Source organism: Bradyrhizobium sp. LM2.9, assembly GCF_054056555.1.
The window spans coordinates 5,801,330-5,916,672 of record NZ_JBSRYJ010000002.1 but is presented as its reverse complement, the minus strand read 5'-3'; the positions used below and the strand labels follow the sequence as shown (position 1 = coordinate 5,916,672).

General features: G+C 64.2%; 85 protein-coding genes, 1 tRNA gene and 14 pseudogenes (2 of these 100 running past the window's edge). 41 read left to right on the top strand and 59 right to left on the bottom strand.

Annotation, left to right across the window (positions count from 1 at the left end; all coding sequences use genetic code 11):
* From truB to rimP, 6 genes and pseudogenes are all read right to left on the bottom strand, one after another.
* A protein-coding gene (gene truB / locus ACVWW3_RS30530; protein WP_354105964.1) for a tRNA pseudouridine(55) synthase TruB crosses the window boundary here: on the bottom strand, positions 1 to 314 show its beginning. It extends 805 nt beyond the left edge of the window; the window shows 314 of its 1,119 coding nt (coding positions 1–314); its start codon is at positions 312 to 314; its stop codon lies off the left edge, out of view.
* The gene (rbfA, locus tag ACVWW3_RS30525; protein WP_247352848.1) at positions 311 to 742 is read right to left on the bottom strand and encodes a 30S ribosome-binding factor RbfA; all 432 of its coding nucleotides are present in this window, start codon (positions 740 to 742) and stop codon (positions 311 to 313) included. The genes truB and rbfA overlap by 4 nt, the downstream gene beginning before the upstream one ends.
* A 155-nt stretch (positions 743 to 897) precedes the next feature.
* Positions 898 to 3,595, bottom strand: a pseudogene (gene infB / locus ACVWW3_RS30520) (translation initiation factor IF-2).
* A gap of 71 nt (positions 3,596 to 3,666) precedes the next feature.
* On the bottom strand, positions 3,667 to 4,350 hold the full coding sequence (locus ACVWW3_RS30515; RefSeq protein ID WP_247352851.1) for an RNA-binding protein: 684 nt from the start codon (positions 4,348 to 4,350) through the stop codon (positions 3,667 to 3,669).
* Between the two features lie 22 nt (positions 4,351 to 4,372).
* The gene (nusA, locus tag ACVWW3_RS30510) at positions 4,373 to 5,983 is read right to left on the bottom strand and encodes a transcription termination factor NusA (RefSeq protein WP_247444563.1); all 1,611 of its coding nucleotides are present in this window, start codon (positions 5,981 to 5,983) and stop codon (positions 4,373 to 4,375) included.
* Between the two features lie 2 nt (positions 5,984 to 5,985).
* Positions 5,986 to 6,767, bottom strand: a pseudogene (rimP, locus tag ACVWW3_RS30505) (ribosome maturation factor RimP).
* Between the two features lie 377 nt (positions 6,768 to 7,144).
* Between rimP and ACVWW3_RS30500 the strand changes: the two are divergent.
* Positions 7,145 to 8,227, top strand: a complete 1,083-nt coding sequence (locus tag ACVWW3_RS30500; protein WP_247444565.1) for a DUF2336 domain-containing protein — start codon at positions 7,145 to 7,147, stop codon at positions 8,225 to 8,227.
* On the opposite strand, the gene ACVWW3_RS30495 is transcribed toward ACVWW3_RS30500, so the two are convergent.
* From ACVWW3_RS30495 to murJ, 16 genes and pseudogenes are all read right to left on the bottom strand, one after another.
* Positions 8,224 to 8,934: a tRNA (guanine(46)-N(7))-methyltransferase TrmB gene (locus tag ACVWW3_RS30495; protein ID WP_247444566.1), complete on the bottom strand. Its 711-nt coding sequence runs from the start codon at positions 8,932 to 8,934 to the stop codon at positions 8,224 to 8,226. The genes ACVWW3_RS30500 and ACVWW3_RS30495 overlap by 4 nt on opposite strands.
* Positions 8,931 to 10,088 (bottom strand): M20 family metallopeptidase, encoded by a 1,158-nt coding sequence (locus ACVWW3_RS30490; RefSeq protein ID WP_354105966.1) that lies wholly within the window; start codon positions 10,086 to 10,088, stop codon positions 8,931 to 8,933. Before ACVWW3_RS30490 ends, ACVWW3_RS30495 begins: the two co-directional genes overlap by 4 nt.
* A gap of 85 nt (positions 10,089 to 10,173) precedes the next feature.
* Positions 10,174 to 10,587, bottom strand: a complete 414-nt coding sequence (locus tag ACVWW3_RS30485) for a helix-turn-helix domain-containing protein (protein ID WP_007603895.1) — start codon at positions 10,585 to 10,587, stop codon at positions 10,174 to 10,176.
* A gap of 219 nt (positions 10,588 to 10,806) precedes the next feature.
* The gene (lnt, locus tag ACVWW3_RS30480; RefSeq protein ID WP_354105967.1) at positions 10,807 to 12,420 is read right to left on the bottom strand and encodes an apolipoprotein N-acyltransferase; all 1,614 of its coding nucleotides are present in this window, start codon (positions 12,418 to 12,420) and stop codon (positions 10,807 to 10,809) included.
* Positions 12,417 to 13,535 carry a hemolysin family protein gene (locus ACVWW3_RS30475; protein ID WP_456647703.1) on the bottom strand — a complete coding sequence of 373 codons (1,119 nt, stop codon included), beginning with the start codon at positions 13,533 to 13,535 and terminating at the stop codon, positions 12,417 to 12,419. Before ACVWW3_RS30475 ends, lnt begins: the two co-directional genes overlap by 4 nt.
* Position 13,536: 1 nt before the next feature.
* Positions 13,537 to 14,046 (bottom strand): rRNA maturation RNase YbeY, encoded by a 510-nt coding sequence (ybeY, locus tag ACVWW3_RS30470; protein ID WP_354048956.1) that lies wholly within the window; start codon positions 14,044 to 14,046, stop codon positions 13,537 to 13,539.
* Between the two features lie 62 nt (positions 14,047 to 14,108).
* Positions 14,109 to 15,170, bottom strand: a complete 1,062-nt coding sequence (locus tag ACVWW3_RS30465; protein WP_247352864.1) for a PhoH family protein — start codon at positions 15,168 to 15,170, stop codon at positions 14,109 to 14,111.
* Between the two features lie 4 nt (positions 15,171 to 15,174).
* The gene (miaB, locus tag ACVWW3_RS30460; RefSeq protein ID WP_456647704.1) at positions 15,175 to 16,569 is read right to left on the bottom strand and encodes a tRNA (N6-isopentenyl adenosine(37)-C2)-methylthiotransferase MiaB; all 1,395 of its coding nucleotides are present in this window, start codon (positions 16,567 to 16,569) and stop codon (positions 15,175 to 15,177) included.
* A 190-nt stretch (positions 16,570 to 16,759) separates the two neighbouring features.
* Entirely contained in the window at positions 16,760 to 17,440 is a 681-nt protein-coding gene (locus ACVWW3_RS30455; RefSeq protein ID WP_354048960.1) for an HAD family hydrolase, read from the bottom strand.
* Complete coding sequence (locus ACVWW3_RS30450) at positions 17,441 to 17,896, bottom strand: Fur family transcriptional regulator (protein WP_247352869.1); 456 nt, start codon at positions 17,894 to 17,896, stop codon at positions 17,441 to 17,443.
* Between the two features lie 39 nt (positions 17,897 to 17,935).
* Positions 17,936 to 18,421: a ribosomal protein S18-alanine N-acetyltransferase gene (rimI, locus tag ACVWW3_RS30445; protein WP_247352871.1), complete on the bottom strand. Its 486-nt coding sequence runs from the start codon at positions 18,419 to 18,421 to the stop codon at positions 17,936 to 17,938.
* Positions 18,418 to 19,113 (bottom strand): tRNA (adenosine(37)-N6)-threonylcarbamoyltransferase complex dimerization subunit type 1 TsaB, encoded by a 696-nt coding sequence (gene tsaB / locus ACVWW3_RS30440; protein ID WP_456647705.1) that lies wholly within the window; start codon positions 19,111 to 19,113, stop codon positions 18,418 to 18,420. Before tsaB ends, rimI begins: the two co-directional genes overlap by 4 nt.
* A 168-nt stretch (positions 19,114 to 19,281) precedes the next feature.
* Entirely contained in the window at positions 19,282 to 19,851 is a 570-nt protein-coding gene (locus tag ACVWW3_RS30435) for a NifU family protein (RefSeq protein WP_456647706.1), read from the bottom strand.
* Positions 19,852 to 20,023: 172 nt separating this feature from the next.
* Positions 20,024 to 20,518: a universal stress protein gene (locus ACVWW3_RS30430; RefSeq protein ID WP_456647707.1), complete on the bottom strand. Its 495-nt coding sequence runs from the start codon at positions 20,516 to 20,518 to the stop codon at positions 20,024 to 20,026.
* Between the two features lie 108 nt (positions 20,519 to 20,626).
* The gene (gene trpS / locus ACVWW3_RS30425; RefSeq protein WP_456647708.1) at positions 20,627 to 21,679 is read right to left on the bottom strand and encodes a tryptophan--tRNA ligase; all 1,053 of its coding nucleotides are present in this window, start codon (positions 21,677 to 21,679) and stop codon (positions 20,627 to 20,629) included.
* 86 nt (positions 21,680 to 21,765) lie between these two features.
* Positions 21,766 to 23,333, bottom strand: a pseudogene (gene murJ, locus ACVWW3_RS30420) (murein biosynthesis integral membrane protein MurJ).
* Positions 23,334 to 23,459: 126 nt separating this feature from the next.
* Here murJ and ACVWW3_RS30415 point away from each other — a divergent pair.
* Positions 23,460 to 24,461, top strand: coding sequence for an adenosine kinase (locus tag ACVWW3_RS30415; RefSeq protein ID WP_247352882.1), 1,002 nt, complete (start codon positions 23,460 to 23,462; stop codon positions 24,459 to 24,461).
* A 99-nt stretch (positions 24,462 to 24,560) separates the two neighbouring features.
* Here ACVWW3_RS30415 and ACVWW3_RS30410 read toward each other — a convergent pair whose 3' ends face one another.
* On the bottom strand, positions 24,561 to 26,255 hold the full coding sequence (locus ACVWW3_RS30410; protein WP_456649719.1) for an AMP-binding protein: 1,695 nt from the start codon (positions 26,253 to 26,255) through the stop codon (positions 24,561 to 24,563).
* Between the two features lie 86 nt (positions 26,256 to 26,341).
* Positions 26,342 to 27,535 carry a serine hydrolase domain-containing protein gene (locus tag ACVWW3_RS30405; protein ID WP_456647710.1) on the bottom strand — a complete coding sequence of 398 codons (1,194 nt, stop codon included), beginning with the start codon at positions 27,533 to 27,535 and terminating at the stop codon, positions 26,342 to 26,344.
* 366 nt (positions 27,536 to 27,901) lie between these two features.
* On the opposite strand from ACVWW3_RS30405, the gene ACVWW3_RS30400 reads away from it, so the two are divergent.
* From ACVWW3_RS30400 to tnpC (ACVWW3_RS30390), 3 genes are all read left to right on the top strand, one after another.
* Positions 27,902 to 28,222, top strand: a complete 321-nt coding sequence (locus tag ACVWW3_RS30400) for a hypothetical protein (RefSeq protein ID WP_247351513.1) — start codon at positions 27,902 to 27,904, stop codon at positions 28,220 to 28,222.
* A gap of 112 nt (positions 28,223 to 28,334) precedes the next feature.
* On the top strand, positions 28,335 to 29,828 hold the full coding sequence (locus ACVWW3_RS30395) for an NAD-dependent succinate-semialdehyde dehydrogenase (protein ID WP_456647711.1): 1,494 nt from the start codon (positions 28,335 to 28,337) through the stop codon (positions 29,826 to 29,828).
* A gap of 104 nt (positions 29,829 to 29,932) precedes the next feature.
* The gene (tnpC, locus tag ACVWW3_RS30390) at positions 29,933 to 31,387 is read left to right on the top strand and encodes an IS66 family transposase (RefSeq protein WP_247774328.1); all 1,455 of its coding nucleotides are present in this window, start codon (positions 29,933 to 29,935) and stop codon (positions 31,385 to 31,387) included.
* Positions 31,388 to 31,503: 116 nt separating this feature from the next.
* Here tnpC (ACVWW3_RS30390) and ACVWW3_RS30385 read toward each other — a convergent pair.
* The 3 genes and pseudogenes from ACVWW3_RS30385 to ACVWW3_RS30375 all read right to left on the bottom strand — a co-directional run bounded on the left by ACVWW3_RS30385 (position 31,504) and on the right by ACVWW3_RS30375 (position 35,933).
* Positions 31,504 to 33,721: pseudogene (locus tag ACVWW3_RS30385) on the bottom strand (SLC26A/SulP transporter family protein).
* 302 nt (positions 33,722 to 34,023) lie between these two features.
* Entirely contained in the window at positions 34,024 to 34,938 is a 915-nt protein-coding gene (locus tag ACVWW3_RS30380) for a phosphoribosylaminoimidazolesuccinocarboxamide synthase (RefSeq protein WP_456647713.1), read from the bottom strand.
* Positions 34,939 to 35,014: 76 nt separating this feature from the next.
* Positions 35,015 to 35,933 (bottom strand): annotated as a pseudogene (locus tag ACVWW3_RS30375) (pirin family protein).
* Positions 35,934 to 36,215: 282 nt separating this feature from the next.
* Between ACVWW3_RS30375 and ACVWW3_RS30370 the strand changes: the two are divergent.
* The 3 genes from ACVWW3_RS30370 (at position 36,216) to ACVWW3_RS30360 (ending at position 40,030) form a co-directional block, all read left to right on the top strand.
* Positions 36,216 to 37,277, top strand: a complete 1,062-nt coding sequence (locus tag ACVWW3_RS30370; RefSeq protein ID WP_456647714.1) for a helix-turn-helix domain-containing protein — start codon at positions 36,216 to 36,218, stop codon at positions 37,275 to 37,277.
* Positions 37,278 to 37,423: 146 nt separating this feature from the next.
* A complete protein-coding gene (locus tag ACVWW3_RS30365) occupies positions 37,424 to 38,851 on the top strand; it encodes a serine hydrolase domain-containing protein (protein WP_456672244.1) in 1,428 nt (475 codons plus the stop codon).
* An 81-nt stretch (positions 38,852 to 38,932) separates the two neighbouring features.
* Positions 38,933 to 40,030: an IS5 family transposase gene (locus ACVWW3_RS30360; RefSeq protein WP_456647715.1), complete on the top strand. Its 1,098-nt coding sequence runs from the start codon at positions 38,933 to 38,935 to the stop codon at positions 40,028 to 40,030.
* A 50-nt stretch (positions 40,031 to 40,080) separates the two neighbouring features.
* On the opposite strand, the gene ACVWW3_RS30355 is transcribed toward ACVWW3_RS30360, so the two are convergent.
* From ACVWW3_RS30355 to ACVWW3_RS30345, 3 genes are all read right to left on the bottom strand, one after another.
* Entirely contained in the window at positions 40,081 to 41,268 is a 1,188-nt protein-coding gene (locus ACVWW3_RS30355; RefSeq protein WP_456647716.1) for a pyridoxal-phosphate-dependent aminotransferase family protein, read from the bottom strand.
* Between the two features lie 161 nt (positions 41,269 to 41,429).
* Entirely contained in the window at positions 41,430 to 42,170 is a 741-nt protein-coding gene (locus ACVWW3_RS30350; RefSeq protein ID WP_247444585.1) for a thermonuclease family protein, read from the bottom strand.
* 129 nt (positions 42,171 to 42,299) lie between these two features.
* The gene (locus tag ACVWW3_RS30345) at positions 42,300 to 44,030 is read right to left on the bottom strand and encodes a hypothetical protein (protein ID WP_456672243.1); all 1,731 of its coding nucleotides are present in this window, start codon (positions 44,028 to 44,030) and stop codon (positions 42,300 to 42,302) included.
* Between the two features lie 419 nt (positions 44,031 to 44,449).
* On the opposite strand from ACVWW3_RS30345, the gene ACVWW3_RS30340 reads away from it, so the two are divergent.
* Complete coding sequence (locus ACVWW3_RS30340) at positions 44,450 to 45,298, top strand: caspase family protein (RefSeq protein ID WP_456647717.1); 849 nt, start codon at positions 44,450 to 44,452, stop codon at positions 45,296 to 45,298.
* 162 nt (positions 45,299 to 45,460) lie between these two features.
* On the opposite strand, the gene ACVWW3_RS30335 is transcribed toward ACVWW3_RS30340, so the two are convergent.
* The 3 genes from ACVWW3_RS30335 to ACVWW3_RS30325 form a co-directional block, all read right to left on the bottom strand.
* Entirely contained in the window at positions 45,461 to 46,348 is an 888-nt protein-coding gene (locus tag ACVWW3_RS30335; protein ID WP_456647718.1) for an efflux RND transporter periplasmic adaptor subunit, read from the bottom strand.
* 324 nt (positions 46,349 to 46,672) lie between these two features.
* Positions 46,673 to 47,797, bottom strand: a complete 1,125-nt coding sequence (locus tag ACVWW3_RS30330; protein WP_354049709.1) for a lactonase family protein — start codon at positions 47,795 to 47,797, stop codon at positions 46,673 to 46,675.
* A gap of 120 nt (positions 47,798 to 47,917) precedes the next feature.
* Entirely contained in the window at positions 47,918 to 48,049 is a 132-nt protein-coding gene (locus ACVWW3_RS30325) for a hypothetical protein (RefSeq protein ID WP_256467631.1), read from the bottom strand.
* Positions 48,050 to 48,455: 406 nt separating this feature from the next.
* Between ACVWW3_RS30325 and ACVWW3_RS30320 the strand changes: the two genes are divergently transcribed.
* Positions 48,456 to 48,578: a hypothetical protein gene (locus ACVWW3_RS30320; protein ID WP_279666951.1), complete on the top strand. Its 123-nt coding sequence runs from the start codon at positions 48,456 to 48,458 to the stop codon at positions 48,576 to 48,578.
* 29 nt (positions 48,579 to 48,607) lie between these two features.
* Here the strand turns inward: ACVWW3_RS30320 and ACVWW3_RS30315 are convergent, their stop codons facing one another.
* From ACVWW3_RS30315 to ACVWW3_RS30290, 6 genes are all read right to left on the bottom strand, one after another.
* Positions 48,608 to 48,967, bottom strand: a complete 360-nt coding sequence (locus ACVWW3_RS30315) for a hypothetical protein (protein WP_247345139.1) — start codon at positions 48,965 to 48,967, stop codon at positions 48,608 to 48,610.
* 214 nt (positions 48,968 to 49,181) lie between these two features.
* Entirely contained in the window at positions 49,182 to 50,099 is a 918-nt protein-coding gene (locus tag ACVWW3_RS30310; protein ID WP_456647719.1) for an MBL fold metallo-hydrolase, read from the bottom strand.
* 93 nt (positions 50,100 to 50,192) lie between these two features.
* Positions 50,193 to 51,398 carry an NAD(P)/FAD-dependent oxidoreductase gene (locus ACVWW3_RS30305; RefSeq protein ID WP_456647720.1) on the bottom strand — a complete coding sequence of 402 codons (1,206 nt, stop codon included), beginning with the start codon at positions 51,396 to 51,398 and terminating at the stop codon, positions 50,193 to 50,195.
* A 108-nt stretch (positions 51,399 to 51,506) separates the two neighbouring features.
* On the bottom strand, positions 51,507 to 51,797 hold the full coding sequence (locus ACVWW3_RS30300; RefSeq protein ID WP_456647721.1) for a hypothetical protein: 291 nt from the start codon (positions 51,795 to 51,797) through the stop codon (positions 51,507 to 51,509).
* A gap of 98 nt (positions 51,798 to 51,895) precedes the next feature.
* Positions 51,896 to 52,879: a helix-turn-helix domain-containing protein gene (locus tag ACVWW3_RS30295; protein ID WP_456647722.1), complete on the bottom strand. Its 984-nt coding sequence runs from the start codon at positions 52,877 to 52,879 to the stop codon at positions 51,896 to 51,898.
* Positions 52,880 to 53,199: 320 nt separating this feature from the next.
* Positions 53,200 to 55,866 carry a bifunctional diguanylate cyclase/phosphodiesterase gene (locus ACVWW3_RS30290; protein ID WP_456672242.1) on the bottom strand — a complete coding sequence of 889 codons (2,667 nt, stop codon included), beginning with the start codon at positions 55,864 to 55,866 and terminating at the stop codon, positions 53,200 to 53,202.
* Positions 55,867 to 56,126: 260 nt separating this feature from the next.
* Here ACVWW3_RS30290 and ACVWW3_RS30285 point away from each other — a divergent pair, with 260 nt between their 5' ends.
* Positions 56,127 to 57,140 carry a LysM peptidoglycan-binding domain-containing protein gene (locus tag ACVWW3_RS30285; protein WP_456647724.1) on the top strand — a complete coding sequence of 338 codons (1,014 nt, stop codon included), beginning with the start codon at positions 56,127 to 56,129 and terminating at the stop codon, positions 57,138 to 57,140.
* Between the two features lie 141 nt (positions 57,141 to 57,281).
* Positions 57,282 to 58,566: pseudogene (locus ACVWW3_RS30280) on the top strand (Spy/CpxP family protein refolding chaperone).
* An 837-nt stretch (positions 58,567 to 59,403) separates the two neighbouring features.
* Here ACVWW3_RS30280 and ACVWW3_RS30275 read toward each other — a convergent pair.
* Both ACVWW3_RS30275 and ACVWW3_RS30270 read right to left on the bottom strand, forming a co-directional pair.
* Positions 59,404 to 61,851: an adenylate/guanylate cyclase domain-containing protein gene (locus ACVWW3_RS30275; RefSeq protein WP_456647726.1), complete on the bottom strand. Its 2,448-nt coding sequence runs from the start codon at positions 61,849 to 61,851 to the stop codon at positions 59,404 to 59,406.
* 250 nt (positions 61,852 to 62,101) lie between these two features.
* Positions 62,102 to 64,168 (bottom strand): AsmA family protein, encoded by a 2,067-nt coding sequence (locus ACVWW3_RS30270; protein WP_456672241.1) that lies wholly within the window; start codon positions 64,166 to 64,168, stop codon positions 62,102 to 62,104.
* A gap of 262 nt (positions 64,169 to 64,430) precedes the next feature.
* Between ACVWW3_RS30270 and ACVWW3_RS30265 the strand changes: the two genes are divergently transcribed.
* On the top strand, positions 64,431 to 65,105 hold the full coding sequence (locus ACVWW3_RS30265) for a Crp/Fnr family transcriptional regulator (protein WP_247345109.1): 675 nt from the start codon (positions 64,431 to 64,433) through the stop codon (positions 65,103 to 65,105).
* 11 nt (positions 65,106 to 65,116) lie between these two features.
* On the opposite strand, the gene ACVWW3_RS30260 is transcribed toward ACVWW3_RS30265, so the two are convergent.
* From ACVWW3_RS30260 to ACVWW3_RS30240, 5 genes are all read right to left on the bottom strand, one after another.
* Positions 65,117 to 65,356, bottom strand: a complete 240-nt coding sequence (locus ACVWW3_RS30260) for a DUF433 domain-containing protein (RefSeq protein WP_354106000.1) — start codon at positions 65,354 to 65,356, stop codon at positions 65,117 to 65,119.
* A 64-nt stretch (positions 65,357 to 65,420) separates the two neighbouring features.
* The gene (locus ACVWW3_RS30255) at positions 65,421 to 68,570 is read right to left on the bottom strand and encodes an efflux RND transporter permease subunit (RefSeq protein ID WP_456672240.1); all 3,150 of its coding nucleotides are present in this window, start codon (positions 68,568 to 68,570) and stop codon (positions 65,421 to 65,423) included.
* Complete coding sequence (locus ACVWW3_RS30250; protein WP_456647727.1) at positions 68,570 to 69,499, bottom strand: efflux RND transporter periplasmic adaptor subunit; 930 nt, start codon at positions 69,497 to 69,499, stop codon at positions 68,570 to 68,572. Before ACVWW3_RS30250 ends, ACVWW3_RS30255 begins: the two co-directional genes overlap by 1 nt.
* A 158-nt stretch (positions 69,500 to 69,657) precedes the next feature.
* Entirely contained in the window at positions 69,658 to 70,329 is a 672-nt protein-coding gene (locus tag ACVWW3_RS30245; RefSeq protein ID WP_456647728.1) for an OmpA family protein, read from the bottom strand.
* Positions 70,330 to 70,472: 143 nt separating this feature from the next.
* Positions 70,473 to 71,972, bottom strand: a complete 1,500-nt coding sequence (locus ACVWW3_RS30240; RefSeq protein ID WP_456647729.1) for a caspase family protein — start codon at positions 71,970 to 71,972, stop codon at positions 70,473 to 70,475.
* Between the two features lie 373 nt (positions 71,973 to 72,345).
* On the opposite strand from ACVWW3_RS30240, the gene ACVWW3_RS30235 reads away from it, so the two are divergent.
* Positions 72,346 to 73,152 (top strand): N-acyl homoserine lactonase family protein, encoded by an 807-nt coding sequence (locus tag ACVWW3_RS30235; protein WP_456647730.1) that lies wholly within the window; start codon positions 72,346 to 72,348, stop codon positions 73,150 to 73,152.
* Here the strand turns inward: ACVWW3_RS30235 and ACVWW3_RS30230 are convergent.
* A pseudogene (locus ACVWW3_RS30230) lies at positions 73,153 to 73,696 on the bottom strand (MarR family winged helix-turn-helix transcriptional regulator).
* Positions 73,697 to 73,806: 110 nt separating this feature from the next.
* Here ACVWW3_RS30230 and ACVWW3_RS30225 point away from each other — a divergent pair.
* From ACVWW3_RS30225 to tnpC (ACVWW3_RS30200), 6 genes and pseudogenes are all read left to right on the top strand, one after another.
* Entirely contained in the window at positions 73,807 to 75,450 is a 1,644-nt protein-coding gene (locus ACVWW3_RS30225; RefSeq protein WP_456647732.1) for an FAD-dependent oxidoreductase, read from the top strand.
* Positions 75,451 to 75,458: 8 nt separating this feature from the next.
* Entirely contained in the window at positions 75,459 to 75,683 is a 225-nt protein-coding gene (locus ACVWW3_RS30220; RefSeq protein WP_354049690.1) for a DUF2783 domain-containing protein, read from the top strand.
* A 23-nt stretch (positions 75,684 to 75,706) separates the two neighbouring features.
* Positions 75,707 to 76,661, top strand: a pseudogene (locus tag ACVWW3_RS30215) (MBL fold metallo-hydrolase).
* Positions 76,662 to 76,663: 2 nt separating this feature from the next.
* Positions 76,664 to 78,011, top strand: a pseudogene (gene hmgA / locus ACVWW3_RS30210) (homogentisate 1,2-dioxygenase).
* Between the two features lie 155 nt (positions 78,012 to 78,166).
* The gene (gene fahA / locus ACVWW3_RS30205) at positions 78,167 to 79,438 is read left to right on the top strand and encodes a fumarylacetoacetase (protein ID WP_456647735.1); all 1,272 of its coding nucleotides are present in this window, start codon (positions 78,167 to 78,169) and stop codon (positions 79,436 to 79,438) included.
* Between the two features lie 105 nt (positions 79,439 to 79,543).
* Complete coding sequence (gene tnpC / locus ACVWW3_RS30200; RefSeq protein WP_456647658.1) at positions 79,544 to 80,998, top strand: IS66 family transposase; 1,455 nt, start codon at positions 79,544 to 79,546, stop codon at positions 80,996 to 80,998.
* Between the two features lie 116 nt (positions 80,999 to 81,114).
* On the opposite strand, the gene ACVWW3_RS30195 is transcribed toward tnpC (ACVWW3_RS30200), so the two are convergent.
* Together ACVWW3_RS30195 and ACVWW3_RS30190 are read right to left on the bottom strand one after the other, a co-directional pair.
* Positions 81,115 to 81,426 (bottom strand): DUF1272 domain-containing protein, encoded by a 312-nt coding sequence (locus tag ACVWW3_RS30195; RefSeq protein ID WP_247345067.1) that lies wholly within the window; start codon positions 81,424 to 81,426, stop codon positions 81,115 to 81,117.
* Between the two features lie 74 nt (positions 81,427 to 81,500).
* Positions 81,501 to 81,980 carry an Lrp/AsnC family transcriptional regulator gene (locus tag ACVWW3_RS30190; protein WP_247345064.1) on the bottom strand — a complete coding sequence of 160 codons (480 nt, stop codon included), beginning with the start codon at positions 81,978 to 81,980 and terminating at the stop codon, positions 81,501 to 81,503.
* A 122-nt stretch (positions 81,981 to 82,102) separates the two neighbouring features.
* Between ACVWW3_RS30190 and hppD the strand changes: the two genes are divergently transcribed.
* Positions 82,103 to 83,218 (top strand): 4-hydroxyphenylpyruvate dioxygenase, encoded by a 1,116-nt coding sequence (gene hppD / locus ACVWW3_RS30185; protein ID WP_456647736.1) that lies wholly within the window; start codon positions 82,103 to 82,105, stop codon positions 83,216 to 83,218.
* Between the two features lie 167 nt (positions 83,219 to 83,385).
* Here the strand turns inward: hppD and ACVWW3_RS30180 are convergent, their stop codons facing one another.
* From ACVWW3_RS30180 to ACVWW3_RS30165, 4 genes are all read right to left on the bottom strand, one after another.
* On the bottom strand, positions 83,386 to 84,498 hold the full coding sequence (locus ACVWW3_RS30180; protein ID WP_247444609.1) for a CaiB/BaiF CoA transferase family protein: 1,113 nt from the start codon (positions 84,496 to 84,498) through the stop codon (positions 83,386 to 83,388).
* Between the two features lie 200 nt (positions 84,499 to 84,698).
* Positions 84,699 to 85,499 (bottom strand): FAD binding domain-containing protein, encoded by an 801-nt coding sequence (locus ACVWW3_RS30175; RefSeq protein ID WP_456647737.1) that lies wholly within the window; start codon positions 85,497 to 85,499, stop codon positions 84,699 to 84,701.
* Positions 85,500 to 85,514: 15 nt separating this feature from the next.
* A complete protein-coding gene (locus tag ACVWW3_RS30170) occupies positions 85,515 to 87,857 on the bottom strand; it encodes a xanthine dehydrogenase family protein molybdopterin-binding subunit (protein WP_456647738.1) in 2,343 nt (780 codons plus the stop codon).
* Between the two features lie 84 nt (positions 87,858 to 87,941).
* Complete coding sequence (locus ACVWW3_RS30165) at positions 87,942 to 88,427, bottom strand: (2Fe-2S)-binding protein (protein ID WP_247345050.1); 486 nt, start codon at positions 88,425 to 88,427, stop codon at positions 87,942 to 87,944.
* A 344-nt stretch (positions 88,428 to 88,771) separates the two neighbouring features.
* Between ACVWW3_RS30165 and ACVWW3_RS30160 the strand changes: the two genes are divergently transcribed.
* Together ACVWW3_RS30160 and ACVWW3_RS30155 are read left to right on the top strand one after the other, a co-directional pair.
* Positions 88,772 to 90,811 carry a methyl-accepting chemotaxis protein gene (locus tag ACVWW3_RS30160; protein ID WP_456647739.1) on the top strand — a complete coding sequence of 680 codons (2,040 nt, stop codon included), beginning with the start codon at positions 88,772 to 88,774 and terminating at the stop codon, positions 90,809 to 90,811.
* Positions 90,812 to 91,079: 268 nt separating this feature from the next.
* Positions 91,080 to 93,113 (top strand): methyl-accepting chemotaxis protein, encoded by a 2,034-nt coding sequence (locus tag ACVWW3_RS30155; RefSeq protein ID WP_456647740.1) that lies wholly within the window; start codon positions 91,080 to 91,082, stop codon positions 93,111 to 93,113.
* Positions 93,114 to 93,152: 39 nt separating this feature from the next.
* On the opposite strand, the gene ACVWW3_RS30150 is transcribed toward ACVWW3_RS30155, so the two are convergent.
* Complete coding sequence (locus ACVWW3_RS30150; RefSeq protein WP_247345211.1) at positions 93,153 to 93,491, bottom strand: DUF3175 domain-containing protein; 339 nt, start codon at positions 93,489 to 93,491, stop codon at positions 93,153 to 93,155.
* Positions 93,492 to 93,665: 174 nt separating this feature from the next.
* On the opposite strand from ACVWW3_RS30150, the gene ACVWW3_RS30145 reads away from it, so the two are divergent.
* From ACVWW3_RS30145 to ACVWW3_RS30135, 3 genes are all read left to right on the top strand, one after another.
* The gene (locus ACVWW3_RS30145; RefSeq protein WP_456647741.1) at positions 93,666 to 95,153 is read left to right on the top strand and encodes an MFS transporter; all 1,488 of its coding nucleotides are present in this window, start codon (positions 93,666 to 93,668) and stop codon (positions 95,151 to 95,153) included.
* Between the two features lie 3 nt (positions 95,154 to 95,156).
* The gene (otsB, locus tag ACVWW3_RS30140) at positions 95,157 to 95,978 is read left to right on the top strand and encodes a trehalose-phosphatase (RefSeq protein ID WP_247345041.1); all 822 of its coding nucleotides are present in this window, start codon (positions 95,157 to 95,159) and stop codon (positions 95,976 to 95,978) included.
* A gap of 239 nt (positions 95,979 to 96,217) precedes the next feature.
* Positions 96,218 to 97,681, top strand: coding sequence for a trehalose-6-phosphate synthase (locus ACVWW3_RS30135; RefSeq protein WP_456647742.1), 1,464 nt, complete (start codon positions 96,218 to 96,220; stop codon positions 97,679 to 97,681).
* A gap of 33 nt (positions 97,682 to 97,714) precedes the next feature.
* On the opposite strand, the gene ACVWW3_RS30130 is transcribed toward ACVWW3_RS30135, so the two are convergent.
* The gene (locus ACVWW3_RS30130) at positions 97,715 to 98,056 is read right to left on the bottom strand and encodes a hypothetical protein (protein WP_456647743.1); all 342 of its coding nucleotides are present in this window, start codon (positions 98,054 to 98,056) and stop codon (positions 97,715 to 97,717) included.
* Positions 98,057 to 98,253: 197 nt separating this feature from the next.
* Between ACVWW3_RS30130 and ACVWW3_RS30125 the strand changes: the two genes are divergently transcribed.
* Positions 98,254 to 98,343 (top strand) — tRNA-Ser (locus ACVWW3_RS30125).
* 43 nt (positions 98,344 to 98,386) lie between these two features.
* Here ACVWW3_RS30125 and ACVWW3_RS30120 read toward each other — a convergent pair.
* From ACVWW3_RS30120 to ACVWW3_RS30110, 3 genes and pseudogenes are all read right to left on the bottom strand, one after another.
* A pseudogene (locus ACVWW3_RS30120) lies at positions 98,387 to 99,177 on the bottom strand (helix-turn-helix domain-containing protein).
* 189 nt (positions 99,178 to 99,366) lie between these two features.
* Positions 99,367 to 99,723: a LysR family transcriptional regulator substrate-binding protein gene (locus ACVWW3_RS30115; RefSeq protein WP_456672239.1), complete on the bottom strand. Its 357-nt coding sequence runs from the start codon at positions 99,721 to 99,723 to the stop codon at positions 99,367 to 99,369.
* A 4-nt stretch (positions 99,724 to 99,727) separates the two neighbouring features.
* A complete protein-coding gene (locus tag ACVWW3_RS30110) occupies positions 99,728 to 100,303 on the bottom strand; it encodes a LysR family transcriptional regulator (protein WP_456672238.1) in 576 nt (191 codons plus the stop codon).
* A gap of 138 nt (positions 100,304 to 100,441) precedes the next feature.
* Here ACVWW3_RS30110 and ACVWW3_RS30105 point away from each other — a divergent pair, with 138 nt between their 5' ends.
* The 14 genes and pseudogenes from ACVWW3_RS30105 to recQ all read left to right on the top strand — a co-directional run bounded on the left by ACVWW3_RS30105 (position 100,442) and on the right by recQ (position 114,181).
* Entirely contained in the window at positions 100,442 to 101,458 is a 1,017-nt protein-coding gene (locus ACVWW3_RS30105) for an ABC transporter substrate-binding protein (protein WP_456647745.1), read from the top strand.
* 41 nt (positions 101,459 to 101,499) lie between these two features.
* Positions 101,500 to 102,275, top strand: a pseudogene (locus tag ACVWW3_RS30100) (ABC transporter ATP-binding protein).
* Positions 102,268 to 103,119, top strand: a complete 852-nt coding sequence (locus tag ACVWW3_RS30095) for an ABC transporter permease (RefSeq protein WP_456647747.1) — start codon at positions 102,268 to 102,270, stop codon at positions 103,117 to 103,119. The pseudogene ACVWW3_RS30100 and the gene ACVWW3_RS30095 overlap by 8 nt, the downstream one beginning before the upstream one ends.
* The gene (locus tag ACVWW3_RS30090) at positions 103,110 to 103,778 is read left to right on the top strand and encodes an FAD-dependent oxidoreductase (RefSeq protein ID WP_456672237.1); all 669 of its coding nucleotides are present in this window, start codon (positions 103,110 to 103,112) and stop codon (positions 103,776 to 103,778) included. The genes ACVWW3_RS30095 and ACVWW3_RS30090 overlap by 10 nt, the downstream gene beginning before the upstream one ends.
* 10 nt (positions 103,779 to 103,788) lie before the next feature.
* Positions 103,789 to 104,430: an FAD-dependent oxidoreductase gene (locus tag ACVWW3_RS30085; protein ID WP_456672236.1), complete on the top strand. Its 642-nt coding sequence runs from the start codon at positions 103,789 to 103,791 to the stop codon at positions 104,428 to 104,430.
* The gene (locus ACVWW3_RS30080; RefSeq protein ID WP_456672235.1) at positions 104,427 to 104,777 is read left to right on the top strand and encodes a hypothetical protein; all 351 of its coding nucleotides are present in this window, start codon (positions 104,427 to 104,429) and stop codon (positions 104,775 to 104,777) included. The genes ACVWW3_RS30085 and ACVWW3_RS30080 overlap by 4 nt, the downstream gene beginning before the upstream one ends.
* A gap of 56 nt (positions 104,778 to 104,833) precedes the next feature.
* Positions 104,834 to 105,457, top strand: a pseudogene (locus ACVWW3_RS30075) (cytochrome P450); the annotation flags it as partial.
* A 286-nt stretch (positions 105,458 to 105,743) separates the two neighbouring features.
* Positions 105,744 to 106,199 (top strand): annotated as a pseudogene (locus ACVWW3_RS30070) (ferredoxin reductase); the annotation flags it as partial.
* A gap of 9 nt (positions 106,200 to 106,208) precedes the next feature.
* On the top strand, positions 106,209 to 106,604 hold the full coding sequence (locus ACVWW3_RS30065; RefSeq protein ID WP_456672432.1) for a flavin reductase family protein: 396 nt from the start codon (positions 106,209 to 106,211) through the stop codon (positions 106,602 to 106,604).
* Positions 106,605 to 107,200: 596 nt separating this feature from the next.
* Complete coding sequence (locus ACVWW3_RS30060; RefSeq protein WP_456647750.1) at positions 107,201 to 108,775, top strand: amidase family protein; 1,575 nt, start codon at positions 107,201 to 107,203, stop codon at positions 108,773 to 108,775.
* Between the two features lie 251 nt (positions 108,776 to 109,026).
* A complete protein-coding gene (locus tag ACVWW3_RS30055) occupies positions 109,027 to 110,328 on the top strand; it encodes an O-acetylhomoserine aminocarboxypropyltransferase/cysteine synthase family protein (RefSeq protein WP_456647751.1) in 1,302 nt (433 codons plus the stop codon).
* A gap of 12 nt (positions 110,329 to 110,340) precedes the next feature.
* Complete coding sequence (gene metA, locus ACVWW3_RS30050) at positions 110,341 to 111,342, top strand: homoserine O-succinyltransferase MetA (protein ID WP_456647752.1); 1,002 nt, start codon at positions 110,341 to 110,343, stop codon at positions 111,340 to 111,342.
* Positions 111,343 to 111,447: 105 nt separating this feature from the next.
* Positions 111,448 to 112,191, top strand: coding sequence for a polysaccharide deacetylase family protein (locus ACVWW3_RS30045; RefSeq protein WP_456647753.1), 744 nt, complete (start codon positions 111,448 to 111,450; stop codon positions 112,189 to 112,191).
* Positions 112,192 to 112,313: 122 nt separating this feature from the next.
* Positions 112,314 to 114,181 (top strand): annotated as a pseudogene (recQ, locus tag ACVWW3_RS30040) (DNA helicase RecQ).
* Between the two features lie 209 nt (positions 114,182 to 114,390).
* On the opposite strand, the gene ACVWW3_RS30035 reads toward recQ, so the two are convergent.
* Positions 114,391 to 115,343, bottom strand: partial view of a 1-aminocyclopropane-1-carboxylate deaminase gene (locus tag ACVWW3_RS30035; RefSeq protein ID WP_456647755.1) — the 3' portion only. 61 nt of this gene lie beyond the right edge of the window; the window shows 953 of its 1,014 coding nt (coding positions 62–1,014); its start codon lies off the right edge, out of view; the stop codon is at positions 114,391 to 114,393.

The following is a 115,343-nucleotide window of genomic DNA, read 5'->3' as shown; positions in this document are numbered from 1 at the left end:
CCGCCGGAGGCGAGCGGATCCAGCGTGCCGGCATGACCGGCGCGTTTGGCGTTGAACAGGCGCTTGAGCACGGCAACGGCCTGCGTCGAGGTCATGCCGATCGGCTTGTCGAGCACGACCCAGCCGTGGACGTCGCGGCGGTCACGGCGCGGCTGGTTGCCCTTCTGCTTGTTGGCGCGCGGATCGTTGTTGACGCGGCGCGGCTCCTGATGCGGCTGGGAATTGCCGTCCATGTCCGCAAAATTATTTTTCTGCACGTCGCGCTGATCGGGCTCTTCGCCGCCGATCGTGCCGTGAGCCGGGTCCATCGTCATTGCTCTTCTTCCCGATCCGATTTCGGATCCTGTTCCAGGTCCTTCTGCACCGCAGGTGTTCGCAAAAGTTTCTCGATCCGTTCCGCTTCGTCGAATCGTTCATCGACGCGGAAGCGAAGGTCAGGTGCAAATTTCAGGTTAACGCGCCGCGCGACTTCGCCGCGCAGGAACTTCTTGTTGCGCTCGAGCGCAGCGATAATGACCTCGGTGTCGCGCCCACCGAGCGGCATCACATAGACTGTTGCAAGCTTCAGGTCGGGCGACATCCGTACCTCCGGCACGGTGATGATGTGACCTTCGAGGTCCTCATCATGCACATTGCCTTGCGCCAAAATCTCGGCCACCGCATGGCGAACCTGCTCCCCGACACGCAACTGACGCTGCGAGCCGCCGGGTGCGGAACTTTTTTTCTGATGATGGCTGGGCATGGTCGAAAATTACCTCGTCATGCGCGTGTATGGGACACGAGCATTGTCATTTGTCCTGTTGAAACGAATGCGGTGAGATGGCCGGAATAAATCCGGCCATCTCACTCCCGCAATTTCAGCTCAAAAAGATCCAGGCGCTTCGGTAAGATTTGGACTTACAGGGAGCGCTGGATCGTCTCCACGCGGTAACACTCGATCACGTCACCGGCGCGCATGTCGTGATAGTTCTCGAAGGCCATGCCGCATTCCTGACCGGACTGGACTTCCTTCACTTCGTCCTTGAAGCGCTTCAGCGTCGACAGCTTGCCTTCGTGCACGACGACGTTGTCGCGGATCAGGCGCACGTTGGCGCCGCGTTCCACGGTGCCGTCGGTAACGCGGCAGCCGGCGACCTTGCCGATCTTGGAGATGTTGAAGATCTCCAGGATCGCGGCATTGCCGAGCATGGTTTCGCGCAAGGTCGGTGCGAGCAGGCCGCTCATGGCCTTCTTCACGTCGTCCACGAGGTCGTAGATGATGTTGTAGTAGCGGATCTCGATGCCGTTGCGCTTGGCGGCCGCAGCGGCCTCCTTGTTCGCACGAACCGAGAAGCCGATGATCGCGGCGTTAAAACCTTCCGCGAGCGTCACGTCCGATTCCGAGATGCCGCCGACACCGGCATGCAGGATACGCGCGGCGACTTCGTCGGTGCCGAGCTTCTCCAGCGAGCCGAGGATCGCTTCCAGCGAGCCCTGCACGTCGGCCTTGATGATCAGCGGGAATTCCTTGCGGCCCGCCGTCTTCAACTGCGACATCATCTGCTCGAGCGAGCCGCGCATGCCGGAGATCGAGGCAGCCGCGTTCTCGCGCTTCTGGTGCGCGCGGTAGCTCGTGACCTGACGGGCGCGGGCTTCGTTCTCGACCACGGCGAGACGATCGCCGGCTTCCGGCGGACCGTTGAAGCCGAGCACTTCGACCGGTACCGAGGGACCGGCTTCCTGAACCGTCTCACCCTGATCGGAGATCAGCGCACGGACGCGGCCCCATCTCGGCGCCGGCGACGATGATGTCACCGACACGGAGCGTGCCGCGCTGGACCAGCACGGTCGCGACCGGACCACGGCCGCGGTCGAGCTTGGCTTCGATCACGGTGCCTTCGGCCGGGCGCTCCGGATTGGTCTTCAGGTCGAGGATGTCGGCCTGGAGCGCGATCATCTCGAGCAGCTTGTCGAGATTGGTCTTGTTCTTCGCGGACACTTCGACGTCGACGACTTCGCCGCCGAAGGATTCCACCTGCACCTCGTGCTGCAGCAGCTCGGTGCGCACGCGCTCGGGCTTGGCGTCGGGCTTGTCGATCTTGTTGATGGCAACGATGATCGGCACCCGCGCCGCCTTGGCGTGGTTGATGGCTTCGATCGTCTGCGGCATCACGCCGTCATCGGCCGCAACCACCAGCACGACGATGTCGGTGACCTTGGCGCCGCGGGCGCGCATCGCGGTGAACGCGGCGTGGCCGGGCGTGTCGATGAAGGTGATCTTCTTGCCGCTCTCGGGCGACACCACCTGATAGGCGCCGATATGCTGGGTGATGCCGCCGGCTTCGCCGGAGACAACGTTGGCATGACGGAGCGCATCGAGCAGCGAGGTCTTGCCGTGGTCGACGTGGCCCATCACGGTCACCACCGGCGAGCGCGGCTCGGTATCGGTGGGATCGTCGATGGCGTCGAACAGGCCTTCTTCAACGTCGGACGCGGCAACGCGCTTGACGGTGTGACCGAGCTCTTCGGCGATCAGCTGCGCGGTGTCGGCGTCGATCACGTCGGTGATCTTGTGCATCGCGCCCTGCTTCATCAGCATGCGGATGACGTCGACCGCGCGCTCGGCCATGCGGTTGGCGAGTTCCTGGATCGTGATCGCTTCCGGAATGATCACCTCGCGGATGAGCTTTTCCTTCGGCTCGTTCGCGGCATGGCCCTTCAGGCGCTGGGTGCGGCGGCGGAACGAGGCGATCGAGCGCTCGCGCACATCGTCGGCATTGAAGGCGGTGACGACCGTCAGGCGGCCGCGCTCCTTCTGCGGGCCGGGCTTCTGGGTGGGCTTGGGGGCTACCACAGGCCGCGCAGCGCCGCCGGGACCGCGACGGATCTGGCGCGGACCCTCGTCCTCGTCCGGTCCGGCTGCGACAGCGGGGGCGCGACCCACCGGGCTTCCCGGCCGCGTGGTCGTTCCGGGCCGCGCGGTCGTTGTTCCCGGGCGTGCCGTGGTGCTCGTTCCCGGGCGCGCCGTGGGCGCTCCGGACCGCGGTGCAGTAGCGGCAGAGGTCGCGGTTGCAGGGCGCGCCGCAGATTGCGGCTGCTCGCCTTCGCCAAAACGCTTCTTGGCCTCGGTTTCGGCCTTCCGCTTGGCTTCCTCTTCGTGGCGGTGACGCTCGTCTTCGGCCTTGCGGCGGGCTTCGGCGGCCTCGCGGTCGGCGCGTTCGGCGGTTTCGCGGACAGCGCGGCGCTGAGCCTCTTCCTCGGCACTACGACGCTCTTCGACTTCGCGCACCTTGGCATCGGCCAGCGCGCTGGCGCGGGCGGAACGCTCGTCCTCGGTCAGCGTGCGCAGCACCACGCCGGAGCCGGTGTTGCGCGGCGGAGCCGGGCGTGCGGGAGCAGGCGCCGGCGCGGCCGGCGCGGGCTTCGCCACTTCGGCCACCTGCGGCTCGGGGGTGCCGTCGACACGGCGCTTGCCGCGCTTCTCGACCACGACCTGCTTGCTACGGCCATGGCTGAAGCTCTGGCGCACGGTGCCCGTTTCGACGCGCGGCTTGAGCGATAGCGTTTTGCTCGGAACGCTCAGCTTCTTGTCGCCAGGGGTCTTGGTATCAACCATTAAGCAGTCCTAATCCTGATCTTGTTGTCGTTGTGCGTTGCCGCACCGTGCTATCGGGTGGTCGTTGTCTCTCAGAAATCCTGGCCGGGCATTTCGGCAGTCTTGTCAACGTGCGCCATCCGGTATCGGACCAGCATCTGGCTACGTGACAGGAATGACTTGCTCGCCGGGCCCGCGAGCAGGGCAGCATGTATCACATTTGACCGGGTAAGTGCCAAATCCAATTCTATTGATTTCAGCGCGGTGACGACGGGAATCTGCGGCTTGGAGCCGCGATTTCCGTCATTTTGACGCGCCAGCATGTCCAATTTGCGGATTCCGTCCGCGGCCCCGTCGCTGGCATGGATCAGGACCTCGGCCGTACCTCCCCGAAGCGCGCTTTCGACCTTGCCGAAGCCGGCCACAATCTGGCCCGCCTTGGCGGCAATCCCGAGGGCTTCGGTCACGCCCCGAACCAGAAGCGCCTCGATGTCGGCGGGAAGCGTCTGAGGGATGCGCAGCTGGCGCTTGAAGGCTTTGGTAAAGTGGTGACGCCGCACGGCTTCCGCAACCACCTCGCGCGAGGCGGTGACCCACATGCCTCGGCCGGGCAGCTTGCGCTTGAGATCGGGAACTATGTCCCCTTGGGGCGAGACGACGAAGCGGATCAGCTCGTCGATCGGCCGGACCTCGCGGCTGACCGCGCACATCCGCATGGTCGCGGACTTTTCAGTCCGCGGTCCATGGTCGAGTTCGGGGTCAGTATCGGCGAGCATCCGGGTGACATCCTCCTTCGCCCTAAGCCGGCTGATCTTCGGCCGCCTCGGCCTCCTCGGCCGGCTTGGCGAGATCGGCCTCGGTGATCCAGCCGGCCTTGACGCGGGCCTGCATGATCATCGCTTCGGCATCGTCACGGGAGATCTCGAGGCCGTCGAGCGCGCCCGGATATTTGGTCTGCTCGCCGCCTTCCTTGCGCTCGGTCCAGCCGACCAGATCGTCAGTGGCGCAGCCGGCGAGGTCGTCGACCGTCTTGATGTCGTTCTCGCCGAATTTCACCAGCATCTTCGAGGTGACGCCGGGCACGTCCTTGACGGCGTCCTCGACGCCGAGCTCCTTGCGCCTGGCCTCAATCTCGGCTTCCAGCTGTTCGAGATATTCACGAGCGCGGTTCTGGAGTTCCTGCGCGGTCTCCTCGTCGAAGCCCTCGATGCCGGCGAGCTCCTTGAGGTCCACCATCGCGAGTTCCTCGACCGAGGTGAAGCCTTCGGACGCCAGCAATTGACCGACCACTTCGTCGACATTGAGCGATTCCATGAAGACGCGGGTGGAGTTCTCGAAGTCGGCCTGGCGGCGCTCCGATTCCTCCTGCTCGGTCAGGATGTCGATGTCCCAGCCGGTGAGCTGCGAGGCCAGACGCACGTTCTGGCCGCGGCGACCGATCGCCAGCGAGAGCTGGTTGTTGGTGTCGGGCACGACGACCTCGATGCGCTCGCGGTCTTCGTCGATGACGACCTTGGAGACTTCGGCCGGCGCCAGCGCGTTGACCACGAAGGTCGCGATGTCGGGCGACCAGGGGATGATGTCGATCTTCTCGCCCTGCAATTCGTTCACCACCGCCTGCACGCGCGAACCGCGCATACCGACGCAGGCGCCGACCGGATCGACCGAGGAATCGCGGGAAATCACGCCGATTTTCGCGCGCGAGCCGGGATCTCGGGCAACCGCCTTGATCTCGACGATGCCGTCATAGATCTCGGGTACTTCCTGCGCGAACAGTTTTGCCATGAACTGCGGATGGGTGCGGGAGAGGAAAATCTGCGGGCCGCGGGTCTCGCGGCGGACGTCGAAGATGTAGGCGCGGACGCGGTCACCGTTGCGGAACACTTCGCGCGGCAGCATCTCGTCGCGGCGGATGATGGCCTCGCCGCGGCCGAGATCGACGATCACGCTGCCATATTCGACGCGCTTGACGACGCCGTTGACGATGTCGCCGATGCGGTCCTTGAATTCCTGATATTGCCGGTCGCGCTCGGCTTCGCGCACCTTCTGCACGATCACCTGCTTGGCCGACTGCGCGGCGATGCGGCCATATTCCAGCGGCGGCAGCGTGTCTGCGATAGTGTCGCCGACCTGGGCACCGGGATTGGCGCGCTGCGCATCCACCAGCGAGATCTGGTTGGAATGGTTTTCGACCGTCTCGACCACCAGCATGTGGCGCGACAGCCGCAGCTCGCCCTTCTTCGGGTCGATCTCGGCGTGAACATCAGTCTCGCTGCCGTAACGTGCCCGTGCCGCCTTGGCGATGGCGTCCTCCATCGCCGCGATCACGATGCCGCGGTCGATCGATTTCTCGCGTGCAACGGCGTCGGCGATCTGGAGCAATTCAAGTCGATTGGCGCTGACTGCCATGGCTAGTCTCCTTCGTCAGGATCGATCTCGCCCCGTCGCGCGCGTTCGGCGGCCAGGCGATGTTTCTTGGTATTGGTCGGGGCCGGCTTCTTTGTAGTGGTCGGCGCCGGCTTCTTTGTCGGCTTCGTGTTCTTGGTCGTTTTTTCGCTGATGCCGGCGTGCGGTGCAGCCGGCGGCTCCAGGCCCAGATTGCGGCGCATCTCGCGTGCCTGGGCCTTGCCGCGGCGCATGGATTCCGCGATCAGCTCGTCGGTCAGCACCAGCCGTGCCTCGGCGATATCCCCTCCATCGTCAGGAGAACGTCGGCAGCCTCATTCGCCTTGACGTCGTCGCGATGCAGATGCACGCGATCGCCTTCGACGGGACCGATCGTGCCGCGGAACCGCTTCCGCCCCTCATGGGCGACCGCCATCTCGACCTTCACCAGATGCCCCGCATAACGCTCGAAGTCGGAGCGGCGAACCAGCGGGCGGTCGATTCCCGGGGAAGAGATTTCCAGCCGATAGGCGCGATCGACGAGGTCGGCGACGTCGAGCACCGGCGACAGCGCCCGCGAGATCGCCTCGCAATCCTCGATCTGCATCGAGCCGTCCGGCCGCTCGGCCATGACCTGCACGGTGCAGCCGGATTCCCCGGAAATGCGGATCCGCACCAGGCGGTAGCCCATGCCTTCGAGCACCGGCCCCGCGACCGCGGACACCCGTGCCGCCACGCCCGGCTCGACCACGAGCCTCGGCTCGGCCAGCAGTTCGGCATCCGTGGAACCAGAGTTCGGCTCGGTCATGTCAGGGGTCAAGGCGCTCGATATGGTTAAGGCTTGGTTTAAGATTTCAAAGCCCGTTCGGAATTCTCCCGACAGATCGCCGGGCCGCACACCTTCCGCCAAGCCGCGTTCAGGTAATAAAAAAGAGCGGGTCCTTTCGGGCCCACTCTCATTACGCGGATCGTATGAGAAGATGAATTGGCGCTGATATAGCCCTTTCCGTCTTCCCGGACAAGGCCCATCGCAGGGCAGGCGAGGCTTTTTGCGACCGGGCTGCGGCCCCCCGCGCAACGCTTCCTTCATCTAGGAGGCCTAAATTCCCTGATTGTGGGGCGGCTTGGGCCAAGGGCGCGCCCGCGGCGTGCCCTAGCGGCGTGCCCTATACGAGTTGCGTTTTCATGACCGTTGCCACGTCTCTTATTCCCGGACTGGACGATATCGTCAAACGCGGCGACCCGCGGCGTCGCGGCGAGATCGCGCGCGCCATCTCCCAATTGTTCTTTCAGGATGCTGAGAATCTCCGTCCCGATGTCGTCGATCTCTTCGACAATCTGCTGATCGATCTCGTCCCGCACGCCGAACTCGCCTCGCGCGTCGATCTCGCCGAACGCTTCTCGCTGCTGACCAATGCGCCACGGCATCTGGTGAGCCAGCTCGCGCGCGAAAACGAGATCACGGTGGCGGGCCCGGTGTTGCGCCGTTCGCCCGTGCTCGACGAAGCCGCCCTCGTCGAGATCGCGCGGCTGAAGGGCCAGGGCCATCTGCTGGCGATGACCGAGCGCCCCACACTGTCGGCTGTCGTCACCGACGTGCTGGTCGAGCGCGGCGATCGCGATGTGGTGCGCCGCGCCGCGGGCAATGCCGGCGCGGTGTTCTCGCCCGGCAGCTATTCCGAGCTGATCAAGCGTGCCGCGCAGGACGGCGTGCTGACGCTCAAGATCGGCCAGCGCAGCGATCTTTCAGGCGAGAACCTGAAACAGCTTCTCGACGGCACGCTCGACGTCATCCGCCGCCGCCTCTCGAGCGTGGTCAATCCCGTGCGTCAGGTCGAGATCAAGCGCGCCATGGCGGCGATCGAGGAGGCCACGCTGCCGCCGGGCCTGCGTCGCGATTTCTCGGGGGCACAGCGCACGGTGCTGGCCTTGCATCGCGAGGGCCATCTTGGCGAGAGCGCGCTGCTTGGCTTCGCCAAGGCTCACAAATATGAGGAGTCGATCGCCTCGCTTTCGGCGCTGTCCGGCGTTCGCCTCTCGATCCTCGAGCGCTTGGTCGCGGGTGATCGGTACGATCCAATTCTGGTGCTGGGACGCGTGCTGAATCTCGGCTGGCCGACTGTGCGCGCGCTCATCCTGCTGTGGTACGGACCGCACCGCACGCCGGCGGATGCCGACCTCGAGGCGGCGCGCGCGAATTTCACGCGCTTGATGCCGACGACCGCCGAGCGCGTCGTCAATTTCTGGCGCAATCGGCAGACGATCTAAACCCGCCTGAATCGCAGATACGCCGCCTTGCGGCCTTCGCGCGTCGCCTTTCGGCCATAGCGCGTCATCGTGTAGCCGTCCCACGGCAGGCGAAAATCATCGGCGCGCTCCGCGAGCCAGACAAAGTCCTGCGAGCGCACCAGATGCGACAGCGTCCAGGCGCAGTAATCGTCGATGTCGCAGACAAAACGGAATTCGCCGCCGGCTTTCAGCACGCGCGCCATCGCCGCGATGGTCCGGTCCTGGACGAAGCGCCGCTTCCAGTGCCGCCGTTTCGGCCAGGGATCGGGATGGATCAGGTCGATCCGCGACAGCGAAGCCTTCGGCAGCCAGGCCAGGAGCTCGGCGGCATCGCCTGCGAACAGACGGATGTTGCCGATGCTGGCTGCCTCGATCTGCGCGAGGATCTTCGCCATGCCGTTGACATAGGGCTCGCAGCCGATGAAGCCGGTTGTGACGAAGTTTTGCGCTTCCGCCGCAAGATGCTCGCCGCCGCCGAAGCCGATCTCGAGCCGCACGTCGTCGGCCGCGGGGGTGAATATCTCGCGGGCATCCGCCGGTGCTTCACTGTCGATGGCGAGCGCAAGACGCGGCAGCAGATGACCGATCAGCTCGGCCTGGTGCTGCCTGAGCTTGTGGCCCTTGCGGCGTCCGAAGAACGCACGCTCGCTGTCATCGCGACCGGGATCTGATTTGCGTTCGCTCATCGCAGCGTCTGGTACAGGCGATGGAGCAGCCGCGCGCGCGGTTCGAGCGATGAGACATAGAGCTGCTCATAATGGGTGTGCGCGCCCTTGCCGTCGACGCCGAGCCCGTCGAGCGTTGCGGTGTGGGCGGCGGTGAAATTGCCGTCCGAGCCGCCGCCGGTGTGAGCGTCGACCAGCTCGAAGCCGATCTCCGTGGCGACAGTCTTCGCATGTTCGTACAGCGATGCGCCTGCATTGCTCTTCTCGTAAGGCGGACGATTGAGCCCGCCCGTGACCTTGACGGTGACGCCATCCGTCTTCGATGTCAGGGCGAGGATCTTGCCGACGAATTCGTCCGCGTCCTTGAAGCTCAGCACGCGCAGATCGATTTCGGCATGGGCTTCTTCCGGCGTCACGTTGGGCCGCGTGCCGCCGCGCACCACGCCGACATTGACGGTGACGCCGCGCGCCAGATCGTTCATCGCTTCCAGCGCCAGGATGACGTTGGCAAGCTCGCGGATCGCGCTGCGGCCGTCCTGGGGCCGCGTGCCGGCATGTGCGGGCACACCCTTGATAAAGACTTCGAATCGTCCGACGCCCTTGCGGCCGGTGACGATCTTGCCGCCGTCGCGCGCCGGCTCCGTCACCAGCACGTATTTGGCCTTGCGCCCTTCCGTCTCGATCAGTGCACGAGAGGTGGGGCTGCCGATCTCCTCGTCGGAAGTGAACATGTGGGTGATGCCGAGCGGCGAGCGATCGGCCGTGGCGCAAAGCGCGCGAAAGGCCTGATGGGCAATGTAGGCGCCGCCCTTCATGTCGTAGATGCCGGGACCGAACGCGCTGTCGCCTTCGACCTTGAACGGCAGGCGCTCGATGAACCCCATGGGGTGAACGGTATCGAGGTGGCTCAGCACCAGGATGCCCGGCCGGTCCTGGCCCCAGGTCGAGCGCGCCACGAGATGATCACCGCAGCCATCGACGCCGGCGACGCGCTCGAGCGTAACAGGGAGATCGCGGTATTGCTCCGCGACCATGGAGATCAGCTTGTTGACCTGTTCAGGCGCTTCCGTTGGCGTCTCGACCTCCACCCAGCGGCGGATGCCATCGAGAATAGTTTGGGAATCGAACCAATTGGAGCTGGTCATGGGCGCATCTGTGCCTTTGAATCTCATCATCGGGAAGGACGCGCATCAAAGCGCGGCCGCAAATGACGACATAGGCCAGATTTGACGCAGTCTCAAATCCGATTGAGACGGCGCGTCAGCGCTTGTCAGGGCCTTCGCGAGCCGCGATCTGCTCGACGAGATCGACGATCGAGCGGCGCATCTTCGAATCGGTGATTCGGGTGAACGCCTTGGTCAAAGCGAGTCCTTCGGAAGTCGCGAGGAAGTCCGAGACGTAAGACGGCGATGCGCCTTCGCTGAAGCCATCCGGACCCGGCACGCCGCTCGGACCGCCCTCGAACAGGAACGACACCGGCACCTGGAGAATCTCGGCAATTTGCTGGATGCGGCTCGCGCCGACCCGGTTGGTGCCCTTCTCGTATTTCTGGACCTGCTGGAAAGTCAGCCCCAAAGCTTCACCGAGCTTTTCCTGGCTCATGCCCAACATGATGCGGCGCATCCGCACGCGACTGCCGACATATTTGTCAACAGGGTTGGGCGCTTTCGACATTTCCTCAGCCCTCCAAACATCACCTTCGGCGCAATCAGGAATGCCTCAGGTGTCAGCAACGTCAAAATCAAACCCTGTTATTGAGAAACATTGCGGAGAAATTTAGCAATGCCCACTGTCTTTTGCAGATGGTGCAGAATGAGGAGGCCGCGTGCAGTCTGTCAACCGTGGGACTACGGTTGTCAAAAGTTTCCGGCCGCATCGGCCGCGACGGCGTGATCAAGGGTGCCGTTTGGCAACACGTCGGCGGACCGCCAGAAATATGGCCAGCGCGACGAGCATGGCCGCGGGCATATCGCCCACCCGCGCATAGACCGTCGGCGGGATCGCGGCGGGCAGGTTTGCGTCCAATATGCCTTCGATTCCGAGACCGAGACTGGCGACGGTGCGTCCCACCGGATCGACGACCGCGGAGACGCCGGTATTCGCGGAGCGGACCAGCGGCAATCCGAGCTCGATCGCGCGCATCCGCGCCTGCTCCAGGTGTTGATAGGGGCCGGTCGAGATACCGAACCAGCCGTCATTGGTGAGATTCACGATCCAGCCCGGACGCTCATTGCGTCCAGCCACCTCGCCGGGAAAGATTGCTTCGTAGCAGATCAGCGGCAGCGCGGGCGGCGCGCCGGGGACCGGCAGCGCATGGCGCACGGTGCCTGGAATGAAGCCGCCGCGCACACGCGTGAGTTGCTCAAAACCGAGCTTCTCCATCAGACCTTGGTACGGAAGAAATTCGCCGAACGGCACCAGATGCAGCTTGTCGTACACCGCGAGCACGCTGGCGTCGTGGTCGATCACGTAGATCGAATTATAGGCGCGGGTGATCGGCGTGCCTCGCGGCAGGTCGGGCGCGCGGACCGAGCCCGTGATCAGTACCGTGCCCCTGGGCAGAAGCTCGGCAATTTGCGCCATCGCATCGGCTTCGCGGGTCAGGAAGAACGGAAACGCAGATTCCGGCCAGATCAGGATGGTGGCATCGCGTACGCCGGTCGATTGCGGTCCGGAGGCGCGATCCGACAAGGCCAGATATTTCTTCATCACCTCCGCCTTGGCGGCGTAGTTGAATTTCGCGTCTTGCTGGAGATCCGGCTGCATCAGGCGCAGCTTGATGCCCGCGACCATCGTGGTCGGATACACCGACAGGCGAATCGCGCCGAAGATGCTCATGACAAGCAGGAGCACCACGGCCGCGGCCGGCACGCGCCACGCCAGGCGGCGATCGGGCGTGCGGTCGATCAGCGTTGCTGGGCTCGCGAAGATCGCAACCGCCAGGAACGTCATGCCCCACAGGCCGATCAGCGAGGCCGTTTGTGCCAGCGGCAGCGGCTCGGACAGCGCGTAGCCGAACGCGTTCCAGGGAAAGCCGGTCAGCGCGTGACCGCGTAGCCATTCGGTGATGGTGAGGCTTGCCGCAAGCGCAAGCACGCGCGTGGCGTTCTTGGTCCAGAGCAGGCGGGCGAGCGCAAAGCCCATCGCCGTGAAGATGGAAAGATAGGCCGGCAGGCCCAGCACGGCGAACGGGGTCAGCCAGGCGAACACATCGGCGTCGACGAAGAAGGCGTAGCCGATCCAATAAAGGCCGGGGACGAAATAGCCCAGTCCGAACCAATAGCCGGTCAGCGCGGCGGCGGGGACGCCGCCATATCGTCCGGCGCCGGCGCCGTCGATCAGCCAGACCAGCACCGGGAACGTGATGAACAGCACCGGGAAGGCGTTGAACGGCGCCAGCGCCAGCACCGAGAGCGCCCCGGCCGCCATCGCGACGAGCGCGCGCTTCCATCCCCAGGTGAGGATAATGGCAAGCGCGATCTGGCGAAGTCGCTGGAACGGGCTCACTGCGGACCGGTCCCGTCGCTTGGCGGCGGGGTGGGCGTGTCGCTGGCCGTCGGCTGGCTGCCATCCGGCGCAGTCTCGCGGCGCCGGCTCTCGCGCTGGGTCCGCGGCGCGGGACGCTCCTTCCGCGTCGAAATCCGCAATCGCTTGACGCGGCGCGGGTCGGCATCGAGCACCTCGATCTCGTAATGGCCGGGGCCCGAGATCACCTCGCCGCGCACCGGCAGGCGCCCGACGAAGCTGACGAGATAGCCGCCCAGCGTCTCCACTTCCTCGCCGGCCTCCCCGGTGACGAAGTCCTGGCCGATCACGGTGCGGACGTCGTCGAGGCTGGCGCGGGCATCGGCGATGAAGGCGTTGTCGGGCAGCCGCACGATCGAGGGCGGCTCGTCGCTGTCATGCTCGTCGTCGATCTCGCCGACGATCTGCTCGACGATGTCCTCGAGCGAGACCAGCCCGTCGCTGCCGCCATATTCGTCGACCACCAGCGCCAGATGGATGCGGGTGGCCTGCATCTGCGCGAGCAGGTCGATCGCCCGCATCGACGGCGGCACGTAGAGCAGCTTGCGGATGATGCGCGCTTCTTCGAGCGGCAGCGCGAGATCGACCGTACGCAGATCGAGCCCGGCCGGCAGCGGTTTCTTGCGCTTGGTTTTGGTGACCCCCGACACGCGCGCGCGCGCGGTCATGAAGGCGAGTAAATCGCGGATGTGGACGATGCCGACGGGATCGTCGAGCGTCTCGTTGTAGACCACGAGGCGCGAATGGCCGGCGCTCTCGAAGCGGTCCATCAACTCGCCGAGCGGGATGTCGCGCTTCACCGCGATGATGTCGGCGCGATGCACCATGACGTCGGCGATGCGGCGCTCGTGCAGGCCGAGGATGTTGCGCAGCATGGTGCGCTCGACGGTCGAGAAGCCGGTGTCGTCGGGCGTCGTGGCGTCGAGCACGACCTGAAGGTCGTCGCGCACCGAACCCGCCTTCCAGCCGAACAAGGTCCGGATGGCGCGCAGCAGCCAGCCCTCTGCGCTCGGGCGCATCACCTCGCCTGATGTCACCACGGCCGGCAAATTGGCCGTGTTGCGCGGATTGTCGTGAATTGGGTCGGAATCCGGCATCTCAATGCGTCCCCGGGCGGTCTGCGTAGGGGTCGGGAATGCCGAGATGAGCCAGGATCTCCCGCTCCAGCGCTTCCATTTCTTCCGCGTCGTCCTCGTTTTCGTGGTCGTAGCCGACCAGGTGCAGGAAGCCATGCACGGCGAGATGGCTCAAATGATGATCGAACGGTTTCTGTTCCTCGTCCGCCTCACGCCGCATGGTCTCGTAGGCGATTGCGATGTCGCCGAGCATGCGCGGCGCATCGCCCGGTTTCCATTCGCCTTCCGGCTGAAGCGCGGGAAACGACAGCACGTTGGTCGGCTTGTCGATGCCGCGCCAGTTGCTGTTCAGCGTGCGGATGCCAACATCATCGGTCAGCATCACCGCCACTTCCGCCTCCGCAACGTCTTCGTCGACATTCTCGGCGGCGGCCGCCACGGCGCGCTGGATCACGGCTTCGGAATCGGGCTCGCTCTGCCAGCAATCGGCGACGACGAGGACCTCGGTATTGGGAAGGTTGGGGTGTGACATTGTCTTTGTTCGGAACGAAGGGGCGCCGTGTCTGTGCCCGCTATGGTCCGGCTGTTGTCCCGTCAGGATTTGTTGCCGGCGGCCGGCCGTTGCGGCAAGCCTTCGTAGGCAGAAACGATCCGCGCCACGAGCTCGTGGCGGATCACGTCCTCGGCCTTGAAATGAACTTGCGCAATGCCTTCGACGCCGCTCAGCAAGCGCGTCGCCTCGGCGAGGCCCGAGGTCTGGCCGTTCGGCAGATCGATCTGCGAGGGATCGCCTGTCACGATCATGCGGCTGTTCTCGCCGAGACGCGTCAAAAACATCTTCATCTGCATCGACGTGGTGTTCTGCGCCTCGTCCAGGATGATGGCCGCGTTGGTCAGCGTGCGGCCGCGCATGAAGGCGAGCGGCGCGATCTCGATTTCGCCGGTCTGCAGCGCGCGCTCGACGATGCGCGCATCCATGAGGTCGTAGAGCGCATCGTAGATCGGGCGCAGATAAGGATCGACCTTCTCGCGGAGATCGCCGGGCAAGAAGCCGAGCCGCTCGCCGGCTTCCACCGCCGGGCGTGACAGGATGATCTTGTCGACTTCCTTGCGCTCGAACAGTTGCGCGGCATGCGCGACCGCGAGCCAGGTCTTGCCGGTGCCTGCGGGTCCGATGCCGAACACCAGCTCGTGGCGCTTCAGCGCGCGAATGTAGGAATCCTGTGCCGCCGTGCGCGCGCGCACCGGGCGCTTGCGCAAATTGATGCTGTCGAAGGTGGATTTGGCCGACTTGGCGTCGAACTCGAACAGCGAACCCTGTGCGATCACGGCGCGGATCGCGCCCTCGACCTCGCCCTGGTCGAGATCCTGTCCCTTCACGGCCTGTGCGTAGAGTGTCTCCAGCACGCGGCGCGCGGCATCGCAGCCGTCGCGTGAGCCGCCGATGGTGATGTGGTTGCCCTTGGAATCGACGACGACGCCGAGCCGCCGCTCGATTTGCGCCAGATGCTGGCCGTAGGGGCCGACCAGCGCGGATGCGGCGCGATTGTCGTCGAAATCGATGACGACCTGGGTCTCGGGTGGAACCTGCATGTCGCGGTCAAATTTGCGGCTGGGAGCGATAGAAGAAGACGAATCCGATGCGCTTTTGGGCAAGGGTTCAGGCTCCACTGGCTTGCGATAAAGCGGGCTCGCGCGCGTTGCGCGGCGTCACGAGCTCGCCGAGAAAGCTGTAGCGTTCGAGACTGTCGATCCGGACCGGCAGGATTTGTCCGATGATGTCGGGCGAGGCCATCACGTGCGCGGGCTGGAGGAACGCGGTGCGGCCGACGATCTGGCCGTCCTTGCGGGCCGGGCGTTCGAACAGCACGTCGACCGTTGAGCCAATCGCAGCCTTGTTGAAGGCCGATTGCTGGCTGTCGATCAGTTCCTGGAGCCGCTCCAATCGCTGGTCCATCTCGGCTGGGGACACCGTCTCCTGCATGTCCGCGGCCGGCGTTCCCGGCCGGGCGGAGTATTTGAACGAATATGCCGCAGCGTAGCCGATTTGCGCGACAAGCGCGAGTGTCGCGAGAAAATCTTGCTCGCTCTCGCCGGGGAAGCCGACGATAAAATCCGATGAAAAAGCAATGTCTTGGCGCGCGGACCGGAAACGGTCGACAACACGCCGATAATCATCGGCGGTATGTTTCCGGTTCATGGCCGCCAAAATCCGGTCCGAGCCCGACTGGACCGGCAGGTGCACGAACGGCATCAGCTCGCCGAGATCGCGATGGGCTGCAATCAAACTGTCATCGACATCGCGGGGATGGCTGGTCGAATAGCGCAGCCGCGCGACGCCCGGCAGCGCCGCGAGGTGCTCCAGCAGTCTGCCGAGCGGCCAGCTTTTTCCGTCCGGCCCCTCGCCATGATAGGCGTTGACGTTCTGGCCGATCAGCGTGAGCTCGCGCACGCCGTTGTCGGCGAGCCGCTTCACGTCGTCGACGATCTTTGCCACCGGCCGCGAGACTTCCGAACCTCGCGTGTACGGCACGACGCAGAAGGTGCAGAACTTGTCGCAGCCTTCCTGGACCGTGACGAAGGCGGAAATGCCGCGGGCGCGGATCGCGTCGGGCTTGGGCTGGGCAAGGAAGCCGAACTTGTTCGCGGCCGGAAATTCGGTCTCGATCGCACGGCCTTCATTGCCGGCGCGCTTCAACAGCTGCGGCAAATGATGATAGCTCTGCGGGCCGACCACGACGTCGACCGTGGGTGCACGGCGCACGATCTCCTCGCCCTCGGCCTGCGCCACGCAGCCCGCGACCGCGATCTGCATGGTGCGGCCCGCGCGCGCAGCCTCGTCCTTGGCGACGCGCAGCCGGCCGAGCTCCGAATAGACCTTCTCCGAGGCCTTCTCGCGGATATGGCAGGTGTTGAGGATGACGAGGTCGGCGTCATCAGCGCTGGCCGTCTCCACGAATCCTTCCGGGGCCAGCGTGTCCACCATGCGCTGGGCATCGTAGACGTTCATCTGGCAGCCATATGATTTGATGTGCAGCTTGCGCGGCGGCGTCATGGAACCCGGAGTTGAGGTGGAGGACAGCCCTCAAATATAGGCTGGAGCGGCGAAAATCCAGCGAATGGGTCCATCAAAGGCATTTCGGGGCGCCGCAAGCCAAGCAAGCCCCGAATCTCCACCTAAAACCTCCGGATTCCCGGTTCACGCGCTGGACGCGTCCCTCGGGACTGACGCCAGATGGCCGAAATCAACCCGTCAAGGCGTCCGCCGCGACCCGCCGGATCAGCTCCGGCAGCTGATGCATGTCGGCAAAGAGCAGGTCGGCGCCGGCCCGATGCAATGTTTCGGCATGGCCCTCGCGGCAATGGCTCCCGCCGTGAAAGCCGAACACCGTCATCCCGGCCGCCCGCGCGCCGGCAATTCCGGCCAGGCTGTCCTCGATCACGACGCAGCGCTCGGGCGGCACGCCCATCTCGTTCGCTGCGAACAGGAACAGGTCCGGTGCCGGCTTGCCGTTCTTCACCTGGGAAGCCGAGAAGATATTTGGCGCGAGGCGCTCGTGGAGGCCCGTGCTTCCCAGGCTCACGCGCATGCGCTGATGCGAGCCGCTCGAGGCGACGCAGACGCGCTGGTTGATGACGTCAAGCACGTCGCGAATGCCGCGGATCGCCTCAAGGTCGGCTTCGAACGCGCGGAACAGCTCGTCCTGCAGGTCGCCGTGATAGGCTTCGGGCAGCTTGCGGCCGAGCTCGGTCTCGATCTCGAGATTGGCTTGCCGCGTCGAGCGGCCGAGAAAGCGCTCGAATACCTGATCCGAGGTAATTGGATAACCGTGCCTGGACAGCACATCCGCATGCGCGCGACAGGAGATCACCTCGCTGTCCACGAGCACGCCGTCGCAATCGAAGATGACGAGATCGATCGGCACTTAACTTGTGGGTTTGTCGTCGTCGAGCGGGACGCAATAGAGTTCGAGCCGATGATCGACCAGCTTGTAACCGAGCTTGCGGGCGATCTCCGCCTGGAGCTTCTCGATTTCCTCGGAGGTGAACTCGATCACCTTGCCGTCGCGCAGGTTGATGAGGTGGTCGTGATGGCTGTCGCGCATCTGCTCGTAGCGCGCGCGGCCTTCGCGGAAATCATGGCGCTCGATGATGCCCGCATCCTCGAACAATTTGACGGTGCGATACACGGTCGAGATCGAGATCTTGTCGTCGACCGCGACACAGCGACGGTATAATTCCTCGACGTCGGGATGATCGACCGCCTCCGCGAGCACGCGGGCGATGACACGGCGCTGCTCGGTCATGCGCATGCCCGTTGCGGCACAGCGCGCCTCGATGCCGGACGCCTTTGATTCGGAAGAAGGTTTCAGTGCGGTCATAGATTTGTCTGCCTAGCGGGGCGCTTTCTGCCACCAATGTTACGACAAGTCACGTCGCATCAGAAGTGCGTTCAATTGTTCCCCGTTCGGCTGCTTATAGTAGCGTTCGCGGCGTCCGACCACCATGAATCCGGTTCGGTCATAGAGCCGCCGCGCCGGCTGGTTATTTTCCTCGACCTCGAGAAATATCGTGCGCACGCCACGTCCGGCCAGGTGGCCGAGATGGGTCATCAGCAGCGTGCGGGAGAGACCGCGGCCGCGATGGGCCTGGTCGACCGCGATCGAGAGGATTTCCGCTTCGTCCGCGCCGATCCGCGACACCGCAAAGCCGATCGTGCTGCGGCCGAGGCGCAACCGGTGCACCAGCGTGTTGCGCTCACTGAGCATGCTCTCGAACTCGCCTTCGCCCCAGCCGCGCGCGAAGGAGGCGCCGTGAAGCTGCGCGAGCCGTGCGACGTCGCGCGCGACAGCCGGCTCGACAACGGCCGTGCCGCCGCGCCACCATTCCGACAACCATCTCATCATGAGCTTGCAGCTTGTGCTGCAAACGGCAGGTGTGCGGCCGGCTTTGCATCGGGCGCGCGCAGATAGAACGGCCGCGCCGGATTTGTCTCGGGATCGGCCGCGGCGCCAAGCCACGCGACCCAGCCGATGTCAGGCGCGGGCTGCGCGTCGACCGCGACCGGCTGCGGGATATCTTTCGGCCAGCGCTCCGCGAGGATCTTTGCGGCATTGCCGACCAGATGCGGTGCGCCGAATTGCGAGGTCGCGATCACCTCGTCGACGGACGCGACGCCCGGCCGTACCAGCTGGCTGCCGTCGCCGGCCACGATCTGGAAGTAGACGTGATCGTGCCGGGCATCGATCGCCGAGATCACCGGCGCCGTTCCGCTCTGGCCGACCACGGTGGCGGCATAGGCCGACAAGGTAGTCAGGCCTACGGCGGGACGCTTCGCCGCAAGCGCGAGGCCGCGGGCCGCCGAGATGCCGACGCGCAGCCCGGTGAAACTTCCGGGGCCCATGGTGACCGCGATGCGATCGAGCGAGGTGAAGGCGAGATTGGCTGATAGCATCACGCGCGCGATCATCGGCATCAGCGCTTCGGCGTGGCCGCGCTTCATCAGAAGCTGCTCCTGCGCAAGGAGCTGGCCGGCGTCGGTGTCGAGCACGGCGGCCGCGCACGCTTCCAGCGCGGTATCGATGGCAAGGATCAGCATAAGGCGACCATAGCATTGGCAATCGCATGATGCCCGATGTTCTTGCCGTCGTGGCCGGGCTTGTCCCGGCCATCCACGCCTTTGCGCTCCAAGAACGTGAATGCCGCGTGCCCGGTCAGACCTCGCAGGGTGGGCAAAGGCGCACTTGCGCCGTGCCCACCATCTCGCCTACATCGGCCGGACTTCGACCACGTCGGGCACGAAATGCTTGAGCAGGTTCTGGATGCCGTGCTGGAGCGTCGCGGTCGATGACGGGCAGCCGGCGCAGGAGCCCTTCATGTTGAGATAGACGATACCGTCCTTGAAGCCGCGGAAAGTGATGTCGCCGCCGTCATTGGCGACCGCCGGCCGCACGCGGGTCTCGATCAGATCCTTGATCACGTCGACCGTCTCGGCATCGGCCTCGTCGAAGAATTCGTCCTCGCCATCGATATCGACATTGTTCGCGGCCGCACCGTCGGCGAGCAGCGGCGCGCCGGACATGTAGTGCTCCATGATGGCGCCGAGGATCGCGGGCTTGAGCTGCTGCCATTCACCGTTCGCCTTGGTCACGGTGATGAAGTCCGATCCATAGAACACACCTGTGACGCCGGGCACGTCGAACAGCTTTTCGGCGAGCGGCGAGCGTGCGGCCGCTTCGCGGTTCGCAAATTCCATCGGACCGCCGTCGACCACGACGCGGCCGGGAATGAACTTCAGCGTGGCGGGATTGGGGGTGGCTTCGGTTTGAATGAACATGGTTTTCTCCAGACGTCGCCGGTTCAAGGCCGGCGCGTGCTCTATCCACTAGCAGATGGCGACGGCGAACGCACGGTCAAGGGGTGAGCTGGCCGTTTACCTGTTATATCAGCGGGTTAGGGCGCCCGCTTCTCCCTCCCAAGGCAAGCGATGCGAGGTGAAGAGCAGCAGCCTACGACAGCGAATCCACGCTTTGGTCGCTCAGCGCGCCCGAAATGACCGTCACCGGCACCGGGAACGTGCCCAGCGCGTGCGCGAGCAGCGCGACCAACGGCCCCGGTCCCTCCGCGCCCGGGTTCGCGGCGAGCACCAGCATGGCGATGTCGGGGTCCTCGTCGATCACCGCCATCAGCTGCTCCATCGCGGCGCCTTCGCGGATCACCCGTTCCGGCGTGATTGCGGCGATGCCGTTGGCGCGGCCGGCGGCACGGTCGAGCGCGGCTTCCGCCGCCTCATGCGCTTCGGCGCGCATGATGTCGGCGACCCCCAGCCATTCCTGGCTCTGCTGGTCGGGCTCGATGATGCGCAGCATCACCACGCCGCCGCCGGCGCGGATCGCCCAGCGGCTGGCATAATAAACCGCGCGATCCCACTCGGCGGTGTCGTCGACGATGACGAGGCATTTGGGCTTGTGACCCGGCTGGAAGCAAAGTCGCTTGCTGGTCATGCATGTCCCGGAATGTGCACGGTCGACATGCTGCCACACTCCGTCCCGCTTGGGGAGAGGAGAAGCGGCCGGCGCCGTGGCGTCGGCCGCGTTTCCTGAATGCGGGAATCAAGGCCGGCGGATGAAGCCGACGATGTCCTTCGAGAGCTTCATGGTCTCATCGGCGATCGCGCGCGCCCGGTCGGCGCCGTCGTTCAGGATCGCCTCGATATGGGCGGGGTCGGCGACGAGGCGCTTCATCTCGCCGGCGATCGGCGCGAGTTTCGTGACGCACAAATCCACCAGCGCGTTCTTGAAGCTGGAGAACTGACCGCCGCCGAAATCCCTGAGCACCTCGGCCTTGGAACGGCCGGAGAGGGCGGCGAAGATACCGACGAGATTGTCGGCCTCGGGGCGCGCTTCCAGTCCCTTCTCCTCGGTCGGCAGCGGCTCCGGGTCGGTCTTGGCCTTGCGCACCTTCTGCGCGATGGTGTCGGCGTCGTCGGTCAAATTGATGCGCGAATTATCGGACGCGTCCGACTTCGACATCTTCTTGGTGCCGTCGCGCAAGCTCATCACGCGCGTCGCCGGACCCGTGATCAAGGGTTCCGGCAGCGGGAAGAACAGGCCGTCATTGGCGCCCTGGCTGCGGATCGAGTCGGCGAAGTCGTTGTTGAATTTTTGAGCGATGTCGCGCGACAGTTCGAGATGCTGCTTCTGGTCCTCGCCGACCGGAACATGGGTGGCGCGGTAGAGCAGAATGTCGGCCGCCATCAGCACGGGATAGTCGAACAGCCCGACGGACGCATTCTCGCGATCCTTGCCGGCTTTTTCCTTGAACTGGGTCATGCGGCCCAGCCAGCCCATGCGCGCGACGCAGTTGAAGATCCAGGCGAGCTCGGCATGGCCCGAGACCTGGCTCTGGTTGAACACGATGTGCTTGCTCGGATCGATACCGCTGGCGATGAACGCCGCGGTCACCTCGCGGGTGTTGCGCGCGAGCTCGACCGGTCCACCCCAGACGTCCACGCCCTGCGTGATCGCGTGCATGTCGACGACGCAATAGATGCAGTTGTGGGTTTCCTGCATCTTCACGAAGTTGACGATCGCGCCGAGATAATTGCCGAGGTGCAGATTGCCCGTCGGCTGGACGCCCGAAAAAACCCGTTCAACGAATGGCATGGTTAGTCTTCCTGGCAAGCCTTCCTGAAGGTCATTGGCCGTCGTTTCCAACAGCGGCGCAGCGTCGTCAAGTGTAATTCGAGAGCCTACGCGCCAGGAGCCTGCGCGTCAGGAGCCTTGGGGGCAGGCTTCCTCAGCGCGTTAACTGCCTCGCGCCAGGAAGCGACGCCGAGGACTTGCAGGAGCATGCCATAGACGGTGATCCCCGCCGCGATCTGCAGGCCCAGCACAATGAAGCGGATCAGGCGATGGGCTTCGGCAGGCACAAGACCCACAGTCAGCCAGAGCAGGGCGCCCATGGCGGCTGCGGCGAGCACGATCCGGGGCAGCCGCTTGCGAGCGGCGGCATCGACCGAGAAGCCGAATTCGCCCGTGCCTTTCCGGAGCAGGGAGATCGCGCAGCTCCAGGCGCCGGCCGCAATGCTCGCGGCGATTCCCGTCGCACCGCAGAAGTGCCCGAGCACGACGGCAAGCGCGATCGCGACCACAAAGCCTTTGGCCGTTGCAAGCAGCGGCGTCGTCGTGTCGCTGCGGGCATAGAACGCCGGCGACAGCGCCTTGATCAGCACATGCGCCGGCAGGCCCGGGCGCCAGCCACATCAGTGCGCGCGCCGTGGCCGCGCTGTCCTCCGCACCGAAGGCGCCATGTTCGAACAGCATCCGCACGATCGGATCGGCCAGCACGATCAGGCCCAGCGTGGCCGGCAGCGCCAGCCCGGTCGCGAGTTCGAGCGCGCGCGATTCCGCGTGCGCGACCGCATCACGGTCGCCGCTGCTCACTGCGCGCGTCAGCTCCGGCACCAGCACCGTGCCCACGGCGACGCCGACAATACCGAGCGGCAGCTCGATCAGGCGGTTGGCGAAATAGAGCCAGGAGACCGCGGCGGGCGTGGCCGAAGCGATGACCGCGCCGGCAACCATCAGCCATTGCGGCCCCGAGCCTGCGATCATGCCGGGAATGGCCTTAGCGAAGAAGCCACGCATTTCCTTGCCGAAGCTTGCACGCAGCGGTGTCGCCAGGCGTGCACTTCGCTGCGACAGCAGCATCAGGAGTTGTAGCAGGCCGGCGATGCCGACGATGGCCGCCAGCATCCGCGCGGCGAAGGTCGCGTCGGTGTGCCACAGCAGGAGTGCTGCGATCGCGGCGATCAGGGCAATGTTGAACAGCAGCGGCGAGAACGCGGTGAGGGCAAACCGCCCCTGCGCGTTGAGCAGACCCATCAGCACCGTGACGGGTCCCGCGAAGGCGAGATAAGGCAGCATCAGCCGCGCGTTCTGGACGGCGAGATCGAGCGTCGCGCTGCCGACGAAGCCCGGCGCGATGATCATGATGATCAGCGGCATGAGAACCGCGATCGCGATCGATATCGCGATCAGGCCCGCGCTGACCGTTCCGAGTACGCGTCCCGCAAACGCCGCCGCAGCGGCCTCGCCATCGCGGTCACGAACGCGCAGCCATGCCGGGATCAGCGCCGCATTCAGGGCCCCCTCGCTGAGCAGGCGCCGCACCACGTTGACGAGCTGGAACGCCGCCAGAAACGCGTCCGCCACCGCGCCGGTGCCGAGCAGCGCCGCGATCAGGGAATCCCCGGGCGAAGCCGAGCAGTCGCGAGGCCAGCGTTCCCGTCGAGACAGTCAGGAAGGAGCGGATCATCGGAGCTGTTATAATACCGTTGCTTGCTCGCGCGGGCCCGGTCGTGATAGGCCGCGAGCCAGATTTCAGACCGACAGGAAGCGGATTTCCGCAGGTATCGCAATCCGCCAAACAGGATCAAGGTGAATGGCTGACGTGAAATATGACGTTCTCGGCATCGGCAACGCGCTGTTCGACGTGCTGGTCAAGACCGATGAAGCCTTTTTAGGCAAGCACGGCATGACCAAGGGCAGCATGTCCCTGATCGACGAGGCGCGGGCCGCCGCCATCTACAACGACATGGGCCCGGCGACGGAAGTTTCGGGCGGCTCGGCCGCCAACACCATCGTCGGCATCGGCAGCCTGGGCGCGCGCGCCGCCTATGTCGGCAAGGTCAAGGACGACCAGATCGGCAAGCTCTACGTCCACGACATCCGCGCTGCCGGCGTCGCCTTCAACACGCCCGCCGCGAAGGACGGCCCCGCCACCGGCTGCTCCTACATCCTGGTCACGGGCGACGGCGAGCGCACCATGAACACCTATCTCGGCGCGGCGCAGGATTTGTCGCCGGCCGACATCGACCCGGCCGAGATCGCCAGCGCCGGCATCGTCTATCTCGAGGGTTATCTCTGGGATCCGCCGGGGGCCAAGGAGGCCTTCGTCAAGGCGGCCAAGATTGCGCACGAGGCCGGCCGCAAGGTCGCGCTCACGCTGTCGGATTCCTTCTGCGTCAGTCGCTATCGCGACGAATTTCTGGGCCTGATGCGCAACGGCACCGCCGACATCGTCTTTGCCAACGAGTCTGAGCTGCACTCGCTCTACGAAACGTCCGACTTCGACACCGCGCTCAAGCAATTGCGCAACGACGTCAAGCTTGGCGTGGTCACGCGCAGCGACAAAGGCTGCGTGGTGGTGACGCCAACCGAGGCCGTCGCAGCGCCGGCGTCTCCGATCGCGCAACTCGTGGACACCACCGGCGCCGGCGACCTGTTCGCCGCCGGCTTCCTGTATGGCCTCTCGCGCGATCTCTCGCACAAGCAGTGCGGCGCGCTCGGCGCGCTCGCGGCCGCCGAAGTGATCCAGCACATCGGCGCGCGGCCGCAGGTGTCGCTGAAGGAGCTCGCCGGGCAGCGCGGGCTGACGGCGTAGCGCGGACGCTTTGCCCGTCATTGCGAGTGAAGCAATCCAGGCTGTCCCCGAAGAAAGATTCTGGATTGCTTCGCTACGCTTGCAATGACGACAGGGAAATCACGCAGTCTTCGCAGCCTTCAATCCCAGCCGCTTTTCCACGTCGTCGCGCATCAGGAATTTCTGGATCTTTCCGGTCACCGTCATCGGGAACTCGTCGACGAATTCCACGTATCGCGGAATCTTGTTGTGGGCGATCTGACCGTCGCAGAAAGCGCGCACCTCTTCCATCGTCAACTTCTCGCCGGACCTGACGCGGACCCAGGCGCAGAGCTCCTCGCCGTAGCGGGCATCCGCAACGCCAAAGATCTGCACGTCCTGAATCTTGGGATGGCGATAGAGAAACTCCTCGATCTCGCGTGGATAGAGATTCTCGCCGCCGCGGATCACCAGGTCCTTGATACGGCCCACGATGTTGCAATAGTCGGCGTCATCGATGACGGCGATGTCGCCGGTGTGCATCCAGCCGTTGGCGTCGAGCACATCCGCGGTCTTCTCCGTCTCCTCCCAGTAGCCCAGCATCACGCTGTAGCCGCGGGTGCAGAGCTCGCCCCGTTCGCCGCGCTTGACGATCTTGCCGTCGAGATCGATGACCTTAACTTCGACATGCGGATGGATTCGTCCGACCGTCGAGACGCGGCGCTCGAGCGGATCGTCGACGGCACTCTGGAAGCTGACCGGGCTTGTCTCGGTCATGCCATAGGCGATTGTGACCTCGCCCATGTTCATCTCGCTATTGACGCGCTTCATCACCTCGATCGGGCAGGGTGCACCGGCCATGATGCCGGTGCGCAGCGATGTCAGATTGAAGTTTGAGAATTCGCCATGGTCGAGTTCGGCGATGAACATCGTCGGCACACCGTATAGCGCGGTACATTTTTCCTGCTCGATCGTGCGCAGCGTCGCGAGCGGATCAAACCCTTCGCCAGGGTAGACCATCGTTGCGCCGAGCGTGACGGAGGCGAGGTTGCCCATCACCATGCCGAAGCAATGATAGAGCGGCACCGGAATGCAGATGCGGTCCGTTTCGGTCAGGCGCATGGCGCGGCCGACGAAATAGCCGTTGTTGAGAATGTTGTGGTGGGTCAGCGTCACCCCCTTGGGCGATCCCGTGGTGCCGCTGGTGAACTGGATGTTGACGGGATCGTCGAACTGCAGGGAGACACCAAGCGCGGCGAGCTGCTCCCGATGCACGGTCCCGCCCATGCCGGCGACCTCGTCGAACGGGATCGCGCCCGGGCAGGCGGGGCCGCCGATCTGGATCACGATGCGCAGGGCCGGCAGCCGCGCCGCCTGCAACTGCCCGGGCTTGGCGCTCGCAAGCTCTGGCAACAGTGTGTTGAGCAGGTCCATGTAGTTGCTGGTCTTGAACGCCGTCGCGGTGACGATGGCGCTACATCCGACCTTGTGAAGCGCGAATTCCAGCTCGCTCAGCCGGTAGGCCGGATTGATCGTCACCAGGATGAGGCCAGCCTTGGCGGCGGCGAACTGGGTCAGCGTCCATTCCGGCCGGTTCAGCGACCAGATTCCGATCCGTGCGCCGCGCTCGAGGCCAAGCGCGAGAAAACCGGCGGCGAGCGCGTCGACCCGCGCGGCAAACTCCTTCCATGTCCATCTCACGCCGTGACTGGGCGAGACCAGCGCCTCGCGATCGCTCCAGCGCTGCGCGGCCTGATCGAGGCTGCGCCCGATGGTGTCGCCGAGCAGCGGCGTGTCGGAGATGCCGCAAACGTAACTGTCGGCTTTGTCTGCCAGAATCAAAATAATGTCCTCCAGCCAGGTGCGCGGATGGCCGGGACGACAAGCCCGGCCATGATGCGTCGTGAGAGCTAAGCGGTGTCTTACGCCGCCTTCTGCCCACTGCCGGCATCGAGCCCGGCATAGACGCCGCGCTCGAAGCCGGCAAAAGCCTCCAGGCATTTTCCATCGGCAAATGGTAGCAACTGCATCAGGATCACGCCGGTGACGTCGCGCGCCGGGTCGATCCAGTAATAGGTGTTGGCGAGGCCCGCCCAGGCGAGGCTGCCCGCGCTGCGCCCCTCAGCGGTCTTGTCGGTGTTGATCATGAAGCTGAGGCCCCACTTCTTCACCTGCTCCGGATAGAGATCGACGTCGTTGGTGTACATCGGCGCCGCCGTGGTCATCTTGCCCATGGCGAGATCGCCGATGTGGTTCTGCCCCATCGTCGCGATAGTCTCGGCTTTCAGCACCTGATTGCCGTTGCCGCGGCCCTTGTTCAAGATCATCTGGGTGAACTTGATGTAGTCGGCCGCGGTCGAATAGAGGCCGCCGCCACCCATGTGGAATTCCGGCTCCTGCTCGAGCTCGAACGGGATCGCGGCGAGTTGGCCGTCCTCGCCGCGCGCATGCATCCCGACCAGGCGCTTGCGCATGTCGTCGGTGATCTTGAAGGCGGTATCGCTCATGCCGAGCGGTGCGAACAGATTGTCGCGCAGATAAGCATCGAGCCGCTTGCCGCTGACGGCTTCCACCGCCTTGCCGACGAAATCGATGTTGGTGCCGTATTCCCAGCGCGTGCCGGGATCGGTCATGATCGGCGTCTTCAACGCCGCGTTCTGGCAGCTGGTGATGGCTGGGATGCCGGTCTTGTCCAGATAGACCGCGAGATCGCCGTTCCACATGTTGTAGCAGAAGCCGGCGGTGTGGGTCATGAGCTGGCGCAGCGTGATCGGCCCCTTGGCCGGCCGCAGCTTGGCTTCGCCCTTGGCATCGAAACCTTCGAGCACCTGCGGCTTGGCGAGATCGGGCAGCACCTCGCCGATCGGCGCGTCCAGCGACAGCTTGCCTTGCTCGACCAGTTGCATCGCGCCCGCTGATGTCACCGCCTTCGTCATCGATGCGATCCAGAACACGCTGTCGGCGGTCATCGCATCCGGCTTGGACAGATCGCGTTTGCCGAACGCGCCCTGATAAAGCACGTCGGTACCGCTGGCGGCGATGGCGACGACGCCGGGAATCTCCTTGGCCTCGCTCTTCTGGCGCAGAATCTCGTCGATCTGGTCTTTGCTTTGCATCCGCGTTTCCTCCGGTTTGATTATTTTTGGAAGCGATCGATTGTCCTCCCGCGTGCTCCGCGCGGCAAGCACATCCATGGATCTGCGCCGGTCGCGATGTCGTGACTTGACGGTCCACGCCCCGCGCAGGACGACAAGGGCCGCGCAGGACGACAAGGCGGCTGAACTGCAACACTCCGTCACAATCTGCGGTGGATCGCCGCAACCAGCCGTGAGCGTGGATACGCACGGGCAAAATGTTTTGAGTGTTTGAAGCACTTGAAACATTTTGTGCGTTGCGGCGTTCAACTCTCGGCCCGATCTGCGGCCGACGTTAAGATTTGATGCAAATTTGGCGGCCGTCCACCGGCCGCGAGGGGACCTCAGATGATTTCGACCTGGAGCGAATGGAAGCGCTATCCCCGTCCCGGACGGGGCGACAATCTCGAAGCGCCGATCGCACCCGGTATCTACGAAGTCCGCACCGCGGGCACCGGTGCGCTCTATTCATTCGGCGCGGTCGACAATCTGGCGCAGGCGCTTGCGCTGCTGCCGGTCGGCTCGAAATCCTGGTTCGGCCGCCGCGATACCTCCGACGCCCCCGCTCTCGAATACCGGACGTGCGCGACTTCCTCGAAGGCCGACGCCAGGGCCGCCGCCGAACGCATGATCGGACGGCGCGAGACCTATATGAGCGGCGCGGCGTAAATCCCCTTGCTCCGAGCCTAGCTCCCAGCAGATGTGCGTTGCGGGACGGTGCATTGCGCGCCGCTTGTCCCTATATTGCGGGCGAACCTGAAAAGCCTCTGGGAGTAACGCCATGACCCCGACCGCCGCCGCACGCGCTCAGCACGCCACGTCCAATCTGCGCGACAGGTTGAAGGACCCGTCGCTGCTGAAGGAGGCCTGCTACATCGACGGCGCCTGGGTCGGCTCGCCGGTCTTCGCCGTCAACAATCCCGCGACCGGCGTCGAGCTCGCAAAGGTTCCGCAGCTTTCGGCGGATGATGCCACCAAGGCGGTAGAAGCCGCGGAGCGCGCGTTTCCGGCCTGGGCCAAGCACACCGCCAAGCAACGCTCCAATATTTTGCGCAAATGGTTCGATCTGATTATCGCCAATCGCGAGGACCTCGCACTGATCCTCACCTCCGAGCAGGGCAAGCCGCTCAGCGAAGCTCTCGGCGAGGTCGACATCGGCGGCGCTTATGTCGAGTTCTTCGCCGAGGAAGCCCGCCGCGTCTACGGCGAGACCATTCCGACACAGCGGCCGGATGCGCGGTTGCTCGCGATCAAGCAGCCGATCGGCGTCTGCGGCGCGATCACGCCGTGGAATTTCCCGAACTCGATGATCACGCGCAAAGTTTCGCCGGCGCTTGCGGCCGGCTGCACCGTGGTGCTGAAGCCCGCCAATGAAACGCCGCTGTCGGCGTTGGCGCTTGCCGTGCTCGCGGAGAAAGCCGGCGTGCCCAAGGGCGTGTTCAACATCGTCACCGGCGATGCAGCGCCGATCGGCAAGGTGCTGTGCGAGCATCCGGCCGTGCGTTTCGTCGGCTTCACCGGATCGACCGCGGTCGGCAAGATTCTGTACCAGCAGGCCTCCGTCGGCGTGAAGCGGCTGGGCCTCGAGCTCGGCGGCAACGCGCCGTTCGTGGTGTTCGACGACGCCGATATCGATGCGGCGGTCGAAGGCGCGATCGTCTCGAAATACCGCAACATGGGCCAGACCTGCGTCTGCGCCAACCGGCTTTATGCCCAGGACAAGATCTACGACGAGTTCGTGCAGAAGCTGTCGAAAAAAGTTTCTGCGATGAAGATCGGCGATGGGACGGAAACCGGCATCACGCAGGGCCCGCTGATCAATTTGAAAGCGGTGGACAAGGTCGAGCGCCACATCGCCGACGCCGTGAAGCGCGGCGCCAAAATCGTCACCGGCGGGAAGCGCAGCGAGCTCGGACGCTCGTTCTTCGAGCCGACGGTGCTCTCCGACGTCAAGCCGGACTCGCTGGTGGCACAGGAGGAAACTTTCGGCCCGCTCGCGCCGGTGATCCGCTTCAAGGAAGAGGCCGATGTGATCGCGATGTGCAACGCCTCGCCGTTTGGCTTGGCTTCGTACTTCTACTCCCGCGATCTCGGCCGCGTCTGGCGCGTCGCCGAAGCGCTGGAGTCGGGCATGGTTGGCGTCAACACCGGTCTGATCACCACCGAAGTCGCACCCTTCGGCGGCGTCAAGGAAAGCGGCTTGGGGCGCGAAGGCTCGCATCACGGCATGGAAGAATATGTCGAGATCAAATACGTGATGATGGCGGGGGTATAGGCCCGCCGTTATCCCTCCACGTCATTGCTAGCGTAGCGGTAACTGCCCAGGTGGCCGTTTGTATTCTCTTGACTGACCACATGTGTTTGTGAGTCAAGGTATGGGTGACGCCGCCAAATTCCTCATTGTCTGTGGACGCCCTGCTGGCCCTGATTGGGGAGTTGCAGGAGCGCAACCTGATGTTGGAGCAGCAGAACGCATTGCTGACGGTGCGTGTGGCCGATCTGGAGCGTCGGCTTGGTCTGGATAGCTCCAATAGCAGCAAGCCGCCTTCGAGCGATGGACCGGGCCAGGCTTCTCGCCGGACACAGAGCCTGCGTGAGCGAGGGTTGAAGAAGCCCGGCGGCCAGCCCGGCCATGCAGGCAAACACTTGAAGCGGTCCGAACGGGTCGATCATACGATCATGCATCGCCCTGTCAGATGCGGGCGCTGCCGAATGGCGCTGGAGGGTGAACTGCTGGAACTTGTCGGCAGCCGTCAGGTGTTCGATCTGCCGGCGCCGGCGCCGCTGCTCGTCACGGAGCATCAGCTCTATCGTTGCAAATGCAGCGGCTGTGGCGCGGTCACGACAGGATCGTTTCCACCCGAGGTAAGGGCGCCAGCGCAATATGGCGTCCGGTTGGCCGCTGTGGTGACCTATCTGTCGGCGGGACAGTTTCTGCCTGAAGATCGGCTCGGGCAAATCCTCTCCGATCTGTTTGGCGTGACCATCTCGGCCGGCACGATCGGACAAATGATCGCCCGGGCTGCCAGCCGGACGCAGGATTTCGCTGCGGCAGTCTGCGAGCAAATCCGCCGGGCACCGGTCAAGCATTTGGATGAGACCGGGTTCTGGGTGGGCGCCACGCCGCAATGGCTGCATGTCGCGGGCACCGCCGGGATCAATGGGCTGGTGCATTATCGCGTCTCACCCAGGCGCGGCGAGGTGCTGACGCAAGCGGCGCATATCGTTGTGCACGACCATTGGACATCCTATTTTCAGATGTCCGGTGTCACGCATGCGCTGTGCAATGCGCATCACCTGCGCGAGTTGACGGCGCTGGTGGACATCGATGGCGAGGCCTGGGCCCGGCGCATGCGCGGGTTGCTCCGCTGCCTGTGCCACGAGGTCAATCTGGCGTCAGAGCATCCAACCGATCAGACAGGCGCGCTGCGTCCCAGCAGAATCCGCGCCGCCGAGCGACTTTATGACCGCATTATCCGCGCCGGTATCGCCTGGCACGAGGCGCTACCCGCGCTGCCTCGCGACATCAAGCGCGGGCGGATCAGACGGCGCACGGGCCATAATCTCCTGTTGCGCCTCAAGTTACATAAAGAGGCGGTGCTGCTGTTTCTGCACAACTCGGCAGTGCCGTTTACCAACAACGAGGCCGAGCGCGATGCTCGGATGATGAAATTGCGGCAGAAGATCTCTGCCGGCTTCCGCACCTCACAAGGCGCAGACAATTTCGCCACGCTTCGCACCCTGATCGGTACCGCTCGAAAGCGCGGATGGAACATGCTCGAAACATTGTCCCGATGCCCCACACAACTCATCCACAAACTCAGCGTCGCCTAACCGAGCAAACGGACCTGGGCAGTTACGCGAAGCGAAGCAATCCAGAATCTTTCCACGGAGACAGTCTGGATTGCTTCGTCGCCAGAGCTCCTCGCAATGACGAAGCTGCAGGCCAATCAACGCCTCAGCACCGCGATCGTCCGGTTCGCGAACGTTAGCCGCTCGGCCATGACCGACACGAAATAGGTCAGCAGCTTGTGGCTGAGCGCGGGGTCCTCGACTTTGATCGCGTCGAACTGGTGCGTGTTGAGCACGTAGAGCACGCTGTCGACCTCGGCCTGGATGGTGGCGCTGCGCGGTGTCTGTGACACCAGCCCCATCTCGCCGATCGTGGTGTAGCGGCCGAGGCTGCGCACGCGCGTGGTGCGGTCGTCGTCGGCCGGAATCATGATGCCGACGCGGCCCTCGAGGATGAAATGCATGGAATCGGCGGGGTCGCCGGCTTGCACGATGATTTCGCCGGCTTCGACCTCGATGCGCTGACAGCGGCGGATCAGCTCATCGGCGCCGTCCTCGCTGCCGAGCATTCGCGTGAACCAGTCGCGCAGGCTGGCTTCTTCCTGCGCCAGCTCCTGATGCTGCGAGATGAGCTCGTTCTCGCACCATTCCAGCGCGTGATCGAGCTCGGGGAAGATGGTGACGCCCTCGCCGACGAAGTCGCTGGAGCGCAGCACCTTCTCGGCCGCAGCCGACAGATGCACCAGGATCAGCTCGACGCCGAGTTCGCCAGCGCTGCGCTTGATCTGGGCAAAGCTATAGGCGGCCGATGAATCGACGCCGGTGACGAGCTTGAAGTCGAACAGCAGATAGCGGCATTCGGGGCGTTCCTGAAGCAGCCGCTTGACGTGCTGGTAGAGCCGGTTGGCGGAGCCGAAAGAACAGATAGCTTTGCAGGTTCAGCCCCTGGATCTTGCCGCCATGGGCCAGCAGCACATTCTGGTCGTCGCGCGATCGATCGAGCGAGGAGCGATATTCCGAGCCGTCGAAACTGTATTTGATCGACTCGACCCGCGCGGCGCTGAACGCAAACGTCGCGCAGCCGATGATCACACCGATCAGGATGCCCGGCACGAAACCCCAGGCCACGATGATCGCGATGATGGCGATCAGCGACAGATATTCCAGCTTCGAAAGCCGCTTGCGCGACTCGATGATCCATTTGTGCAGCTGGTCCGCGCCGAGATAGAGCAACAGGCCGCCGAGCACGAATTTGGGGATGAAGCCAAGCAGCTCGGGCGCCACAGCGAGCATCAGCAGCGACAGCGCCGCGACGGTGAGGCCTGACAGGCGCCCGCGGCCGCCGCTGCTGAAATTAAGCATTGAGCGGCTGGTCGAGCTGCAGCCGGGATAGCCGCCCAGCATGCCGGTCAGGATATTGGCGGCGCCGGTGACGTTCAGCTCACACTCCAGATTGGCTTCGCGATGCGTGGCCACCTCGATGCCGGTGGTGTTGAACAGCGTGCTCGAGGCCGTGACGAAGATGACGGCGACGACATTGCCAAGCAGGTCCGGTATGGCAAACCAGGGATAGCGGGCGAGATCGTCGCTATGCCAGGGCAGCATGAAGGCCGCTTGCGGCGGGGGCTGAAAGGTCCAGCCCAACGTGCGGGCGTCATCGACGGAAACGCCGGTGATCCAGAACGCCAGATGCGCGGTGAGCACGCCGCCGACTAGGATGATCGGCAACCCGAACGGGCTGCGCGAGCGGTGCCAGGTGAGATACAGCACCAGCGCCATCGCGCAGGCGGCACCGAGTTCCAGCAAGATGGTGCGGTCGGCGAAGTGCGACAGTGTCGCGAATTGCAGCGGGTGGTCGGTGATCACCCGGACCGCACCCATGACGATGAGAAGGCCGGTAGCGCCGAGAAAGCCGCCGACCACCGGATAAGGCACGTAGCGGATGGCGCGGCCAAGCCGGGTCAGGCCCAGTCCACACAGCACCAATCCTGTCAGCATCGTCGACAGGCCGAGGGTGATCAGGACCGCCGAGAGCAGCGGCTCCGACAGGTTCGCCGTCTCGATGCGCTCGACCACCGAGGCGGCCAGGATACCCGTCACCGCGGCGGTCGAGCTGTCAGGAGCTGCAATCGCGAAGGGCAGGGAGCTGCCGAGCCCGATGACGGCCGCAAGCACCGCGGAGCTGACGAAAGTCGCCGTGATGCCGTAGGACAGATAGGGCGACAACGGCCCCGCGAAGATCAGCAGCGCGTAGGACAGGCCGAACGTGACGGTCAGGACGCTGGCGGCGCTCCCGCCCAATATATCATTCAGCGCGCGCTTGAGGGCCGGTTCTAATCGCGGAGCCGGACGGAGGGTAATTGCTGGATCGGTCACGCCGTGGCGCTCGCCCCTGAAAAAATCTCGTCTGAGACGTAGACGACTACAGGCTTAGCGCAACAGGATTCTTGAAAGTATGAAGTACCGGACAGTTTCGCGGCGAGGTTGTTTGCTCAATCTCCGCAAATTATCTCCGCAAATTCGGTGTCGTCCTGGCAAAAGCCAGGACCCATGACCCCAGGGAGGAGTCGTGACGCGAGCTGACGACCACGAGCCTTCGCCAAACCGCTCCCTGTGGTAATGGGTCCTGGATCGGCGCTCACTTCGTTCGCTGGTCCAGGACGACGATAACGCCTGCGCTAAATCTTCAGCTCCGTCCCCGTCACCCGCCGATACGCTTCCAGATACCGCTTGCTGGTCGCCTCCACCACGCTCGCCGGCAGTGGCGGCGGCGGGGCGTCGCCGTTCCAGCGGCCGGCGCGGCGTTCGATGTCGAGATAGTCGCGCAGCGGCTGCTTGTCGAAGCTCGCCTGCGGCTGGCCGGGCTTGTAGGCGTCGACCGCCCAAAAGCGCGAGGAGTCCGGCGTCATGACTTCGTCGATCAGGATGATGCGGCCGTCCTTGTCGCGGCCGAACTCGAACTTGGTGTCGGCGATGATGATGCCCTGCTCGCGGGCGAGCTCCTCGCCGAGCGTGTAGATCGCGCGCGTCATGCTCTCGAGCGTGTAGGCCGTCTCGTCGCCCACGACCTCACGCATCTTCGCGATGGTGATATTCTCGTCGTGGCCGGTCTCGGCCTTGGTCGCGGGGCTGAAGATCGCTGGCTCCAGCTTTTCGCTCTCGACCAGGCCTGCTTTCAGCTTCTCGCCGGCCAGCGTGCCGGAGCCGGCATATTCCTTCCAGGCCGATCCCGAGAGATAGCCGCGGATCACGCATTCGATCGGAAACACGGTGGTGCGGCGGCAGAGCATCGCGCGGCCGAGAATCTCGGCGCGATGCGGCTTCAACGCCGGAATGGCTGCAATGATCTCGTCGGTGTCGGCGCTGATCATGTGATGGGGCACCACGCCTTCGAGCTCATTGAACCAGAACGCGCTCACTTGCGTCAGCACCGCGCCCTTCATCGGGATGGTCTCACCCATCACGACGTCGAAGGCGCTGATGCGGTCGGTGGTGACGAGCAGCAGGCGATCGTCGTCGATGGCGTAGATATCGCGCACCTTGCCGCGTCCGATCTTGGGGAGGGGCAGGTCGCTGGAGAGCATGGTGGTCATCGGCAGAACTTTCGGAGCAAGGCCTTGCGACAGGAATCCGGCCGCGCCTGATAGCGCGACCGGAAACCGGATTAGCCTATTCCGGCAGCGGAATGAACTCATGTTCCTGAGGAACCCCCGCGAAGCGGCCGGTTTTCCAGTCCTGCTTGGCCTGCTCGATCCGCTCCTTGCTGGAGGAGACGAAATTCCACCAGATGTGGCGCGGGCCCTCCAGCGCATCTCCGCCGAGAAACATCATCCGCGTGGCCTTGAGCGCCTTCACCGTGATGCGGTCGCCGGGCCGGAAGATCAGCAGTCGCGGCCCCTCATAGCGCTCGTTCGCGATCTCGATCTCGCCGTCGACCACGTAGATCGCGCGCTCTTCGTGATCGGGGTCGAGCGGTACGATCGCGCCCGCGACCGCCGTGACCTCGGTGTAGAACCAGGGCGATACCATCGTAACAGGCGAGGTGGTGCCGAAGGCTGAGCCCGCGATCACCTTCGCGGTGAAGTCGCGCTCGGAAATCATCGGCAGATCGCCGGCCCCATAATGCTGGAACGACGGCGCGATCTCTTCGGAGCCCGCCGGCAGCGCGATCCAGCTTTGCAGGCCCAGCATCTTCTGGCCCGACGCGCGCTGCACATCCGGCGTGCGTTCGGAATGCGCGATGCCGCGCCCGGCCGTCATCAAATTCATCGCGCCGGGCTGGATTTCCTGGATGTTGCCCTCGCTGTCGCGATGCATGATGGCGCCGTCGAACAGATAGGTCACGGTGGCGAGCCCGATATGCGGATGTGGCCGCACGTCCATGCCCTTGCCCGAGACAAATTGCACCGGCCCGAAAATGGTCGAAGAAGATGAAGGGCCCGACCATCTGCCGCTTGCCATGCGGCAGCGCCCGGCGCACCGCGAAGCCATCGCCGAGATCGCGCGTGCGCGGCACGATGACGAGATCGAGCGCGTCGCAGGACATGGGATCGCCAAGCACGGGATCGTTCGAGGGTTGCCAGCTCATGGTGGACTCCTTTTGGCTTTTTCGAGCTAAATTGTAGCAGGATTTCGTGCGGCCGTCGCCCCAAAGCCCGGCCGCATACTCCGCTGTCGTCGTCCGCGAAGGCGGACGATCCAATACGCCGAGGCCTATCGATTCAAAACTGTCTCGGATTACTGGACGCCCGGTCAAGCCAGACGATGACAGCGGTGGGCGCGCTAGCCTTGGCCTGAGGATGGTCCTTGAAAAAAGGAGCCCAACGAAGGATGTTCGGCTGATTTCAATCGTGACTGATCGCACCGCCCGATGACACTTGCCGCAACCGAGCTCGCCTTTCGCGCCGCCAGCGTCGCGCTGCTGCTGGTGCTGGCGGCGTCACTGCTGCAGGACTTCCGCAATGTGTTGGCTGCCCGCCTCGGCGCGGCCTTCGCATTGGGCGCGGCCGCGCATGCTGTGAGCTATTCGTTGGATGTCACGTCGCGGATCCAGCTCTGGCATGCACCGCTGGTCGCATTGTCGACCGGCACCATGGTGGTGTTCTGGCTGTTCACACGTTCCCTGTTCGACGACGAGTTTCACCTCCGCTGGTGGCACGGATCGGTCTGGGCGCTGGTGGCGGCCTTCAGCTTCGCGGGCTGCGTCTGGATTGCACCCAGCGGCCATGTGCGGTTCTCCGTGACGGTGGTCAATCTGATCGTGCTCGGCTTCATTGCGCTTGCGATCGGGCAGACGATCGCCTCCTGGCCGGCTGACCTGGTCGAGCGCCGCCGCAGCGTTCGCGTCTTCATCGTCTGCGCAACCGCGCTCTATGGCGGGTTGAACGCGGTGCTCCAGATCGCCGTCGCCGGGCACCACGTCGGCGATCTCGCCGAAACCATCAATGCCGGCGGGCTCACCTGCACCGTCGCGGCGATCGTCTATGCCATGTTGCGCGTTGACGGGGCGGATCTGTTTCCGGCCGTTGCGGAGCCCGCACCGGCAGTTGTTTTCATTCAGCCTGCGGCCGATGGCGCCGCCGATCAAAAGCTCATCGACGCCTTGATGCGGCTGATGGCGGGCGAGCGGATCTATCGTCAGGAAAACATCACCATCGGCGTGCTGGCGGGCCGGCTGAAAATTCCGGAATACCGGCTGCGCCGGCTGATCAACCAGCGGCTCGGCTATCGCAATTTCAATGTGTTTCTGAACAATCACCGGATCGAGGAGGCCAAGGCCGCGCTCGCCGATCGCACCCAGGCCGAGGTTCCCGTCATCACCATCGCGATGGACGCCGGCTTCCAGTCGCTCGGCCCGTTCAACCGCGCCTTCAAGGCGGTCACAGGCGTGACCCCGACGGAGTATCGGCGGCTCAAGGCGGAAGCCGTCTAGACTATTAGCTCACTGAAATCACATCAGAATTACAAACTCGGCTAGCCCCGGTCAGTTTCGACGACGTCGTATTTCAAATCCGGCGAGCACGCTTCGCCCGCATCCGGCTCCTTCTCCGCCACCCGCCCCGAAGCCGGAGAAAGCCCGTGACCCGCCGCCGCAAGATCATCCTCGCTACCACCGCCATCGCCCTTGCCGGCCTCGCCCTCGGCGCGGCGCGGGCCCGCGACGTGCCGAAGGTTGCCACCGGCTTCATCGCCGACACGCTCTGCTCGGAGACGTTCGTCTCCGGCCTCGATCCCATGCGCGACCTCGCCGAGACCACCGACGCGATACCAGGCGCGGGTCTGTTGACCTGGGCGATGGATGTTCAGGTCGATCGCGCGCGCAGGGATGTCACCGTGAGCCTGTTCGGCATCGGCCGCAGTCATGCCGTCTATCGCGAGAGGCTCGGCTGCACGCTCGAGCACGGCCAGGGAATCGCCGACGTCGCGCTGCCGTCGAATGACAAGCAGCCCGCCTTGCTGCCCGAAATCGCAGGTCCGGGACTCGTGCCGCCGCAAAGCGAGGAGCTGTCAGCCGCGCTCGACCGCGCTTTCGCCGAACCCGCGCAACCGCCTTATCGCCGCACCCGCGCGATCGTCGTCATGAAGGCCGGGCGCATCGTTGCCGAGCGCTATGCTGATGGTGTCGGGCCGGAGACGCAGCTGCTCGGCTTCTCCATGACGAAGTCGGTGATGTCGGCGCTGACGGGCATCCTCGTGCGCCAGGGCAAGTTGAAGCTCGACGGGCCGGCGCCAATCGCCGCCTGGCAAAATCCGGATGATCCGCGCCATGTCATCACCGTCGATCAGTTGCTGCGTCACACCGCCGGCATTGCGCTCGGTAGTTCGTTGCAGGCCTCGCTCGGCTCCGCGCTCGAGCCGGTCAACGCCATGAAATACGCAGAGGACGATATGGCCAGCTTTGCCGAGCACGCGCCGCTTGCGACCGCACCGGGCACGGCGTGGAATTACCATGACGGCAACTTCCTCATTCTCGCGCATCTGATCCGTAACGCCGCCGGCGGCAAGCCCGCGGATGCGCTTGCCTTCGCGCGCCGCGAATTGTTTGCGCCGCTCGGCATGAACAACGTCACGCTCCAGCTCGACGGAGCCGGCACGATCGAGGGCTCCGGCGAGATGCTGGCATCCGCGCGCGACTGGGCGCGCTTCGGCCAGCTCTATCTCAACGACGGCGTCGCCGGCGGCAAGCGCATCCTCCCCGAGGGTTGGGTGAATTATTCCGCGGCGGCCACGCCGAATGCCTGGGTCGGCATCGGTGCCGGCTTCTGGACCAACCAGGGCGACAGCTTTGGCGGAAAGTTTCGCGCCATACACGGCTGGCCGCGCGATGCCTTCTTCGCCAAGGGCACGATCGGGCAGTACACGATCATTATTCCCTCGGAACGACGCGTGATCGTCCGGCTCGGCCGCTCGCCGAACGCACCGCCGGAAGCGGACGGTGTGTTCGATCTGGTACGCGACGTAGTGGCAACGATGCACGACAAGGGAAAGGCGGCGTGGACGAATTGAGGTGCCCCTCTTCCCTTCTCCCCTTGTGAGGGCTTTGCGCAATTGAGGGAGCGTGATTCTCTGATTCTGGCGAGGAGAGCCATGGTTGAGCGCAATGTAGGTCAGATGAGCTTGGCGGATGGCCTGGTTCAGGCGCCGCGAAGCAGCATTCTGGATGAGGTTGAGGCCGTTGTGGATTGGGCGCCGTTGCGAGCCTTGCTGGGCAAGCGGGGCAGTGACGGTGCCGGCAACAGCAGTTATCCGGCGGAAGTTTTGCTTCGGGGCTTACTGGCCGGGATATGGCACAATCTGTCCGATCCAGCGCTCGAAGCCGCGATCGCGGATCGGTTGTCGTTCCGTCGCTTTGTCGGCCTGAGCCTGCACGATCGGACGCCGGATCACACCACGTTGTGGCGGTTTCGGCAGGAACTCGCCAGTGACGGGCTGATCGAGAAGATCTTCGCGGAGATCAATCGGCAATTGGAGGACAAGAAGCTGATCCTTAAGCAGGGCACCCTGGTCGACGCCTCGTTGATCCCGGCTCGGGCCAAACCGCCCGGCAAGGCTCGCAAGGATGCGCAGGGAGAACTGCCCAAACCATCTGCGGATCGTGATGCGCGCTGGGGCCAGAAAGGCAAGAAGAGCGTATTCGGCTATAAGATCCACACGGGAGTGGATGCAGGCCATACGATCATTCGCCGCATCCACATGACGGACGCTTCGGTCACCGACACCGAGCCGGCAGATCGTTTATTCTGCGGCGATGAGAAAGCGGTCTATGGCGATCAGGCCTATTATACGCATGCCCGCCACGCGCGCCTGACCGAAGCCGGCATCAAGGACCGCTTGCTGCGTCGCCCCAACAAACATCATCCCGAGCTGCCGCCGCGGCAGAAGAAGCGTAACAAGCTGATCGCCAAGGTGCGCTCAGCCGTCGAACGTCCATACGCCGTATTCAAAGAGAACTATGCCTGCGACGAATGCGGTTCTTCAACTTCGTCCGCAACCAGGTACTCATCGTGCTCGCCTGTTGCGCCTACAATCTGCGTCGCGCGGCCGGCGCCTTGGCCGCACCACGCCAGCAGTCCGCCTGCGCTTGAAAAGCAGGGGATAATGGAGGATGAAATGAGCACAATACGGTTCACCGCAGCAGGCTCACATCAAAAAAAGCCCGCTACAGACCCCAAGCGCTCGCAGTGACCTCTCCGCAAAGCCCTCACAAGGGGAGAAGGGAGAGACGCGAAGCTGGCCTACACCGCCACCTCATCGCCAAGATACGCGACCGCCGCTTCGAGCCCGCCCTTGCCGTGCGGGATCTTCAGCGCGTTGAGACCGATCTCGATCACTCCCAGCGTGCCGAGCAGCATCGGGGCATTGACATGGCCCATATGGGCGATGCGGAAGGCTTTGCCGGTGAGGTCGCCGATGCCGTTGCCGAGCACGACACCGCATTTTTCCTTGCAATAGCTTTGCAGCACTGCCGGATCATGGCCGTTGCTCACGGTCACCGTGGTCACGGTGTTGGAACGCTCGCTGGCATCGGCGATATTGAAGCCGAGCACCTGGCCTTCCGACCATGCGCCGACGGCGCGGCGCGCGGCTTCGCCGAGCAGGCTGTGGCGGCGGAAGGCGTTCTCCAGCCCTTCCTCGTGCAGGAGGTCGATTGCCTGGCGCAGTGCGAACAGCAGATGCACCGGCGCGGTGCCGGCATATTTGCGATAGTGCTCAGTGCCTTCGCGCTCGCTCCAGCTCCAATAGGGCGTCGCCATGTTGGCCTTCTTGTGCACCTCGAGCGCGCGCGCATTGGCGGCGACGAAGCCGAGGCCGGGCGGTGTCATCAAGCCCTTCTGCGAGCCCGACATCGCGACGTCGATGCCCCATTTGTCCATCTCGAACGGCATGCAGCCGAGCGACGCTACGGTGTCGACCATGTACAGCGCCGGATGGCCGCTCGCCTTGATCGCCTTGCCGATCGCCTCGATGTCGTTCTGCACGCCCGAGGCCGTGTCCACCTGGACGACGACGACGGCCTTGATCGCATGCTCCTTGTCGCGGCGCAGGCGCTCCTCGACCTCGTGCGGCCGTACCGCGCGGCGCCAGTCGCCCTTGAGCACCTCGGCCTCGGCGCCCATCAGGGAAGCCGCATGGCCCCAGCCGATCGCGAACCGCCCGCTCTCCAGCACCAGCACTTTTTCGCCGCGCGACAGCACGTTGCTCAGCGCCGCTTCCCAGGCGCCGTGACCATTGGCGATGTAGATGTAGGACTTGCCCTTGGTCGCAAACAGTTTTGAGATGTCGCCGAGCAGGCTCTCGGTCAGATCGGTCATCTGTTTAGAGTAGATGTCGATCGCCGGACGATGCATCGCCCGCAGCACCTCGTCGGGCATATTGGTGGGCCCGGGGATGGCCAGAAATTCCCGGCCCGCGCGAACGGTCATTGCTATACTTCCTTGTGTCGTGAAGACGGTCTGGAGGTTGTTTTCTTCTTTTACGCGCCGCAGAAGCCCAAGAAAAGCACGTAAAACGCAGGTCTGGAGTGGTCTTTTGTTCTGAGCATGGTCTTGTCGGAAAGCCGCCTCACACTTTTCCGGACCATGCTCTATCTCTTGGTCTCGCGGCAGCCGGCGGCTTCCGCCTCTTCCACCGAGCAGAACCAGCGCGTGCCCTTGCTGATCTTCATCTTGATCTGCGCATACCAGCGGCTGGTCGGCTGGTGATAGATGCACTCGCCGCCGGTGTTGACGTTGCCCTTGATGGTGCAGTCCGGGGAGGGCGCGACCGGCCCCGAGGCCGAAGCGAGCAGGATCGCATGCGCGCCCTCGGGCGGCTTGGTGGCGCCCAATATCGTCGTCTTCTTGTTGCGCACGCGCCAGTCCCAGGGCGCGATGAAGGCGCCCTGCCACATCCCGGCCTTTGCCTCTCGCGCGCCAGCCTCATCATGTTCGTAGTCGCGAGAGACGCGGGTATAGGCCAGCGCCCAGCCGGTGCGAACCAGCCATTTCTGGATGTCTTCGCCGCCGACATCGCAGCGCGCCACGGTGCGGCCGCGCCGGTCGATCGACCGCGCATGGCAGACCCAGCTCTTGCCCTCGGTGTATTTGGCGAGCTCGTCGCGGGCCGCGATGCCGCAGGTCCAGCGCTCGCCCTTGGTGTTGAGGCAGAGCTGGTCGACCGCGGGCGCGTCGATGCCGCCGAGCCGGATCCGCGTGTTGCCGATCACGACTGCGTCGCCGGCGCGGACTTTTGCGGTGCCGGTGATGTCGGCGGCCTCAGCCGGCGACGGCAAGCCGGGCAAGGATAAGGCGAGCAGTGACAGCGCAATCAGAAATTTTCGCAACATGCCGGTCCGCGTGTGATGAAAATTGCGATAGACCTCGCGATTGTGGTCGGCTTTTGTCCGCCCGGCCAGCGTTTGCCAGGCAGATGGGCTTTCAACTTCCTGTCATTGCGTCCGGGGCACGGGACCATCTCACCCTCGTCCCGCCATCGCCCGCTTGGCCACCGCCAGCCCCATCAGCACGAACGCCGACGTCACCTCAGGCCCCCCGACCAAAATCCGCGTCGGCGTCTTCATCTTGTTCCACTCATAGGCGCGAAACGGGCCGCGGCGGCCGCCTTCGCCCAAGCTCGCGACGATCACGTTCAGCGCCGGCGCAAAGGCGCGCGGGTCGGCGCCGAGATGGCCGAGCGCGATCAGCGCCAGCGCCGCGTCGAACACGTTCATCTCGGCGGCCATCAGCTCGCCCTGGACGTAGGAGAGCACGCGGTGACGGATGAAATCGAAATCGCCATCGGGATCGACCGCGGCCTGCGCCGCCAGCGGCAGCGCCAGGAAGGCTGCGTAGCAGCGGCCGAAATAGGCACTGTAGAGCTCCGGCAGGTAATAGATGTGTGAGCGCGGATTGGCGAAGGCGCCGCTCGCGGCAAGCCGCTTCTGAAAGCCGATGATGCGATGCACGGTGGCGAGCCGCGCCGGCGTCTCCAATACTTTCCAGCGCGCGAGGTTGCGAAAGCTGACCTCGAGAATGTCGAGATTGAGCGTCGGATCGAGATCGTTGCCGTAGGGCCGCTCGCCCCGGAGATTGTCGATCCAGGTCGCGACCCCGCCCTCATAGTCGATATTGTCGTTGATCGGCACGGTCACACGCGGCTCGTTGACGCCCGCGCGCACCTGGTAGCCGGCGTAGAAATCCAGCAGCGGCTGGTCGAGGATCGGATCGGTGCAGCCGGCCTGCGTCGCCGCGGAGATCGAGCAGGCCGTGGTGTCGCAATCCGGCACGTAGACGCCGAAACCGAGGTCCTGCTTGATCTGGGCGAAGTAGCGCGAAAAGCGCGGATGCGGCGCGGGCGCCAGCGCGGTGATGACGTTGAACCGTGCGCCATCGAGGCCCTCGACTTCCTCGCGGCTGATGTTGACGCAAAAATCCACCATGTCGGCGATCGCGCTCTCAGCCGCCATCTTGTCGGCGGACGAGGCGAGCCCGGTCTCGACGTAACTCAACAGCGCCTCGATAAAGAACGCGTCGTAATAAGCCGAGCGGTGGCGGATCTGCACGGGCTCCCACATCGGCTCGGCGATGCCGGTCCAAGGCGGATTGACGACCGCGCGCGCCGGCGAGCGCGCAATGAAGACGCGGGCGAGATTGAACAGCAGCGAGGAGTTCTTGTAGCCGCGCGCGTTGAGGCCCGTGAGCGCCATGGTCAGCTCGCGCCCGCGGAAATCAGGATCGCCGATTAGGTTGAACGCGGCGTAGGTCGGCAGAAAGCCATTTTTGCGGTACGAGCCGAGCAGATGCTGCGCGCAGTCGCGGATCACGCCGTCGATCTGCGATTGTTGCGGCATAGCGCCCGTGAACATGGCCGGCGGCGGCTTGGGATGATCCAGCGCGATGCTGTCGACGAGATCGGCGACGGGCTGGCCGACCGCCGCCCAATCGGGCTCGGCCTCGTCGCGGGCGCGGACCAGCGCCTCGCGCAGCCGGGCCAGTTTCGCTTCGTCGCGCAGCTCGGGCACGCCCGCGCGTCGCAGCAGCACCCGCAATGCGGGATTGCCGAGCGCGGTCCTGTAGAACTTGGCCAGATGCGGATCGCCGCTGGCCGCAACAGACAATACGGGATCGCAGACGTCATAAAGCGAGGGGCCGTCCTTCCGCGCTGTCAGCGCCCGGCAGGCGGCGCCGGCAAAATATTGAAAGCTCATGAAATACCTGGTCGCCGGAATTTGGCCGGGGGCCGGCCGGCACGCTCCCAGCCGCGCACCACCCCCTGCAACTCGTTGAAAAAGCTACCCGGATTCGCAGGAAATACAAATGTGATAGCGGTCACAGAAAGAGCCGGCACGAAGTCTGCATAATCAAGCTCCGGAAGGCTACGGGGACGCAAAAAAATCACACATTGGGCGATGGAAATTAACTAATATCTTCAGCGGTTTAGCTCAAGTTTTGCGCAATCTATTGCCGGGGAGGCAATATCCGGTTAAAGGTCTGTTTGGTGCGGCGCCGCAAATTGCGCGCAATTCGGGGGCACACCCCGGCCAACCCCTCAAACCTAAAGACGCTATCGCGCTACTCAAACAGTGTGCGCGTGCTTGGCTGGTCTTTGGCACAGGAACGAACCGAGATGAATGTAACGCAGCTCGACCTTTCCCGACGCACGATCGCCGTCGCCGCAGCCCTCATCGGCACGGTGTCGCTCGTGATCGGCGCCCATGCTGCCCTCAATATGCGTACGCTCGATGCCGCCAAGGCCATCTCGACCGACCAGGTCACCGGCTCGATCGGCCAGACCTCGCGTCTCGCGCTTGTCATCGGCAATGGACATTACCCGGACGCCAGCGCGCCGCTGACGCAGTCGATCAACGACGCCCGCGCGCTGTCCTCGTCGCTGCGCAAGAGCGGCTTTGACGTCGACATGGTGGAAGACGCAACCAGGGACGACATGGTCCGCGCCGTCAATCGCCTGAAGTCCCGGATCAAGCGCGACACCGTCGTCATGCTGTTCTTCGGCGGCTACGGCGTAGAGGCCGGCCGCCAAAGCTACATGTTGCCGGTCGACGCCGTGATCTGGAAGGAAAGCGACGTCCGCCGCCAGGGCGTTTCCATCGACGGCGTGCTCGACATGATGAAGGAGCAGGGCGCCAAGGCCAAGCTCGTCGTGGTCGACGCTTCCCGCCGCAATCCCTATGAGCGCCGCTTCCGCTCCTACAGCCACGGCCTCGCGCCGATCACCGCGCCCGACAATGCGCTGATTCTTTCCTCGGCTTCGCCCGGCAAGGTCGTCGACGACGGCAAGGGCGAGCACAGCGTGCTGGTCAGCGAGTTCCTCACCAATCTCAATGCGCAGGGCAGCGCCGAGAGCGTCTTCAACAAGACCCGCGTTGCCATCTCCCGTGCGAGCGAAGGCGACCAGGTCCCGTCGGTCTCTTCCTCGCTGCTCGAAGATATCCATTTCGGCGAAGCCGGCGGCTAGTTTTTCTTAGGTTCTGCCAATTCTCGTGCCCCGGACGCGGCGCATCATGCAATGATGCGACGCTGAGCCGGGGCCTGGTTTTTTAATCGCCTGGACGAGAGATGGGTCCCGGCTCTGCGCAGCAGCATTACACGCTGCAGCGCGTCCGGGACTATAGCAATCCTACTTCGCAGCTTCCGCGGCCATCACCGGGCGCACGGCATCGCCTTCGCGCAACAGCGCACCGGCGCGGGCGACGACGACATCGCCTTCGTTGAGGCCGTCGCGGACCTCGATATTGCCGCCCGACATCAGCCCGACCTCGACGCGCTTGGTCTCGACGCGGTTGCGGCGAATCACCTGCACGACGGTACCGGCGGAGGAGTACTGCACCGAGGTCAGCGGCACCGCGACGTTGCAGCTCTGGCCGGACTTGATCAGCGCGCGCCCGCTCGCATTCAGCAACAGCCGTTTCTGCGAGGAGATGCCGATATAGACGATGCCCTGCTGGATGTTCGGCTCGACGGTCGGGCCGATGCGGCGCACCTTGCCGTCGATATCTCCGGCGCCGGCGATGCGCACGGTCGCCTGCTGGTTGACCGCGAGCTTGCGCATATCGGTGGTCGCGACGAGGCCGACGAGATCGTATTCGCTGCGCGCCACGATGGTGAACAGCGCCTCGCCCTTGGCTGAGGCGAGGTTGCCGATCTGCGCGGTCGACGTCGCAATCACGCCCGCCACGGGGGCGGTGACCTGAAGCGTGCCACCCTCGGGCAGCGCCAGCCGCGCCAGCACTTGGCCTGCGGTAGTGGTCTCGCCGGCTTCCGCCAGCACTTCCGTCACCTTCAGGCCGGGCCGCTCGGGCCGCACGGAGCTTTCCTCGCGCGCGACGATCGTGCCGGTGGCCTCGACGATGTCGGAGAAACAGGATTTTGCGACCTTCAGCACCGTGACTGCCGGTCCCTTGGGCGCCTCGTCATCGGCGGCGGGCGCGGGCTGGGCGGACAGCAACAGCAGTCCGGTGAGCGCAACGAAATGCTGGGAAAAAGAACGCGCAGGCAATGAACGCATCGGTCATTCCGGTTGGGGCCTTGATGGCCTCATCGATAACAGAAGCAACCGCGGCAGACCATGGGCCGGCCGGATGAGAATGCCGCAGCAGCACGGGCGGCGCGACGCCGCCCGTTGAATTGGTCTTCGGGACCGACGCCAAGGTTCGCTGTCTTCCCCCCATCCCTGCGGCCATCCTTCGAGACGCCCGCCTGCGGCGGGCCCTCAGGATGAGGTCGTGCTTCGCGGCGAGATATCAGACCCTCATGGTGAGGAGCCCGCCAAAGCGGACGTCTCGAACCATGCAGGCCGAACTCATCCCGCAGCCTCCAAAGGTGAGCAATCTCACGGCAGGCTCAAGAACTCCACCCAGTTCGGCTTCTTGCCGGTGGCGTAGGATTTCAGCTTGGTCAGCGCGCCGCCGCTCTGGTCGATGGCATAGACCGTCATGCTGTCGGAGAGTTCGCCGACGGCGGCGAGGTAGCGCCCCGAGGGATCGATGTGGAAGCCGCGCGGCTGCTTCTCGGTCGGCACGCTGCCGATTGTGGACAGCTTGCCGCTTGTTGCATCGACCTTGTAGGCGGTGAGCGTGTTGGTGGTGCGATCGGAAGCGTAGAGGAAACGGCCGTCGGGGGTGATGTGAATGTCTGCCGCCCAGGGCTTTCCCGAAAACCCCTCCGGCAGCGCGGTGGTGCGCTGGATCTCGTCCCATGCGCCGCTCTTGGCTTCGTACGCGAACGCCGCGACGTCGCCGTTCAGCTCGTGGATGAGATAGACGAACTTGCCGTTGGGGTGGAATACGAAATGTCGCGGTCCCGATTTCTCCGGCACCTTGTGGGCCGGCGGATCGCTCGGTGTGAGCGTACCGGTCGTGGCATCGAACGCGAAGGCCAGCACCTGGTCGGAGCCGAGATTGGTCGCGAACACGAAGCGGTTGTCGGGCGAGGGCAGGAAGGCGTGCGCATTCAGCCCGGTCGGGATCACCTGCTTCGGCTCGCCCGCGACGCCATTGGCGTTGAGCGGATTCAGCGCGACCTTGTTGCCGCCATAGGAGGCGCTGAACAGGAACTTGCCGCTGCGGTCGAGGGCGATATTGGCCATGCTGTCGGCGAGCGGCCCGTTGCCGATATGGCTGAGCTGACCCGTCTTGGGATCGATTGCAAAGCTCACCGCAACGAACGGCTGCGAGCGGACGCCCGCAATCAGCACGCGGTGGTCGGGTGTGATCGCGAGCGGCGTCGAGGAGCCGGGCTTTTCGACGCCGCTGAAGGCGGCCGTCTGCACGGGAACCATCTCGCCGCTCTCAGCCATCTTGAACACGCTGATGTCGTTGCTGTCGGCATTGCCGACATAGGCGAAGGTCTCGGCCATGCCGGCGCGGACTCCAGAAATGAGGGTGAGGAAAGCGAGGGTGGTGGCGATCGCAGTGCGGGGCGCGCGGGATGCGACGCGTCGGGTCGGTCTCAACATGGGGTCCTCCTGAAAGCCGGTGCGGCAGTGTCGTTTTGTCGCGAGGATAGCGGCAGCCGCCCCGCCGCACCAAATTCCAATTGGGATTGATCGATGCCGAAATGGTATCGGTGGGGAGGTCTACCGCACTGCCGCTGTGCGGGAGGGCAGATGCCGGCCGGGCGGAGGTTTGGGCGACCCGAGCACGGTCCACACGGTGACCGCGAGCAGCGCGCAGGTCAGGATCGTCCGGACGATGAGTGGTTTCCGCATCAAGCCGAATCCGTCCCTCAAATGAATGCCCCTGGGGCGCGCCTTGCGATCGTGCACTGCAAACCGCGGCAATCCTATGAACTCGTTCACAGGCGGAAACGAACCAATGCCGCGCCAGCGCATTGAACGGGCATGCCCCGCGAAAACGATCTCGAAGGTAAGCCCGACATGGGCGGCAAGCATGGCGGCGAAGCCGGCCAGCCCGAGCCCGCCGCCGCGCCCGCATCAAGGCGAGCGCGATGAGGATGTCGTGGCAAAGCGCCACACCGGTCAAACCGATCGCAACTCGGTGCCGACCAAACCAGAATAGCGCCTCGCCCGCGCCGCACTTGCATTTGGAACAGCAGCCTCGCCTTTCCGTTGTCCTGATCCCGCGGGCCGAGGAGATCGAAACGGAGGCTGGCACGTGTTTTGGATTTATTGGGACACCGCCTGGTCGCTCATCATCAGCGGCATCATGTTCGCCACCATCGTCACCCATCCCGACGCGGAGTTCGCCGAGATCCGGGCGGCCAAGCAGGCGAAGTAGGCCCGCATCCTGCGAAATTTCCTGAACCCTCAAATCATGCTGCCGGGCATGAAGCAGCGGATCTTGGCGCGTCCGTTGATATAATACGGCCAGACCATGGTGCGGCCGGCACGGTTCGGCTCGGTGATCACGGCGTCGTCGGGCACCTCGATCCAATCGCCCATTAGCCTGACGCGATAATGTCCGTTTTGCGTGTCCCAATCGACGTCGTCGAGGGCGGTGCCGTCGGCGTCGGCACAGCAGGCGCCGCCGCCCTTGCTGTGCAGGCCCTCGAACCAGCCCTTGAGGGGAGAGTTTGCGTAGCGACCGTCGTCGCGGGCTTCCACGTAAGGCCCAATCAAGGCGGCAACCGCTACGAGCGTGATGATCCTGAAAGTCGCGATTGCCATATCGCCTCGCTCGATCTCGCGCGCACGCAGGAGCGCAGACGGGGAGCCGCCTGCGCTGCGCGTGACGCAATGCCGACTGACGCCCGCCGATCGGGTTCCAGCCATCTCAGCGGAGCGATAACCGCGAGGTCCGACGTTTGATCCTATTTTCAAGGGCGCGAACTCATCGATGATATGAGTCCGCGCCCTGCGTTGATGCTAATCCGGCAAGCGTTCAGTAGTCCCAGAACGCCGGAACCCAACGAAAGGCGTCGCCGTCCACCGCGACCCGGCCCACGGACGGGAACGGCAGGTGCGTGGCCACCAGCATCTCGCCGGTCTTGGCGAGCTCTCGCAAGAGATTGATGCGTACGCGCGCGGCATCCTCGGGATCGTGTTCGAAACCGTTGTGCCAGTCCGGTTGTTCGAACCCGACGGCAAACACGGCGTCGCCGGCGAATGTCAGCGCATCATCGCCGGACGCCATGCGAACCACGCTGTGTCCGGGGGTGTGACCGCCGGTGCGACGGGCGATGACGCCGGGCGCAACCTCGTGCTCGTCATCGAACAGCCGCAGCCGAGGGCCGAACTCCTTCACGAACCGCTTGGCGGTCGCTCGAAGCGCGTCCGGGAATCCTTCCGGCATGGCAGTGCGGGAAAAATCTGGCGCTTCCCAGAATTTGACCTCGGCAGCCGCGACGTGGATCCGCAGGTCTTTACGCAGTTGCTCCTTCACCCCGTTGACCAGCAGCCCGCCGATGTGGTCCATGTGCAAATGGGTCAACACCAGATCGGTCACCGACGAAAGATCGATGCCGGCGGCCGCCAGTCGCTTGATCAACTGCCCGGCGCGCGGCAAGTTCAAGTTCGGGTCCGACCCCAGTCCGGCGTCGATGAGGATGGTCTTGCCGCCGCTGCGGACCATCACCGCGTTCAGCGCCCAGTCGAAAGCGTCCTGCGGCAGGAACATGTCGTGTAGCCAGGTCGCCCGGACGGCCGGGTCGGCGTTGTGGGCCAACATCGTGGTTGGCAGCGGCAGCACGCCATCGCTGACCACCAGCACGTCGATCTCGCCGATCTTCAGCGCGTAGCGCGAGGGAACGAGCTCTTCGGGCCCCGATGACACGGGATATGAGGTGTTGTGCAGGTTCATGTTGGTCTCCTGTTTCAAGGGTTGAGTTTCCGGCTGGTCTTGGTTGAGCAGGCCGCACGGCCAGGAACGTGCAGCCGTCATCGCTTGGTGCGTCTAGAGCTCAGTCACGCGCTCCGGATCCGCAGAAGCGAGCGCGGCGGCGCGCTCGGCCTTCGGCGGGTAGATCCAGACAGTGTTGATCTCCTGCTTGGTCTTCTTGGCGGTCTCGCCGACCATCTCGACCTCGCGCTCCCATCCACGCGTGAACAGCGCGCCGGCTTCGCCGAGGTCGAGGCAGGTCACATAGGCCTTCTGGTGATAGGGCCTGGTCGGCACGCCCAGCAGCTCTGCCGCGGCGTTGTTGCCGGCAAAGGCGCCCATCCGCGTGGCGTGCTGACACGACATCAGCGCGTGATTGCCCTCGTCGTCGCAGGCGGCGCGCGCAGCATCGCCGGTGGCGAAGACGCCCGCGACACCGGGCACGCGCAGATCGCGGTCCACCAGCAGACGGCCGAAATTGTCGCGCCCGGCAGGTATCTGCGCGGTCAGTGGCGCGGCGCGAATGCCCGCCGCCCAGATCACGGTCTCGGTTTCGATGTGCTCGCCATTCGACAGCGTCACGCCGGATTGATCGAGCGAGGCCACACCGGCGCCGAGCCGTGTCTCCACGCCGACCTTGCGCAGGGCTTCCTCGATGATGGGGCGAGCGCCCTCGCCCATGTCAGGCGCGATCGCAATATTGCGCTCGACGATGATGATGCGGGGCTTGGCATCCTTGCCGAAGATATCGCGCAACCGCGCCGGCATCTCCGTGGCCGCCTCGATCCCGGTGAAGCCGCCGCCGGCGACCATCACCGTCTCGCGTCCGTTCACGGCGGGCCGCTTCGCGAGACCGTGCAGATGCTTGTCGAGCGCGACCGCGTCGTCGAGCGTATCGACGCTGAAGCCGTGCTCGGCGAGGCCCGGAATGTTCGGACGGAACAGCCGGCTGCCGGTGGCCACGACAAGGCGATCGTAGGAGAGCGTCTTGGTGGCGCCCTTGGCGGTGGCGATCTCCACCGTTCGAGCTTCGGTGTTGATGGTCTCGGCGCTGCCTTGCACATAGGCGACGTCGATCGACTCGAGCACATCGAGCAGGGGCGCCGTCAGGGTCTCGGGCTTCGCTTCATAGAGCCGCGGGCGAACCACGAGCGTGGGCGTGGGGGCAACCAGTGCGATCTCGAGCTGCTCTGGCGAGACGCCCTGGATCTCGCGCTGACGCGCTGCGGAAAGGGCGGCGTACATGCCGGCGAAGCCGGCACCGATGATAATGATTCGCATGGATTTGCTCCTTGTTGTTTCGCTTTTCGAAAGTCCGCGCGCGACCGCGTTGCTGCGTTGAGGGCAGCGTCCGGCAGCGGCACGAAGAGGTGAAGTCGATGGCTGGTCTTAAGGCGCCATGCAGCGTTGCAGCGGCGAACGCGGCGGCAAGCTGTAGCGAAGGACGAGCGGCTGAGGCTCCATTGCACCCCAGTCCTGATAGGTTAGGCCGGCGCCATTTCGGGTCATGATGGAAACCAGCGGATGCGTCGGATGTATGGAGTATGCCGGAATTTCCACCTCCTCGCCCGTCGCCGACGTGAAGCGAACGGCCAGCGAGAGTCCGTACAAGGTCGCGGTCGCGAGGCTTCGGCGGCGTGATGCGATCAGCTGGCGGGTGACGAAGTTTTTCCAGGTCATCTTTGGTCTCCCTCGATTGGTCTGGACATGGTCATGATGTACCCCACCCGACTTGCCGCTGCCCCAGCGCGATTGCCGTCCCTATCGAGGGATTGCTGCTAACGCACGCGCCTGCGCCAATCGCTCGGCGTTTCGCCCGTCAGCTTCTTGAATGCCGCGGCGAAGGCGGTCTGCGAGGAATAACCGAGTGCAGCGGCGACCGAGACGACCGATTCGTCGCTCTTCCGCAGCATGTTCATGGCCTGCTCGAGCCGGTGCTGGCGCAGCCAGGCATGCGGCGAGAGCCCGGTGCTCTCCTTGAAGGATCGGCAGAAATGGAAACGCGACAGGCCTGCGTCGCATGCAAGCGCCGAGAGCGAAACATCCGCATCGCTGTCCGAACGCAGGCGTTCGATCGCCCGGCGCAGGACCGCCGGCGAAAGGCCGCCGATAATCGGCTGCAGCGTGGCCGGCACGCCGGCATGGGCGGCCAACAGGCGCGTCGCGAGAAGATCCGTCAATTGCTGCCTGAACAGCGTGTCCAGTGTGGCGCTGCCTTCGAGCGAGTCGGCCGCGCTCAGGAGCAATCGGGACGTGATGGCGTCGGGATGCCCGGTTCTTTCCAGCAGATCGTCAGGGCTTGCCGTGTTGGCTTCATCGGCGATGCGCAGAAGCGTCCGTTGCGGAAGATAGAGCTGAACGACATGCAAGGGCCGGTGGATGTCCCAACGGGACGTCGAGCCGGCCGGAATGATCGTCACGACACCGGCACGCGCCGTCGCAATTGCAACCGTTTTTCCCGTGCGCCGTTCCAGCGCCTGCGAGCCGGCGGGATAAGCCATGATGACGTGATCGGCCATCGGCTCGACAATGTCGTGCAGCGCCTCGTGTTTCCAATAGGCGATGGCGCCGCTTTGGGAATCGGAGGCCATGCGAAGCGGCTGCGTCTTGAGGACGCGCGCCATCTCCAGATTGGCGGCGCGCCGCTCGCGCGCCGAATTGTCGTCTGGTTGCAGATCTGGTTGCAAGTCCGGTTGCACGTCCGGCGCGGGTGGCAAACTTTTGTGCGGGGGATTGCGCATGAGTGCGCTGCTTCCGATCATGGCGTGGCTCCTCCTGATCGCCTCAGGATTCCGACCAATCGTCCGTATTCGTACGGGTCGGCGCGTGTTCTATGCGCCGCGAAGGCCCGGCGTATTTCCTGAAGCCGCGATTCTTTGTCTGATCCTGCTCCAAGCCGGCGCGCACTTGCGCGAACGCACGGTGGGCGAGCGGCGGGTATGACAACAGGTCGGCAGGCCGTCACGCGGCTGTGACGATTGGACCATTTGTGGCGCAGGAACGCCGCATTTCGAAGCGAACAAGCGTTGTCCGATTTTGCGACAGATACCCCAATGAGGAGGGTACGGTTGCTGGTGCGCAGCTAGGCCGCTACCGCCTGCGCCGACAACAGCTGCCTCAACTTCGCCGCCGGCACGGCCGGGCTGAACAGCCAGCCCTGCATCTGGCTGCATCCGAGCTTTCGCAGCACCTCGCGCTGGGCCTCGGTCTCGACCCCTTCCGCGGTCGTCGCCATGTGACGGGCGGCGGCCATGTGCACCACGGCCTGCACGATCGGCGACGAGTCTTCGGACTGGCCGATGTCGCTGATGAAGCTGCGGTCGATCTTGATCTTGTCGAACGGGAAACGATGCAGATAGCTCAGCGAGGAATAGCCGGTGCCGAAATCGTCGAGCGCGATGCGTACGCCGAGCTCGCGCAGCTGCTGCAGGATCGTCAGCGCCTCCGCATCGTCGCGGATCAGCACGGTCTCGGTGATCTCGAGCTCGAGCCGTCCGGGCGCCAGCCCTGACTCCGCCAGCGCAGCTGCGACCTTGAGCGCCAGCGTCCTGGAGCGGAACTGTACCGGTGAAACGTTCACCGCGATATGGATGTCGCCGGGCCAGGAAGCAGCCTCGGTGCAGGCCTGCCTCAGCACCCATTCGCCGATCTCGCCGATCAGTCCGGTCTCTTCGGCGACCGGAATGAAGTCCGCAGGCGAAATCATGCCGCGCTCGGGATGGCACCAGCGCAGCAGCGCCTCGCAGCCGTTGACGACATTGGCCGCAAGGTCGACCAGCGGCTGGTAATGCACCTCGAACTCGCCGCGGGCGAGCGCTTGGCGCAAATCGAGCTCGAGCTGACGGCGCTGCCCTGCCTTGGCGTCGTATTCGGGCGCGAAGACACGGAAGGTTCGACGGCCCTCGGATTTCGCCGCATACATCGCGAGATCGGCGCGCTTGAGCAGATCCTCGAGAGTGTCGCCGTGGTCGGGGGCGATCGCGATGCCGATGCTGGCATCGGTCGGGATTTCCTGGCCGTTGCAGTTCACGGGCGCGCGCAGCGCCTTCAGGATCTGTTCGGCGAGTGCCGTCAGCTCGGCCTGATCGTTGGTGCCGGCCTTGACGATGGCGAATTCGTCGCCGCCCAACCGTGCGACCATGTCGTTGCCGCTGACGCAGGCGCGCAGCCGGTTCGCGACCTGGCGCAGCAGCTCGTCGCCGACCTCGTGTCCGAGCGAATCGTTGACGCCCTTGAACTCGTCGACGTCGATATAGAGGATCGCGAACGGCTTGCCCTGGCTGAGTTCCGCGACGCGGCGCTCCAGATGGCCGCGCATCAGCACGCGGTTAGGCAGGTCGGTCAGCGCGTCGTAATGCGCCATGTGCGCGATGCGCTCGTCGGCGCGGATGCGATCGGTGACGTCGTCATGGGTCGCGAGCCAGCCGCCGGCGGCGCCGGGCTGGTTCTTGATCTCGATCAGGCGGCCCTCCGCGGTCTCGACGATCGCGCTCTGCGTCTGCCCGGCATTGCTCAAGATGCCGTCGCAATAGGAATCGACGTCGCCGTGGAACGAGCCGGTGTCGTGGCGATGCTGGATCACTTCGCGGAAATGGGCGCCGGGCTTCACGATTTCGGCCGACAGGCCGTACATCTCGATGTTGTAGCGCCGATTGCAGACGATCAGCCGTTCGTCCTGATCGAACATCAGGAGGCCCTGCGTCATGGTGTTCATCGCGGTGTCGAGCCGCTGCTTCTCCACCGAGAGCCGGCGCGTCACCTGGCGGAAGATCAGATAAAGCGTGAGCACGAGCAGGCCGATCGACAGCACGGCGACGGTGACGAAGAATTTGGTTTGCGTGCGCCAGGTCGCCAGCGCCGCGTCGAGCGACTTGGTCGCGACCACGACCAGCGGCTCGCCGGTCAGCATGCGCGAGGCGACGATGCGGTCCTTGCCGTCCATCGGGCTTGCGAGCTGTGTGGTGACGAACGTGCGCTCGAACACCGCCATCTGCTCGGGCGTTCCGTTGCGGAAATTCTGACCGATCATCGCGTCGGCATGCGGAACGCGCGCGAGAAGCTGGCCGTTCTGATGATGCATCGCGATCGAGGATTCCTCGCCGAGCCCGCTCGAGGCGAAGAAGGATTCGAGCTGGTCGGGCGTGATCGCACGCGAGACCATGCCGTAGAACTCGCCGTGCGGACCGGAGACGCGGCGCGCGAACACGATCGCGGCGCCACCGCCGAACCGTCCGGGCACGACTTCGATCTCTTCCTGCGCGGACGCGTCGTTCTTGAGCCGGTTGAAATAGCCGCGGTCACCGACCGAGATGTTGGCGACCGGCCAGCGCCGCGACGAGTTGATCAGAACGCCGTTGGAATCGAACACATTGGCGCCGGCGACATCGGACCAACCACTTGTCTTTGCGCGCAGCACCTCGTGCATGGCGAGTGTTGCCATCTGGCTGCGGAAGACATCAGCGGATTCGATGCTACGGCTTTCGAGTTCCGCGATGACGCTCTTCTGGAGCACCGCGAAGTCCTCGAACTCGCGGTCGAAATGACGGGCGAGCAGCCGGACTGAGTTTTCCAGGCTGTCGCGGCCGCTCTCGATCGCATTCTGCCGGAAGCGGTCGACCGTTAGCGCGGTGCCGATGGCCATTGCAGCCATCAGCACGAAACCGCCGACGATTAGCCAAGTCAGTGGCGCGCCGCGCCAACGGCGCAGCAACCCGCGCATGCGCGCGGTCCACCTGATCGATGTGCCCATGCAGCCCTCCCGTGGGATGCAAGATGCAGCAAAACCGACAAGAGCCGGTTACCAGCGAGGGTTAGGAAAATATGAATCGGAACGGATTCAGGCGGGTGCCGCGATGCGGTCGATCATTTGACGCCGGCGGGGTGGCGTCGGTTCATCCCTGGCGCGTTGGCTCATCATCCTATCGACCGCCTTGCTGCCGCGGCCAAAACGGCGCAATTTGCTGTCCCGGCTGATTTGCAAGCTTCGTTTCTGATCAAGGTTCGTTTCTGATGACGATCGCATCCAAGGCCTTCATTGCATTCTGTCTGCTCGCGGTGGGCGGCACCGTGCTGGTGATCGGCCCCACCGAGCTGCGCCGCCTGCTGCCGAACGGGGCGAAGACCGACACCGTGGTCGCCGCCAGGCCGGAGGCCAAGGTCGAACAGAAGGTCGAACCCAAGCCGGAACTCAAGCTGGAAGAGCCAAAGCTCGCCGCCGTCGCGCCGCCGTCGCCAGCTGCGTCTCCGGCGCCGGCCCCCGAGCCGAAGGCGGGTGCGCTGGCCGAAACCCAGAAGCAGGTCACCGCCACGCTTGCCGATCTTGCGCCGGTCAAGCCGCCGCCGGCAGTTGCGGATACCGGCCCCCGTTTCGACGTCGCGCGCGTCGACGATCACGGCGAGGCGGCAGTGATCGCGGGCCGGGCGACGCCGGGCGCCAAGGTCGAGCTGCTGCGCGACGGCAAGCCGCTCGACACGGTGGTGGCGGATGCGTCGGGCCAATTCGTGATGACGCCGCCGCAGCTTCCTGCCGGTTCCTATGAGCTGACCCTGCGGGCGAAATCGCCTGACGGCACCGTCACGCAATCCGGCCGCAGCATGCCGGTGACGATCGCCGAAGCCGCGCCGCCGCCCGCGCGCCCTGTGCCGGTTGCGAGGCAAGATGCAAAGGCCGAGAAATCTGACGACAAGTCGGATGTCGTGGCATCGGTATCGGACAGGCCCGCGGCCCGGCCGAGATTGATGGGTGCACCGAAACCCAGGGGCGTGTCAGGGGTCATGGCGCGGGCTCCCGCGGCCACGACCGTTGCGTCGGCCTCGCCGGCGGACGTCGTCGGCGGTGCACCGGCGGAAGCAGGCGGCAACCGGGTGATCTCCCGCGGCGATAGCCTTTGGGCGCTCAGCCGGCTCGCCTACGGCGACGGCGCCCGCTTTGCCGTGATCTACAACGCCAACCGCGCCAAGATTCACAACCCCAACTTGATCTATCCCGGCCAGACCTTCGTGGTGCCGCAGAAGACGGAGTGACACCGCATCGGCACTGTCCTGCGCGTTGCGACGCTTTGCCCTCTGTACTTCCGGAACATTTGGTTCCCCCGCGCGTCAACGTGATGCGACGCGATGCGCGCTTGGCGCCGGAGGAGGGCCGGGGTGGACAGGTCAGTGGTCATGTCGAGATCACGCATGGGTCTCAGGCTGGGGCTGGCGCTAACGGGCGCAACCCTCGTGATGCTGGTGGTGCTGTTGCCAAATCGCGCCGAGGCGCAGTTCGGATTGCGCGGCGGCCCGCTCGGTGTCGCGCGCTTCGCCGTCGGCCACGTGATCGGCATGTCGCGCCTGCGCCACGCGCGCATGGCGGTGCGAGGCGGCCGATACCGCTCCGCAGCGCTGCGGTCACAAGATCCTCGCGGTGTTGAGCGAGGGCAGCCGGCCAATCCTTACGTCCTCCGTGCGGCGCTCACGGCGCAAGCTGCCCTGTCGGGCTGGCACGGCGGCAAGCGCCCGCAAGGCTGGTGGCGTCATCCCGATGGCAGCTACGGCTGGGCTGGCCCGGTGTTCTGGCCGTTCGCGCATGACGACCTCACCACCGCAATCATCCTCGGCGATGCGACCAGCCTCTCGCTCTATGGCTATGGCGACATCTATGCCCGCGATCTTTTCGCCCTATGCGGTAACAGAGCTTGCCGCCTACACCGCGCCGCAAGGCAGGCGCGGACGGAGAGTGCCGACCGCGGAGGCTCTCTGCGATGCCAGCGACACCGGCGGCCTGCCGGCCGACCGCATCGCCGCTGCCGTGCAGCCGAACGAATTGCAGCGCACAGCGCTCGACGAGCTCGCCACCGCCTGGCAGGCGGCGCGCGACACGATCCGTGCAGCCTGCCCAACGCAGGTCCCTGCGACGGCCATGGAGCGGCTCGGTCTGATGCGCGAGCGCCTCGCGGCCATGATCAAGGCAACGGACGCGGTTGCACCGCCGCTCGCAAAATTCGTCGATATCCTCGACGACGGGCAGAAGACAAAGCTCGATGCTCTGGCCAAGGACCGCAGCGCCGCGCTTGCGTCGATCCAGCAAAAGAATCCCCAGGCGGCATCGGCCTGCCAGGCGGACAGCGATCCCCGCTACGATGAGAAAGTGCAGCGCCAATACGAGCAGCTCGTGCAACAGCAATGGCCCGCGGCCGACATCGCGTCCACGCTCAAACTCGACGACATCGCCCGCGCGCGTCTCGATGTACTTCAGGACACCACGCTGCGCACCATGGAGACGTTGAGCGCCTGTCCGTCAAAAGCAGCACCGACCCCGCAGGCCCGCCTTGCCACTGTGAAGGCGCGGCTGGAGACGATGCTGCAGGCCGTGAGCGGCGTCAGTGACGCGCTCGACGATTTCGAGGCTGATCTGAGCGACGAGCAGAAGGCGGGGTTCGAGGCGATCGGGCCGAAGCGCGGGGTGTGACCACCCGCACGCCCAGTCGAACTTTATGTCCTTGAAGTCGAGCTGCGCGTTGCCGCCGGCAAAATTGTAACCGCCGAAATATTCCTCGAACTCGACGTAGAACGGGCTCATCTCCGGCACCGCCTGGCAGGGCCGCATGGTGCCGCCGAGATGATTGTGGGCGTGCTCCTTGCCCCAATCGTGCAGGCGGAAATTGTCGCGGCTCCGCACGCCGCCGACATAATAATAGTAGATCTGATAGCCGCTCGGCGGATTTTGGCGCGTGTGCTCGTCCTGCGGGCTCTTGCCGGCATTGGGATCGCTCGCACGCGGCTGCAACGCGATCGCGCGGGTCTCGGTCAGATCGGCGCGCGGAGGGCTCGCGAACATCTTCTTCGCGTAAGGCGCGGCAACCTCGAAGAAAGCGCTGGCGCCGCCGACATCGAGCCAGCGCGGCCGGTCGGCCGTCGCAAGCGGCGCGGGCGGCGTCGCGAACGTGCCCTCGTATTCATGCTTCGTCAGCAGCAGCGCCGCATATTCGTAATCAAGGATGACAGTCATGCGCGAGAGGCGCAGATGCGAGGGGTGCGCCTGCACCATCTCGCCGAATTTTCGCCCCGTCGCTGAGGCGATCGTTAGTCGCGAGAAGGAGGGATGTGGTTCGTGGGGATGATGCCATCCTGCCGGTGTTTTGCCCGACGTGTCAAACTGCCGGCCCCCAACATCGGCAGCCGCGTAAGTCATTGATCTCGCAGCGGCCGTCTACTGTGCATGGGGTTGTTTTCGCACTTTTTGTTTGGAGGGACGGCGGCAACTTGTAAGAATTTCTTACAAGTTCAGCTGTCGTTCAAAGCAAACTCACATCCGCCGCCTTGCGGCCGCCGCATCCACCACGTTCTCCACTTCCTCGCGCCAGCTCAAAATCTCCATCGCGAGCACGGGGTGATTGAAGCCTTTGAGCACGAGATCGTCGAGCGCGCGGGCTTCGACCCAGGGCTCGACCATGCCGTAGACGCGGCGGCTGACGACGACCTGGCCGGCCTTGGCTTCGTCGCAGAGGCGGGAGGAGAGATTGGTGACGCTGCCGATCGCGGCATATTCGAGCCGCTGCTCGAAGCCGATCTGGCCGAGCGTGGCGTAGCCCATGGCGACGCCGACGCCGAAGCCGAGCGAGTGGCCGCGGTTCTTCCATTTCTCGGTCAATTGGCCAATCACGTCGCGCATCTCCACCGCCATCTTCACCGCGCGCTTGGTGTGGTCGGCGAATTGAATCGGCGCATTGAACAGAATCATCACGCCGTCGCCGGCAAAGCGGTCGAGCGTTCCTTCGTAGCGGTGGATCAGCTCGCCGAGTGCCGCGTGATATTCGCGCAGCACGTTCATCGCCTCTTCCGGCTCGGTCGCCTCCGTAAACGATGTGAAGCCGCGCAAATCGCAGAACACGACGGTGACTTCGCGGCGGTGGCTGTCGAGCAGCGCGTCGTGGCCGTCGGAGGAGGCGATCAGCTGCGCCACTTGCGGGGCGAGGAAACGTTCGAGCCGCTTGATGCGGCCGATCTCGCCGAGTTGTTTCTCGACGCGCTCCTCCAGCGAGCGGTTCCAGTTGCGTAGCTGCTCGGTCTGCTCCTGGAGCTTTGCCGCTTGCTGTTGCACGGTTTCGTGCGCAGCCGCGAGCTCGCGGCCCTTGTGGTCGACCTCGGTGAACAGCCGCGCGTTGCGCATCGCCAGCACAGCCTGGTTGGCGAAGGTGCGCATCAGGCCGATGATGCTGGCGGCGAACTCGCCGCTGGCGCGGCGCAGCACCACCAGCGAGCCGAGCGTGCCCTGCTGGTCCACCAGCGGCACCACCAGCACCGAGTGGAAGCCGGCATCGATCGCGACGTCGCGCAGCGGTTGCTCGGAAGCCTGCTTGAGATCGGCAAGCGCGATCGGCTCGCCGCTCCCGGCCGCATCGGTCAGGATGTTCTGGCCTTCGTCGATCGTGACATGGGCGCCGTCGGCGGATTTGTCGATGCCGTTGGCCTCGACCAGATTGAAGCGGCGCGCCTGCGCGTCGTAGCCGTAGATCAGCACGGCATCGGCGTGGGTGATCTCGATCGCGCGCGCAGCGATCGTCGGCAGCACGGCATTGAGATCGAGCGAGGCGGCGACCGCGCGGCCGACCTCTTCCAGCACCTTGAGCTCGTTGATCGACTGCGCGAGATCGCGGGTGCGCTCCTCGACCTTGGTCTCCAGGTCCGAATAGGTCTCCTGGAGCTGACCGGCCATGCGGTTGAACTGGCCGGCGAGGTCTTCCAGCTCGTCGGAGGTGTGCACGTCGATGCGATGGCTGAAATCGCCCTCGCCGAGCCTGTGCGCGCCGTCGCGCAGCGCCGTGATCGGAATGATCATGCGGCGGGCGAGCAGCGTGCCGGCGAGGATCGCGACCAGCAGGCCCATGCCGATCAGCAGCGCGATACGCACCAGCTGGTCGCGGATCGGCATCAGGGCCTGCGTGGTCGGTTGCTCGAACATCACACTCCAGCCGAGCTTCGGCACGATGCTCGCGGCGCTCATCACCGAATGGCCGTTGAAGTCGGTGCCCGAATTGTCGGGCTCGTGGCCCGGCGCGACCGCGGCCGCCACCTGCGGCAGCTTCGACAAATCCTTGCCGACATCGGGGCCCTTCGACGACGTCGCCAGCACGCGGCCGCGCGGATCGACCACATAGGCGAAGGCCGCCTTGCCGACCTGGGCGTCGGTGAGGTACTCGGAGAGAAAGCTGAGGTCGAGCTCGGCCACGGTCACGCCGGCGTTGAAACCGGAATGCGCCACCGAGATCGACATGAACGGCGTCCGGTCGGAGAACCACGCCGGCGCGTAGCTGACGCCGCGGGCCACGGTGTCGGTGAAGCGCATGTCGCGGGAGAGGTCGGCATTGCTGCCGGTCGTGGTCGACTGGCGCGAGACGCGCAGCACCTCGCGGCCCTCGCCGTTGAGTTGGAACAGCTGGTTGACGACCGAGACCTGGTGCAGCAGCTGGGCGTAGTCGGCGCGGCGCTTCTCGAGCGTGTCCTGGCTCGCCCGCGTCACCCAGCTGATCTGGCGCTCGAGCTCGGAGATCGACTGCTCGATCCGCCGCGCGGCAGCCTGCGCCTTATCCTCGAGACCGTCGGTCAGCTGTGTCTTGGTGGCGCGGTAGGAGATCCAGCTCTCCATCGCCCCGTTGACGGCGAGCACGAACACGACGAGGCCGACGAGAGAGACGACGTATTTGGCGAACAGGCCCTCGCGCAGAAACCGTGTCTTCTCGTTCGCTCCCGCCATCCCGATCCTCTCGCGCCGCCATCGACGCCGGCGCTACGGCCTGTACGGGCCCAGCGGTCCTTCTAGCATAATTTGCTAGCATAATTTGGACCGGACGACCGGTGGACCGGCAGGCTTGGTTACCCGCTGGGGACGCCGGTTTGGGCCGGACGGGTGGTGAATTGTCGCAGTCTCATCCGTTCGGATGAAGGAGGGTGAGACAAAGCCGAGGTAAGGGATTGGCGTGGAGTCCAGAGCGTTGGTCCGCCCATCATCGATTGAAGAGCTGCCGCAGCACGTCGTTCATCGGCTGGCTGTCCTGCTGTGCCGTCGGCGGGTCCTCCTGGGCGGGGGGCGCGGGGGAGGCCTGCGGCGCCGGTGTCGATGGCGTTGCCGGCAGGCTGCGGCTGCGGCCGGTGGCCGTTCCGTTGCCGGTGCCGGTTGCCGCACCGCTGGAAAGTCCCTGCTGGATCAGATTGCCGATCGCCTCGCCCAAGGGGCCGCCGAGCGGATTGTTCTGTCCCGGCTGCTGGGTTTGCGGATTGGCATTGCCGGCTGCATTGCCGCCACCCGGCGCGGTCGTGCCGCCAAGACCAAGGCTGCCCAAAATATTGTCGAGCCCGGCGCCGTCGGGGCCGAACAGGCCCTTGCCCATCTCGCGCAGCTTGGCGTAGGCGGCGTCCGGATTGTCCAGCATGCCGCTCATGTCAGGATAGATCCGCGGCTGCGACCAGCTGCCCTGGATCATCACGGGGATGCCGAAGCCGACCGGCTCGGAGGCGCGACCCTGGCCTTCGGTCGTCATCACCAGCTTCGGCTCGACGCGAAAGCCCATCATTTTGGTGTCGAGCGCGATGGTGCCGGCGCCGGTGAGTCGCACCAGCGGCCCGATCAGATTGAGATCGGTCGTCACCGCCTGACCCTTGTCGATGCGGAAGGACGCCGAGAGCTGCGACAGATCGGTGCTCTGCTCCTGGCTGTTGTTCTGGTTGTCCTGCCAGCCGGACAGCGTGCCCGACGTCAGCGAGCGGATCATCTGCGCGATGTTGATGCCCCGGATGGCGCCGTCCTGGAAATTGACGAAAGCGGTGCCCTGCATGTTCGCCATCAACGCGCGCTGGCTGGTGCCGGCGCTGCGCAGCGCGAGCTTGGCCTGCAGCTTGCCGTCGATCCGGTCGAATTCGGCAAGGCCCTGCAGCAGCGGCAGCGCGCGCACGCCGGTGAGGTCGGAATGCATGGCGAAGCTCGGCGCGCCGCTGGTCGCATCCAGGATCATTTCGCCCGAGACCTGGCCGCCATAGGCGCCGAGATTGGCGGTGCCGGCCTTCAGTACGCCGCCGGCGAGCTTTGCATCGATCGCCAGCGGCGCGAGGCGTGCATCGCCGATGACGGCCTCGTGCGCCGAGATCCTGATTTGCGCATCGACATAATTGAGCCCGGACACGTCGATCGGCGCATCGCTCCAGGGCTGTCCGGACGCGCCTTCCGGCGATTTCGCCAGCGGGATCGCGAGCCGCTGGAAGTCGAGATCGACCTTGACCAGAGGCTTGCTCGCGATATCGACCGAGGCCCAGCCGTTGAAGGCGCCATCGCCGAGCGTGCCACTCACGCCGTTGATCATCACGACATCGCCGCTCAGACGCATCTCGGCACGACCTGCGAGCTGAGATTTCAGCACATCGGGCATGTCGATGGCGAAATCCACCGGAATGGTCGGCCGGTCGGCTGGCGGCGCCGGCGTCGTCGCCTTGATGTCGAACTTGGTCGGGTGCTCGCCGACCCGCGCGGTGCCGGTGATGTTGATTTTGCGGTCGCGATCGACGATCGCATCGGCATTGATGGCGCTGATGCGGGTCTCGACGCGGTCGCGCACGCGCGCGAATGCGATCTCGCCATCGGTGACTTTGACGCGGTCGATGGCGGCGCCATCCGTATCGAGCGCGATCGGCTTCGACGCGCCGCCGGCATTCGGCAGGCGCTCACGCAGCAGCGGCTGGTAGAGCACGGGATGGGTGACGACGAGCTCGCTGATTTTCGGGCGGCCCGACCAAACGCTCGAGAGCGACATGTCGGCCTGCACGCTGTCGATGGTCAGGCGTGTGATGCCGCTGCGGTCCTTGGGGTCGGCAAGCGTGAGGTCGTTCAGCGTCACGTTCAGCGTCGGCCACAGGCTGATCCTGGTGGTGCCGTCGATCGACAGGCGATAGCCGGTCGCGCTCTCCACCCGCGAGGCAATCGTCGAGGTCAGGAAGCCCGAGGGGATCCCGACCACCAGCAGGAGTGCGATCACGATGATGACGGCGGCCACCGCAGCGCCGGCGAATTTCACTGCTCTCATATCGGCTTTCCAGCGACGGACGATCGGCGTCGAATCCGGCAGATGACCGTCATTTGCACCCGTCCTTTGCGCCTGAGTTTATCCCGGGACGGGGAAGCGGCTCCAAGCGCGTAAAAATAGTCGTGGGGTGCTGCAAAGTTATGTGACTTATGACACACTTCCCCGGCGCGGTTTTACGCGACCCTGATGTTGATGGTTCCAAGCGATTTGCCAAGGAAACGGGCCAGGGACACTGGCCACGGAAATTCACAAGGACATTGAAATGAGCAAGCAGGCCGAATTTGCGGTCATCCTGAAAATGAACGCGATGTTTGCCGATCTCGGCGCAGACGAGCTCCAGCGGCTGTCGAATCTCTGCCACACCCAGCATCTGGGGAACGGCGAGGTGCTATTCCAGAAGGGCGATGGCGGCGACGCGCTGTTCGGCGTACGTCGAGGCCAGGTCCGTATCGAGACCGGCTCCTCCGACGGCAGCCGGCTGACGCTGAACTTCATGGGGCCGGGTGACCTGTTCGGCGAGGTCGCGGTGCTGGACGGCCAGAGCCGCACCGCCGATGCGACCGCGGGCGAAGCCAGCGAGCTGTTCGTGCTGCGGCGCGAAGACTTTCTCGCTTTCCTCGAACGCGAGCCGAAGGTCGGGATCAAGATCATCGCGCTGCTGTGCCAGCGCATCCGCTGGCAGAGCGAGCGCATGGAAGAGTCCATGCTCCAGCCGCTGCCGGTTCGCCTCGCGCGGCGCCTCTGCGCGCTCGCCGCCGATTTCGGCTCGGAGGTGCACATCTCGCAGGAGCAGCTCGGCGTCTTCGTCGGTGCCGCGCGCGAGAGCGTCAACCGCCAGCTTCAGGCCTGGCGCAAGGAAGCGATCCTCGATCTCCAGCGCGGCCGCATCCTGCTGAGGAACATGACCAAGCTGACGGCGATCGCGCGGAACGAGTAAGTCGAGCGACTTCACTTCGCTTGGAAGGTACGAGGGAGATCGGCGGCTGTGTCCTCTGCGAGGGAGGCCGCGTATCGCAACGCCTCATCAATATCCTCACGCTCCAGATACGGGTAGTCATTGAGGATGGATTCGCGCGTCTCGCCGACTGCCAGCAGGCCGAGCAATCGTGCGACTGGAAACCGCAGCCCGCGAATGCAGGCTTTGCCAGTGCAGCAGGCTGGGTCCATCGTGATACGCACAAAAGCCATGTCGTAAGCTAACGCGCGCGACCGACTTGTGCCAGCGCGCGCCTCTGACCCGCCTTTTCGGAATCTACTCCGCTGCGGGGTGCGCGATGCCCTTCGGCACCGGCGCTGCCTCTGCCGGCGCAGCGCCGTGATGGCCGGCGCCCTCCGCATCCTCGCTGTGCACAACCAGCCGCTTGCCGAAGCGCCAGATCAGGGCGCCGAGATCGTCCATCACCATGAACATTGCGGGCACGAACACCAGCGACAGGATGGTCGAGAAGATCAGGCCGCCGATCACCGCGAGCGCCATCGGCGAGCGGAACTCGCCGCCGGCGCCGACCGCAAGCGCGCTTGGCATCATGCCGGCGGCCATCGCGATCGTGGTCATCACGATCGGGCGTGCGCGTTTCATGCCTGCGTCGATCATGGCTTCTTCACGCGGTGTGCCGGCGCGAATGGACTCGATGGCGAATTCCACCAGCATGATCGCATTCTTGGTGACGATGCCCATCAGCATCAGGATGCCGATCCACACCGGTGTCGTGAGCTGCTTGCCGGTGATCAGCAGGGCCGCGATCGCGCCGCCGATCGAGAGCGGCAGCGAGAACAGAATGGTGATCGGCTGCAGGAAGGTGCCGAACAGCAGCACCAGCACGGCGTAGACCATCATCAGACCCGCCGTGATCGCGGTGGCAAAGCCTTCGGACAGTTCATTCAGGCTTTCGGCATCGCCGGAGGGTGACACCTTCACGCCCTTCGGCCGGCTCTTCATGACCGGCAGGTCGTAGATCTTCTTGGTGGCGTCGCCGAGCGCGGCGGAGCCGACGAGATCGGCCGCGACAGTCGCCTGTCGCTCGCGATCGTAACGGTTGATGCTGGTCGGACCCTGGTCAAGCTTGACGTCGGCGATGACGGAGAGCGGCACGCCGCCCTTCTCGCCATGCTCGCCGAGCGGCACGCGGAGCTGCTCGAGCGTCTTGAGATTGCCGCGCGCGGCATCCTCGAGCTGCACGCGGATCGGCACCAGACGATCGCCGACGTCGAATTTGGCGAGCGCGGGTCCGACGTCGCCGATGGTGGCGACGCGGATGGTCTGCGACAGGCTTTCGGTCGAGACGCCGAGCCGCGCGGCGAGATCGGCGCGCGGCTCGACGCGCAGCTCGGGCCGCTCCAGCGTGGTTTCCGAGATCACGTTGGAGATGGTCGGAATCCGCTTCATCTGCGTCGCGAGCTCGCTGGCGACGTTGTTGACGATGTTGGCGTCCGCGCCGGTCACGACCAGCGAGATGGCGCGCAGGCCGTTCTCGTCGAGGAACCAGAAGCGGATGTCTGGAATGTTCTCCAGCTCCTGGCTGATCGAGAATTCAAGCTCGCGCTGGGTGATGTCGCGGCTGTCCTTGGGCGTGTAGTTGATGATCAAAGCGGCGCGCCGGACTTCCTGGGTGCCCGGTGGAACGCGCCCGCCGTCGACGAAGATGCTCTTCACCTCGGGTCGCTTGCGCAGCCGCGCAACGATGTCTTCGGTGACTTTTTCGGTGTAGGCGAGCTGGGTGCCCGGCGGCAGCTCGAGGGCAACCAGTGAGCGCGAGCTGTCCTGCGCCGGCAGAAAACCCTGCGGCAGCAGCGTAATGCTCCATATCGAGGCGGCGAAGACGCCGAAGCCGACCAGCACCGTGACGAAATAGTGCTTCACCGACCACGCCACGATCCTGTGATAGGACCGCAGCACGCGGCCGGGCGGCGGCTCTTGGTGATTGCCATGTTTGAGGAAGTAGGCGGCGAGCACCGGCGTGACGAAGCGCGCCGCGAGCAGCGAGAAGAACACCTGCACCGAGACGGTGATGCCGAATTGCTTGAAGAACTGTCCGGCGATGCCCGACATGAAACTCGCGGGTGCGAAGATCGCGATGATCGTCAGCGAGATCGCAATCACCGCGAGGCCGATCTCGTCGGCGGCTTCGAGGGCGGCACGATAGGGCGACTTGCCCATGTTCATGTGCCTGACGATGTTCTCGATCTCGACGATGGCGTCGTCGACCAGAATACCTGTCGACAGCGTGATGGCGAGGAAGCTGACGAGGTTCAGCGAGAAGCCGAGCAGGTCCATCGCCCAGAACGCCGGGAAGATCGACAACGGCAGCGAGATCGCGGCGATGACGGTGGCGCGCAGGTCGCGCAGGAACAACAGCACGATGATGACGGCGAGGATAGCGCCTTCGAACAGCGTCGAGATCGCCGCGTGGTAATTGCCGTTGGTATATTCGACCGAAGTGTCGATCACCTTCAGGTCGACGTCGGGATAGGTGGCCTTGAGCGAGTCGATGCGCTTCTGCACGGCCTCGGCCACCTTCACGTCGCTGGCACCCTTGGAGCGCTTGATGCCAAGCGCAACGATCGGCTCGCCGTTGAAGCGGGCGAAGGTGCGGCGGTCGGCGATGGTGTCGGTCACGGTGCCGAGATCGTCGAGCCGGACCTCGCCGCCGCCGAACAGCGGAATCATGGTGCCTGCGAGGTCGCTCAGCGTCTTGGCGCCGGCGAGGGTGCGGATCGCCTGGTCGTTCTTGCCGATCTCGGCGCGGCCGCCGGCGACGTCGACATTGGTGCCGCGCAGGCTCTGGCTGACATTGACGGCAGTCAGCCCCATCGACTGCAGGCGGTCGGGATCGAGCGAGACCAGGATCTCGCGCTCGACACCGCCGATGCGCTCGACCTGGGCGACGCCGCGCACGCCCTGCAGCGCGCGCTTGACCACGTCGTCGACGAAATAGGAGAGCTGTTCCGGCGTCTTGCCGGGCGAGATCGCGGCGTAGGTGACGATCGGCAGGCCGATGACGTCGACGCGCTGGATCAACGGTTCGGTGACGTTCTGCGGCAGGTTGGAGCGCACGCGCGTCACCGCGTCCTTGACGTCGTTGAGCGCGCGGTCGGTGTTGGTCTCCAGCGCGAACTGGATGGTCGTCACCGACAGGCCGTCGGTGATCTGCGAGGTGATGTGCCTGACGCCTTCGACACCGGAGACGGCGTCTTCAACGGTCTTGGTGACCTGGGATTCAAGCTCGGCGGGTGCGGCGCCAAACTGCGATACCGCGACCGAGATCACGGGGATGTCGGCGGAGGGCAGCCGTGTCACCGCGAGCTTGGTGAAGGACACCCAGCCGAGGATCAGGAGGATGACGGAAAAGACCACCGACGGCAGCGGATTGCGGATCGACCATGCCGAGATATTGAGAGCCATCAGCGTACCCGCGTGCGATCGAGTTCATCGGCGAACATGGTCTTGATCTGGTCGCCGTCATGCAGCGAAGAGCCGGCGTCGGCCACGACGATTTCGCCGACGTCGAGGCCTTGCAGGATTTCCGTGGCGCTGTCGGACGACAGTCCGACTCGTACCTTGCGCGTCTCGACGATGTTGCCTTTGACGACCTGCACGGTGAGATGGTCGATCGCGGTCTTGGGAACCGCGACGCCGCAGCTTCGCTTGGCATCGATCGAGGCGCGGGCGAACACGCCGACTTTCAGCGAGGGATTGTTGGTGACGCTGATGCGAACGCGCCCGAGCTGGGTAGTGCGATCGATTTCGGGCGCCACCAGCCTGACTCGCCCGATCAAATCGGGCGAGTCGTCGCGGCTGATGCGCACGGTCGCGCCGGCGCTGAGCTTGGGCATGTGCACCGCCGGGACCTGCGCGTCGAGCTCGATCTCGTTGTTGACGGCGATGCGGAACATCGGACCGGCCTGCGGCGAGGCCGGCGCACCGACGATGGTGCGGACCTCGGTGACGAGGCCCGGCGCAGAGGCCTTCAGCGAGACCGGACCTTGCGGGCCGGGCCGCTGCGGCTGGCCCGGGATCTGGGGCGGGGCCGTCAGGCGCGCCAGCTCCTGATTGTCGGTGACCAGCGTGCCTTCGGTGACGAAGAGGTCGGTGACCCTGGATCCCTCCTGATCGGCGACGACCACGGCTTCGCGGCGCGGCACGAAGAAGCCGGTCACCCGGACCAGGTCGGAGAAGCAGGCATTGGTCGACTTCGTCACGATGACCAGCGCCTCGCTCGGCGTTTCCTTGGCCTCGGGGCGACGCCGGTGCTCGAACAGATAATAGCCGACGCCGAGCGCAACGACGAAGACCACCGTTCCGGCCGGCTTGAGATATTCGGAGAGATTCATCGCCGGATCGTCCTGGCCTGGCTCACGGCCATCCGCACTCGGCCCATAGAGAGCGTTCCCCTGAAATAAAGCAGCGTCCCGCAAGGCTGCGGGACGCGCTCCGGAAGCGAGACTTTACACCACATCACGACTTGTCACTTCAAAGGATTACGTCGTGGTCACTTCGATGCGGTGGTCTTGTTTTCCATGTTGACGACCTGCACGCGACGATTGACCTCCGCCATCGGCTGGGCTGGGTCCTTCAGCTTGCTCTTGCCGTAGCCGACGGTGACGAGGTCGGTCGCGGAGATGCTGTACTTGTCGACCAGGTAGCGCTTGATCGAATCCGCGCGGCGCTCCGACAGTTCCTGATTATAGCCCTCGCCGCCGGCGGCGTCGGTGTGGCCGGCGACCACGAAGGTCGAGCCTTTCAGGTCGGGGCTGGTCAACGCGCGGCCGAGCGCCTGTACCGAGGCAACCGATTTGGCGCTGATATTGGCCGAGTTGTAGTCGAACGTGATTTCCAGATCGATGTTCGGCTTGTCCTTGGCCACGGACGCGATTTCTTCACGCTCGGTCGACGACAGCGAACGAGTCGAGCGGCCGCGTACGGACTGGATCAGCTTGGTCTCCGCCGCACTCGGTGCGGGATCGGTCTGCGGAGCGATTGAAAGGCCGCGGGTCAGCGGCTTTTTCGGCGGCGGCGCCAGCGCGCGGACGATCTCGTCATCGGTGACGTTCTTGCTGTTGCCGTCGTCGCCCGCGAATGCCAGCGGGATCGTCAGCGACAGCGCGGCGCCAACGGTGATGATGGACAGGATTGCGGTAAGTCCCTTTGCAGCCAATCTCATAGCAAGTCCCTCCTGAGCAGCCAGCTCGCGCGGTTCCAAAATCCCTGCAATAAGCCCCCCGAAGGGGGCCTGCGGCATCCGTCCGATTAGTCTTCGCCGGGCCACCGAGGGTTCGAGGCACATCGGCCTCGATTTAAAAAATATCAACGCACTCCGTAACTTGCGAATTCCTGAACAATGTTCGGGTCCATCGCCTTGGCATTGGCGATGTCCAGCGCACCTTCCTGGGCCGAGCCGTTGCGCTGCTTGGCGATCCCGCGTCCGAACAGCGAGGAAGTCAGGCGCGGATTGATCCTCAGGGCCGCGTCGAAATCGGCGATGGCGTTCTTGGCCGCTCCCGATTTCAAATTGACGAGCCCCCGGCTGTCCAGCGCGTCGACGAAGTTCGGTCGCAGCCGCAGGGCCTCGTTGCAATCCTTCAGCCCGCCCTGGAGGTCGCCGACCACGGTGCGCGTCCAGCAGCGGTTGTTCAGAGCTTCGACGTCCTTCGGGTTGATCCGGAGCGACTCGTCAAAATCCTTGATGGCGAGGTTATAGGCGCCCTTGCTGGCATAGACCTGGCCACGCCGGTAAAGCGCGTTCACGTCGTCCGGATTGGCCGCGATCTTGGCCGTCAGGCCCTTGATGGTGGGGTCCTCCGCCAGCACGGTCGCACTCGGCCCGCTATCCATGCTCGGAGCGGTGACGGGATCGGCCGGTTTCACCGGCGGTGGGGGAGGCGGCAAGGCGGCGTCGACCTGCGGCTTCGGTGACGGAGCAGCCGTCGTGTCGGCCGGTTTCGGCAGCACAGGTGGCGGTGGCGCGGGCGGAGCCGGCGGCGGGTTGTTGGCGACGACCGGCGGCGGAGCGGGAGGCGCGGGCGTCGTCGTCGTTGTGGGACGCGATCCTCCGGCCCCCGGAATGAACGAGAAATCTTCGGCCAGTGAAGAGGATATCCAGGGCACCTGCTCGCCCCGCGAGGCGCGGGTGACGCCCATCTTGGTGCGGTTCAGCGTCTCCTCGGCCATCAGGTCGGGGACGCGGATTTCCTTGAGGAGTTCCTGGACGAACAGGCTGTGCTCGCCGCCGGCATCCGACACCACCGAGGCCAGTGCCGCCGAATACATCACCAGCGTTCCGTTCGGCGCGATAACAGGGGTGAGGCCGGCCGAGAAGCTGCGGAACCGGCGCTCGAACGGGTTGCGCCTGGAAGCATCGATGAGCGCGATCTTGACTCCGGCGCCGCGGGTGTTGAGCTCGCCAAGCACGGTTTCGAGGCTGATGCCGTCGCGGCGCACGTCGGATTCGGTCCAGATCTGCGCATCGATCGGCAGCAAATAGCTCTGCCGCGCCGACTGGATGCCGAATCCGCTGAAGAACACCAGTGCCACGGTCCCCGGCTTGATCTTGCCGTACAGCTTGTCGAAGGCGCGGCGCATGCCGTCGCCGGTCAGGTTCTCATTGATCTCGACGGAAAAGCCATCGCGCTTGAGCTCGTCGGCGACGTCGCGCGCGTCGTTCAGCGGTTCCTTCAGCGGGGCGTCGGCGTCCGGATATTTGGCATTGCCTATGACCAGCGCAAAGCGATCGCCGGCCGCAAGCGACGGAGCGGTCGGAATGAGCGACACGAGCAAGGGTAGAAGCAAAAGGAAGCGAATTTTCATAATCAGCGCGGTCCAGCCAAAAAGGCGCCGTTACCAGCTTGCGCCGCGGCGACCTTAACTTACGCAATGTGCATTATCAAACCGGGGAAGGGAGGCGTCAACTGCTTGCAAATTCGGCGGTATCGCGACAATTGACCGCGACGGATGGGCACGTTGCGGGGGAATAAACGGGCAGTCACGATTCCACTCGATGCATTCTGGTTGCCATTACGGCTGCATGTTAGGGCAGCCATGGCGACAACAATGTGATTGGTCTCACATTGCCGACCGGCGTCCATCGCAACCTCCGATGTTTGACCTTTGCGGCGGACAATGGCTTGGTGCCATCGATCGCCCCTGAAGGTCCACCCAGAAAAAGAGCAAGATCAAGAGCATGGGAAACGCCTACGAAATCTACGCACTGCGCTATGCGACGATGTCGCCGCGCACCCCCAATATGAACTTCCTTGCGCCCGATCCGCATGACAGCGCGGCGCAGGATCTCGACTATTTCGTCTGGCTGATCCGCGGTGGCGGCCGCGACATCCTGGTCGATACCGGCTTCAATGCCGAGGAAGCGACCGCGCGGGCGCGCAAGCTGACGCTCAATCCGGTCGATGCGCTGGAGCGCTTTGGTGTCGCGACATCGAGCATTCGCGACATCATCGTGACACATCTGCATTACGATCACGCCGGCAATCTCGACCGCTTCCCGAACGCGCGCTTCCATCTCCAGGAGCGCGAGATGGCTTACGCGACGGGCCGCTGCATGTGCAACGGACTGCTGCGACATCCGTTCTCGGTCGAGCACGTCACGCAGATGGTCCGCCATGTCTATGGCGAGCGCGTCAATTTCTATTCCGGCGACGGCGAGGTCGCGCCCGGCGTCACCGTGCACCGCGTCGGCGGCCATTCGGACGGCTTGCAGGTGGTGAGGGTCGAGACCGCGCGCGGGCCGGTGGTGCTGGCGTCCGATGCCGCGCATTATTACGCCAACCTCCAGCGCCGGAGCCCTTTTCCGATCGTCTACAACATCGGCGACATGGCGCAGGGCTGGGAGATGATCGAGCGGCTCGCCGGCCATCCTGATCGATTCATCCCCGGCCACGACCCGATCGTGACGGAGATCTATCCGCGCGCCAGCGACAAGGTCGATGCCTGGGCGCTGCATTTGCCGCCGTCGCGGTCGTTTGCGAAGTGATCAATACGCCTGCTTGGCGTCGGCCTCTTCGCTGGTCTGGATCAGGTCGAGGCTCTGTTCGATCTTGCCGAGCAGCGCTGAGAATTGCTTGCGCTCCTGCGCGGTGAGGCGAGGCGAGGATCTCGTCTTCCCGCCGCAGCAATTGCGGAAACAGCTCCTCGTAGAGCGTGCGCCCCTTCTTTGTCAGCTGCAGGCGGAATTCGCGGCGGTCGGCTTCGTTCTCGACGCGCTCGATCAACCCCTGGTGCAGCAGCATGGTCACCGCGCGGCTGATGGTGGATTTATGCGTGCGGGTGCATTGCGCAATGTACTGCGCGCTGCAGGCATCGTTGCGGAAGCCGAGCGTCGCGATCACGCGCCAGGCCGGGATATCGAGGCCGTGACGTTCCTGATATTCGACCGAAAGCGCGGCACTGACCTCCGCCGCGAGCCGGTTCAACCGGAACGGCGCGAACTTGAACAGGTCGAGCCGTGTTTGTGGAATGGGCAAAGCCTCCTCGGCCACCCGTGTCTTCAGCGCGATGTCGCTGGATGTCCTCGCCAAGGAGAGCGCTCCGAATTCCAGTTGACGGCCGGCCGGCACCGGTTCAAAATGGTTGCACGTGAGACTATCTAGCAGATCAGTCCTCTCCTGACCAGAGCCGAGGTTAGCGCATGGCGCAAGCCAAGACCCAGCAGGCCAAAACCCAGTTCGGCTATCGCCGCCACCTTGATCAGGATCGTCCCGGCCAAGGCCCGGCCGAGCATCCGGTCGTGATCGTTGGTGCTGGCCCGGTCGGGCTGTCGCTGGCGATCGACCTCGCCCAGCGCGGCCAGCGCGTCGTCCTCCTGGATGACGCCGATCGTATCGGCGAAGGCTCGCGCGCGATCTGCTTCTCGAAACGTTCGCTGGAATATTGGGACCGGCTCGGCGTCGGCGACCGCATGGTCGAGAAGGGCGTGGTCTGGAGCGTCGGCCGCATCTTCCACGGCGAGTCCCAGCTCTACCAGTTCAACCTGCTGCCGGAAGACGGTCACAAGCGGCCTGCCTTCATCAACCTCCAGCAATATTACGCGGAGGCCTACCTGGCCGATCGCGTGCAGGACCTCCCGGGCATCGATCTGCGCTGGTGCAACAAGGTGACGGCGCTGGAGCAACGCAACGTTTCCGTTGCGCTGACCATCGAGACGCCGGAAGGCAACTATTACCTGCACGCACAATATGTCATCGCTTGCGACGGCGCGCGCTCCTCGCTGCGGCAGATGGTCGGCGCCGACTTCGCCGGCCAGGTGTTCGAGGATCAGTTCCTGATCGCCGACGTCAAGATGACCGCGGAATTTCCGACCGAGCGCTGGTTCTGGTTCGATCCGCCGTTTCATGCGGGGCGTTCGGCGCTGTTGCACCGACAGCCCGACGATGTCTGGCGCATCGACCTCCAGCTCAGCCGCGACGCCGATCCTCTCACCGAGAAGAAGCCCGAGAACGTGCGGCCGCGGATCGCGCGCATGCTCGGCCACGACAAGTTCGAGTTCGAGTGGATCTCGCTCTACAAATTCCAGTGCCGGCGGATGGACCGCTTCCTCCATGGCCGTGTGATTTTTGCGGGAGACTCCGCGCACCAAGTCTCGCCGTTCGGCGCGCGCGGCGCCAATTCCGGACTTGAGGACGCCGAAAACCTCGCCTGGAAGCTCGACCGCGTGCTGCGCGGGACCTCGCCCGCGAGCCTGCTCGAGAGCTATCATGTCGAGCGCAGTCTCGCCGCCGACGAGAACATCCGCGAATCCACCCGCTCGACCGATTTCATGGCGCCGAACACGCGCCAGGAGGCGCGGCTGCGCAAGGCGGTGCTGTCGCTGGCGAAAGAGACCGAGTTCGGCAAGCGCATGGTCAATGGCGGCAGGCTCTCGGTGCCGTGCAGCTATGACTCGCCGCTGTTGTCGCCCGATGCGGATGCGTGGCGTGGTGGGCCGCTCCCCGGCTGTTCAATGCTCGATGCCCCCGTTGCGACGCGCGCTGGCGAGCAAGCCTATTTGACGGATGCATTTCGTCAGGGCGGAACGGATTTCACGTTGCTGTCGTTCAGCAATGGCGCGGCGATTGAGGCGCCTGTTGGTGTGAAGGACATCTGTATCGGCGGTGAGGACGGGCTCGCGGATCCGGCGGGGCTCACCGCAAAGCGCTATGATGCGGAACCAGGCTCAGCCTACCTCCTAAGGCCGGACGGTTATGTCGCGGCGCGATTTCGCCACCCGACGCGCGCTGGCGTCGCGGCAGCGCTGTCGCGGGCCCAAGGCTTCAATGAGCAAGGCTTGAATTGAGGACTCGCATGCCGCTTTCCACCAGCTCCAACTTTGCGCGGCCCGACGACGCCTTTCGCGCCATCGTCGAGGCGCATCGTGGCTTCACCGACGAGCAAAGCGCCGATTTCGACGCGGCGCTGGTGCTGATCCTCGCCAATCATATCGGCGATATCGAGGTGCTGCGGGACGCGATTTTGCTCGCCAAGCGGCGCATGATCGACGGCCAGCAGCAGCAGCAACAACAGCAATAACGAATGTCCAAAGGAACGAATTAATGGCGAAGAACTTCGCGTCCACCGGCGATCTCTCCGAGAAGAAGATCACCTTTTTCGGAGATCGGCACCGATCTCTACGCCTTTACGGCGGAGGGCGACCCGAATACGGCAATCATCGTCGGTGACGACGGCTGCCTGGTGTTCGACGCGCAGTCGACGCCGGCGATGGCCAACAAGGTGATCGAGCGCGTCCGCACTGTCACCGACAAGCCGATCAAATATGTCGTGCTGTCGCATTATCACGCCGTGCGCGTACTCGGCGCCTCCGCCTACAAGGCGCAGGGCATCGTCGCTTCGCAGGAGACCCATCGGCTGATCGAGGAGCGCGGCCAGCAGGATTGGGATTCCGAGTATGGTCGCTTTCCGCGCCTGTTCCAGGACGCATCGAGCATTCCCGGCCTGACCTGGCCGACGCTGACCTTCGAAGGCGAGATGTCGATCTATCTCGGCAAGCGCGAGGTGCGCCTGATGCAGCTCGGCGCCGGCCACACCTCCGGCGACATCGTCGCCTGGGTGCCGGATGCCGAAGTGATGTTCTCCGGCGACCTCATCGAGTATCACTCGGCTTGTTATTGCGGTGACGCGCATTTGCGCGAATGGCCGCTGACGCTGAACGAGATCCGCAACTTCAATCCCAAGGCGATCGCGCCGGGCCGCGGTGATGCGCTCAACGGGGTCGCCACGGTGCGCGAAGCCATCGCGATGACGCGCGACTTCGTCACATCGCTCTATGGCGCCGCTGAAATCTCGGTCGCCAAGGGCCGCACGCTGAAGGAATCGATGGCCGCGACGCGCGAGGTGATGGATCCGAAATTCCAGGGCTTCGCCATCTACGAGCACTGCCTGCCGTTCAATGTATCGCGCGCCTTCGACGAGGCCTCGGGGATCGACGATCCCGTGATCTGGACCGACAAGCGCGACCAGGAGATGTGGGCCGCCCTGCAAGGAGGATAGTCATGAACATCAACACCTCGCCCGATCAGGTCATTCGCAGCTCGGCCCAGGTCACGCCGGGCTACATGTCCGGCTTCGGCAACAGCTTTGAGACCGAGGCGCTGCCGGGCGCCCTTCCGATCGGGCGCAACTCGCCGCAGCGCTGCGCCTATGGCCTCTATGCCGAGCAGTTGTCCGGCTCTCCCTTCACGGCGCCGCGCGGCACCAATGAGCGCTCATGGCTCTATCGCATTCGCCCGTCGGTGAAACATTCGGGCCGTTTCGAGAGGGCCGATGTCGGCCTGTGGCGTTCGGCGCCGTGCCATGAACACGATCTGCCGATCGCGCAGTTGCGCTGGGACCCGGCGCCGATCCCGAAGGAGGACATGACTTTCCTTCAGGGCGTGCAGACCATGACCACGGCCGGAGACGTCAACACCCAGGCGGGCATGGCCGCGCATATCTATCTCATTACCAAGTCGATGGTGGACCAGCACTTCTACAATGCCGACGGCGAGCTTATGTTCGTGCTGCAGCAGGGCAATCTGCGCGTTGTGACCGAGTTCGGTCGCATCGACGCCGAGCCCGGCGAGATCGTTGTGATTCCGCGCGGAGTCAAATTCCGCGTCGAGATTCCGAACGGGCCGGCGCGCGGCTATCTCTGCGAAAACTACGGCGGCGCCTTCACGCTGCCGGAGCGCGGGCCGATCGGCGCCAATTGCCTCGCCAATGCGCGCGACTTCCTGACGCCGGTCGCGCACTACGAGGACAAGGACACACCGACCGAGCTTTTTGTGAAATGGGGCGGCTCGTTGTTCAAGACCCAGCTCGCCCATTCGCCGATCGACGTGGTCGCCTGGCACGGCAATTACGCGCCCTACAAATACGATCTGCGCACCTTCTCTCCCGTAGGCGCGATCGGTTTCGATCATCCCGATCCCTCGATCTTCACCGTGCTGACCTCGCCGTCGGAGACGGCGGGCACGGCGAATATCGACTTCGTGATCTTCCCCGAGCGCTGGCTGGTCGCCGACAACACCTTCCGCCCGCCCTGGTATCACATGAACATCATGAGCGAGTTCATGGGGTTGATATACGGGGTTTACGACGCCAAGCCGCAAGGGTTTCGTTCCGGGTGGCATCTCGCTGCACAATTGCATGCTGCCGCACGGCCCCGACCGCGACGCCTTCGAGCACGCCAGCAACGGCGAATTGAAGCCGGTGAAGCTCACGGGCACCATGGCCTTCATGTTCGAGACCCGCTACCCGCAACGCGTCACCGCGCATGCGGCGAATGCCGCGACGTTGCAGGACGACTACGCGGATTGCTGGAAGGGCCTCGCGAAGCGGTTCGATCCGAACAGGCCGTAGCGCCGCGCCACCCACTCCGTCGTCATGCCCGGGCAGAAGCGCGAAGCGCGTCTTCGCGCTAGATGTCCCGGGCATCCACGTGTTGAAACGCAGAAGAAAGATCGTGGATGGCCGGGACAAGCCCGGCCATGACGGTCTCGAGTTCGGAGAATCCCGTGTCCCATCCCAACGACCCCAGCCTCCGCTCTTTCATCGACGTCGATCCCACCTCCGATTTTTCGATCCAGAATCTGCCTTACGGGGTGTTCTCGACCGCGGCCAATCCGACGCCGCGCGTCGGCGTGGCGATCGGCAATTGCGTGCTTGATCTCTGGGAGCTCGAGCAGGATTCGCGCCTCGATGTCGGGCCGCTTGGCGTGTTCTCGACGTCGTCGCTCAATCCCTTCATGGCGCTGGGACCGAAGGTCTGGACGAAGACGCGCGCGCGGGTCAGCGAGCTTTTGCGTCACGATCATCCGGAGCTGCGCGACAATGAGGAGCTGCGCAAGCAGGCCTTGGTGCCGATGCGTGATGCAAAACTGCATCTGCCGTTCACGATCTCAGGTTACACCGACTTTTATTCCTCGAAAGAGCACGCCACCAATGTCGGCGTCATGTTCCGCGGCAAGGACAATGCGCTGCAGCCGAACTGGCTCCATATGCCGATCGGCTATAACGGACGTGCTTCCACCGTCGTGGTCTCCGGCACCAAGGTGAAGCGCCCGCGCGGGCAGCTGAAGCCGCCGAACGTCGAGGTGCCGAGCTTCGCCCCGTGCAAGCGGCTCGATTTTGAGCTGGAGATGGGTGTCGTGGTCGGCCAGCCCTCGCCGATGGGTGGCATGCTTAACGAGCAACAGGCCGAGGAGATGATTTTTGGTTTCGTGCTGCTCAACGATTGGAGCGCGCGCGATATCCAGCAGTGGGAATATGTGCCGCTTGGCCCGTTCCTCGCCAAGGCGTTCGCGACCTCAATCAGCCCGTGGGTGGTGACGCGCGAGGCGCTGGAGCCGTTCCGCCTGAAGGGGCCGGAGCAGGAGCCGGTGCCGCTGGATTATCTGAAGCAGACGAAGCCGCAGAACTACGATCTCGAGCTCGACGTCTCCTTGCGCGCGGCCGGCGCCAACGCGCCTGCCGGCATCAGTCGCACCAACTTCAAGTACATGTACTGGTCCTCGGTGCAGCAACTGATGCACCACGCCTCCTCCGGCTGCGCCATGAATGTCGGAGATCTCCTGGGGAGCGGCACGATCTCCGGCCCGGAGAAAAACGAGCGCGGCAGTCTTCTGGAGATCTCTTGGAACGGCACCGAGCCGGTTGAATTGCCGGGTGGCATCAAGCGGTCGTTCCTGGAAGACGGCGACAGCCTCGTCATGCGCGGCTGGTGCCAGGGCGAGGGCTATCGCGTCGGCTTCGGCGAGGTCGAGGGGACGGTTTTGTCGGCGGAATAAGTGGCGCCATCCCATAAACCCGTCATTGCTAGCGTAGCGGTAACTGCCCAGGTGGCCGTTTGTATTCTCTTGACTGACCACATGTGTTTGTGAGTCAAGGTATGGGTGACGCCGCCAAATTCCTCATTGTCTGTGGACGCCCTGCTGGCCCTGATTGGGGAGTTGCAGGAGCGCAACCTGATGTTGGAGCAGCAGAACGCATTGCTGACGGTGCGTGTGGCCGATCTGGAGCGTCGGCTTGGTCTGGACAGCTCCAATAGCAGCAAGCCGCCTTCGAGCGATGGACCGGGCCAGGCTTCTCGCCGGACACAGAGCCTGCGTGAGCGAGGGTTGAAGAAGCCCGGCGGCCAGCCCGGCCATGCAGGCAAACACTTGAAGCGGTCCGAACGGGTCGATCATACGATCATGCATCGCCCTGTCAGATGCGGGCGCTGCCGAATGGCGCTGGAGGGTGAACAGCTGGAACTTGTCGGCAGCCGTCAGGTGTTCGATCTGCCGGCGCCGGCGCCGCTGCTCGTCACGGAGCATCAGCTCTATCGTTGCAAATGCAGCGGCTGTGGCGCGGTCACGACAGGATCGTTTCCACCCGAGGTAAGGGCGCCGGCGCAATATGGCGTCCGGTTGGCCGCTGTGGTGACCTATCTGTCGGCGGGACAGTTTCTGCCTGAAGATCGGCTCGGGCAAATCCTCTCCGATCTGTTTGGCGTGACCATCTCGGCCGGCACGATCGGACAAATGATCGCCCGGGCTGCCAGCCGGACGCAGGATTTCGCTGCGGCAGTCTGCGAGCAAATCCGCCGGGCACCGGTCAAGCATTTGGATGAGACCGGGTTCTGGGTGGGCGCCACGCCGCAATGGCTGCATGTCGCGGGCACCGCCGGGATCAATGGGCTGGTGCATTATCGCGTCTCACCCAGGCGCGGCGAGGTGCTGACGCAAGCGGCGCATATCGTTGTGCACGACCATTGGACATCCTATTTTCAGATGTCCGGTGTCACGCATGCGCTGTGCAATGCGCATCACCTGCGCGAGTTGACGGCGCTGGTGGACATCGATGGCGAGGCCTGGGCCCGGCGCATGCGCGGGTTGCTCCGCTGCCTGTGCCACGAGGTCAATCTGGCGTCAGAGCATCCAACCGATCAGACAGGCGCGCTGCGTCCCAACAGAATCCGCGCCGCCGAGCGACTTTATGACCGCATTATCCGCGCCGGTATCGCCTGGCACGAGGCGCTACCCGCGCTGCCTCGCGACATCAAGCGCGGGCGGATCAGACGGCGCACGGGCCATAATCTCCTGTTGCGCCTCAAGTTACATAAAGAGGCGGTGCTGCTGTTTCTGCACAACTCGGCGGTGCCGTTTACCAACAACGAGGCCGAGCGCGATGCTCGGATGATGAAATTGCGGCAGAAGATCTCTGCCGGCTTCCGCACCTCACAAGGCGCAGACAATTTCGCCACGCTTCGCACCCTGATCGGTACCGCTCGAAAGCGCGGATGGAACATGCTCGAAACATTGTCCCGATGCCCCACACAACTCATCCACAAACTCAGCGTCGCCTAACCGAGCAAACGGACCTGGGCAGTTACGCGTAGCGAAGCAATCCAGAATCTTTCCGCGGAGAGAATTCTGGATTGCTTCGTCGCAAGGGCTCCTCGCAATGACGGCGTGAAGAGAGCCTATCGCCTCTCAGCCGGTACGTCTTTGACTCTCGCGCAATGCGCGGCGACATCCTCCTGGCTGTACTTCAAATGCACCCGCTTGTCCGACGGCGCCTGCTTCGTCGTGCACACGCCCGGTCGCCATTCCTGCGTTGGCCTTATCGGGCGCGGCGCAAAGCCGCCGCCGCAGTTCGGGCAAACATTGGACAGTTTGGTCTCGACGCAGTCCGCACAGAACGTGCACTCATAGGAGCAGATCCGCGCATCGGTCGCGTTCGGCGGCAGGTCGCGGTCGCAATATTCGCAGTTCGGTCGAAGCTGGAGGGCCATGGCTGAGTCTCCGCAGGACGGCCGGGAGCATCGCAGATCGCACGCGTGCCGCGAATGCCGCATTTCCCTCGAATTCAGCCGGGCTTGATTTCTTTCAGCGGCAGACGCGTGCTTTCCTTCAACCTGTCCAGCACGATCGAAGAGCGCACATGCGCCACACTCTGGTGCGGCATCAGCACGTCGTTGACGAGATTGGAGAGACCCTTCAGATCGCGCAGCACGGCTTTCAGCACATAGTCGGCGTCGCCGGTGAGCGAATAGGCCTCCTGGATCTCGTCGATTCGATTGACCAGCGTACGGAAGCGTTTCGAGTTATCCGGCGAGTGGGTCGCCAGCGTCACCTGGATGAAGGCGATCACGCCGAAGCCGAGCGCCTCGCTGGAGAGATCGGCGTGATAGCCTGATATCACCTTCTCCTCCTCCAGCCGCATCCGCCGGCGCGAGCATTGCGAGGCCGAGAGCCCTGCGAGATCAGCCAGTTCCTGGTTGGTGAGGCGACCGTCGTCCTGGAGCGCGCCCAGGATCCTGAGGTCGAAGGCGTCTACCGAAATCATGCGTAATTTTTCTATTTCATGCACAGATCGTGCATATGATAGCCAAAACGCGTCCCGTTTGCACGCTCATTGCACGCCCCGTGAAGGATAGTTCATGGCAGCAGCAAATTTGGGAGAGCGCCATGGGACCGTTTCCGCACGATGCACCGCCGGCCACTGTTACCGCCGACAATCCGATGGGCACCGACGGGTTCGAGTTCGTCGAATATGCGCACCCCAATCCCGAAGAGCTGCACGCCCTGTTCAAGCTGATGGGCTATGCGCCCGTCGCGCGCCACAAGACCAGGAAGATCACGGTGTATCGCCAGGGGGACATCAATTATCTTGTCAACGAGGAGCCCGGCAGCCACGGCTGCGACTTTGTCGCCGCACACGGCCCCTGTGCCCCGTCGATGGCGTTCCGCGTGGTCGATGCGAAGAAGGCCTATGACCGCGCGATTTCGCTCGGGGCCGAACCTGCCGACGCGTCACCCGCGCAGAAGACGCTCGACGTCCCCGCGATCAAGGGCATCGGCGGCAGCCTCCTCTACTTCGTCGATCGCTACGGCGCCACGGGTTCGGCCTATGACAGCGAGTTCGAATGGCTGGATGCGCCCGATCCGCAGCCGGTAGGCGCCGGCCTGTTCTACCTCGATCACCTCACCCACAACGTCCATCGCGGCCGCATGGACGTCTGGACCGGCTTTTACGAGAAGCTCTTCAACTTCCGCCAGATCCGCTTCTTCGACATCGAGGGCCGTGCGTCAGGCCTGTTCTCGCGCGCGCTGACCAGCCCCGACGGCAAGATCCGAATTCCGATCAACGAGGACGCCGGCGATTCCGGCCAGATCGAGGAATATCTGAATATCTATCGCGGCGAGGGCATCCAGCACATCGCCTGCGGCTGCCGCGACATCTACCGCACCATCGAAGGCCTGCGCGAAGCCGGCCTGCCTTTCATGCCGGCGCCGCCCGTGACCTATTTCGAACGGATCGACGCGCGCCTGCCGAAGCACGGCGAGGACATTGCGCGGCTTCAGACCAATGGCATCCTGATCGACGGCGAGGGTGTCGTCGAAGGCGGCCAGACCAAGGTGCTGCTGCAGATCTTCTCGGCCAACGCGATCGGCCCGATCTTCTTCGAGTTCATCCAGCGCAAGGGCGACGACGGTTTTGGCGAGGGCAATTTCAAGGCACTGTTCGAATCGATCGAGGAAGACCAGATCCGGCGTGGGGTGTTGAAGGTGGATGCGGCGTAGGCTGTCGCATCCCAACAGATGTCGTTCCGGCGAAGGCCGGGACCCATAACCACAGGGAGAAGTTGTGGCGCGAGATGGTAACTCCGAGTCTTCGCCAAACCACATCCTATGGCTATGGGTCCCGGCCTTCGCCGGGACGACATCGGAATTTGACGCAACCGCGGCCCTTATTTCTCAGCCTTCCACGCCTTCGTCACCGCGCCGATCTCCGCCCCTTCCGGCTCGCGCACCGCCGACGGCGTCCGCGAGAACCGCGGCGCCGGCGCCGGCTGCTTCACGCCGTGGCGCTCGACAAAGACCTGTCGGGCGACCATGTGCGGATGCTCGGTCGCTTCCGACATGGTCAGCACCGGCGCGAAACAGATGTCGCTGCCTTCCATGATCTTGCACCAGTCCTCACGCGTCTTGCTCTTGAACACCGCCTGCAACTTCTGCTTCAGCGCGGGCCAGGCCTTGCGGTCCATCTGCGCATCGAAATCGGCGTCTGTCAGGCCCGCATGCTCGCGCAGCAGCGCGTAGAACTGCGGCTCGATCGAGCCGATCGAGACGAAATGGCCGCAAGCGCATTCGTAGACGCCGTAGAAATGCGCGCCGCCATCGAGAAAATTCTGGTTGCGGCCTTCGGTCCAGCGGCCGAGCGTGGTCATGTCGAAGAAGAACGACATCAGCGATGCCGCGCCGTCGCACATCGCGGCATCGACGACCTGGCCCTTGCCGGACCTCGAGGCTTCCAGCAATGCCGCAAGCACGCCGACGACGAGATAGAGTGCGCCGCCCCCGAAATCGCCGACCAAATTGAGCGGCGGCACCGGCGCTTCCTTGGTGCCGATTGCGGCGAGCGCGCCGGTGATGGAGATGTAGTTGATGTCGTGGCCTGCGGCATTGGCGAGCGGGCCTTGCTGGCCCCAGCCGGTCATGCGGCCGTAGACCAGTTTTGGATTGCGCGCGAGCACTACGTCAGGGCCGAGCCCGAGCCGCTCCATCACGCCGGGGCGAAAGCCCTCGACCAGCGCGTCGGCGTTTGCAAGCAGGTCGAGCACTTCCGCGATGGCCGCCTTGTCCTTGAGATCGAGCTCGATCACCTTGCGGCCACGCCCCGCCACCGACTTCATGCTCTTCTTCGCGCCGACGCGGTCGAGGGTGACGACGTCGGCGCCCATGTCGGCCAGCATCATGCAGGCGAACGGTCCGGGGCCGATGCCCGCGAATTCGACGATGCGGAAGCCCGACAGCGGGCCGGAGGTACGGACGGAGGAGGCGGGGGCTGGTTGATCGAGCACGTTTTTGTTTCCTCGGATCCAAGGCGCGTATTGCCGATGGTCGGCAAGCGCCGAGGCGTTCCTCTGTGGGGCGAGTTAATTGGCTGATTAACTTTTCTCGCCTTCACGCCGGTGAGGCAAGCGGTTTTCATGCCGCATGGCCAAAATAAAAACGGCGCGCACCGAAGTGCGCGCCGCGGAAAATTTGCGTCGAGGCGCTATCAGCCGGCCGCAGCCACCGCGCGTTGCGCCATCACCTTGATCAAGTTGGCGCGGTACTCGGCGGTGCCGTGGATGTCGGCCAGCAAATTGCTCGCCGAAATGCTGACGTTGTCGATCGCCGAAGGTGACCAGTTCGCCTTCAGCGCTGCTTCGATCGCGGGAACCCTCATCACGCCGCTCTCCGAAGCGCCGGTGGCGGCCACCCGAATCTCGCCCGACTTCGTCTGCGCCACGAACACGGCGGTCAGTGCGAAGCGTGAGGCCGGGTGCCGCATTTTTTCGTAGCCTGCCTTCGCCGGAACCGGGAACGACACGGCGGTGATGATCTCGCCGTCTTCCAGCGCCGTGGTGAACAGACCCTGGAAGAAATCCTCCGCCGCAATCGACCGCTTGTTGGTTTTCACGGTGGCGCCGAGCGCGAGCAGCGCGGCCGGATAATCCGCGGCGGGATCGTTGTTGGCGATCGAGCCGCCGATCGTGCCGCGATAGCGCACGGCGGGATCACCGAGCATCGACGTGAGATAGGCAATCGCAGGGATCGCCTTCTTCACATCGGCATTCTGCATGATGTCGAAATAGGTCGTGCCGGCCTTGATGGTCAGCACGTCGCCTGAGAGCTCGACGCCTTGCAGCTCCTTGATCTTGCCGAGATCGATCACGTCGGACGGGCTGGCGAGGCGCTGCTTCATGACCGGCAGCAGCGTCTGGCCGCCGGCGAGGAATTTCGCCTCGGTGCTCTTGGCGAACAGGCTGACGGCTTCGTCAACCGAGGACGCGCGATGATAAATGGTCTGGTACATCTTCGTTCCTCTCCCTTAAGCCGCGTGGATCGTGCGCCACACCCGGTCAGGGGTTGCGGGCATTTCCAGATTGTTCTTGCCGATCGCATCCGTGATCGCATTGATCACGGCCGCGGAGGCGCCGATCGCGCCGGCCTCACCGCAACCCTTGATGCCCAAGGGATTGCCCGGGCACAGCGTCGTGGTGTGGGAGAGGTTGAACGAGGGCAAATCGTCGGCACGCGGCATGGAGTAATCCATGAACGAGGCCGTGACCGGCTGGCCGTTGGCATCGTAGATCGCGTGCTCGAGCAGTGCCTGCCCGATGCCCTGGGCCAGGCCGCCATGGACCTGTCCCTCGACGATCATCGGATTGATCAGCCGGCCGAAATCGTCGGCCGCGACGAAGTTGACGAAGGTGGTCTTGCCCGTGCCGGGATCGACTTCGAGCTCGCAGATGTACGCCCCGGCGGGGAAGGTGAAGTTGGTCGGGTCGTAGAAGGCGCTTTCCTTCAAGCCCGGCTCCATTCCGTCCGGCAGGTTGTGCGCGGTGTAGGCCGCGAGCGCGACCATCGGGAAGGCGATCGCCTTGTCGGTACCGGCCACCTTGAACTCGCCGTTCTCGATGACGATGTCGCCCTCCGAGGCTTCCAGCGCATGCGCGGCGATCTTCTTGGCCTTGGACTCCATCTTCTCCATGGCCTTCAGGATCGCGGTAAGACCGACGGCCGCGGAACGCGAGCCGTAGGTGCCCATGCCGAACTGCACCTTGTCGGTGTCGCCATGGACGATCGAGACCTGGCTGATCGGAACGCCGAGGCGTTCCGCGACGAGCTGGCAGAACGTCGTCTCGTGACCCTGGCCGTGGCTGTGCGATCCCGTCAGGACCTCGATGGTGCCGACCGGGTTGACGCGCACCTCGGCCGATTCCCACAAGCCGACGCCGGCGCCCAGGCTGCCGACCGCCTTGGACGGCGCGATGCCGCAAGCCTCGATGTAGCAGGACACGCCGATGCCGCGCAGCTTGCCTTCCGTCTTCGCCTTGGCCTTGCGCCCGGCGAAGCCGGCATAATCGATCGCTTTCATCGCGGCATCGAGCGAGGCGTTAAAGTCGCCGGTGTCATAGGCCATGATCACCGGCGTCTGGTGCGGGAACTGGGTGATGAAGTTCGACCTGCGCAGCGCGGCCGGATCGACCTTCAATTGCCGCGCCGCCGTCTCCATCAGACGTTCGATCAGATAGCTCGCCTCGGGGCGGCCTGCGCCGCGATAGGCGTCGACCGGCGTGGTGTTGGTGTAAACCCCGACCACCTCGGCATGGATCGCCGGGATGTTGTACTGGCCCGACAGCAGCGTCGCGTAGAGATAGGTCGGCACCGACGACGAGAACAGCGACATATAGGCGCCGAAATTGGCGTAGGTCTTCACCTTGAGGCCGGTGATCTTGTTGTTGGCGTCGAACGCCATCTCGGCATGGGTAACGTGGTCCCGGCCATGCGCATCGGTGAGGAAGGCCTCGGTGCGGTCGCCGGTCCATTTCACGGGACGGCCGACCTTCTTCGAGGCCCACAGCGCCACCATCTCTTCGGGATAGATGAAGATCTTCGAGCCGAAGCCGCCGCCGACGTCGGGCGCGATCACGCGCAGCTTGTGCTCAGGGGCGATGTTGTAGAACGCCGACAGCACGAGGCGGGCGACGTGCGGGTTCTGCGACGTCGTGTAGAGCGTGAAATGCTCCTCCGCCGAATCGTAATCGGCAATGGCTGCGCGCGGCTCCATCGCGTTCGGCGCAAGGCGGTTGTTGGTGACGTCGAGCTTCACCACGTTGGCGGCCTTGGCGAACGCGGCGTCCGCGGCGCCCTCGTCGCCGATCACCCAGTCATAGACCTGGTTGCCGGGGGCTTCGGGATGCAGCTGCGGCGCGCCGGCCTTGATCGCTGCGTGGACGTCGGCGACCGCGGGCAGCTCTTCGTAGTTCACGACCACGGCTTCGGCCGCGTCGCGCGCGAGGTTTTTGCTCTCGGCGATCACGACTGCGACGGCCTGGCCGACGAAGCGCACCGTCTCCGGCGCCATCGCCGGCCATGCGCCCATCTTCATCGGGCTGCCGTCCTTGGAGGTGATGGCCCAGCCGCAGATCAGGTTCCCGACCTTGTCGTCGACGATCTCTTGTCCCGTGAGCACCGCGACCACGCCCGGCATCTTCAGGGCGGCGGAGGAATCGATCCCCTTCACCTTGGCATGCGCGTGCGGGCTGCGGATGAAATGGGCGTGGGTCATGCCCTGCAATTTGATGTCGTCGACGTAGCGGCCCTTGCCGGTAATGAAACGCTTGTCTTCCTTGCGCACGACGCGCGCGCCAATGCCTTCAACACCCATGTCTGGTCCTCCCGACCGGAATTTGTTTTCACCGCGCTTTCCCTCGAAAGCGGCAGCGGTGGTTCTTATTTCGAGGCGCGCCGCTTACTCGGCCGCCTGCGAGACCTTCATGCGCCCGGCCGCATCCAGCACGGCTTTGACGATGTTGTGATAGCCGGTGCAGCGGCAGATATTGCCTTCGAGCTCGTGACGGACGGTGGTCTCGTCGAGCTCGCCACCATGACGATGCACGATGTCGATCGCCGACATGATCATGCCCGGCGTGCAATAGCCGCATTGCAGGCCGTGATTGTCGCGGAACGCCGCCTGCATCGGGTGCAGTTCGTCGCCTTTGGCGATGCCTTCGATGGTGGTGACGCTGGCGCCGTCGGCCTGGCCCGCCAGCATGGTGCAGGATTTCACCGCCTTGCCGTCCACGTGGACGACGCAGGCGCCGCACTGGCTGGTGTCGCAGCCGACATGGGTTCCGGTGAGGTTGAGGTGTTCGCGCAGCAGCTGGACCAGCAGCGTGCGGTCCTCGACGTCGACAGCAACGGCCTTGCCGTTCACCGTCAGTTTGACTGTAGACACGGTTGAAGTCCTCCCGGGATTGATTTTGATTGTTTCCAATTAGAGACAGCGACCCGGAACTTTGCAACTAGGATTTTTGGTCGCCTTCGTCATGGAAAAGTCATTGATCCAGATGGGCCTGCGTTGATTTGGGAGGCGAGTCGACGGGATTCGGAACGCCGCGCCGGGCCGACGTGGGATGCCAGCCTCTATATCCCCATGCGGGCCGCCTTGGCCGGTAGAGCCGAAAATCTGCGGGGCGCGCCGAATTTACCGCCCCTTATCGATTCTGCCTTAGTTTTGCGCTGCCAGGTCAGGGGGCGGGGCGCCACCGGATCGCGGCTGAATAGAAAATGGGGGTAGGAATGTCCGGGCGTATCGCGTCGTCCTCGAAGCGCACTATAATGCCGACCCTCAGGTTCCGGGCCAAGATCATTCTGGGTTTTGCCGCCGTGCTGGTGATCTCCGCCGGCAGTATGGCCTTCTCCTATTTTGGTTTCGAGCGGGTCTCGTCCGGGGTCGGGTCCTACCGCGCCAGCGTCACCGAGGCCGATCTCGCCCGCAACATCGACCGCGAGCTGCTCGCCTATCGCTCGGCCGTCAAATATTTCGTCGTCACCGGCAAGGAGGACGACGCCAAGGCGGCGCTGGACACCGAGGCCAACCTCAAGAACGCCATCGACCAGGCCACCAGAAGCGCCAAGAGGCCGGCGCGCCAGGAAAGCCTGGGCAAGCTCGCCAAGGAGTTTTCCAACTTCTCCGCGACCTTCGCAAAGGTCCTTCAGGCCAAGCGTGACAGCGCGCTGCTGGTGCAGAACCAGCTTACGCGCAACGCCAACCTCCTGAAATACAAGCTCGACGACATCGGCAACAACGCCTCCGATTCCGAGGCGCAGTCGATCGAGTTCGGCACCAAGCAGGTCAACGCCCAGTTCCAGACCGCGAACGCGGCGGCGACCAATTTCGTGCTGACGTCCGAGCAGGCGATTGCGACCAGCGCGCTGGCGCGGCTGAAATTCGTCGAGAACTCGCTCGGCGCGGTCTATTCCATGGACGACAAGATCGTCGCCGGCCTGAAGGACGCCAAGGCGCTGTTAGGGGCCTATCGCGAAGCGCTGGAGAAGCTGATCGCCAACGCCAAGATGGTCGACGATCTCGTCACCGAGATGAGCGGCTCGGCCGGAGCGATCCTTCAGGGCGCCACCGCCATGAAGGCGGACCTCGTCGCCGAACAGCAGCGGCTGGAATCCGAATCGGAAGCGACCATCGGGAAGACCGAGCAACTGGTGCTGATGCTGGCCATCGGCGGCACGCTGCTCGGCGCGGTCCTCGCCTTCCTGCTCGGCACCGGCATTTCGCGTCCGATGATCGCGATGTGCAAGGCGATGCGCGAGCTTGCCTCTGGCAATTTCGACGTCGTGCTGCCGGGCCTGGGCCGCAAGGACGAGATCGGCGAGATGGCCGGCGCGGTCGAGGAGTTCAAGGTGCAGGCCGTGGCCAAGGCCGAGCGCGACGCCGCCGCGAGCGAAGTCCAGAACAGGGAGCAGGCCGCAAGCCGCCGTTCCGAGCTGATTCGCTTCGCCGACGATTTCGAGAGCGCGGTCGGCGCCATCGTCTCCAACGTCTCGGCTTCCGCCGTGCAGCTGGAATCGGCGGCCTCGACGTTGACCCGCACCGCCGAGACCACGCAGAGCCTGTCGAGCCAGGTCGCCGATGTCTCCGAGCAGGCCTCCAGCAACATGCAGTCGGTCGCGACCGCGACCGAAGAGCTTTCGGCCTCGGTCGAAGAGATCGGCCGCCAGGTGCGCGATTCCAGCCGCATTGCCGAAGCCGCCGTGGTGCAGGCGAAAGAGACCGACGGTCGCATCGGCAAGCTCTCGCACGCCGCCCAGCAGATCGGCGAGGTCGTCAAGCTCATCACGGCGATTGCCGAGCAGACCAACCTTCTGGCGCTCAATGCCACCATCGAGGCGGCACGCGCCGGTGAAGCCGGCCGCGGCTTTGCAGTGGTCGCCAGCGAAGTGAAGTCGCTCGCGAGCCAGACCGCGAAGGCCACCGACGAGATCTCCTCGCACATCACGGGCATGCAGGGCGCGACCGCCGAATCGGTTGCGGCGATCAAGGAGATCGGCGCCACCATCGGCCAGATCTCGTCGATCTCGACGTCGATTGCGAGCGCGGTCGAGCAGCAGGGCGCGGCGACGCAGGAAATCGCGTGCAGCGTCCAGACCGTCGCACAGGGCACCCAGACCGCCGCCACCGACATCGGTCAGGTCAATCGCGGCGCCGCCGAGACCGGCTCGGCCTCGGAAGAGGTGCTGCACTCGGCCAAGACGCTGTCATCCGAAAGCACCCGGTTGCGCGCCGAACTCGACCGCTTCATGGGGAATATCCGGGCGGCGTAGGCAGTCGCTTTTCCAATGTCGTCCTGGCGAAGCCAGACCCATTATTCAGCGAAGAGTTGCGGCGCGTGGCCGGTAACCCCGCGTCTTCGTCAACCGCTCCGACGAGGGGAGTGATCATATGAAGACACCCCCCGCGTCACCTAACCGCTAGTTGCGGCGTCACAAATTTACCGCCGCTTATCCTTTGCCCCGTAACGTGCAGAAGAGTCAGGAAGCGGGCTGCTTCCGGGCTGCGCCTGGTTTTCCGCGAATGGAATGGGGTGGGGGAATGCCCGTCAAGTCGAAGCCGAACACATCGAAGCTGCTCACCCTGCGCTTTCGCGCAAAAATCATCCTTGGCTTCGTGGCGGTGCTCGCCATCCTCGCCATCAGCATGGCTTTCGCCTATTTCGGCTTCGAGCGGATCCAGGCCGCCGTGGCCTCCTACCGCGCCAGCGTGGCGGAAGCGGACCTTGCACGGACGGTCGATCGCGAGCTGATCAGCTACCAGGGGCTGGCGCGGGCCTATGCGCTGACCGGCGCGGCGGATGACGAGACCGCGGCCAAGGCCGCCGAACAAAATCTGAAGGCGGCGATCGCCAAGTCGACGGCCGCGACCACGGGCGCGGCGCGCCGTGAGCAGGTCGGCAGGCTCGAAGCCGAGTTCCAGCGTTTTACGAAGGTGTTCAGCGAGATCATCACGTTGACACGCGAGAACAACAAGATCGCGGCCGATGAGCTCAACAGCGTCGGCAACAAGATCCGCTTCAAGTTCGACGATCTCGCCGACACCGCCGCGCTGGCGGGGCTTGCATCCGTTCAGACCACGGCCAAGGACATCACATCGCAATACCTTGCGGTCTCGACCTCGGTCGGTGCCTTCGTCGCCAAGCCGGAGCCGAAGACCGCCGACGGCGTGACCGCCCGCATCAAGTTCCTGGAGACCCTGTTGGTCTCGATCTATGCCAACGAGCAGAAGATCACCGACCGCGTCACCGAGATCGGCAATCTCCTGAAGCAGTACCGCACCTCGTTCGGAAAGCTGACCGAGAATGTGAAGGTCATCGTCAAGTCGAACGGGGAGATGACCAGGACGGCGGCGGCCATCCTGAAACTCTCGGGCGAGCTGCGGTCGGACCTCTCAGCCGATCAGCAGCGCATCGAGGAGAGCGCCAACGCCACCATCGGCGACACCGAGCGGACGATGCTGATGATGGCGCTCGGCGGCCTCGCCATTGGTGCCGTGTTGGCCTGGATGCTGGGCAACGGCATTTCGCGTCCGATGATCGCGATGTGCAAGGCGATGCGCGAGCTTGCCTCGGGCAATTTCGACGTCGTGCTGCCGGGCCTGGGCCGCAAGGACGAGATCGGCGAGATGGCCGGCGCGGTCGAGGAGTTCAAGGTGCAGGCCGTGGCCAAGGCCGAGCGCGACGCCGCCGCGAGCGAAGTCCAGAACAGGGAGCAGGCCGCAAGCCGCCGTTCCGAGCTGATTCGCTTCGCCGACGATTTCGAGAGCGCGGTCGGCGCCATCGTCTCCAACGTCTCGGCTTCCGCCGTGCAGCTGGAATCGGCGGCCTCGACGCTGACCCGCACCGCCGAGACCACGCAGAGCCTGTCGAGCCAGGTCGCCGACGTCTCCGAGCAGGCCTCCAGCAACATGCAGTCGGTCGCGACCGCGACCGAAGAGCTTTCGGCCTCGGTCGAAGAGATCGGCCGCCAGGTGCGCGATTCCAGCCGCATTGCCGAAGCCGCCGTGGTGCAGGCGAAAGAGACCGACGGTCGCATCGGCAAGCTCTCGCACGCCGCCCAGCAGATCGGCGAGGTCGTCAAGCTCATCACGGCGATTGCCGAGCAGACCAACCTTCTGGCGCTCAATGCCACCATCGAGGCGGCACGCGCCGGTGAAGCCGGCCGCGGCTTTGCAGTGGTCGCCAGCGAAGTGAAGTCGCTCGCGAGCCAGACCGCGAAGGCCACCGACGAGATCTCCTCGCACATCACGGGCATGCAGGGCGCGACTGCCGAATCGGTTGCGGCGATCAAGGAGATCGGCGCCACCATCGGCCAGATCTCGTCGATCTCGACGTCGATTGCGAGCGCGGTCGAGCAGCAGGGCGCGGCGACGCAGGAAATCGCGCGCAGCGTCCAGACCGTCGCACAGGGCACCCAGACCGCCGCCACCGACATCGGTCAGGTCAACCGCGGCGCCGCCGAGACCGGCTCGGCCTCGGAAGAGGTGCTGCACTCGGCCAAGACGCTGTCATCCGAAAGCACCCGGCTGCGCGCCGAGCTCGACCGCTTCATGGGGAATATCCGGGCGGCGTAGGGCTTCGTTACGGCAGAGCGAGCGGCGCGCTTTCCGCGCTCACTCCCTCCCGAACACCCGCTTCAGCTCCACCTTTGCTCGCTCCAGCCGCGTGCGCTGCGTCTGCGGCAGCGTCTTGCCAGCGCGGTTGATGTAGAACGTCAGCATCGACAGCGCCGAGCGATAGGCGCCGGTCTTGCGGCGCGCGCTGTGCTCGGCCGAGCGTTTCAGCGAAGTCGCGATCTTCTTCGCGCTTGTCAGCTTGAACACGCCGTGTTTGAGGTCGAGCGCGTCGCTCTCCTTCGTCACCCGCTGTGACCAGCGCTTCGGTGAGGCGCGTTTGGTGCCCTTGCGCGCCGCTGTTTTGCGAGAATGTGTCTTCCTTCTGACATGAGCCATGCGCCAACTCCTTGCGGCTCCACCGAAAACCAGCGGCGCGAACGGTCGTTCCACGGGAACCTGCCCTCGCCGCAGACGTTGTCGCAGGTGGCAGGCGGAATGCCGCACCCCTTGATCGGATCGACCGCGTCCACCTCCGTGCCGGGGCGTCCATTGGTCAGATGCAACAACGCGATGGAATTGCAGCGAAGCCCAGCGCCGAATGATGGACCTGTGGTCTCCACGGCGACGGCGGTCGATCGCATCATCGAGACCAGCATTCCCTCGCGACTCGACGCGCTGCCGTGGAGCGGCTTTCACACGCGCGTCGTGCTCGCGCTCGGCATCACCTGGATTCTGGATGGCCTCGAGGTGACGCTGGCCGGCGCGCTCTCCGGCGCGCTGAAGCAGAGTCCCACGATGCGTTTCTCCAATCTCGATCTCGGCGTCGCCAATTCCGCCTATCTTGCGGGTGCTGTGCTCGGCGCGCTCGGTTTCGGCTGGCTGACCGACCGCATCGGCCGCAAGAAGCTGTTCTTCATCACGCTTGCGCTCTATCTCTCGGCAACGGCCGCGACGGCTCTGTCATGGAATGTCGCGAGCTATGCGCTGTTTCGCTTCCTCACCGGCGCGGGCATCGGCGGCGAATACACCGCGATCAATTCGACGATCCAGGAACTGGTACCGGCGCGCTATCGCGGCTGGACCGATCTCGTCATCAATGGCAGCTTCTGGATCGGTGCTGCCATGGGCGCGGTGGCGGCCATCGTGCTGCTCGATCCCGCTGTGATCGGTCCCGATCTCGGCTGGCGCCTTGCTTATCTCATCGGCGCGGCCATCGGCCTCGTCGTGCTCTTGATGCGGATGTGGATTCCGGAGAGCCCGCGCTGGCTGATGATCCACGGCCATCCCGACCAGGCCCACAAGATCGTCGACGAGATCGAGCGCTCGGTGATGGGGCACGACCAGGATACGAGCGACGGGCGTTTCACCAAGATCCGGCTGAAGATGCGGGATCACACGCCGATCCGGGAGGTCGTGCACACGCTGTTCTCGGTCTATCGCCAGCGGGCGATGGTCGGCCTCGTGCTGATGATTGCGCAGGCCTTCTTCTACAATGCCATCTTCTTCACCTTCGCGCTGGTGCTGACTGATTTTTACGGGATCAGCGCCGATCATGTCGGCTGGTATCTGCTCCCCTTCGCCGCCGGAAATTTCCTTGGTCCGTTGCTGCTCGGCCGGCTGTTCGATACGCTCGGCCGCCGCATCATGATCATGTTCACCTATGGCGCGTCGGGCCTGTTGCTGGCGCTGTCCGGCTATCTGTTTTCGATCGGCGCGCTGAGCGCACAGGAGCAGACTATCGCGTGGATGGTGATTTTCTTCTTTGCCTCGCCCGCCGCGAGCGCCGCCTATCTCACCGTCAGCGAGACTTTCCCCCTGGAGGTCCGCGCGCTGGCGATCGCGGTGTTCTACGCGGTCGGCACCGGCATCGGCGGCGTGATCGGCCCCGCGCTATTCGGCGTGCTGATCGATACGGGATCACGCACCAGCGTGTTCGCGGGCTATTTGCTGGGGTCATTCCTGATGATCGCGGCCGCGATCGTGGCATGGCGCTATGCCGTCTCATCGGAACGCAAATCGCTCGAAGAAATCGCGCGGCCGCTAGCGTCTATGGAGTAGACTATGAAATCGGAACTGGCTGAACTGGATCAAAAGCGCACCATGGTCGACATTGAAGCGCCCGATGCGGTGCCGGTGCCTCACGCACTCGTGCCGCATCTCAACGAGACAGCGATTCTGCTCGACATCGACGGGACGCTGCTCGACCTGATGCCGACGCCGCGCGAGGTGTGGGTGCCGCCAAGCCTGTCGGAAACGCTGAACCGGCTGACGGAGCGCACGTCGGGCGCGCTGGCGATGGTCAGCGGCCGTTCGCTCAACGACATCGATCTGATCTTCGCGCCCGATGTATTCCGCGCCGTCGCCGGCCACGGCGCGGAGATGCGGCTTTCGGTGGACAACGAAGCCGATGCCGTCAGCGCGCCGCCGCTGGACAAGGAGTTGAAGCGGCGGCTCGCGGCGGTTGCCAAGCTCAGTCCCGGCATTCTGCTCGAGGACAAGGGCTATTCGCTGGCGCTGCACTACCGCCTCGCGCCACATGCGGAGAAAGCGATCTATGAATCCGTTTCGCTGATCCGCGCCGACCTGCCCAATGCGCCGATCGAGGTGCTGCCGGGCAAGTTCGTCTGCGAGATCAAGCATTCCGGTTTCACCAAGGCGACCGGCGTGCGCGAGTTGATGACGCACGAGCCATTCAAGGGGCGCCGCCCGATCTTTATCGGCGACGACGTCACCGACGAGACCGTGTTCGCGATCATGCCCGACATGAACGGGCTCTCGTTCTCGGTGGGCCGCCGCGCCATCGGCGTCGACGGCCATTTCGATGCGCCGAACGATGTGCGCACGTTCCTCGCGCGTCTGCTCGACGACACAAGGTTGGAATAAGGCGCCGACACCTCGGAGCCACATTGGGCGCTCGCAATGGTTCCGGTGCGCGCGCTATTCGTGCTGCATGTCACGGCCACCAAACCGGTTTTTGTTGAACGAAATCGGCGTGTTCCCACCAGGAAAACTGGTTCCAACGCGCGCGCCTGATTTTGGTTTCAATCCGAAGAAATGATGATCAGGAACCATATTGATGAACGGCAGTTAAATGGGGTGGAATGAACAGGAGGGGACGACCTGTGAACTTAATCGTCGTTTCAAATCGTGTTGCGCGCGGCAAACCTAACGAGCCGATGACGGGCGGGCTCGCGGCTGCGTTGCTTCCGGTCGTTGAGAATTCAGGCGCAATCTGGGTGGGTTCCTCAGGTCGCGTGCGGGATGGCCATCAAAAGGAACCGTTTGCCGAGATTGAAGCACTGGGTTCGGGTGCGATCGCAACGCTGGATCTGCCGGCGGCGCATTATGGCGGCTATTACGAAGGCTTTGCCAACTCAGCCTTGTGGCCGGCGCTGCACTCGCGCAGCGACCTGATCCGCGTCTCGCGTGATGACTATGTGAGCTATCGCGAGGTCAACACGTTCATGGCGCGCGCCTTGATGCGCTTCCGGAAAGCACAAACGGCGTTCTGGGTGCAGGACTATCATTTCCTCGCGCTCGGCGCGGAACTGCGCGATCTCGGCGTCGACGACCCGATCGGCTTCTTCCTGCACACGCCGTGGCCGGTCGCCGCGGTGATGCAGGGTGTGCCCAATCATCGCGAGCTGATCACGGCGATGCTGGCCTACGATCTGCTCGGCTTCCAGACCAATGACGATTGTCAGAATTTTCTCGGCTATGTGGCGGGCGAACTTGGCCTCGTTGTCGAGGACGGCGTCGCGATCTCGCAGTATGGCCGAACTCGCTGCGAAGTCTTTCCGATCGGCATCGATGCCGAGAAGTTCGCGCAATATGCGGCGAAGTCGGTTTCGCATCCGGACGTGTCGCGGCTGCGCCGCAGCCTCAACGGCGAGCGGCTGGCAATCGGCGTCGACCGCCTCGACTATTCCAAGGGCCTCGTCAACCGCATCAGCGCATTCGACCGGCTCTGGACCGAGCATCCGCAGTTTGCGCGCAGCATCTCGCTGTTGCAGATCGCAAATCCCTCGCGCGGTGCCATCGAGGCCTATGGCAATCTCCAGAGCGAGGTCGCGCGTCTCGTGTCCGACGTGAACGGGCGCCACGGCGAGGCCGACTGGACACCGATCCGCTATCTCAACAAGGGATTTAGCCAGGCCGTGCTCTCGGGTCTTTACCGCACCGCGCAGATCGGCGTGGTGACGCCGCTGCATGACGGCATGAATCTGGTCGCCAAGGAATACGTCGCCGCGCAAAATCCGGCCGATCCCGGCGTGCTGGTGCTGTCGAAATTCGCCGGCGCGGCCAACGAACTCGACACTGCCCTCCTGGTCAATCCGCACGACATCGACGGCATGGCGCGCGCGATCGCGGTCGCGGCCGCGATGCCGCTCACCGAGCGCAAGATACGCTGGGAAGCGATGATGAAGAAGCTGCGCGGCCACACCATCCAGCAATGGTCGGCGGATTTTGTCGCCGAGCTGGAGAAGTGCCGGACCGAAAAGGCCGCGGTGGCGCCGCTCGAAGCACAGCCGCCTCAGGCGTTGCGCTGGCTGAAGTCCGCGATCTCAGGTGTGCGGTTGATTTAGCTCTTCTCCCTTCGGGTGAGTGGCTGCAACCCTTCAATAGCAATACGACACGCCCTCCAAAATCGCGCACTGCCGCTTGTTCGGCGCGTTCGGATCGTCCAGCGGCACCATGCCCTTGCCCTGGCCGACAAACACGCCAGGCCCGACAAGCACTGAGCTTTTGTTGCCGATGATTAAGCTCTGGTGCGGTGTCGAGCTCGAGCGCGTGCCGTCGGGCCAGAGGATGGCATCGCCCGAAAGCATCCCGCGCCGTCCGTCGTCGCAGCTCACGTCGACCCCTTGCCGGGTGCAGATTTGTGCAGCGGCCGGTCCGGCGAAGGCGGCGGCAAGGGCCGAAATCAGGCTCAGCGCGATGATGGCGTTACGGATGGTCATGGTGCTCCCGGTCGTGGTTGGGCATTCTCAAGTGAATCGTCGCACCAAACCCGCCGCCGGTTCGGCCCGTAGCGGGTTCCGAACGCTGAGGCCGCGTCCGATATTATTCATGAAATACAATAGCTTACGGAAATTTCACCCGATTTTCCCGCGATCCCTTGCAAAATCATCGGCGCCCCTTCAAGAGAGTGCGCTCCGGAGAGATGGCCGAGTGGCTTAAGGCGCACGCTTGGAAAGCGTGTGTGCGGGAAACCGTACCGTGGGTTCGAATCCCACTCTCTCCGCCAATCGTCAAATGTCCAGCCCGGAGACATCGGTAACATGTCGTACCTAAGACATGGGTGACAACCTCGTGCCGAACGGGTTGTCGAGGGGTTGCAGGGTTTTCTGCTCCAGGTCGAAATATCCCAAATCATAGTGCATGAAGCTGACGAGCCAAATGCCGTCGTCGACCTCCTTGATGCCGAGTTTCTGGCCGGCCAGCACGGTCGAGACGTTGATCTTGCGATGCAGGCAAAGGCGCCCGCAAGCGGTCACGAGAACCTCGCGATCGTGGAACGGATAGATCAACTCGGGCAAGCCATCGTAACGGCGTGGTGAGGCGCGGTAGAGTTCGGCGGGGCATTTCATCTGCAGCGCCTCATGCGGCCGTTCGGTATTGAACTCGCCCTTGAAGTCGGCGCACCACAGCTCGTTGGGTCCTGTGCCCGCGGAGAGCGGCGTGCCGCGCGCGCGGTGGCGCGGCCCGCCGGCGCGCTTGACCAGGTCATGGCGGTCGAGCACCGCATGGATGGTACTCTTGGCCGGAACCCGGATATCGCCGTCCAGCCGTCGGACCAGCAGTTCCCGGATCTTGCGCGCGCCCAGTGCGGCTTCTCGCCCTTGAGCCGGACAATCAGGCTCTCGAGCTGCTCCGGCAGCTGGTTGGCGTAGCGCACCGGCCGCCGCGAGCGATCGCTCAGGGCCTCAAGACCGTGCTCCTTGTAGCGATCGAACATCTTGTAGCCGGTCTTGCGCGAGACGCCGAAATCCCGGCACACGTCCGTCATGGCCTCCCCGTCCAACAGGCGGGCGACAAAGCGCAGGCGTTCTTCCATAACCGAACTCGCTTTCCACGGCATCCACACCTCCCGCTCGCAAAAAAGCGAAAAGTGTAACCCATGTGTCCGGTACGAAATGTCACCTATGTCTCGGGCCGCTCAAAAACCAAGAAGAAAATTAGTCAGTATCGAGATGGACCGCCGGCGGCGAAAGTCCAGGCGGCGGATTCCGGCTGGCAATGTCGAGTACGTGCTGGCAGGTGTCGTCCCTCATTGCGCGGGTAGGTGAAGCAGTCGCCTGAAATGCCGAAACATCTGCGACTGCGACTGTTCACGGTTCCAGCTCAGATGCACCGAAAGGGCCGGACTGCCATCGATGTCTATCGTGCTGAAGCGTCGGCCGGTCTCACCGACGACCGCGACATCGTCGACGATTGCTATCCCAACGCCTTCGTGCACAAGGCCTATCGCCGTTTCGATATGGCGGACCCGTATGCCAACGTGCGGCTCGATCCCAATTTCTCTAAACTGCTTTTCCGCGATCGAGCCGTGGGGCGTACGAGGCTCAAAAAGGATCAAGAACTTGTCCTTGAGGTCCGTAGCCGTCAGTTTGTCGAAAGCCGCCAACGGATCAGCAGACGGAACAAGCGCAACGAGTTTGCATTGGACGAACTGGCACGCTTTCGATCAAAGGGTGAGCTACTGGAAAGATAGAAACTACACATTCTCCCTTTTGGAGGAGCAGGTAGTCGATGATCTGCTCCAACATCAGAACATCGATATGAAACTGCAGCTTCGGAAGGTCCTCGTGCATGCGGGCGATGACGTTGGGCACCACCGCACGACCCGGGCTGCCGGTGGCGCCGATTCGAAATAGTCCTCCGTCTCCGTTGACGAGGCGCTCAACCGCACTCCCTAGCTCGTCCAGCTCATCGAAGACCTTGCTTGCCAAACCCAGCAGCCGAATGGCCTCCCCCGTGGGGACAAGCCGCCCCTTGGTTCGCTTGAACAGGGTCAAACCGAGAATGTCCTCGCAACGCTGCACGATGCGCGAAACGCTGGGCTGCGTGGTGGCCAGGACTTTGGCCGCGCCATTCAAGGTGCCTGACGCCATAACCGCCCGGAACACCTCAATCTGGCGGAGGCTCAGGCGCCGCCTGTCCGGCAGCGGTTTTCCTGACTTGTCCGTATTCGACGGAATCTTCACTCGTCCTGTCGGCAGTCATGTCGTCACTAATTGCTATGCCTTCAAGGCATAGAAGATGGCAAAAGCTTTCATTGTGTCAATAGGCCTGAGCAGGCTTCTCTGTTTCCAACCAACCAAAAGGAAACGGGAGGATCTCTCATGAGAAACCGCACGATTGCTGGGCTTGTGGCCTGCGCGATCTCGACTCTGGCTTCGGTTGCCCACGCAGCCGATCCCGTGAAGGTCTGTGGGTTGAGGTTCACCTCGTCGGCCGCAAATTTCATTGCCGTCGAGAAAGGCTACTACGCAGACGAAGGGCTCGACATCACCCTTGCCTATTTCGATGCCGCGCAACCCGTCGCCGTGGCCGTTTCGGCGGGCGCTTGCGATATCGGCATCACCGGGTTCACGGCCGGCATGTATAATCTGGCCGGTCAGGGTACGTTGCGCATCATCGCAGGGGAAGCCTGGGAGGAGCGTGGCTATCAGTTCATCGGTGTCGTTGCTTCCAACGAGGCCTACGACAAAGGCCTCAGGAGCATCAGGGACTTGCCGGGCAAGCGTTTCGGGGTAACGCAGCTCGGTTCGACGTTCCACTACAATGTTGGAATGCTCACCGACAAATATGGCTGGGACAACAAGGCCGTTTCGGTCGTTCCACTGCAGTCGGTCGCCAACATGGTTGGGGCCGTCAAGTCTGGCGCGGTCGATGCTGCGGCGCTGCCATCCTTCGTTGCCAATCCGCTGAGCGCGGGAGGCGCGGTTAAACTACTTGGTTGGGTTGCGGCGGAAACACCGTGGCAGGTGTCCGGCGTCATCGCATCCAAGGACATGATCGACAAGCGCCGCAGCGTGGTAGAGCATTTCATCAAGGCCTATAAGCGCGCAACGGCCGAATACGACGCGGCATTCAATCATCTCGACGCCGGTGGCAAGCATGTCTTCGGCAAGGATGCTGAAGCGCTTTTCCCAATCATTGAAAAGTACACCAACACCTCGCGGGCCGTGGTGATGGATGGCCTGCCCTATGTCAACAAGCAGGCCAGCTACAATATCGCCAACGTCGCCGCGCAGCTCGACTGGTACAAGGCCCGCGGTTTTGTCGATGCCGGCGTCACCGTCGACAAAGTTGCCGATGCGTCCTTCGTAGAGGTCGTGAAGGAAAATTTTAAATAGCCGTCGATCCTCCCTGAGGAAGTCGAGAGAGGAAGCGAGCCATGGATCTGTCGGTTGCTGCGATCTCGCATTGGTATGGCGGCACCAATGCCCTTCAGAACGTCAGCTTTGATGTCAAAAGCGGGGAGGTGGTCTGCCTGATTGGTCCCTCGGGCTGCGGGAAATCGACCCTTTTAGGCATCATCGGAGGGCTGATCGCGCCTTCATCCGGCGAAGTCAGGCTGCGCGGGGCGCCTCCCGCGGGTTCGCTCAATCCGCTGACCTACGTGTTCCAGGATTTCGCTTTGTTGCCCTGGCGCACACGGTCAGGGGAAACGTGGCCCTTGCGCTCGAAGAGCACAAGCTTCCGGCAGGCGAACTCGCCTCGCGCGTCGGCCGCGCGCTAACGATGTGCGGGCTTTCGGACTTCGCGGAGGCCCTGCCCAGGCAACTATCGGGCGGCATGAAGCAACGTGTCGGCATTGCGCGCGCGATTGCCGTCACCCCGGCGGTGTTGCTGTTGGACGAACCCCTGTCCGCGCTAGACGCCCAGACACGTGACCTTCTGATCGAGGACTTGCTCGAGATTTTCCGGCGCGAATCCGCCACCGGCATCTGGGTGACACACAACCTCGATGAGGCGCTGAGGGTCGGAGACAAGGTCGTCGTGCTTTCGCGGAGGCCCGGCCGGCTCAAGAAGATCGTCCCAGTCGGCATCCCGCGCGACCAGCGTGTGCTTCCGGAATCCGCGGCCGAAATGGCGAGACTGCACAATGAACTCTGGTCGCTGATCAAGGCAGAAGCCGTGATGGCGGATCGCGAGGTTGCCGATGTCTAGCGCACTCAAACTGGTGCAGGACGCGTCCCAGCGCAACTCCACGGGTTCTAAGGATGAAGGTCCGGAAGCGGTCGTCAGATTCCGTGGCGGCGGATTCGACCCTCGGCCGAATGCCTGGATCGGCTGGGCGGCGATCATCGGCCTTATGGCGATCTGGCAGCTGGCAGCAGCGTCCGGATATCTTTCACCGTTGGTCCTCCCCAGCCCGGTTCAGGTCGGAAGCGCACTCCTCAAGATGGCGGCCGCCGACGATTTCACGAGCCAGGTGGTCGCTTCGCTCTCGCGCGTGGCGAGCGGATGGCTCATCGGCACGATCATGGGACTGATCGTCGGCTGCGCCATGGGTGTTTTCTCGGTCGCCCGGGCTGGCGCGCTGCCCATCGTTTCCGGGCTTTATCCCATTCCAATGATCGCCATCCTGCCGTTGCTGATCGTATGGCTCGGCATCGGAGAGAGTTCCAAGACCGCCGTTATCGTCCTCGGCGTCTTCTCGCCGACCGTGATCAGCACATTCAGCGCGGTGGACAATGTTCCGCGCGGCCTGATCCGCATGGGACAAAGCTTCGGACTTTCCTGGCGCTCTATAGTGTTCAAGATCATCCTGCCTGGCTCGCTTCCCGGCGTCCTTGCCGGGTTTCGGATCAGTGCGGCGATCGCGCTGATCCTCCTGGTGTCTGCCGAAATGATCGGCGCCGAATATGGCATCGGCGCGCTGATCCTGCTCGCCGGAAATCTCATGCAGACGGATCGGCTCGTGGCGGGCGTTCTCCTGCTGTCGGCGACAGGGCTGGTGATTTCCTGGCTGCTCGGCCGGCTCGAAAAGGCGCTGCTGAAATGGCGATGAACTCTGCAACTCATATCGTTTCCAAGGCGTCTGGAGCCACAAGACTGCAAGCAGACATTTGCGTCGTCGGCAGCGGTGCTGCAGGTTCGATGGCGGCACTGACAGCCGCAAGACTCGGTCTCAAGACCGTCCTTGTTGAAGCGATGCCAAATGTCGGCGGGCAGTTGGTCGGGACATTGCTTGGAACGATCTGCGGGCTCTACGACAATGGACCGCGGCCACGCCGGCTCACATTCGGTCCTGTCGACGACCTGCTGAAGGACCTTTGGCAGCGCAATGCTATTCATGCGCGTCGCGCTCTGAATACGCTGGTGCTGCAATATGATGAAGCGTTGACGGGGCGCTGGACCGAACGTGCGCTTCGCGACGCCGGGGTGGAACTCGTTCTCGGAGGCGTGGTCCGCAACGCCTCTATGGTGGACCGTCGGGTCACGACGCTTGATGTGGCGACCCGCTGGGGCGACCTCAAAATCTCCGCTCACGGATTCATCGATGCTTCCGGAGATTCCACCGTCGCATGGCACGCGGGACTTCCGGTGCGCGAACCCGACGAAGCACAATGGGGAACTCAGATGTTCATCATAGAAGGCTTCGACGTTGACAAAGCCGACCTGATCGACGGGTTCAAGGTCGAGGAAGCCTCTGCAGCGCCGCAGTAGCGAATTCGGTTTGCCCCGCAGGGACGGGTTCATTTTCAAATACCCCGGCCGTGATATCGCAACCGTCAACATGACGCACATCCCCAATCCCACAGAACCGATCGCCGCCGCCGATGCGGCTTTGGCGGGCAAGGACCAAGCCGATGTGCTGATGGAATTCTTCAAATCGGAGTACCCTGAAGTTATGGCCAACGCCCGCATCCGATCCTACGGGCAGCCAGGCATTCGTCAGACACGCTGGTACGTGGCCGATCATCATCTCACACTTGATGAAGTGCGCGGCGGCCGGCGACCGAAGGACGCGGTGGCTCGCTGCACCTGGCCCGTCGAGGCCCACAACTCCGCCGAGCGCGTCTATTGGGAAGAGTTTGAAGATCCAGACCACATGCACTATGTGCCGCTTTCCAGCATGATCCATCGCGACGCCGACAATCTCGTCGCAGCCGGGCGCTGCATCGATGGAGACACGGCAGCCCTTGCCTCGGTGCGCGTGATGGGTCCATGCTTCGCGATGGGGCAGGCGGCTGCACATGCGCTAAAACTCGCTGGCGCCGGATCCGTCCGGGACGTGTCGTTTGCAGAGCTCGAATCCGCTCTTAGCGCCAATCTGGAGAACTTCGCAGTCGATCCGTGGACGGAGAGCGCAATATGAATGCGCCCGGTACGCTCCACTCGTCATCTTACGATGTTGACCTCTACTCCGACGAAGTGATCCTCGATCCTTACGATCATTATCGAGCCATCCGCGAACTCGGTTCGGTCGTGTATCTGCCTAAGCACAATCTGTGGGCCATGAGTCGCCATGCCGATGTGAAGGCTGCACTGCTGAATCACGAACTGTTTTCGAGCGCCAAGGGCGTCGCTGCCAACGATGTACTTAATACCGCCGGCCTCGGCAACACCATCACAAGCGATCCTCCTGATCACACGCGCATGCGCGCGATTATCCGCGAGCCGCTCACAGTTCCCGCGCTGCGCAAAATATATCAGCATCGGTGAAGGACGAGGCTGAGGCCGTTGTCGAGCGTCTCGTTCGGCTGGGCGAATTCGAGGTCATGAGCGAACTGGCGCAATATCTACCGGTCACGATCGTCTCGCGCCTTGTCGGTCTGCCTGAGGAAGGCCGCGGCAACATGCTGAAATGGGCGGGCGCGACCTTCGATGCGCTCGGACCCATGAATGGACGTGCGCAGGCGGCCATGCCGAAGATCGAAGAGCTGCACGCCTATTGCAGGAACCCGGCGACGATCGGATCGCTGCGCCCCGATGGCTGGGCCGCCGCGATCTGGAGGGCGGCGGAACGTGGTGATATTCCGCGCGACAAATGTCCGGCCATGATGCGTGATTATATCAGCCCGAGCCTCGACACCACCATCTTTGCCACGGGGAACATCGTGCGCGCGTTCGCAAGATTTCCGGATCAATGGGACTTGGTGCGACGCGACTGGAGCCTCATATCGGGCGCGATCAATGAAGGCATTCGATGGGAGTCGCCCGTGCGCGGCTTCACCCGCGTGCTCACGCGGGATGCAGAGTTCGACGGTGTCGAGTTGCCAGCGGGCACGCGGATGTTGCTGCTTTATGCCTCTGCGAACCGGGATGAACGTGCCTGGAAAAGCCCCGAGATATTCGATGTGCGTCGCGACACACGGGACCATATCGGCTTCGGGTTCGGCCCGCATATCTGCGTCGGGATGCATCTTGCTCGTCTCGAAATCACATGCCTGTTGCAGGCGCTGGCGAAGCGCGTCACCCGTTTCGTCATCCGTGACGAGCAATGGGGCATCAACAACGCGCTGCGCGGTCTCAAGACCATGCATGTCGAGGTCATGACAGGCGAGGACCGGGAAGCCAAGCGCGATCAGCCGATTTCACTGGCCGAGCCGCTCAACCATCTCGCGGTTACCGTCGCCGGAATCGTCGAAGTCGCGAAGGACATATGGCTGGTCACATTGCGATCGGCCAATGGCTCGCCCTTGCCCGAGGGCGTCGCCGGGCGCGCACATCGACGTGCACCTGCCCAACGGCTTGACTCGGCAATATTCGGTTGTACTCGGCAAGGGCGGTGCGGGCAGAATTCAGATCGGCGTGAAACGCGAGCACGCGGGCCTGGGCGGCTCAGCCTTCATTTTCGAGAAGCTGCGAGTCGGCGACGACATCCGGATATCAGGACCGCGCAACAACTTTCCGCTGGTCGAAATCGCGCGGAACAGCGTGTTCATCGCGGGCGGGATCGGCGTCACGCCCATCATCAGCATGAAGCGCCGCGCCGCGCAGCTCGGCTTGACGCATCGACTCTACTTCGCGGCTCGCGCCGAATCCGAAGTTGCGTTTCTCGATGAATTGTCGGGTGATCCGAATGTTCATCTCCACATCGACGAAGAGGCCGGCTCGGTACTCGATCTCGCAAGCATCGAGGCCGGTGCGCCGGTGGACACGCATTTCTATTGCTGCGGGCCGAAGCCGATGATGCAAGCATTCGAACGGATTTTCGCTGTCCGACCGAAGGAATGCGTGCATCTCGAATATTTCTCGGCCAGGCACGAAGCGGCGCGGAGCGGTGGCTTTGACGTCGAACTCGCCGGCAGCGGCCGCATCGTCAGGGTCGAGCCGGGCGAGCGCATCGTCGATGCGCTCCGCCGGGTCGGTGTCGAGGTGCCGGTGTCGTGTGAGCAGGGCGTTTGCGGTTCATGCGAAACGCAGGTCCTCGCCGGCGAGCCGGACCACCGGGATTCTGTGTTGAGCGCCGAGGAAAAGGCCGCGAATAAATCGATGATGGTATGCTGTGGCGGCTGCAAAGGCGATCGCCTGGTTCTTGATCTGTAGGCTGGCGAGAAGTGATGAACCTTTGCGGCGTATCCGATCCTTACCATCGCTCCAGCACCTTCGAAAATTTCTGCGACAAGAAACGCAAGGTGTGTCGCTGCGCTTGGTGTCCTCCATGACCAGTACCTCAATTCCGACTTTGTGTTCGGCGTCAAGAGATCGTTCGTTGCGTCCTATGAGAGGTTCGACCGCGAATTCACTCCGTGGCGTTCCTATTTCGATTTCGTCTTGACGCTAGAGGAATTCTCGGACGGCAAGACGTCGCATACCCCGTTCGTCGAGCGCGAGGCGCCATCCGGTCCGCGACACCCTTCCATCGGCGATCGTTGCCGACATGGCGATGGTATGCGGCTGCAGGCAAATGCTCCGATTGGTCGCTGTCCAAAATAGGGGCGTCAAAAACCCGGTCGCGACGCGGCAATCTTGGCGGTAGTGCGTTCCGTTGTTCAGCCAATACATGGTCATGGGAAAACACCTAAAGGTTCATGAGCGTATCTCGCGCGCCTTCGGCAGCGCCGGCGCGCCATGCAGAAACGCGCCTGTACACGGGCGCGTGACCTCCATAACTTCCGCGGCGCAATTTGAGGAGACGCGACGTGGCGAAGAAAACGGCGACCAGGAAGAAAAGTGCTGCGAAGAAAGCAGCAAAGACCTCCGGCAAGACGAGCACCGTTCGCAAAAGCGTGTTTGCGAAGGCTGCAACGAAGCCGGTCAAGAAGGCCACTCCGCGCAAATCGTCCGCACCGCGCCGTCCCAGGGGCCCGGCCTGGCAATGGTCGGCGGTCGAGACCGCAGCCGCAATCCGCTCCGGCGCCATCTCCGCGGTCGAGACCGTCGAGGCGCATCTCGAGCGGATGCGTGCCGTCAATCCGAGGCTGAACGCCGTCGTCGTCGATCTCTCGGAGGAGGCGCTGGCTGCGGCGCATGCGGCCGACAAGCAGCGCGCGAAGGGCGGCGAACTCGGCCTCCTGCACGGCGTACCGATCACGATCAAAGAGAATGTCGATTACGAAGGCCGTCCGAACTTCAACGGCGTGCCGGCGAACAAGGATCTCGTTGCGCCGTCGGATTCGCCCGTGGTGCGCAACCTGAAGAAGGCCGGCGCGGTCGTTATCGGCCTCACCAACACCCCGGAATTCTCTTTCCGCGGCTTCACCGACAATCCCTTGCACGGGCTGACGCTCAATCCCTGGGATTCTGATATCACCTGCGGTGGCTCCTCGGGCGGCGCGGGTTCGGCGGTCGCCGCCGGCATCGGCACTATCGCGCACGGCAACGACATCGGCGGCTCGCTGCGCTGGCCGGCGCATTGCAACGGCGTTGCGACCATCAAGCCGACGCAGGGACGTATTCCGGCATTCAACGCAAGCGCAACCGCCGAGCGGCCGATGCTGGCGCATCTGATGTCGGCGCAGGGGCCGCTCGCCCGCCACGTCGCCGACATCAGGCTCGCGCTGGAAGTGATGAGCCAGCGCGATCCGCGCGATCCCTGGTGGGTGCCGGCGCCGCTGGTGGGACCGAAGCCGAACGGCCCGATCAAGGTCGCGCTCGCCAAGATTCCTGAAGACATGGACGTCGATCCGTCCGTGCGCACGGCGTTGCGTCAGGCCGCCGATCATCTGGAGCGTTCCGGCTATCGGGTCAGCGAGGTCGATGTGCCCGACATCAACGGCGTCTGGCAGACCTGGTGCGACATCATCACCAACGAGACGATGGTGTTGCAAGAGGCCGGCATGCTGAAGGTGACGTCCGAAGACTTCCACAAGGCGTGGGGCGGCATGAAGGCCAAGGCCAATGTGCTCGACCTCAAGGCCTGGATGCAGGCGACTGCCGCGCGCAACGGCCACATCCGCGCCTGGCAGCTGTTCTTCGAGGAATATCCGGTCGTGCTGGCGCCGACCACGGTGAAGCCGACGCCGGGCCCGCGTGAAGACACCGTCAGTGCCGAACGCGTGCGCGAGATCTTCTGGGGCGAGATCCGCTTCATCTCCGCGATAAACGTGCTGGGTTTGCCTGGCGCCGTGGTGCCGGTGACGCTGCACGATGGCAAGCCGATCGGCGTGCAGCTCATCGCCGGGCGCTATCGCGAGGACCTCGCGCTCGATGCGGCGGCCGCGATCGAGAAGCGGGCCGGCGTGCTCGCCCATCGGCTGTGGGAACAGATGGATTGAGACTGCGAAGGCCTCACCTTCTCCCCTTGCAAAAGGGGAGAAGGAAACCGCTCAGCCGGCTGCGCAAAGCTTCATTAATCCAATTTGACTCGAATTTTAGCCAATTCCCCAACAACCGTTAGGGTTACTTCCTCGATCTCTAGACGAATTATTGTCCGCTTTACCACCCGCCTCTAACAGAGGAACGGCGGACAACGCACGTGCCTCATACAGGCCAATAAGTGCGGCCCGCTCCACGCGGAGGTGGCACGATGCGCAACGAGACGATCGCTATTCACGCCGGCTACGAGCCCGAAGCCACCACGCACGCGGTTGCCGTGCCGATCTACCAGACCGCGGCTTACGCCTTCGACAGCGCCGATCACGGCGCGGCGCTCTTCAATCTCGAGGCCGAAGGTTATCGCTACAGCCGCATCGCCAATCCGACCAGCGCGGTGCTGGAAAAGCGTATCGCCGAACTCGAGGGCGGCGTCGGCGCGCTTGCGGTCGCGACCGGGCAGGCGGCGCTGCATTTCGCCTTTGTCAACGTCGCCGATCACGGCGGCAACATCGTTTCCATGCCGCAGCTCTACGGCACCACGCATACGCTGCTCTCGCACATCCTGCCGCGGCAGGGCATCACCGGCCGCTTTGCCGAGAGCGACAAGCCTGAGGCGGTCGAAAAGCTGATCGACGAGAACACCCGCGCCGTGTTCGCCGAAACCATCGGCAATCCCGCCGGCAATGTCTGCGATATCGAGGCGCTGGCAAAGATCGCGCACGCGCACGGTGTGCCGCTGATCGTGGACAATACGGTTGCAACCCCAATCCTGCTCAAGCCGTTCGATTACGGCGCCGACATCGCCGTGCATTCGCTGACCAAATTCCTGGGCGGCCACGGCACCACGCTCGGCGGCGCCATCGTCGATTCCGGCAACTTCCCCTGGGCCAGGTACGCGGACCGCTTCCCCGGCTACAACAAGCCGGACGCCTCGTACCACGGCCTCGTCTATGCCGAGCGCTTCGGCCGCACTGCCTATATCGAGCGCGCGCGGAGCATCTATCAGCGCACCATGGGCTCGGTGCTGTCGCCGTTCAACGCCTTCCTGCTGATCCAGGGCATCGAGACCGTGGCGTTGCGCATGGAGCGCCACTGCGAGAATGCCCGCAAGGTCGCCGAATTCCTGCGTAAGGACCCGCGCGTCGCCTGGGTCAACTACACTGGTTTCCCGGACAGTCCCTATTATCCGCTGGTGCAGAAATATCTCGACGGCAACGCCTCCTCGCTGTTCACCTTTGGCATCAAGGGCGGCATGGAAGCCGGCAAGTCGTTCTACGATGCGCTGAAGCTGATCACGCGCCTGGTCAATATCGGCGATGCCAAGTCGCTGGCCTGCCATCCGGCATCGACCACGCACCGGCAGATGTCGGCGGAGCAGCAGCGGGTCGCTGGCGTCTTGCCGGAAACGATTCGTCTCTCGATCGGTATCGAGCATTCCGCCGATATCATCGAGGACATCGACCAGGCGCTGGAAAAGGCCTGCCCGTCCGCGCGCCTCCAGGCCGCGGAGTAGGCGGCGGCACCGATGACGATCTTGATCGACAGGGATCAAGGCATATCGAGCCCGGCGTTGGTGCCGGGAGAGGGCGATCTTGCACGCGAGCGCCACGGCGCTGAGCTCACCATCGGCTTGATCAACAACATGCCGGATCCGGCGCTGAAGGCGACCGAGCGGCAGTTCATGAAGCTGCTCCAGGCCGCCGCGGGCCCGCGCCGCATCCGCTTCCACTGCTTCTCGCTGCCCTCGGTGAGGCGCTCGCCGGAAGCGAAGTGGCACGTCGAGAGCGAATATTCGGAACTCACCGAGCTGAGGCGCCACAAGTTCGACGGGTTGATCGTGACCGGCGCCGAGCCGGTCGCGCCCGAGCTCGACCAGGAGCCGTACTGGCGCGATCTCACCGAGCTGATCGACTGGGCCAAGGTCAACACGCGCTCGACGATCTGGTCGTGCCTCGCCGCGCATGCGGCGGTGCTGCATCTCGATCGTATCGAACGGCGGCGGCTTCCGGCCAAATGTCACGGCATTTTCGACTGCGAAACCGTGACCGGCGATCCGCTGACGCGCGCCGCGCCTGCGCCGCTCAAGGTTTCGCATTCGCGTGTCAACGAGATCGTCGAGGGCGACCTCGCGCAGGCCGGCTACCGGGTGCTGACCCGTTCGGCAAAGGCCGGCGTCGATGTCTTCGTCCGGCAATATGCCAGCCGCTTCGTGTTCTTCCAGGGCCACCCGGAATATGACGCGCTGTCGCTTCAGCGTGAATATCTGCGCGATATCGGCCGTTATCTCGCGCGCGAGCGCGACAATTATCCGCATCTGCCCGCGAGCTATTTTGACGTTGCGACCGAGGAGAAGCTTGGCCGCTTCGAGAAGCAGGCAAGGCACCAGCGCCACCCCGCGCTCGGCAACGACCTGCCTGCGCTGAATTTGCGTGCCGATATCGACGCCGGCAGCGCCGCGGCGGCATTGTTTCGGAACTGGCTGCAATATCTCGGCGCCGAGGCCGACGCGTCGGTGCTCGTGCGTTAGGTCTGGACAACGGGTTCGACGTTAGGACTAACCAAGTGTGAAGCTTGCCTCAAGCAGCGAACGAATGCTTCAGTGACGGGGCGGCACAAACAGGGAAAGCGATTCGTGTGGTCGGCACTCCAGGGACGCGTGAGCAATCGGCTGGCCCGGCATTTCCGTGCCGCGCCGCACCGCCTGCCCGCGCATGCGCCCATGGTGAGCTTCACCTTCGACGATGCCCCCGATAGCGCCGCAGGCGAGGGCGCCGAGCTTCTGGAGCAGCATGGCGGCCGCGGCACGTTCTATCTCGCCGGTAGCCTGGTCGATCGCCCCTCGGACCATTGGCACGGCCTGTCAAACGACGCCGTGGTGCGGCTTCACCGCGCCGGGCACGAGATCGCCTGCCACACCTTCTCGCACCAGAGTGCGGTCAATCTCGACGAGCCCGCCATGGCCCGCGAGATCGATCGGAACCGCGGCCATTTTCGCGATATCGATTCCTCGATTACGCTGGAAAATTTCGCTTACCCCTATGGTATTGCCTCGGTCTGGCGCAAACCGCAGCTCGCCAAAACCTTCCGCTCGGCGCGCGGCATCCTTCCCGGCGTCAATCGCGACGTCATCGATCTCCAGTTCCTGCGCGCCTCGCCCCTGGTCGATTGCGAGATCGATATTGCGGGTGTCGATCGCTATTTCGACGAGGCGGTCGAGAGCGGCGGATGGCTGATCTTCTACGGTCATGACGTCGCCAACGCGCCGAGCCCGTATGGCTGCACGCCGCACCTGATGCGCCATGCGTTGCAGGCGGCCGGGAAGCGCGACATGCCGATCGTGACGGTCGCGGAAGCGCTGCGAAGGATCGGGGCGTAGCTTCTTCTTCCTTCTCCCCTTGTGGAGAGGGGACGAAGGCCCGATGCCGCGCGAATAGTCTTGTCATGACCCCAGCGGCATGCGACTGGCGTTGACCGAAATCTCAACGTCTCATCACGCCCATGTCCTCTCCCTCCACCGCTCCGCTGCCTGCGCCGGCCCAGGGCCGCGATGCGCTGTCGGTGCTGCATTCGGTGTTCGGCCTGCCCGGGTTCCGCGGCGCGCAGGGCGAGATCATCCGGCACGTCACGGACGGCGGCAATTGCCTGGTGCTGATGCCGACCGGCGGCGGCAAGTCGCTGTGCTATCAATTGCCGGCGCTGCTGCGCGAAGGCTGCGGTATCGTGGTGTCGCCCTTGATTGCGCTGATGCGCGACCAGGTCGCCGGCATGCTCGAAGCCGGGGTCAACGCCGCCGCGCTGAACTCGTCGCTGACCCCGCAGGAAGCCTCCGACATCGAGCGGCGCCTGATCGCGGGCGATCTCGACCTGCTCTATGTCGCGCCGGAACGGCTGGTGACGCCGCGTTGCCTGTCGCTGCTGGCGCGGGCGAAGGTGGCGCTGTTCGCGATCGGGACGAGGCGCATTGCGTCTCGCAATGGGGTCACGACTTCCGTCCAGAATATGTCGGCCTTTCCATCATCGCCGAGCGCTTTCCCGGCGTGCCGCGCATCGCGCTGACCGCGACTGCCGACGAGTTGACCCGCAAGGAGATCGTCGAGCGGCTCAAGCTTGCGGACAGTCCGCAATTCGTCTCCAGCTTCGACCGGCCCAACATCCGCTACGAGATCGTCGACAAGCGCAACGCGGTGTCGCAACTGAAGGAATTCATCCGGGAGCGTCACGCGGGCGACGCGGGCGTCGTCTATTGCCTGTCCCGCAAACGGGTCGAGGAGGTCGCGGCTGCGCTCGCCGACGCCGGCATTGCGGCGTTACCCTACCACGCCGGTCTCGACAGCAGCGTGCGCTCGCGCAACCAGGATCGCTTTCTCAACGAGGACGGCATCGTCATCGTCGCGACCGTCGCCTTCGGCATGGGCATCGACAAGCCCGACGTGCGCTTCGTCGCCCATCTCGACCTGCCCAAGAGCATCGAATCCTATTATCAGGAGACAGGCCGCGCCGGCCGCGACGGCAAGCCGTCGGCCGCCTGGATGGCTTATGGCCTCTCCGACATCGTGCAGCAGCGCCGCATGATCGACGAGTCGAGCGGTTCCGACGACTTCAAGCGGGTCTCGATCGGCAAGCTCGATGCGCTGGTCGGCCTCGCCGAAACAGCGCACTGCCGGCGCCGGCGGCTGCTCGCCTATTTCGGCGAGATCGTGATGGGCGATAGCTGCGGCAATTGCGACAATTGCCTGACGCCGCCGAAAATGCGCGACGGCAAGGTGCTGGCGCAAAAACTCCTGTCCTGCGCCTATCGCACCGGCCAGCGTTTCGGCGCGATGCACCTGATCGACGTGCTGATCGGACGCCTCACCGAGAAGGTGACGCAGTTCGGCCACGACAAGCTTACGGTGTTCGGCATCGGACGCGAGCTCAACGAGAAGCAGTGGCGCACGGTGCTGCGGCAGCTCGTGGCGATGGGACACTTGCAGAGCGAAAGCGAGGCTTTTGGGGCGCTCAAGCTGACTGAACAGTCGCGCGGCGTGTTGCGCGGCGATACCGAGGTGTGGCTGCGCGAGGAGGCGCCCGCCACCCGCAGCCGTGGCAGCCGCACGAAATCCCGCCGCGGTGATCTGGCGCCGGCGGCCGACGCGTCGCAGGGCGATGTCGATCCTGAATTGCGCGCGCGGTTGCGCGCGTGGCGCTCGGACATTGCCCGCGAGCGCGGCGTGCCGGCCTATGTCGTGCTGCACGACGCCACCATCGACGGCATCGTCCGCGCATGGCCGACCACGCTGGACGAGTTGCGCAATGTGCCCGGCATCGGCGACAAGAAGCTCGAGCATTACGGCGACGAGCTGCTGCAGATTGTCAGGACGCGGTAGCTGCGCCACACCTCAGCCGTCATCCCGGACAAGCGCAGCGAAGCGGAGCGCAGATCCGGGATCCATGCCGCGTGATTTATCGGTTGCGATCGGTAGGAGTACCGAGCTGCAAGTCTTCGCCAAACACCTCCCTGTGGTTATGGGTCCCGGATCTGCGCTTACGCTTGTCCGGGACCACAGCGGAGTGGAGGCGCGAGGTGCGGCCTACCTTACCCGTTCCGGAACGCATACCCATAGCCGTTCAGCGCCGGCGCGCCGCCGAGATGAGCGTAGAGGATCTTCGCGCCCTTCTCGAAATAGCCCTTCTGCGTAAGGTCGATCAGGCCTTGCATCGACTTGCCCTCGTAGACGGGGTCGGTGATCATGGCTTCGAGGCGCGCGGTGAGACGGATCGCCTCCTTGGTCTCTTCCGACGGCACGCCGTAGGCGGGATAGGCGTAATCCTCGATCAGCACGACGTCGTCTGCGACGAGATCCTTGCCGAGCTCGACGAGCCTGGCCGTGTTCTGCGCGATCGAGAGCACCTGCGCCTTGGTCTGCGCCGGGGTGAAGGAGGCGTCGATGCCGATCACTTTTCGCGCGCGGCCATCGGCGGCGAAGCCGACCAGCATGCCGGCATGGGTCGAGCCAGTGACGGTGCAGACCACGATGTAGTCGAACTTGAAGCCGAGCTCGGCTTCCTGCTTGCGCACTTCTTCGGCGAAGCCGACATAGCCGAGGCCGCCAAACTTGTGCACGGAGGCGCCGGCGGGAATCGCGTAGGGCTTGCCGCCCGCCGCCTTCACCTCGTCGATCGCCTCTTCCCAGCTCTTGCGGATGCCGATGTCGAAGCCGTCGTCGACCAGGCGCACGTCGGCGCCCATGATGCGCGAGAGCATGATGTTGCCGACGCGGTCATAGACGGCGTCCTCATGCGGCACCCAGGCTTCCTGCACCAGGCGGCACTTCATGCCGATCTTGGCGGCGACCGCTGCGACCATGCGGGTGTGGTTGGACTGCACGCCGCCGATCGACACCAGCGTGTCGGCGTTGGAGGCGATCGCGTCGGGGATGATGTATTCGAGCTTGCGCAGCTTGTTGCCGCCATAGGCGAGGCCGGAATTGCAGTCCTCGCGCTTGGCATAGACCTCGACATTGCCGCCGAGATGCTTTGATAGCCGTT

Coding starts and splice junctions, on each gene's coding strand:
- ACVWW3_RS30310 (WP_456647719.1), bottom strand. CDS start 50,099: ATGAACCTGCACAACACCTCATATCCCGTGTCATCGGGGCCCGAAGAG.
- ACVWW3_RS30245 (WP_456647728.1), bottom strand. CDS start 70,329: ATGAGATTGGCTGCAAAGGGACTTACCGCAATCCTGTCCATCATCACC.
- ACVWW3_RS30490 (WP_354105966.1), bottom strand. CDS start 10,088: ATGATGAGATTCAAAGGCACAGATGCGCCCATGACCAGCTCCAATTGG.
- ACVWW3_RS30415 (WP_247352882.1), top strand. CDS start 23,460: ATGGCTGACGTGAAATATGACGTTCTCGGCATCGGCAACGCGCTGTTC.
- ACVWW3_RS30260 (WP_354106000.1), bottom strand. CDS start 65,356: ATGGCTTTTGTGCGTATCACGATGGACCCAGCCTGCTGCACTGGCAAA.
- rbfA (WP_247352848.1), bottom strand. CDS start 742: ATGCCCAGCCATCATCAGAAAAAAAGTTCCGCACCCGGCGGCTCGCAG.
- ACVWW3_RS30515 (WP_247352851.1), bottom strand. CDS start 4,350: ATGCTCGCCGATACTGACCCCGAACTCGACCATGGACCGCGGACTGAA.
- ACVWW3_RS30435 (WP_456647706.1), bottom strand. CDS start 19,851: ATGTTCATTCAAACCGAAGCCACCCCCAATCCCGCCACGCTGAAGTTC.
- ACVWW3_RS30450 (WP_247352869.1), bottom strand. CDS start 17,896: ATGACCGCACTGAAACCTTCTTCCGAATCAAAGGCGTCCGGCATCGAG.
- hppD (WP_456647736.1), top strand. CDS start 82,103: ATGGGACCGTTTCCGCACGATGCACCGCCGGCCACTGTTACCGCCGAC.
- ACVWW3_RS30400 (WP_247351513.1), top strand. CDS start 27,902: ATGATTTCGACCTGGAGCGAATGGAAGCGCTATCCCCGTCCCGGACGG.
- trpS (WP_456647708.1), bottom strand. CDS start 21,679: ATGCCATTCGTTGAACGGGTTTTTTCGGGCGTCCAGCCGACGGGCAAT.
- miaB (WP_456647704.1), bottom strand. CDS start 16,569: ATGACGCCGCCGCGCAAGCTGCACATCAAATCATATGGCTGCCAGATG.
- ACVWW3_RS30405 (WP_456647710.1), bottom strand. CDS start 27,535: ATGCAAAGCAAAGACCAGATCGACGAGATTCTGCGCCAGAAGAGCGAG.
- ACVWW3_RS30315 (WP_247345139.1), bottom strand. CDS start 48,967: ATGGCAATCGCGACTTTCAGGATCATCACGCTCGTAGCGGTTGCCGCC.
- ACVWW3_RS30255 (WP_456672240.1), bottom strand. CDS start 68,570: ATGGCTCTCAATATCTCGGCATGGTCGATCCGCAATCCGCTGCCGTCG.
- ACVWW3_RS30275 (WP_456647726.1), bottom strand. CDS start 61,851: ATGGCGGGAGCGAACGAGAAGACACGGTTTCTGCGCGAGGGCCTGTTC.
- ACVWW3_RS30195 (WP_247345067.1), bottom strand. CDS start 81,426: ATGGCCCTCCAGCTTCGACCGAACTGCGAATATTGCGACCGCGACCTG.
- nusA (WP_247444563.1), bottom strand. CDS start 5,983: ATGGCAGTCAGCGCCAATCGACTTGAATTGCTCCAGATCGCCGACGCC.
- ACVWW3_RS30220 (WP_354049690.1), top strand. CDS start 75,459: ATGCCGCTTTCCACCAGCTCCAACTTTGCGCGGCCCGACGACGCCTTT.
- ACVWW3_RS30335 (WP_456647718.1), bottom strand. CDS start 46,348: ATGCGTTCATTGCCTGCGCGTTCTTTTTCCCAGCATTTCGTTGCGCTC.
- ACVWW3_RS30145 (WP_456647741.1), top strand. CDS start 93,666: ATGGAATTGCAGCGAAGCCCAGCGCCGAATGATGGACCTGTGGTCTCC.
- ACVWW3_RS30225 (WP_456647732.1), top strand. CDS start 73,807: ATGGCGCAAGCCAAGACCCAGCAGGCCAAAACCCAGTTCGGCTATCGC.
- ACVWW3_RS30370 (WP_456647714.1), top strand. CDS start 36,216: ATGACACTTGCCGCAACCGAGCTCGCCTTTCGCGCCGCCAGCGTCGCG.
- ACVWW3_RS30360 (WP_456647715.1), top strand. CDS start 38,933: ATGGTTGAGCGCAATGTAGGTCAGATGAGCTTGGCGGATGGCCTGGTT.
- rimI (WP_247352871.1), bottom strand. CDS start 18,421: ATGATGAGATGGTTGTCGGAATGGTGGCGCGGCGGCACGGCCGTTGTC.
- metA (WP_456647752.1), top strand. CDS start 110,341: ATGACGATCTTGATCGACAGGGATCAAGGCATATCGAGCCCGGCGTTG.
- ACVWW3_RS30485 (WP_007603895.1), bottom strand. CDS start 10,587: ATGTCGAAAGCGCCCAACCCTGTTGACAAATATGTCGGCAGTCGCGTG.
- ACVWW3_RS30265 (WP_247345109.1), top strand. CDS start 64,431: ATGAGCAAGCAGGCCGAATTTGCGGTCATCCTGAAAATGAACGCGATG.
- ACVWW3_RS30300 (WP_456647721.1), bottom strand. CDS start 51,797: ATGACCTGGAAAAACTTCGTCACCCGCCAGCTGATCGCATCACGCCGC.
- ACVWW3_RS30330 (WP_354049709.1), bottom strand. CDS start 47,797: ATGTTGAGACCGACCCGACGCGTCGCATCCCGCGCGCCCCGCACTGCG.
- ACVWW3_RS30430 (WP_456647707.1), bottom strand. CDS start 20,518: ATGACCAGCAAGCGACTTTGCTTCCAGCCGGGTCACAAGCCCAAATGC.
- ACVWW3_RS30155 (WP_456647740.1), top strand. CDS start 91,080: ATGCCCGTCAAGTCGAAGCCGAACACATCGAAGCTGCTCACCCTGCGC.
- ACVWW3_RS30130 (WP_456647743.1), bottom strand. CDS start 98,056: ATGACCATCCGTAACGCCATCATCGCGCTGAGCCTGATTTCGGCCCTT.
- ACVWW3_RS30240 (WP_456647729.1), bottom strand. CDS start 71,972: ATGAAAATTCGCTTCCTTTTGCTTCTACCCTTGCTCGTGTCGCTCATT.
- ACVWW3_RS30395 (WP_456647711.1), top strand. CDS start 28,335: ATGACCCCGACCGCCGCCGCACGCGCTCAGCACGCCACGTCCAATCTG.
- tsaB (WP_456647705.1), bottom strand. CDS start 19,113: ATGCTGATCCTTGCCATCGATACCGCGCTGGAAGCGTGCGCGGCCGCC.
- ACVWW3_RS30175 (WP_456647737.1), bottom strand. CDS start 85,499: ATGTACCAGACCATTTATCATCGCGCGTCCTCGGTTGACGAAGCCGTC.
- ACVWW3_RS30080 (WP_456672235.1), top strand. CDS start 104,427: ATGAATGCGCCCGGTACGCTCCACTCGTCATCTTACGATGTTGACCTC.
- ACVWW3_RS30500 (WP_247444565.1), top strand. CDS start 7,145: ATGACCGTTGCCACGTCTCTTATTCCCGGACTGGACGATATCGTCAAA.
- ACVWW3_RS30170 (WP_456647738.1), bottom strand. CDS start 87,857: ATGGGTGTTGAAGGCATTGGCGCGCGCGTCGTGCGCAAGGAAGACAAG.
- ACVWW3_RS30105 (WP_456647745.1), top strand. CDS start 100,442: ATGAGAAACCGCACGATTGCTGGGCTTGTGGCCTGCGCGATCTCGACT.
- ACVWW3_RS30305 (WP_456647720.1), bottom strand. CDS start 51,398: ATGCGAATCATTATCATCGGTGCCGGCTTCGCCGGCATGTACGCCGCC.
- ACVWW3_RS30380 (WP_456647713.1), bottom strand. CDS start 34,938: ATGACCACCATGCTCTCCAGCGACCTGCCCCTCCCCAAGATCGGACGC.
- ACVWW3_RS30325 (WP_256467631.1), bottom strand. CDS start 48,049: ATGCGGAAACCACTCATCGTCCGGACGATCCTGACCTGCGCGCTGCTC.
- ACVWW3_RS30090 (WP_456672237.1), top strand. CDS start 103,110: ATGGCGATGAACTCTGCAACTCATATCGTTTCCAAGGCGTCTGGAGCC.
- ACVWW3_RS30285 (WP_456647724.1), top strand. CDS start 56,127: ATGACGATCGCATCCAAGGCCTTCATTGCATTCTGTCTGCTCGCGGTG.
- ACVWW3_RS30475 (WP_456647703.1), bottom strand. CDS start 13,535: ATGCCGGATTCCGACCCAATTCACGACAATCCGCGCAACACGGCCAAT.
- ACVWW3_RS30295 (WP_456647722.1), bottom strand. CDS start 52,879: ATGATCGGAAGCAGCGCACTCATGCGCAATCCCCCGCACAAAAGTTTG.
- ACVWW3_RS30340 (WP_456647717.1), top strand. CDS start 44,450: ATGAATGTAACGCAGCTCGACCTTTCCCGACGCACGATCGCCGTCGCC.
- ACVWW3_RS30055 (WP_456647751.1), top strand. CDS start 109,027: ATGCGCAACGAGACGATCGCTATTCACGCCGGCTACGAGCCCGAAGCC.
- ACVWW3_RS30235 (WP_456647730.1), top strand. CDS start 72,346: ATGGGAAACGCCTACGAAATCTACGCACTGCGCTATGCGACGATGTCG.
- ACVWW3_RS30250 (WP_456647727.1), bottom strand. CDS start 69,499: ATGAATCTCTCCGAATATCTCAAGCCGGCCGGAACGGTGGTCTTCGTC.
- ACVWW3_RS30290 (WP_456672242.1), bottom strand. CDS start 55,866: ATGGGCACATCGATCAGGTGGACCGCGCGCATGCGCGGGTTGCTGCGC.
- ACVWW3_RS30160 (WP_456647739.1), top strand. CDS start 88,772: ATGTCCGGGCGTATCGCGTCGTCCTCGAAGCGCACTATAATGCCGACC.
- ACVWW3_RS30190 (WP_247345064.1), bottom strand. CDS start 81,980: ATGATTTCGGTAGACGCCTTCGACCTCAGGATCCTGGGCGCGCTCCAG.
- ACVWW3_RS30150 (WP_247345211.1), bottom strand. CDS start 93,491: ATGGCTCATGTCAGAAGGAAGACACATTCTCGCAAAACAGCGGCGCGC.
- ybeY (WP_354048956.1), bottom strand. CDS start 14,046: ATGTCACACCCCAACCTTCCCAATACCGAGGTCCTCGTCGTCGCCGAT.
- ACVWW3_RS30495 (WP_247444566.1), bottom strand. CDS start 8,934: ATGAGCGAACGCAAATCAGATCCCGGTCGCGATGACAGCGAGCGTGCG.
- ACVWW3_RS30345 (WP_456672243.1), bottom strand. CDS start 44,030: ATGAGCTTTCAATATTTTGCCGGCGCCGCCTGCCGGGCGCTGACAGCG.
- ACVWW3_RS30270 (WP_456672241.1), bottom strand. CDS start 64,168: ATGAGAGCAGTGAAATTCGCCGGCGCTGCGGTGGCCGCCGTCATCATC.
- ACVWW3_RS30095 (WP_456647747.1), top strand. CDS start 102,268: ATGTCTAGCGCACTCAAACTGGTGCAGGACGCGTCCCAGCGCAACTCC.
- ACVWW3_RS30355 (WP_456647716.1), bottom strand. CDS start 41,268: ATGACCGTTCGCGCGGGCCGGGAATTTCTGGCCATCCCCGGGCCCACC.
- otsB (WP_247345041.1), top strand. CDS start 95,157: ATGAAATCGGAACTGGCTGAACTGGATCAAAAGCGCACCATGGTCGAC.
- ACVWW3_RS30350 (WP_247444585.1), bottom strand. CDS start 42,170: ATGTTGCGAAAATTTCTGATTGCGCTGTCACTGCTCGCCTTATCCTTG.